This window comes from Kineococcus gypseus (assembly GCF_050871305.1).
GTDB lineage: Bacteria > Actinomycetota > Actinomycetes > Actinomycetales > Kineococcaceae > Kineococcus > Kineococcus gypseus.
Genome location: NZ_JBJLRD010000006.1, coordinates 1 through 115343 on the forward strand (window position 1 = coordinate 1; position 115343 = coordinate 115343).

Sequence of the window (115343 nt, forward strand, 5' to 3'; positions counted from 1 at the left end):
CCGCCCCCCCCCCCCCCCCCCCCCCCCCCCCCCCCCCCCCCCCCCCCCCCCCCCCCCCCCCCCCCCCCCCCCCCCCCCCCCCCCCCCCCCCCCCCCCGGCCGGTGGCGCCGGTGGGTGGGAACGCTCTCAGGGCTGGCTAAGCTTCGCCTCCCGAAGGAGGTCACCCGAGTGGAGAAGCCGCCCGTGCCCGACGCGCCCGGTCCCGCCCAGCGGGCCGGCGCGCAGAGCGGTGCGCCCGCGGCGCCCCTGAGCGTGGCCGCGGTGGACGACCACCCGGCCCTGCTGACCGGGCTGCGCGTGGAGCTGGCCGGGCACGGCGTGCGGCTGACGGCGACGGCCCCGACGGTGCCCGGGCTGCTGCGCGAGCTGGCCGGCGCACCGTCGCCGGAGGTGGTCCTGCTGGACCTGCGCCTGGGCGACGGCTCGCGCCCGGCGGGCAACGTCGGCGCCCTGCTCGGCGCGGGCACCCGCGTGCTCGTCTACACCGAGGGCCGCCAGCACGCCGAGGCCTCCGAGGCCCTGCACGCCGGCGCCCAGGGCGTGCTGCTGAAGGACCGGCCCGTGGCGGTGCTCGCCGAGGCCCTGCGCGCGGTCGCCGACGGCGAGACGCTGCCCTCGGCGGAGACGGCCGCCGCCCTGCAGGTCGACGCCGACCTCGCCGGGCACCTGTCACCGCAGGAGCGGCGCGTGCTGGAGCTGTACGCCGGCGGGATGCCGGCGCGCTCGGTGGCGCTGCGCCTGGGCGTGACGCTGGAGACCGCCAAGAGCTACCTCAAGCGCATCCGCGCGAAGTACGCCGCGCTGGACCGGCCCGCGTACACGCGCATGGAGCTGTACCGGCGGGCGGTGGAGGACGGGGTGCTCAGCCCGCTGGGCGGCCCGCAGGCCGCTGCGCCCGGCCCCCCCGCGGCGGACGGTCCCGCGCCGGGCGACCCGGCCGCCGAGCGGTGACCGCGCGGGGCGCCGACCGCCTGGTGGCCCTGGTGCTGGCGCTGACGGTGCTGTCGCTGGTGCCCAGCGTGCTCTCCGCCCTGGCCGCCGGCGGCGACGGCGCCCCGGCGCCCTGGACGGGCGCGGTCCTGGCCACCTACGCGGCGCTGCTGGTGCTGCTGCTCTCGCAGGTCGCGCACGGCCGCCCGCGCCCGTGGCTGCCGTGGGCGCTCGTGGCCGCCGGCGACCTCGCGCTGCTGACGTGGGTGCTCGTGCAGTCCGGACGGCTCGCGCAGGCGCCGTGGGTGCTGGCGCTCTCGCCGCTGACCGTGGGCGCCGGGGCGGTGGCGGCCGGGCTGCGCGCGGCGATGGTGCTGGGCCTGGTGCACGTGGGGCTGCGCGCGCTCGTGCAGGCCGACGGGGCGTGGGCGGTGCCGCCGTCGGCGTTCGTGCTGGACGCGCTGCTGGTGCTCGTGGTGGTGCCCGTGTGCTGGGTGGCGGTGGCGGCGGTGCGCTCCTCCGGCGCGAGCGTGGAGCGGGCCCGCCGCCGCGCCGAGCAGGAGGCGGTGCGCGAGTCCGCGGCGGGCGCGGCGGAGCTGGAGAACGCGCGCTGGGACGCCATCGTGCACGACGACGTGCTGGCGGCGCTGTCGACGACCGCGCAGGCGCAGGACGCCGCGAGCCGCGCCGAGGCGCGCCGCGCGGCGCGCACGGCGCTGGTGCGGGTGGAGGGCGAGCGCCCACGGGCGGCGCTGCCCGCCGAGCGGGTCTGGGCCTCGCTGGTGCGCGAGGTGCGCCGGCTGCACCCGGGGGCGGCGCTGGCCGGACCGCGCGGGGCGCACGGCGCCGCGCTGGACCCCGACGCCGCCGAGGCGCTGCTGTCGGCGACGGCGGAGCTGGTGCGCAACGCGGTGCGCCACGGCGCCGCGCCCGGCGACCCGCCGCCGCCGGTGCGGGTGCGCGGCTGGCTGACGGGGGTGCCCGGGGCGAGCGGCGCGACCGTCGCGTCCGGCGGCTCGGCCGGGGCCGGCGGTGGCGCGCGGCTGCTGGTGGAGGTGCGCGACGGCGGGGTCGGCTTCGTCGCGCACGCCCCGGGCACCTGGCGGCTGGGGCTGGCGGTCTCGGTGCGCGCGCGGGTGCGGGCCGTGGGCGGCGAGGCGCACGTGCGCTCCTGGCCCGGCACCGGCACGTGCGCGCTGCTGTCGGTGCCGCTGCTCGGCGAGCCCGAGCCCACCGGGCCCACCGGGCCCGCCGGCTCCGCGATCGCGCCCACCGGCTCCGCGCCCGCTGCCGCGACCGCGCCGGGCTCCGCGCCCGAGCCCGCCGGGCGGGGGGCGGCCGGGCGGTGAGCGACCTGCAGCGCGCCTGCGCGACCGGCGCGGCGCTGTGGCTGCTCTCGCACGCGCTGCTGCCGGCGGTGCTGGGACGCGGGCAGGGCCGCGCCCCGGTGCTCGCGGCGCTGGCGCTGGTGGCGGTCCTGGTGGCGTCCGCGCTGGTGCTGCGCCCGCTGCGCGGCGGCCCCACGGCCCTGCGGGCCCCGGCGGCGTGGGCGGCGGCGGCCGTGGTGCCCCTCTCGGGTCTGGCGATCATGCCGTTCCTGCCGGTGGAGGCCTGGCGCACGTACGCGAACTGGTGGCCCGGAGGCACGCAGGTGCTCGTGGCCGCGCTGGTGGTGCGCCGGCGCCGCGGCCCCGCGCTGGCCGCGGAGCTGGCCTCGGCCGCGCTCGTCACCGCCGTCGTGCTGCGCGCCGGCGCGAGCGACCCGTGGGTGCGCATCGCGGCGCTGAACCAGCCGGCGCTGCTGTGGTTCAGCGCCTCGGTGGGGGTGCGGGTGCTGCTGGACCGCACCGCGCGGGAGGTGCAGCGCTACGAGGCGCAGGCGGCGCGCGCGGCCGCGGCCACCGCCGCCACCGCCGCGCGCGCCGACAGCGCCCGCCAGCGCCGCGCCGACCTCGACGAGGGGGCGCTGCCGCTGCTGCGGAAGGTCGCCGTCGCCGGCGCGCACGACGAGGCGGGCTGGGCGCAGCTGCCGCGCGCCGCGGTCGGGGTGGAGCGCCGGCTGCGCGACGACCTGCGCGCCCGGGCGCTGCTGGACGAGGAGGTGCGCGCCCGGCTGCGCGCGGCCCGCGCGCGCGGGTGCACCGTGGACGTCGTGGACGACCGCGCGGCGCGCGGGGGGGACGAGCGGTTCCTGGCCGGGGTGCGCCGGGTGCTGGCGGCGGTGCTGCCGCTGTGCGCCGACGGCACCGCCACGCTGCGGCTGCCGCCGCACGGGCGGGTGGCGACGCTGGCGGTCGAGGCGAGCCCGGCCACCACCGCGGCCGTGGCGTGGGCGCTGGGCGCGCGCCTGCCCGCGCAGCTGGCGGTCGACGTGGACGTCGACGAGGTGGGCGGCTCGCTGTGGGCGGAGCTGCGCCCGCACCCGTGAGGGGCGCGCCGTTCGGCGCGAAGCCGCCCGCGGTGCGGGGGCGCGCTGCTACGTTCGCCTCGACTCGCTGAACCGCTCGGGGGATCGGTGCGAGGTTCCTCGACGGCACCGGCACGCCTCGACGCACCGCGCGCGCCCCCGCGAGATGTCCGGAGGTGGGCGCGTGGGCGTCTTCCGCACGATCGTGTTCCCCGCGCTGCGGCTGGTGGTCTGGGCCGCCATCGCGGTGGCGCTGCTGTGGCTGGCCTTCGGGCGCGCGGCGGGGGTGCGGGAGGGAGCCGCGGCCAGCCCCTCGGCGGTGCTGGAGCCGGCGAGCGCACCGGTGGTGCGCGGCGACGTGGTCAACACCGTCTCGCTGACCGGCACGGTCGGCGCCGACCCCTCGAGCACGGTGAAGTCCACCGCGGCCGGCGAGGTCGGGCGGCTGCGCGCCGAGGTCGGCGACGCGGTGGAGGAGGGCACCCCGCTGTTCACCGTGCTGGTGCCCGTGGAGGAGCAGGCCGCCGCGCCGGCGCCCGCCGCGGACCCCTCGGCACCCGCCGCCCCCGCCGTCCCCACCGCCCCCCGCACGCGCACCGTGACCGTGACCGTGACCGCCACCGGGCCGGGCACCCTGACGGCCCTGGACGTGCTGCCGCAGCAGGAGGTCACCGTCGGGCAGGCAGTGGCCACCGTCTCCCCCGGCACCCTGAGCGTCTCGGCGCCCCTGACGCAGGAGCAGCAGTTCCGCCTGCTGGCCCCGCCGACCACCGCGCAGGTCACCGTGCCCGGCGGGCCCGGCACCTTCGAGTGCACGGACCTGCGCACCGGCACCCCCGAGGCGAGCGCCCCGGCCGCCCCGCAGCCGGCCGACCCCTACGCCGGCGGCTACGTCGACCCCTACGCCGACCCCGCCCAGGCCGCCACCGGGGCCACCGTCTCGTGCCGGGTGCCCGACGACGTGCTGGTCTTCCCGGGCCTGTCGGCCACCGTCGACGTCACCGCGGGCACGGCCACCGGCGTGCTCACGGTGCCCGTCACCGCCGTGCGCGGGCGCGTGGACGACGGCACCGTCTGGGTCGTCGACGGCACCGGCGCGCAGGTGGAGACACCGGTGACCCTCGGGCTGACCGACGGCACCGTCGTGGAGGTCACCGGCGGCCTGACCGAGGGCGCGCAGGTCCTGCAGTTCGCCCCCGGCAGCGACCAGGTCACCGACCCGTTCGCGGCGCCGGGCACGGGGTTCTGAGGTGACCGCCGCGCTGTCGCTGCGGCAGGTCAGCCGCTCGGTGCCGCTCCCGGACGGCACCACCCTGCGCATCCTCACCGGCGTGGACCTGGAGGTGGCCGCCGGCGAGCACGTCGCCGTCGTGGGGCGCTCGGGGTCGGGCAAGTCGACGCTGCTGAACATCGTGGGCCTGCTCGACGCGCCCACCAGCGGCGAGTACCTGCTCGACGGGCGCCCCGTGGCCGGGATGTCCGCTCGGCGCACCGCGCGCCTGCGCGGGGAGACCTTCGGGTTCGTCTTCCAGCAGTTCAACCTGCTGCCCGGGCGCACCGCCACCGAGAACGTCGCCTCCCCCCTGCTCTACGGCTCCGGGCGCGAGTTCCTCACCCGCAAGCGCCTCGCCCGGGAGATGCTCGAGCGCGTCGGGCTGGGCGGGCGGCTGGACACGATGCCGGAGAAGCTCTCCGGCGGCGAGCAGCAGCGCGTGGCGCTGGCGCGCAGCCTCGTGCGCCGCCCCCGGGTGCTGCTGGCCGACGAGCCCACCGGCGCGCTCGACGTGGACACCGGCTCGGCCGTCATGGACGTGCTCGAGGAGCTGGTGCGCCGCGAGGGCACCACCCTGGTCACCATCACCCACGACCTGTCCGTGGCCGCCCGCGCCGACCGGCGCTTCCGCCTCGACCACGGCGTCCTCAGCGAGATTACCGGCGACGCCGTCGCCGCGGCCACCGCGCACCGGGGGACGCTGTGAGGGGCGCGGCGGGGCGGTGGCTGCTCGGGCCGGTCGCCGCGGTCACCGAGGCGTGGTCCGAGGTGCGCGTGCACCGCACCCGCGTGGTGCTCTCGCTCGTCGGCGTCTTCCTGGCCGTCTTCGCGATGACGAGCATCACCGCGGTCGGCGGCATGGGCCGGCAGGTGGCGCTGGAGAGCAGCGAGCGCGCGTCGGGCCGCTCCGCGACGCTGCAGCTGTCCGCGTACCCCAACGGCGCGAGCACCCCGCAGAGCACCGAGCTGACCTCGCGGGTGCTGCGCGAGGCCGCCGACCGGCACGAGGTCGCCTGGCGCGGCTTCGTCACCCAGGGCGGCTCGCAGGTGACGGTGCGCTTCCCCACCGGCGCGCAGCTGGTGTCCTTCTCCTACGTCGACCCCGGCTACGGCACCATGCACCGCGCGGTGGCCGAGCAGGGCCGCTTCCTCGACGCCGGCGACGAGCAGGCCTTCTCCCCGCGCCTGGTGGTCAACCGGGCCTTCGCCGACCTGCTCGGCGGCTTCGACGAGCGCACCCCCAGGACCGTCGTCCTCGGCGGCGACCGGCCCGTGACGGCCACCGTCGTCGGCGTCATGGAGGTGCCGTACTCGGACGGCACGACGCCGGGCGCCTACGCGCTGAACTCCGCCGCGCAGGCGTGGGGCCTGGTGGACCCGTCGACCAGCGGTCCGCCCACCCTGGAGCTGTGGGTGCCCGACGCGGACGCCGAAGCCCTCAGCTCCGCGCTGCAGGCGGAGGTGCAGGCGGCCCTGCCGGGGTACTCGATCAGCGCCTGGCGCTCCGACGACGGCGAGGCGCTGGAGGTCGTCGACCTCGTGCTGGCCTACGGCGTGCGGGGGGTGGGGATCTTCGCCCTGGTGCTCGGCGGCATCGGCGTGCTCAACGTCGGGCTGGTCACGGTGCGCCAGCGCATCCGCGAGATCGGCGTGCGCCGCAGCTTCGGCGCCACCGGCGGGCGGGTCTTCTTCGCGGTGCTGCTGGAGAGCGTGGCGGCCACCTTCGTCGCCGGCGCGCTGGCGGTGGCCCTGTCGGTGGCGCTGCTCTCCTACGTCCCGGACCTGCTGGTCGCGCTGCTGCCGGCGGGCGTGCCCCTGCAGGACGTGCCGCCGTTCCCGGTCTCGGCGGCGGTCGAGGGCCTGGTGGCCGCCACCGCGGTGGGGGCGCTGGCCGGGGTCGTGCCGGCGACCATGGCGGTGCGCGCCAAGGTCATCGACGCGATCCGGTATTGACGCCGCCCGCTGCCGGGCGCGCCCGGCCCCCGCGAGGGCCGGGCGCGTCAGCGGCGCGTCAGCGGCGCGTCAGCGGCGCGTCAGTGGCGCGTCAGTGGCGCGTGGCCAGGTACGCCAGCAGGTCCTGGCGGGTGATGACGCCGGAGGGCTTGCCGTCCTCGACGACCACGGCGGCGTCGGCGCGGGCGAGCACCTCGCGCGCCTCCTCCACGGACTGCCCCGCGCCCACCAGCGGCAGCGCCGGGCCCAGGTGCGAGGAGACGGCGTCGGACATCTTCGCCACCCCGGTGAAGAGCCGGTCCAGCAGGTCGCGCTCGGTGACCGCGCCGGCGATCTCCCCGGCCATGACGGGCGGCTCGGCGCCCACGACGGGCAGCTGCGAGACCCCGAACTCGCGCATGATCTCGATGACGTCGTGGACGGTCTCGGTGGGGTGGGTGTGCACCAGCGCCGGCAGGCCGGTGGACTTCGCGCGCAGCACGTCGCCGGCGGTGCCGCCCTCGGAGGAGTCCAGGAAGCCGTACGAGGCCATCCAGTCGTCGTTGAAGATCTTGCCGAGGTAGCCGCGGCCGCCGTCGGGCAGCAGCACGACCACGACGTCGTCCGGGCCCAGGCGCTCGGCCACGCGCAGGGCGCCGACCACCGCCATGCCGCACGAGCCGCCCACCAGCAGGCCCTCCTCGCGCGCCAGGCGGCGCGTCATGAGGAAGGACTCCGCGTCGGAGACGGCCACGATCTCGTCGGGCACCGAGGGGTCGTAGGCGCTGGGCCAGAAGTCCTCGCCCACGCCCTCCACCAGGTACGGGCGCCCGGTGCCGCCGGAGTACACCGAGCCCTCCGGGTCCACGCCGACCACGCGCACCGGCCCCTGCTCCTTGAGGTAGCGGCCGGTGCCGGTGATGGTGCCGCCGGTGCCCACGCCGGTGACGAAGTGCGTCACGCGCCCGTCGGTGTCGGCCCAGATCTCCGGGCCGGTGGTCTCGTAGTGGCTGCGCGGGCCGTTGGGGTTGGCGTACTGGTTCGGCTTCCAGGCGCCCTCGATCTCGCGCACCAGGCGGTCGGAGACGGAGTAGTACGACTGCGGGTCCTCCGGCGGCACCGCCGTAGGGCACACCACGACCTCCGCGCCGTACGCCTTGAGCACGTTGCGCTTGTCGGCGCCCACCTTGTCGGGGCAGACGAAGACGCACTTGTAGCCGCGCTGCTGCGCCACCAGGGCCAGGCCCACGCCGGTGTTGCCGCTGGTGGGCTCCACGATCGTGCCGCCCGGCTTCAGGGCGCCCTCGGCCTCGGCCGCGTCGACCATGCGGGTGGCCACGCGGTCCTTCACGGAGCCGCCGGGGTTGAGGTACTCCACCTTCGCCAGGACCGTGCAGGCCAGGCCCTCGGTGACGCGGTTGAGCTTGACGAGCGGTGTCCCGCCCACGAGGTCGACGACGGACTCGGCGTAGCGCATGGGCCCATCCTCCCCCACCGCACCGGGCCCGGCGGCCCGCGGCTCACAGCCCGCGGCGCAGCTCCAGGACCACCTCGAGGGCCGCGGCCAGCGCCGGGGGGTCGCCGTGGGCGAGGACGTCGGCGCCGGTGACGGCGAGCTGGTCGCCCAGCCCGTGCAGCGCCAGGTGCGGCAGCGGCCGGCGCGCGCGCCCCTCGGCGTCGGCGGCGACGTCGGCCAGGCGCTGGGCGGCGCGGCGCACCAGCTCAGCGCGCGGGGCCGGCGCGCCCTCGCGGGCGCGCTCCAGCTGGGACAGCGCGGTGGTGCGCACGCGCTCGACCTGCACCCCCAGCACGCGCGAGAGCTCGGCGCGCACGGCCCCGGGGGCCGGCGCGCCGAGCTCGTCGTGCTCGCCGAGCGGGTCGCCGCTCAGCGGGTGGTCGTTCAGTCGTCGCCGCGCAGGATGGCGACCAGGCGCAGGATCTCCAGGTACAGCCACACCAGGGTGACGACCAGCCCGAAGGCCGCGCGCCAGGACTCGCGCACCGGCAGGCCGTTGCGCACGCCCTGCTCGACGTAGTCGAAGTCCAGGACCAGGAACAGCGAGGCCAGCACGACGCCGAAGCCGCTGACCAGCACCGGCAGCAGGCCGCCGCCGGAGTAGACGCTGGTGCCGCCGAACGCCGAGAAGGCCAGGTTGACCAGGCCGAAGACCAGGTAGCCCAGGCCCGCGATGGTCAGGACCTTCGTGAAGCGCGGGCTGTTGCGGACGATGCCCGTCTTGTAGGCGACCAGCATGGCGGCGAAGGCGCCCAGGGTGCCCAGGACCGCCTGCCCGACGATGCCGTCGTAGAGGGTGGAGTACGCGTGGGAGATGGCCCCCACGAAGACGCCCTCCACGGCCGCGTAGGCGAACATCACGCCGGGGCGCACCTTGCGGGACAGCTGCGCCCACATCGCCAGCACGAAGCCGACGAGCGCGGCGCCCAGCGCCAGGGGCAGCCCCACGTTCGCGAACCAGGCACCGGCCGCGCCGAGCACCAGGACGACGAAGAGCATCGCGGTGCGCACCACGACGTCGTCCAGGGTCATCCGCCGGGACTGCTCGGCCGTGGCGGACGGCTTGCGGTACCAGTCCTCCAGCGTGCGCGCGTCGGCGTCCACGGGCGGACGGCTCGACGACGGGGCGTCGAACGTCGCGTAGCCGCCGCGGCGGAACTCGTCGTTCCGGGCGAAGACCGGGTTCTTGCTCTGCATGGCTCCCTCCGGGGGGCGTGTCGTTGCCGGTCCAACGCGCGGGCGGGCGCGCGCGTTCCCGCACCGGGGCCCCCGCCGGCGCGGGGGCCCCGCGGTACCCGGGACGGGACTCGAACCCGCACGCCGCGAACGGCCCGGGGGTTTAAGCCCCGTGCGCCTGCCAGTTACGCCACCCGGGCTGGGGTGCGGCGCCAGGGTAGCCAGCACCGCGCCCGCCGGCCGCTCAGGCGCCCCCGGCCCCGCCCTGCGCCGCGGCCCCCGCCCCGCTGAGCTCGGCCAGGCGGCCGACGGCCGCGTCGAGCATGGGGGCGGTCAGCCGGCCGGTGGCCGTGTTCTGCCGGCTGACGTGGTAGCTGCCCACCAGGTGCACCGGGCCGCCCGGCGCGCCCAGCACGGCCTCGGCGCCGTGCCCGAAGCGCGGCTGCGGGCGCGGCACCGCCCAGCCGGCGCGCCGGGCCGCGCTCAGGGCCGCCGCCCACGCGAAGGCGCCCAGCGCCAGCACGGCGCGCAGGTGCGGGGCCAGCAGCGCCAGCTCGGCGTCCAGCCAGCCCGCGCAGGTGTCGCGCTCGGCGGTGCTGGGGCGGTTGTCCGGCGGGGCGCAGCGCACCGGCGAGACGATGCGGGTGCCGATCAGCTCCAGGCCGTCGGCGGCGTGCTCGGAGACGGGCCGCGAGGCCAGGCCCGCGCGGTGCAGCGCGGCGACGATCCAGTCCCCGGAGCTGTCGCCGGTGAACATCCGCCCGGTGCGGTTGCCGCCGTGCGCTGCCGGGGCCAGGCCCACCACCAGCGCGCGCGGGGCGTCCACGCCCAGGCTGGGCACCGGGCGGCCCCAGTACGGCTCGCCGCGGTGCGCGCGTCGGCGGGTGCGGGCGACCTCCTCGCGCCAGGCCACCAGCCGCGGGCAGGCGCGGCACACGCAGGCGCGGGCGACGAGCTCCGCGGCGCTGCCGGCGCCGGCGGCCAGCGCGCGCACCGCGGCGGCGTCGTGCGCCACCGGCGCGCCCGCCGGGGAGGGGTCGCCGGGCCAGCCGGTGCCCGGCGGCACCGGGGAGGCGAACGGCTCCCCCGTGGCCGGGTGCGGCAGCGGCCCGCTCACGCGGCCGCGTTCAGCGGGCGACGTCCACGGCGAGGTTGTCCAGCAGCTCGCCGTAGACGCGGTCGAGCCCGCGCGGGGCGAAGGTGCGCTCGAAGAAGCCGCCCACGCCGCCGGCGCCCTGCCACTCGCTGGTCACGACGACCTCGGAGGCGTCGGGGCCGTCGGACTCGACCCGCCAGGTCGTCACCAGCGAGGAGTTGCGGTCGGTCTCCACCAGCGCGTGCTTGTCGGTGGCGGTGACGTCGGCCAGGACGTCGCGCACCCGCTTCTTCGTCGCGTGCAGCCGCCAGCGCACCCGCGTGCCCGGTCCCTGGCCACCGGAGAGCACCTCGTAGTCGGTGAACCGGTCCGGCAGCAGCCGGGGCCGGGTGCCGCTGTAGTCGGCGAGGGCGGCCAGGACCCGCTCGGCGGGGGCGTCGATGCGCCGGGTGGTCGTCGCGCTGACGGTGCTCATGCCCTCACCCTGCCAGCGGCGCCGCAGCGCGCGCACGGCGCACGCACAGGAAGGCGGGACCGTGCGCGTGCGCTGCGTCACACCGCCGCTGCGGGGGCGCCCCTCACGCGCTCGGCGGCGGAGAAGGCCGCCCCGTCGAGGATGTCGTGCTCGCTGGTGACGACCTCGGCGACCCCGGCCACGGCGGCCAGGTGCTCCAGCACGGCGTCCCACACCAGGGCGCCGGCGCCGATGACGTCCACGCGCCCGGGGTGCACGAAGGGCATCGCCGCGCGCTGCGCCCGGTCGGCGCGCAGCAGCCGCTCGCACGCGGCGCGCACCGCGGGCAGCGGCAGGCGGGCCCCGTGCAGGACGCCCGGCTCGTACGCGCGCAGGTCCAGGGCGGCGGCGCTGACCGTCGTGACCGTGCCGGCCACGCCCACCAGGGTGCGGGTGCGCTCCAGCGGCACCGCGCGAGCGGCCACGGCCAGGGCGGCGTCGACGTCGGCGCGCGCGGCGGCCACCTCGGCCGCCGAGGGCGGGTCCGAGCGCAGGTGCCGCTCCGTCAGGCGCACCGAGCCCACGTCCACCGACAGCGCGGCCCCCGGCTCGCGCTCGCCCAGGACGAACTCGGTGGAGCCGCCGCCGAGGTCGACGACGAGGAAGGGGCCGGGCAGCGCGCCCAGCAGCTCGCGGGTGGCGCCGGTGAAGCTCAGGCGGGCCTCCTCCGCGCCGCTGACGACCTCCGGCTCCACGCCCAGGCGCTCGCGCACCCCGGCGGTGAACTCCCCGCGGTTGGAGGCGTCGCGGGAGGCGGAGGTGGCCACGAAGCGCACCGCGCCCGGCGCCACGCCGTGCCGGCGGCAGGCGGCGGCGGCCTCGTCGACGGCGGCGAAGGTGCGCGCCAGCGCCTCGGGCGCGAAGGCCCCGGTGGCGTCCACGCCCTGGCCCAGCCGCACCACGCGCACGGTGCGCTCGACGTCGACGAGGGTGCCGGCGACCGGGTCGACGTCGGCCACGAGCAGGCGCAGGGAGTTGGTGCCGCAGTCGACCGCGGCCACGCGCACGGAGCTCACCGCCCCGTGCCCTCCCCGCGTGCGACGGGCTCCTCGGCGACGGGCTCCTCGGCGGCGGGCTCCTCGGCGGCGGGCGCGTCCAGGTGCGCGTGGGGGCAGGTGGCGGGCCAGCCGCCCAGGGCGCGCAGCCGCTCGAGCGTCTCGTCGCCGAGGGGGTTCACGCCGGGGCCGGCGGCCAGGGCGTGCGCGGCCAGCGCGTGCAGGCACTTGACCCGCCCGGGCATCCCCCCGGCGGACACGCCGGCGATCTCGGGCACGTCGGCGTCGCCGAGGGCGGCGCGCCGGCGCAGGTAGTCCTCGTGGGCGGCGGCGTGGGCGGCGGCCAGGGCCGGGTCCCCGGCCAGGCGCGCGGTCATCTCCCGCATCAGGCCGGAGGCCTCCAGCGTGCTGATCGCGGCGGCGGCGAAGGGGTCCACGAGGTAGAAGGTGGTGGGGAACGGCGTGCCGTCGGGCAGCCGCGGCGCGGTCTCGACGACCTCCGGGCGCCCGCACGAGCAGCGGTGCGCGACGGCGAGGACGCCGCGCGGGACGCGGCCGAGCAGCTCGGCGATGCCGCGCAGGTCGGCCTCGCTGGGCGGCTCGTGCGCGGGAGCGCTCACCGCCCCGCCCCGGTGGCCGGGACGGGCACGTCGGTGATGCCGGGGGTGGTGGCCTCGGCGGCGCCCGGCGTGCCGGCCACGCGCAGCGACTCCCACACGTTCTCGTACCAGGCCGCCGACGACCTGGGCACCGCGGCGGCCGCCTGCGCGGGGGCCACCGCGTCCGCGTCGAGGCCGCCGTCGACGGAGTAGGGCGTCTCGCCGGGCACGACGTAGCGCAGGCGGGCGCGCGCCTGGGTGGTGACGTAGGCGTCGTCGTCCCAGCGGGCGACCTGCTCGCGCGAGGCCGCCAGGTCCTCGCGCTGCTGGCTGATGCGCGCCTCCAGCCGGCCGATCTCGGAGCGCTGCTCCAGCCACTTCTGCCAGCTGGGCAGCAGGAAGACGGCCAGCACGAGCACGAGGGCGCTGAGGACCAGCGCCCGCGGCCCGCGGGTGCGCCGGCGTTCGGCGGCCGAGGCGGTGGCGCTGCTGCGCCCGCGCGCCGCGGCGGCCGGTCGAGCGGCCGGGCGCGGGGTCCGGGGCGCGCGGGGGGAACCCGGGCCGCGCCCCGCACCCCCCGCCGTGCGGCGGGCGGTGCGGGGCGCGGTGGGACGTCGCGACGCCATGGGGAGAGCTTCTCCTGCGGTCGGGCCGGAACGCGTCAGGCGCGCCCGGTGATCCGCGCCGCGCGCGGGAAGGCGGAGGTGCCGGCGTAGCGGCCCGCGTCGTCCAGCTCCTCCTCGATGCGCAGCAGCTGGTTGTACTTCGCCACGCGCTCCGAGCGCGCCGGGGCGCCGGTCTTGATCTGCCCGGAGCCCACCGCGACCGCGAGGTCGGCGATGGTGGTGTCCTCCGTCTCGCCGGAGCGGTGGCTCATCATCGTGGTGAAACCGTTGCGGTGCGCCAGGTCCACGGCGTCCAGCGTCTCGGTCAGCGAGCCGATCTGGTTCACCTTCACCAGCATCGAGTTGCCCGCGGACTCGTCGATGCCGCGGCGCAGGCGCTCGGGGTTCGTGACGAACAGGTCGTCGCCGACGAGCTGGACCTTGTCGCCCAGGGCGCTGGTGATGTGCTGCCAGCCGGCCCAGTCGTCCTCGCCCAGCGGGTCCTCGATGGAGACCAGCGGGTACTCCGAGACCAGGCCCTCGTAGTAGCCGGTCATCCACTCCGCGGAGCGGTTCGAGCCCTCGAAGGCGTAGCCGCCGTCGGCGACGAACTCGGTGGCCGCCACGTCCAGGGCCAGGGCGATGTCGCTGCCCAGGGTGAAGCCGGCCTTGCCGATCGCCTCGGCGATCAGGTCCAGGGCGTCCTTGTTGCTGGGCAGGTCGGGGGCGAAGCCGCCCTCGTCGCCCAGGCCGGTGGCCAGGCCGCGCTGCTTGAGCACGGACTTCAGCGCGTGGTACGTCTCCGCGCCCCAGCGCAGCGCCTCGCGGAAGGACGCCGCGCCCACGGGGGCGATCATGAACTCCTGGATCGCGACGCCGGTGTCGGCGTGCGCGCCGCCGTTGACGATGTTCATCATCGGCACCGGCAGCAGGTGCGCGTTGGGCCCGCCCAGGTAGCGGAACAGGGGCAGGTCGGCGGAGGAGGCGGCGGCCTTGGCCACGGCCAGCGAGACGCCCAGGACGGCGTTGGCGCCCAGGCGGCCCTTGTTCGGGGTGCCGTCCAGGTCGAGCATCGCCTGGTCGACGATGCGCTGCTCGTGGGCGTCGTGGCCCACCAGGGCCGGGCCGACCTCCTCGATGACGGCCTCGACGGCCTGCTCGACGCCCTTGCCGCCGTAGCGGCCGGAGTCGCCGTCGCGGCGCTCGACGGCCTCGTGGGCGCCCGTGGACGCGCCCGAGGGCACGGCCGCGCGGGCGAAGGTCCCGTCGTCGAGGAGGACCTCGACCTCGACGGTGGGGTTGCCGCGGGAATCCAGGATCTCGCGAGCTCCGACGGCCTCGATGGTGGCCACGCGCACTCCTACTGCTCGGCTGTCCGCTGTTCGGTCGCAGCGAGCCTAGTGGGTGCCCCGCGGGCGGTCCGGGGGGTTCACCCGGCGAGGACCTGCCAGCCCAGCCGGCCCGCGCCGACCAGGCCCGAGCCGCGCGGCAGGCGCGAGGCGCTCAGCCGCACGCCGGCCAGGTGCGGGTGCACCGCCAGCTCCGCGTAGGCGGCGCGCAGCGGCGCCATGAGCACCTCCCCGGAGGCGGCCACCCCGCCGCCGACGACGACGTCGCTCAGGTCGAGCAGGGCGGCGGCGGAGACGAACGCCGAGGCCAGCGCCCGGGTGCCCGCGGCGAGCACCGCCACGGGCACCGGCTCGCCGGCGGCGGCGTCGGCGGTCAGCGCCCGCGCGTCGGCGCGCTCGCCGGCGCGCCAGCCGCGCGCCTGCGCCGCGCGCACCATCGCCGGGCCCGAGGCGTAGGCCTCCACCACGCCCAGCGCCCCCGAGCCGGGCAGGCGCTCGCCGTCGAGCACGACGCCGACGTGGCTGAGGAAGCCGGCGTTGCCGCTCCTGCCGACGAGCACGCGCCCGTCGAGCACGACCCCGCCGCCGATGCCGGTGGAGACCACCACGCCGAGCACCGCCGGGGCGCCCGCGGCGGCGCCGACCCACTGCTCGGCGGCCGCGAAGCACTGCCCGTCCTGCGCCAGCACCGCGTGCGCGCGCCGGCCCAGCGCGCGCCCGGCGCGCTCCGCCACGGCCTCCACGAGCGGGAAGCCGCGCAGGGAGGGGATGTTCACCGGGTGCACCGCACCGGCGGCGGTGTCCACGGGCCCGGCCGAGCCGATCCCCACGACGTCGGCGACGTCGGCGAGCTCCACCCCCGCCGCGGCGGCGTCGGCGAGCACCGCGTCGACCAGCCCGTCCAGCGCCGCGGCGACGGCGGCGGTGCCGGTGGCGTCCGTGGGCACCTCGCGCTCGGCGCGCACCTCCCCGGTGCTCGAGACCAGGCCGGCGGCGATCTTGGTGCCGCCGACGTCGAGGGCGAGGACGTGCGTCGTCGTCACGGGCGCGACGCTACCGGCCGCGCCCCGGCGGGCTGGGACCGCGGCCGGCTGGGACCCCGGCGGGCTGGGACCCCGGCGGGCTGGGACCCCGGCGGGCTGGGACGCCGGCGGGCTGGGACCCCGGCGGGCTCAGGCCCGCGCCGCGCGCTCGTCCTCGCGGGCGGCGCGCTCGAGGCGCCGCGTCGCCGTGCGCAGCGCCGCCTCCGGGTCCACCCCGGCCGCGTGCGCGGTGCGCACCAGCTCCAGCAGCCGCTCCCCCACCGCCTCCTCGTCCAGGCCCTCCGGGGCGGCGGCCGGCTCGGCCAGGCCGGCGCGCTGCAGGCGGCCGAGGACCTTGTCGGCGCGCGCGAGCGCCGGCAGCTGCAGCGGGACGCCGTCCAGGACGGACCCGCGCGGCTTCTCGCTGGCCTTGATGGCGTCCCAGCGCGCCTGCAGGTCCTCCGCGGCCACCTCCCCGTCGAAGACGTGCGGGTGCCGGCGCACCAGCTTGGCGACGATCGCGTCGGCGACGTCGTCGACGTCGAAGCCCTCGGCGGGGTCCTCGGCGGCGACGCGGGCGTGGAAGACGACCTGCAGCAGCAGGTCGCCGAGCTCGTCGCGCAGCTCCTCGCGGGTGCCGTTCTCCACCGCGTCGACGACCTCGTAGCTCTCCTCCACCAGGTACCGCAGCAGCGAGGCGTGCGTCTGGCGCGCGTCCCAGGGGCACCCGCCGGGCGAGCGCAGCCGGTCCATGACGGCCACGAGCTCGAGCAGGCGGTGGCCGGGCACGGACTCCGTCATGGGCCGCACGATACGAGTGCACCGCAGCGGACTCGCAACCTAGACTGCGTCAGGACCCGGAGGAGGCGAGCGCGATGTCGGTGACCACACCGCTCCCCGCTGGTGAACCCATGACCTGGGACGAGTACGAGGCGCTTCCGGAGGACCCACGCCGTGAGTACATCGACGGTGTGGCCGTCGTGACCCCGAGCCCGGACCTGCACCACCAGGACATCTCGTTCGACCTCGTGAGCCGACTGCGCGACGTGCTCCCCCCTACCCACCGCGTCACCTTCGCTTGGGCGTGGAAGCCGAGGAAGGACGAGTTCGTCCCGGACGTCATGGTGTGGGCCCGAGGCGACGAGACGGGGACGAAGCGGTTCACCGGCACCCCCACGCTGGTCGTCGAGATCCTGTCCACCAACCGCAGCGACGACCTGCTGCTGAAGATGGCCAAGTACGCCGCGGCCGACCTGCCCCGCTACTGGATCGTCGACCCCCGCGAGCGGACCCTGTCTGTCCACGTGCTTGACGACAGCGGCGTGTTCCGCGCCGACCGAGTGCTGCGGGACGGCGAACCCGCCGTCCCGCTCGACGTCGGCCCGACGAGCATCGTCATGGACCTGGGCACCCTGCTGCCGGCGACGGCGGAGACGACGACGTAGCGCTTAGAGACTGGTTTCAAAGGGTGGTGCGGCATGCTGCCGCGGTGACCGCACCACCCCGCCATAGCTACCCTTCGGACTTGACCGATGCCGAGTGGCAGATCGTGCAGCCCCTGCTGCCGCCACCGGCCGGCAAGCCTGGACGCCCTCGCGCGGATCTGCGTGAAGTCCTCAACGCGATCTTCTACGTCACCGACAACAGCACGAACTGGCGGGCTCTGCCCCACGACTTCCCCGCCTGGCAGACCTTCCTGGGCTGGAAGCGCGAGCTGGCCCATGACGGCTCCTTCGAGCGCCTGGCCGATGAGGTCCGCACCGGTGATCGCCTGGGAGAACGCGCAGCGCTGCTCCGAGCGCGCTGATCATCGACCCCCAGTCGGTCAAGAGCGCCGAGGGCGGGCCCCAGCGGGGCTTCGATGCGGGCAAGAAGGTCAGCGGCCGTAAGCGTTTCGCCGCCGTCGATGTCGAAGGCAACCTCGTCGACGTCACGGTCACCGGCGCCGACGTCAGCGACAACGCCGGCAGTATCGCTCTGCTGGACTCGATCGCCGCGCAGTTCCCCAGCGTCCGGGCGATCTGGTGCGACCAAGGCTTCGAGAAGGCCTTCACCGACCATGCCCACCGCCTGGGGCTGCAGGTCGTGGTCATCTCCCGCCGCCCAGGCAGCACCGGGTTCACGGTGCTGCCTCGGCGCTGGGTCGTGGAGCGCTTCTTCGCACGGATCGCCCGCGCACGCCGCTTGGCCCGCGACTACGAGCGGACCATCACGTCGGCGGTGGCGATGATGCAGATCGCCTACTCACGCATGATGCTGCGACGACTCACCCGCACCCTTTGAAATCAGTCTCTCAGAGCATCCTGCAATTGGACGCCCGCGCGTTCCGTCTGCCACCAAGCGCCTCCATCGGCATCCTCCGCCGCTTCGGCCCACAGAAGGTCGTCGACGCCTCGACTGAGCTGGGTCTGAGCCTCCCTGGCGAGTCTACTATGGCAAGAAACCTAGGTCGATCGGACCTGGGCCGGTTCCTGGCAGGAAACCAGGCGGCAATCCACGAGACCCGCGGGACACCTGCCACGACTTCACAAGCAGCCTTCCAGCTACTCGCAGAAATGGGGTTCACAGGCGGCGCCGACAAGGCGCTGAACGCGGCGACCGCCGAGGCAGTGCAGCTCTTCCTGCCGGAGACTGACCTGGAGGCCGAGAAGGTCGCTCCGGAGGTCGAGCTTGAATTCTGTCCCCTGATCCCGGACAACTCCACCGATACGCCCGAGGACGTCCTCTGCCTGGAGTACACCTGGCGCTCTGGACCCTTCCTAGCCCCGAAGTACCGCGGAGCGATTGCCGCGTACTGCCTGACCAAGCTCCAGAACTATGCGCGAGAACTCGGCCGGGTTGCGGACAAGCGCGCCCCCGCGGCCGCGACAGAGGCGGGCTGCTCCAGCAGCACCGCGTTCAAGAACTCCGCCGCCCACGCCAGGATCTCGGCGTCGCGCAGCGGCTTGCCGCCCACGCGCGCCGTCATCGGCGCGGGCACGAGCGCCACCGACAGCGCCGGCTTGAGGACCGTGCCGGGGTACAGGCGCTTCAGGCGCAGCTCGCGCGACTCGGGCAGGTCGACCGGAGCGAAGCGCACCTGCTTGCCCTGCAGGGAGACCTCGCGCAGGCCCACGCGGCGCGCGGCGATGCGGAACCTCGCGACCTCCAGCAGGTTCAGCACCGGCTGCGGCGGGGTGCCGTAGCGGTCGGTGAGCTCGGCGTGCAGGTCCACCAGGTCCTGCTCGGAGTCGGCGGCGGCCAGGCGCCGGTACGCCTCCAGGCGCAGCCGCTCGCTGGGCACGTAGTCGTGCGGCAGGTGCGCGTCCACCGGCAGCTCGATCTTGACCTCGGTGGGTTCCGGCTCGGCGTCGTCGTCCTGCGCGCCGGGCACCTGCCGGCGCACGTCGGCCACCGCGTCGGCGACCATGCGCATGTAGAGGTCGAAGCCCACGCCGGCGATGTGGCCGGACTGCTCCCCGCCGAGCATGTTGCCCGCGCCGCGGATCTCCAGGTCCTTGATCGCCACCGCCATGCCGGAGCCGAGGTCGGTGTGCTGGGCGATGGTGGCCAGGCGATCGTGGGCGGTCTCGGTGAGCGGCTTCTCCGGCGGGAAGGTGAAGTACGCGTAGGCGCGCTCGCGGCCGCGGCCCACGCGCCCGCGCAGCTGGTGCAGCTGGGACAGGCCCATGGCGTCGGCGCGCTCGACGACGAGGGTGTTGGCGTTGGAGATGTCCAGGCCGGTCTCGACGATGGTCGTGCAGACGAGGACGTCGAACTTCTTCTCCCAGAAGTCGACGACGACCTGCTCCAGGCGGTGCTCGCCCATCTGCCCGTGGGCGGTGGCGATGCGCGCCTCGGGCACCAGCTCCTTCAGCCGCGCGGCGGTGCGCTCGATGGACTGCACGCGGTTGTGGACGTAGAAGACCTGCCCCTCGCGCAGCAGCTCGCGGCGGATCGCGGCGGCGATCTGCTTCTCCTCCTGCCCGCCCACGTACGTCAGCACGGGGTGGCGCTCCTCCGGCGGGGTGGCCAGCGTGGACATCTCCCGGATGCCGGTCACGGCCATCTCCAGGGTGCGCGGGATGGGCGTGGCGCTCATGGCCAGGACGTCCACGTTGGTGCGCAGCGTCTTCAGCGCCTCCTTGTGCTCCACGCCGAAGCGCTGCTCCTCGTCGACCACGACGAGGCCGAGGTCCTTGAACCTGACCTCCCCGGACAGCAGGCGGTGGGTGCCGATGACGACGTCGACGGAGCCGTCGGCCAGGCCGGCGATCGTCTCCTTCGCCTCCGCGCCCGGCGTGAAGCGCGAGAGCGGCTTGACCGAGACGGGGAACTGCGCGTACCGCTCGGCGAAGGTCTTGAAGTGCTGCTGCACCAGCAGCGTCGTGGGCACGAGCACCGCGACCTGCTTGCCGTCCTGGACGGCCTTGAACGCCGCGCGCAGCGCGATCTCGGTCTTGCCGTAGCCGACGTCGCCGCAGATGAGGCGGTCCATGGGGACCGGCTTCATCATGTCGGCCTTGACCTCCTCGATGCTGGCGAGCTGGTCGGGCGTCTCCACGTAGGGGAAGGCGTCCTCCAGCTCGCGCTGCCACGGGGTGTCCGGGCCGAAGGCGTGGCCCTTGGTGGCCATGCGCGCGGAGTACAGCTTGATGAGGTCGCCGGCGATCTGCTTGACCGCCTTGCGCGCCTTCGACTTCGTCTTCGCCCAGTCCGAGCCGCCCATCTTCGACAGCGTCGGGGTCTCCCCGCCGGTGTAGCGGGTGACCTGGTCGAGGGTGTCGGTGGGCACGAACAGCCGGTCGCCGGGCTGGCCGCGCTTGCTGGAGGCGTACTCCAGCACGAGGTACTCGCGGGTGGCGCCCTGCACGGTGCGCTGGACCATCTCGACGAACTTCCCGATGCCGTGCTGCTCGTGCACGACGAAGTCGCCCGGGCGCAGGGTCAGCGGGTCCACGGCGTTGCGCCGCCGGCGCGGGGCCATGCGGCGCATGTCCTTGGTGGACTGCCCGCCCACGCCGGTGATGTCGGTCTCGGTGACCAGGGCGGTGCGCAGCCCCTCGGCGACGAAGCCGTGCTCCACGACGGCGGTGGTGACCAGGACCACCGACTCCACCGGCGCCTCGACGAGGTCGTCGACGAGGCGGGCGGGCACGTCCTCGCCGGAGAGGACCTCGACGAGCCGCTTGGCGGGCCCGTGCCCCTCGGTGGTCACGACGATGCGCCAGCCGGCCCCGGCCAGCTCGCGCAGGTCCGCGAGCGCCTTCTCCGTCTCGCCGCGGTAGCCGACGACGTCGCGCGCGCCCACGCGCAGGACGCGCACGTCCTCCAGGTCGCGCAGGTCCTCGTCGGCGGTCAGCGAGGTGATCGACCACCACGGCCGCCCCGTCGCCTCCGCGTGCGCGCGCACCTGCGCGAAGGTCCAGAACGAGGAGGCGCCGAGGTCGACGGGCGCGGCGCCGCCGACGGAGGCGTTCATCCAGGCCGCCTCGAGGAACTCCGCGCCGGTGGCCACGAGGTCGTGGGCGCGGGCGCGCACCTTCTCGGGGTCGGCCAGCACGACGTGCGTGCCGGCCGGCAGGACGTCCAGCAGCGGCTCCATGCCGTCCACCAGGGCCGGGGCCAGGGACTCCATGCCCTCCACCGCGATGCCCTCGGCGATCTTGGAGAGGACCTCGGCGGCCTCGGGGTGCTCGCCCAGCAGCGCCGCGGCGCGCTCGCGCACGGCCGGCGTGAGCAGCAGCTCGCGGCACGGCGGGGCCCAGACCCCGTCCGGCTCGGCCTCCAGGCTGCGCTGGTCGGCCACCGAGAAGGAGCGGACCTCGTCGACCTCGTCGCCGAAGAACTCCACGCGCAGCGGGTGCGGGCGGGTGGGCGGGAAGACGTCGAGGATGCCGCCGCGCACGGCGAACTCCCCGCGCCGCTCGACCATGTCCACGCGCGCGTAGGCGGCGCCCACCAGGGCCTGCACGACGTCGTCCAGGCCCACCTCGTCGCCCGGGCGCAGCCGCACCGGCTCCAGGTCGGCCAGGCCCTTCACCAGCGGCTGCAGCACCGCGCGCACCGGCGCGACGACCACGCGCACCGGCCCGGCGGCCGCGTCGCCCTCGGCCGGGTGGGCCAGGCGGCGCAGCACGGACAGGCGCTGGGCGACGGTGTCGCTGCGCGGGGACAGCCGCTCGTGCGGCAGCGTCTCCCAGGCGGGGAACTCCGCCACGGCGTGCTGCGGCAGGTAGCAGCGCAACCAGGTGGCCAGGTCCTCGCACTCGCGGCCGGTGGCGGTGACCACCAGCAGCGGCCGCTCGGCGGCCAGCGCCGCCAGCAGGGCCGGGCGCACCCCGGCGGGGGCGACGACGTCGAGGGCCTGGCCGGCGCCCTCGCGCGCGGTCTCCACGGCCGCGCGGACGGCGGGCTCGGTGCGCAGGACGTCGAGCAGGCCGGTGAGGCTCACGAACACTCCGGGGGTCGAGGGGGGAGGTGCCCAGCCTACGTCCGGGTCCCGACGCCGCCCCGCCGAGCGCGGGCCCCGACGGCCCTGCGCCGGGCGCGCGACCCGCCGGGCGCGCGGCGCCCCCGGCGCGGGGGGCCGCCCTACACTCTCGCCGGTGCTCCCCGAGACGAGCCCGGTCCCGGGCGCACCCACCCCCGAGGACCCGCGGCGCCGGCGGCACCGCGCGGGCGGGGGGAGCTGGCGCCGCCGGCTGGCGCTGCTGCTGGGCGCGCTGGCCGTGCTGCTGCTGGCGGAGGCGGTGGCCGTGGCCGTCAGCGGCTACCGGGCGGCCCGCTCCCTGGAGCGCGTGGCGCAGAGCGCGCCGGTGCTGGTGCGCGAGGTGCGCGAGCAGCGCTTCGCGGAGGCGGCACCCGTGGCCGCCCGGTTGCGCCGGGACGCGCGGGTGGCGGCGCGCGCCAGCGGGCAGTGGCCCTGCCGCCTGGCCGAGCGGGTGCCGTGGGTGGGCGACCAGCTGCGCGCCGTGCGCGCCGCCGGCACGGCCGCGGCCCTGCTCAGCGAGCCGCTGCCGCAGCTGCTGCCGGTGGCCGAGGACCTGCTCGGCGGTGGCGTCGTGGACGCCGGGCGCAGCGTGGACGTGGCCGCGCTGCGGCGCGCCGCGCCCCTCGTGCAGGACCTGGCCGTGCGCGCGCGGGTCGCCGACCGGCTGGTGGGCGAGGCGCGCGCCGGGGACCTGGCCGCCCCGCTGCGCGAGCGCCTGGACCCGGTGGGCGAGCAGCTGGAGCGGGTCGCGCGGGGCGCGGGCACCGCGGCGGCGGTGGTGCCGGCCCTGCCGGGCATGCTCGGCGGCGACGGCCCGCGCACGTACCTGGTGGGCTTCACCAACCCGGCCGAGATCCGCACCACCCAGGGCATCGTGGGCGCCTACGCGCTGCTGCGCCTGGAGGACGGGCGCCTGGTGCTGGAGCGCACCGGCACCGACTCCGACCTCTACGCCGCGCGCGCGGACGTCTCGGCGCTGGGCGCGGAGTACCTCGGGCTGTACGGCGACGAGGCCGGGCGCGTGCAGAACGTCACCCTGGGGGCGGAGGCGGCCGACGCCGCCCGGCTGCTGAGCGCCCTGTGGGTCGACGCGGGCGGCACGGCCCCCGACGCGGTGGCGCTGGTGGACCCGGTGGGGCTGGCGCACATGCTCCACGAGCACGAGCCGCTGGACCTGGCCGGCTTCGGGCGGGTGGCCCCGGCCGACCTGCCCGACGTCCTCATGCACGAGGCGTACGTGCGCTTCGAGGGCGACCAGGACGCGCGCAAGGCGTTCCTGTCCACCGCCTCGGCGGCCGCGTTCGAGGCGGTGCTCGCCGACGGGGTGGGCGAGGGCACGCTGCGCGGGGCCGCCGAGGCGGTGCGCACCGGGCACCTGGCGCTGTGGAGCAGCCGGGCGCCGGAGCAGGAGGCGCTCGTGGCGGCCGGGGTGGCCGGGGACCTGGGCCCGCAACGGCCGTGGGCGCGCGTGGGGCTGACCAACGCCGACCCCTCGAAGCTGAACTACTGGACGCGCGCGGAGGTGGGCGTCGGCGCCGCGTGCCCGGCCGGCGGCGGCCGGGCGACCTCGCGGCTGTCGCTGCGGCTGGTCAACCCGGTGCCGCAGGAGGTGCCCGACTACATGGCCCACGCCGGCGTGCGCGGGGAGCCGGGGCGGCGCACGGCGGTGACGCTGGTCTCGCTGCACCTGCCGGCCGGGGTGGCGGTGGCCGGCGCGGAGGTGGACGGCCGGCCCGTGGCGGTGGCCGCCGGGGTCGAGCGCGGCTGGCTGCTGGTGCGCCTGGAGGTCGTCCTGCCGCCGGGGGTGCCCGTGGAGGTGGCCTGGCGCCTGGAGGGGCCGGCGGAGCTGCTGCCGCGCGAGGTGCAGCCGCCGGCGACGGTGGCGGAGCCGGTCGTGCGCCCGGTGCCCTGCGGAGCGACCGGCTGACCCGCCGGCGCTACGGGAGCCATACCTCTAGTGACCCACCGTCACCAAGACCCCCGATCGAGGGGAGCGGCTGGACGATCGGGTGACCATGCGTCATTGTGGGGGACTCCTGGACCGTCAGGATCATGACCTTGGGGGGGACCCATCGTGCGCACCACCGTCGCCCGGCTGCTCGCAGCCGGCGTCCTGTCCACCGCGGCCGTCGCAGGCACCGCCGCCTCCGCCTCGGCGACGAACGGCTACGAGCCGACCGCGCCGCAGCCGTCCGTCTCCAGCGTGCCCCCGGCCCCCTCGCGCGGCGTGAGCGCCGGGGCGAGCGCCGCGAGCTCGACCGGCGCGGAGCTGGCCTACACCGGTACGGACGTGCTGCCCTGGGCGGCCGCCGGGACCGCCCTGGTGCTCGGTGGTGCTGGCCTGGTCGTCGCGGCGCGCCGCAAGCCCGCGCGCTCGCACTGATCCCCGGGCGCACCGCCGGGACGACACGTCCCCGGCGGTGCGCCCGTCCTCGTGCCCGGCGGCTTCCGGGGGGTGGCCGCCGCCACGCGTCGACGCGCACCACCGGGCCATCGGTCCCGGCGCGCGCTCCGCACCGCTCGCGCGCCCTCGCCCGCGCCCGCCCGCGCACCCGTCCCGCCGCCGCCCCGCGCCGGCCGGGACCGCCCGGACGGACGTCGCGTGCACGCCGCGTGAGCGTCCGCGCGCACGCCGTGCGCACCGCACCGCCCCCTCCTCCGCGGCCCCGCCGCACCCTGCCGCCGATCGGATGACCGGCGGCCCGGGCGGCGCGCCGAGCGCCGTACCGTGGTCGACCGGGTGCCCCGCCACGGGCGGGCTCCCCGGCGCAGGCCGCCCCGCCCCCTCACCGCCCCGGGTCCGGCGGGACGCGCCGGACGGCAGCCCGTCGACCAGAGAAGGAGCAAGCCCGGCCATGGCCACCGCGCCCCGCTTCACCGTCCTGTGCGCCACCTACAACCAGGCGGACTACCTGGAGGAGATGCTCTCCAGCGCGCTGGCGCAGACCCTGGACGACTACGAGGTGGTCGTCGTGGACGACGGCTCCACCGACGACACGCCCCGGGTGCTGGAGCGCGCGCTGGCCGCGGCGCCGGCGCACCTGCGCGAGAAGGTGCGCGTGCTGCGCACGGAGAACGGCGGGCAGACCGCCGCGTACGAGCGCGGCTTCGCCGTCTCCCGCGGCGAGTACGTGTGCCTGCTCGACTCCGACGACCGCTTCGACCCGGGCAAGCTCGAGGAGGTCGACCGCGCCGCGCGCCGGCACCCCGAGGCCGGGATGATCATGCACCCGCTGCGCGTGGTGGACCCCGCCGGGCGCAGCACCGGCGTGGTGCGCCCGCAGGCGGCGACCCTCTCCGACGGCGACATCCGCGAGCAGATGCGCCGCACCGCCCGCCACGTCGCCCCGGGGGCCTCCGGGCTGGTCTTCCGCCGCGACGTGATGGCGCAGCTGTTCCCGGCGCCGACGAAGTCGTTCACCTTCGCCGCCGACGCCTACCTCTCCTTCGGCGCGGCCTGCCTGAGCCCCGTCGCGGCCCTGACCGAGCCGCTGGCCGACTACCGCATGCAGCCGCAGGGGCAGTACTTCAAGCGGATGCTCTCCCCCACCGGCCTGCGCCGGCAGCTGAGCTTCCAGGAGGTCGTCGCCGGCCACTTCGGCCACGGCACGGCCGCCCGCCGCAACTCGCACTGGGCGCGCAACCGCTACGCCAGCGCCATGTACGACGGGCCGTGGGGCCGCCGGCTGGGCGAGTTCGGCAACCTCGTGGTCGCCGTCGCGGGCGACCCGTACTTCAGCACCCGCCAGAAGGCGGTCATGACCGGCTTCTGGGCGCTCACCCTGGCCGCCGGCCCGCGCGCCTTCCCGTCGCTGTGGAGCTGGTTCCAGCGCCGCCAGACGGGCTGGCACCGCGTGGGCGAGCAGGTCACCGGGGCGGCACGTCCGGCCCCGGCAGCGGTGGCGGCGGGCTGAGGGCGGCCTTGAGCGCCCGGGCCCGCGCGCGGCGGGCGGCACCGGCAACAGCACCGGCAGCACCGGCAGCAGCAGCACCGGCGGCAGCACCGGCAGCAGCAGCACCGGCGGCAGCACCGGCAGCAGCAGCACCGGCGGCAGCACCGGCAGCACGAGGACACCGGCGGGGCCGTCCAGGCCCCGTTCAGCAGCGGCAGACAGGATGTGACCAGTGATCGGCAGCTACCTCTCCGTCCTGCGGCGGCGCGCGCTCCTGGTCGCGCTCGTGACCGCCCTGGTGGCGCCCCTGGCCTTCCTGGCGCTGACCGCCGGCGGGCGCTCGTACCAGTCGGTGGCCGTGGTGCAGGTCGGCAGCCGGCTGGCGGCCGGCGTGGTGGGCCTGGACACCCCCTACGAGGACGCCGAGACCCTGCTGGCCACCGAGGTGCAGTTCTTCGAGGGCGACCGGGTCGCCGAGGCCGCGCGCACCGCGCTGGCCGCCGAGGGCTGGAGCGGCAGCGCCGAGGAGCTCAGCGCGCAGGTCACGGCCACCGGCCGCGGGCTGTCCAACCTCATGGACGTCACCGGCACCGCCTCCACCCCCGAGCGCGCCCGCCAGCTGACCGACGCGTTCGTCACCGCCTACGTGCAGACCCGCCAGGACAGCCAGCGCGACGCGGTGCAGGCCGTCGTCGACGACCTGGAGGCCCAGCGCGACCAGGCCGAGGCCCAGCTGGCGGCCCTGGACTCCGCCCCGGCCGGCGCGGCCGCCGAGCGCGACCGCGCCTCGGCGCAGTCCTGGTACGACTCGCTGACCGACCAGATCGAGCGGGCCCGCCTGCGCCTTTCCGTGGACACCAGCGGTGTCGCGCTCGTCTCGCCCGCCTCGGCCGCGGCGCGCACCGAGTCCACCGGCGCGCCGCTGGCGGCGCTGCTGTCCCTGGCCGGCGCCCTGCTCGTGGGCTGCGGCGCGGCGCTGGTCCTGGACATGCTGCGCGACCCGGTGCGCACCCGCGCCGAGGCGCAGGAGCTGCTCGCCGCCCCGGTGCTGGGCGTGCTCGGCGCGCCGGGGGCCGGCGCGGGCGTCGCGGGCGGTGCGGCGGCCGCCGCGGCCCGCGGGGTGCGCCTGCGCCTGGAGCACCTCAACGGCGGCACCGCCCCGCGCACCGTCGCCGTGACGGCGCTGCCCTCCGACGCCGCCGACGCGGTGCGCGTGGCCACCTCCCTGGCCGCGGCGTGGGGCCGCACCGGGCTGCGCGTGGCCCTGATCGCCGACCCGTCGGCGGAGGCGGTGCGCACCGCGGCGGGCCCGCTGCCGCCGGACGGCGACGGCGGTGAGGTCGGCGCGGGCCTGGGCGCGGCGCAGACGTCGCTGCCGGGGGTCTGGCTGGTGCCCTCGACGACCTCCGAGGCGCGCACCGGCTTCAGCGACCACCCCTCGCCCGACGCGGTGCTCAGCGCCCTGCGCCGCTCGTGCGACGTGGTCGTGCTGGTGGACACCCGCCCCGAGGCGCCCGACACCGCCGCGGTCGCCTCCCTCGTGGACGCCGTGCTGGTCGTGTGCGCCCTGGACGTGACGCCCTCCAAGCAGGTCACCGCCCTGACGCGCTCCCTGGAGCAGTACGGCGTGCGGGTGGACGGCGTGGTGCTGACCCGTCGCGGCCCGCACGGGCAGCACCGCCGCCCGGGCCGGGCCGCGGCCGCGGGCGCCCCCGGCGCGGGTGCGGTGCCCGCCGCGGCGCGCGAGGACCAGCGCGACGGCTCCGTCGTGCGCGAGGCGCTGCCGCAGGCGGCGGGCTCGCACACCGCCGGCCGCGCGCGCGCCGGCCGTTCCACCAGGCAGTGACCCGCAGGGTCCAGGACGACGAGGACGACAGCCCATGCACCGCTCGCCCGACGACCCCGCCGGGGCCTCCGGCTCCGCGCGCGCACGCGTGCCCGCCTCCGCCGCGCCGGCTGCCCGGCCGGCGGGGGTGACGCTGCCAGCGCCGGTGCCGGTCGGGGGCACCACCGTGCACCCGCTCACCCGCGAGCAGGCGGTGGCCGCCGTGGTGGGCTGGGCCGCTGCGGGCGAGAGCGCCCTGGTGGTCACCCCCAACGTCGACCACGTCGTCATGCTCGAGCACGACGCGGCCTTCCGCCGCGCCTACGGCTCCTCGCGCCTGCGCCTGTGCGACGGCATGCCGCTGCTGGCGCTGAGCCGGCTGGCGGGCACGCCGCTGCCCGAGCGGGTCACCGGCGCGGACCTCTTCCTCGACGTGTGCGCCGCCGCGGCGCAGCGGGGCCTGCGCGTCTTCGTCGCCGGCGGCATGCCCGAGGTCCTCGAGCGCGGCACCGCCGCGCTGCGCGCGCGCTTCCCCGGCCTGCGCGTGGACGGCTGGAGCCCGCCGCTGGCCTTCGAGGGCACCGAGCACGACGAGGAGCTGCAGCGGCGCATCGCCGCCTCCGGCGCCGACGTGGTCATGGTCTGCTTCGGCGCGCCGCGCTCGGAGGTGTGGGCGGCGGCCCAGCGCGAGCGCCACCAGGCCGTGTACCTGTGCGTGGGCGCGGCCATCGACTTCGCCGCCGGGGCGAAGAAACGCTCGCCGCTGTGGGTGCAGCGCGCGGGCATGGAGTGGGCCTACCGGCTGCTGCAGGAGCCGGGCCGGTTGTGGCGGCGCTACCTGCTGCGCGACAGCGCGTTCTTCGGGATCGCCGCCCGCCAGCTGAGCACCTCGCGCTCCGGGCGCGCGTGAGCACGTCCACCCCGCGCACCACCGCCGCCGACGTCCCGGCACCGCGGCGCCCGCGCCGCCGGCGCACGTGGCCGCTGGTGGCCGCGGGCGTGGCCGGCGCGCTCGGGGTGACCTCCTGGCTCGTGGCCGAGGACCGCCCGGCCCCCGGCGACGACGGCCCGCGGGTGCTGTGGTCGGGCTCGTTCGACCCCGCGCCCGGCTCCACCTGGGAGGAGGAGTCCGGGGTCGTCGTGGCCAGCCGCACCAGCGCCGAGGTCGTCGAGGAGGGCCCGGAGGGGCGCCGGGACGTGTTGCGGGTCACCTTCGGCGAGGACGGCTCGCGCTGGGGCGCGGACTACCGCCACTCCTTCGACGCCCTGGGCGTCGGGCCGCGCGAGGAGGTGCGCTTCGGCTACGACGTGTACTTCCCCGAGGACTTCGAGTTCCGCGGCGACGGCAAGTTCGGCGGCCTGGCCGGCATCGACGAGGGCGTCGAACCGCTGGAGACCTCCTCGGGCGGCTCGTACGACGAGGGCTCGTTCTCGGTGCGCGCCATGTGGCGCGAGGACCGCAGCGTGGTGATGTACCTGTACGCGCGCCACGGCGACGGCAAGGACTTCGAGGACCCGGCCAACTACGGATACGGCATCGTCGAGAGCTTCGAGAACCCCGACGGCAGCACCGCGGGCGCGATCGAGCCGGGCAGGTGGCACCGCGTGGAGCACCGGGTGAGGATGAACACCCCGGGGCGCGACGACGGCGTCTACGAGATGTGGATCGACGGCCACAGGGGCGTCTCCGTCACGGACGTGCAGTACCGCACCGCCGCGCACCCCGACCTGCGCGTCAACCAGATCTTCTCCGCGTGGTTCTTCGGCGGGGACTCCTCGCAGTACCCCACGCGCGTCAGCGAGCTCTACACCGACGACTGGGCGCTCACCGACGGGTCCGCGGCCGCGGACGGCTGAGACCCCGCACCGCCGCGGGGCGCTGCCGGCCGGCGCGCTCAGCGCGGGAGCGCGGTGCTGCCGGTGGTGGCGCGCCCGTCGGGAGCCGGGGCGGGTGCGGTCGAGCGGCGCAGCGACGTGAAGGCGCCCAGCAGCACGACCGCGCCGGTCATCTCCAGCACCTCCTCGGCGTGCATGAGGACCACGTACCCGTGGCGCTTGGTGTCGCCGTCCCACTGCGCGGCCTCGAGCACCTGCGACGTCGTCCAGCACGCCCCGGCGAGCACCAGCAGGGCCAGCACGCGCGGGTGGCGGGTGCGCAGCGCGCGCACCAGCACCAGGGCGAGCAGGGCGGCGAGCAGGGCGACCGGGGCGTAGAGGACCTGCCAGTCGACGCCGGTGGAGTCCTCGAACGTCTCGTGCAGCGCGAGGAACTCGTCGGCGGCGAGCAGCACCAGCAACCCGGCGGTGAGCGTGCAGGCCGTCCCGGTGCGCCGCGCCCGCCAGGCGGCGACGGCGGCGGCGAGCACCAGCAGGGCCGACCAGCCGGCGGCCAGGCCGTGCTCGCGGTCCAGGTGCAGGAGGAGCGCGGCGGCGGAGCGGTGCGGCAGCAGCGCGCTGGCCACCCCGCCGAGCACGACCACCACGGCGCTGACGAGCGCGGCGACGCGCACGAGCCGCTGCGCGAGCAGGTCGGCCACGGGCTCGGCGAGGGGCTCGAGGAGCAGCCGACGGGACGGCGATGACGGCTGCGAGGTGAACACGAGGTGGACCGTGTCACTCCGTGAGGTGAACCGTCAATCGGGGTCACCCACGAGGCACAGCCTCGTCACGCTGCGCGCAGAAGCGTCCGCCGATCGGCGCAGCGCCCCTCCACGGCGCCCGCCGGTCACCGGTGCGCCCGGCGCTCACCCGGACGGGTGAAGAAACCGCGAGCGCGCTGTAACGCTCAAGGCCGCTCCGGCGATGCCCGACCTTCTTGGGGACAGCAACGGCGGGGGAACCGCCGGCACGCGAAAAGGCAAACCCACCGCGAGGTGGGGGCGCAAAGCCACGGAGCTCTCGGAGCGAGCCGGGTTACCGAAAGTGAGGACGAGCTGTCGCGTCCTGCCACTCGGAACGGCGTGGAGGACAGCACCATGGAGAAGAACCGCACCAAGCGAAGCCGCCTGCCCCGCGCGACCGCGGCGCTGGCGCTGAGCCTCGGCGTCCTCGGCGGCGTCGCGGCCGGCACGGTCCCGGCCACCGGTACCGCCCAGGCGGCCACCACCGGCGCCCGCACCCTGCAGGACTTCGTCGCCGGCGGCGGCGTGCAGGACTCCCCCGAGAACCTCACCTCGCCCGCCCCGGGCGTCTCCCGCGTCCACCTGGACAAGGGGAAGATGAACGGCTACAAGGTGCGCGCGGCCGTGCCCAGCACCGACGAGGCCACCTTGACCTACAAGGTCCGCGTGCCCAAGGACGTCCACGACAAGGGCCTGGCCCTCATCGACCTGAAGATGCCGGGCATGGCCGGTGCGCCGGCGGGCAAGTCCCCCTGGTACGCCTCCAGCGGCGGCACCCTGCAGCCCGACTCGTTCTCGGTGCGCCTGCACGCGCGCAAGTCCAGCCTCTACAACGTCGGGTACCCGTGGTGGGACGCGTACGTGTACGCCCCCTACGCGGCCGGCAAGACGTTCAAGGACTGGGGCATCCAGGTGCCGATCACCACCGGCACCAACGGCGCCGGCTCGCGCCTGCCGATCCCCACCGACCGCTGGTTCGACGTGAAGGTCCACGTCAAGCTGAACACCCCGGGTCAGGACAACGGCGTGCTGGACATCTGGATCGACGGCACGCATGGCATCGCGCTGAAGGACGTGCGCTGGCGCGCGGCGGGCGTGAACACCCCCATCAACCTGTTCATGGCCGAGACGTTCTACAACAACCCCGGTGCGCCGCAGGACGGTTTCATCGACTTCTCGGAGTTCCGCCTGGAGAACGGCGCCGGGACCACCGCGCCGGCGCCCGCGCCGGCCCCGGTGACCACCCCCGCGCCGGTGACCACCCCCGCGCCGGCCCCGGTGACCACCCCGATCACCCCCGCGCCGGCGCACCTGTCGCAGCGCGCCTACCGCGTGGTGCGCAACGGCTGGGGCCCGGTGGAGGTCGACCGCAGCAACGGCGAGAGCGGTTCCGGCGACGGCCGGCAGCTGCGGATCGGCAGCGCCTCGTACACCCGCGGCCTGGGCGTGCACGCGGCCTCCGAGGTCGTCGTGCCGGTGCAGGGTTCGCGCAGCTTCACCTCCAAGGTGGGCGTGGACGCCGAGGTCGGCAGGGCCGGCTCCGTGGTGTTCCAGGTGTGGGACGGCGGCACGAAGCTGGCCGACAGCGGCGTGGTGCGCGGCGGCGCCGCGGCGAAGACCCTCACCGCGGACGTGACCGGGCGCAAGGAGGTCCGCCTCGTCGTCACCGACGCCGGTGACGGCAACGCCAAGGACCACGCGGACTGGGCCGACGCGAAGTTCAGCTGAACCCCGCCCGCGCACGACGGCGCTGCACCCGGAACCGGGCGCAGCGCCGTCGTGCGTGTGGGAGCATCCGTGCGGTGAGCACCGAGACCACGCCCACGTCCTCCCCCGCCCCGGGAGCGCCCGCCCCCGCAGCGCCCGCACCGGCTGCGCCCGCGGCGGTGGACCGCGCGGACGGGGGCGGCGCGGCCCGCCCGCGCGCCGGGCGCCGGCCGGCGGTCCTCGTCTACAACACCGACGGCGTAAACCCGTACGGCGCGGAGATCGCCTCGCTGCTGAGCCGGCGCGGGCTGGTGACGACGCTGCTGGACCCGGGCAACAGCGGCAACCGCCCCGCCGACGGGGTGCGCTGGCGCCGCGCGCTGCCGGAGAACTTCGGCAGCGGCTCGGGCGCGCGCCAGCTGGCGTCCCTGGCGCGCGGCCTGGGCGAGACGGCCTGGGCCAGCCTGGTGCGCCGGCGCGTCGTGCTGGTCTCCTTCACGCGCTTTCCCGTGGAGGACCTCGTCCTGGCGGGGCTGGGCGCGCTGGGCCGCCCCGTGGCGCTCGTGGTGCACAACCCGGTGCCGCGCCAGGCGGAGTCCACCCCGGCGCGCTGGGCCCGCCTGGCCCTGCTGCGCAGCGCGAGCACCGTGGTCGTGCACGCCGAGCGGCTGCGCGCGAAGGTGCACCCGGCGGTGCGCGGGCCGGTGCGGGTGTGCCCGCACCCGCCGTACGCGCAGACCGTCGCGGCGGGCGAGCCGCAGCTGTCCCTGGACCCGCAGCGGCGCTGGGTGGCCTTCCTCGGCGCGCTGCGCTGGGACAAGGGGATCGACCTGGTGCCCGAGGTGCTCGAGCGCGTGCCCGAGGAGCAGCGCCGCCGCCTGGGCCTGGTGGTCTGCGGCCGCGGCGAGCTGCCCGCCGCCACGTGGGAGCACCTGCGCGAGCTGGGCGTGGCCGTGCACGACCTGACCTCCCCCGATCCGGTGCCGCAGGAGGTCCTCCTCGACGTGCTGCGCAACCGCCCGCTGCTGCTGGCCCCCTACGTGGCCGCCACCCAGTCCGGCTCGGTGGTCCTGGCGCTGTCGGCCGGCTGCCGGGTGCTGGCCTTCGACGAGGGCGGCATCCCGGACGTGCTCACCGCCGACGGGCTCGTGCCCAACGGCGACGTCGAGGCCATGGCGCGCGCGCTGGCCGAGGGCCGCGGCGGCACCGCCCGCGAGCCCCTGGAGCGCTGGACGGAGCAGGCCGCCCGCGCCTGGGCGGGAGTCGTGGAGGACCTGGGCTGAGCCCGTCCGCCCGCCCCCGCGCCGGTGGGGGCGGGTTACAGTGTCGCCGGCGACCGGCTGGACCGCGGCGCCGCCCCGTTCACCCGTCCGGGTGGCGTCGGGGCCCGTCGTGCCGGACGCCCGTCGCCGAGGGGGGAACCTGGCTGCGGGCGGGTGCCGCACCCGGTCCGGCGCGCGCACCCCGCCCGCCGAGGACCGGACCACCGACGGACAGTCGAGAAGGGGGAGGACCCAGACCGTGTCGCTCTCCGCCCAGGTGGCCGCCGCGCCCGCGCGGCCGGCGCCGCGCGCGGCCGCGCCCGTCCCGGGACCCGCCACCGCCCCGCCCCCCCGCCCGGCCCGCCCGGCGCCGGCGGCGCAGGAGCGGCCCGGCCGCCTCGTCACCGCCTACGCGGTCTTCGTGATGCTCCTGGGCACGGGCGCCTTCACGTCCATGGTGGGCTTCGACGTGCAGGGCCCGGTCTTCGCCCTGTGGGGCTGCGCCTACGTCGTCGCCCTGGCCGGGCTCTTCGACGACCGCTTCCGCCGCCGCCGCACGGCCGGCGCGCCGGTCCTGCTCGTGGGCGTGGTGCTGCTCACGGCCGCCTCGCCGCTGTGGTCGGTGGCGCCGGACCTGACGCAGCGGCGCAGCATCGGCCTGGTCGGCACGGTGCTCGTGGGGCTGTTCCTGGCCCGCCGGTTCCGCCCGGTGCAGCTGTTCGACGTGCTGCGCCTGACGGTGCTCGTCCTGGCCGTGCTCTCGCTGCTGCTGCTGGCCAGCGGCTCGCCGCTGGCCCTGGACCCCGTCCACGGCACCCTGCGCGGGGTCCTGGTCACCAAGAACACCCTCGGGCGCGTGCTGGCGCTGGGCATCCTCGCCGCCGCCGCCGTGGCCCTGCTGGACCGCGCGCGCACGCGCCGGGCCGTGCTCAGCGCGGTGCCGATGCTGCTGGCGCTGTCGCTGACCGCCTCCACCGGCGGGATGGTCGTGGCGGCCGCGGCGCTGCTGGTCGCCGCCGTGGTGGCGCTGCTGCGCGACCGGCGCGGCCCGGGCGCGCTGGCGGGCCTGGGCGCGCTGGCGGTGGGCGTGGCGTGCGTGGTGGTGCCGCGGCTGAGCGCCGAGACCGTCGCCGGCGCCATCGGCGAGGACGTCACCCTCACCGGGCGCACGGAGATCTGGGCGGAGGCGCTGCGGGCCCTGGCCCAGCGACCGGTCCTCGGCCACGGCTACGGCGCCTTCTGGGCCGCCTCGGACCAGGCGGTGCGCATCCGCACCCGCCTGCAGTGGGACGTGCCCAACGGGCACAACGGCCTGCTCGACGTCGGGCTGGACCTGGGCCTGGTGGGCGTCGCCCTGGTGGGCCTGCTGCTGGTGGGCCTGGTCGTGCGCGGTCTGCGCGACCTGCGCGCCGGGCGCGCCGCCGCGGGCGCGCTGCGCCTGGCGGTCGCCGGCATCACCGTCAGCGCCAACCTCGTGGAGACCGGCCTGCTGCAGCAGAACACCCTCTACACGCTGCTGCTGGTCGCCGCCCTGGCCGCCGGCGATCCGCGCCGCGTCGGGGCCCGCCGGCGCGTCGGGCGCGCCGAGCAGCGTCGCGCGGCGCGGCCGATGCCCTCGTGAACCGGCTGCGCGGCCTGCTCCAGCGGGGGTTGCGGGCCTCGCGCGGGCGCAGCGCGCGGGCGATGTCCTGGGCGATGGTCGGGCAGGTGACGGCGGTGGTCTCCTCCACCGCGAACTTCCTGCTGCTGGCCCGCCTGGTGGGACCGGCCGAGTACGGCCTGATCGCCGGCAGCTGGGCGCTGGTCCTGGCCGTCTCCCCCGTCGCCGCGCTCGGCTCCGACCGCCTGCTCGTGCGCGACGTCAACGCGCGCGGCGAGCAGCCGCGGCAGGCCCTGGGCACGGCGCTGCTCAGCTGCCTGGTCGGCTGGTTCGTCGTGGTCGGCGCCCTGGTGCTGCTGCGCCCGCTGGTGCTGCCGCAGACGCCGCTGGCGCTGCTGCTGCTCCTGGCGCTGGCGGACATCGTCGCGATGGGCACGGCGGTGACGGTGACGGCCCTGTGCTTCTCCACGGGCGCCGCGCGCGCCGCGGGGATCTCCGTGGTGGCCATCAACCTCACCAAGCTGCTCGCCGTGGTGACCTTCGCGCTGGTGGGCAGCGGCGACCCGGTGCAGTGGGCGGCGACGTACGCCGCGTTCGCGCTGGTCTCGGCCGGCGGGCAGCTGGTGTTCGCGCTGCGGCGCTTCGGCCGGCCCACGGCGCGCGGCTGGAACCTGCTCACCCGCGCGCGCGAGGGGCTGCCCTACACCGGCAGCGTCGTGGCCGGGGTGGTGCAGAACGACGCCGACAAGACCCTGCTGCTGCGCAACGGCCTGGCCGTCGAGGCCGGCCACTACAGCGTGGCGTACCGCCTGGCGTCCATGGCGTACCTGCCGGTGCAGGCGGTGCTGCAGGCGATGTTCCCGCGCTTCTTCACCCTCGGCGGCGAGGGCGGGATGCCGGCCACCGCGGCGCTGGGGCGGCGGATGATCAAGCCGCTGCTGGTCTACGGCGCGCTGGCGACGGTGGTCCTGCTGGCGATCAGCCCGCTGGTGCCGCTGCTCATCGGCGAGGAGTACCGCGACTCGGCACCGCTGCTGGCCCTGCTGGCCCCGCTGACGCTGCTGAAGGTGGTGCAGACGGTGACCGGCGACGTGCTCACCGGCGCCGGCCGCCAGCACGTGCGCACCACGTGCGTGGGCTCCACCGCGGCGGTCAACGTGCTGCTCAACCTCACCCTCATCCCGGTGCTGGGCGTCAGCGGCGCCCTGGTGGCCACCTACACCGCCGAGCTGCTGCTGTCCGTGCTGCTGCTGCTGGCGGTGCGCCGGGGCCTGCGCGCCGCGGTGGTGCCGCAGGGCTCGCCGGCCCGGGCCGCCGCCGACCCCCCGCCGTAGCGGGACCGGGCGCCGCCGTCGCGGCGCCCACCGCCGGGCGCCCGCCCACCGCCCCCGCGGCGGCGCGCCGGGCGCTGCCCTCCCCCACGTCCGTCGCCCCGCTGGAGGTCCGCGTGAGCAACCCCGTCACCTTCGAGATCACCGTCTCGCCCACCGACTGGCGCCACGCGGTGCACGTGCTGCCGCACCAGCTGCGCCAGTGGGCCGGGCAGGTCGACGACGTGCAGTTCACGCTGAACCTGCAGCAGCGCGCCGGCCGCTACGGCACCGCCGCCGACGAGGGGCTGCGGACCCTGCGCGCGCTGCTCGACGAGCTGTGCGAGCGCCACCCCAACGCGCACGTGGTGGAGGTGGACACCTCCGACGCCGCGCGCGCCGCGGTCAGCGAGCGCTTCCTGGGCGGGCGGCCGGTGCCGCTGAAGAACCACGACGGCGGCCCGTACTACTCGTACCTGTTCGGCTGGCACGCCGCGCGCAACGACCTCGTCCTGCACACCGACTCCGACATGCTCTTCGGCGGCGGCAGCCAGGCGTGGGTGGGCGAGGCGCTGGAGGTGCTGCGCACGCGCGACGACGTGCTGTGCACCGCGCCGCTGCCCGGCCCGCCCACCGCCGACGGCGTGCTGCCCGAGCGCGTGCGCGCGCAGCACGCGCGCATGGGCGGCGAGCCGCGCCGCGAGCCGCTGGACTCCCTGGCCTACCGCCTGCACGGCTGCAGCACCCGCCTGTGGCTCTTCGACCGCGCCACGCTGAGCCGGCGCCTGGGCGGGATGCCGGTGGAGGCCCCGCGCCTGCGCAGCGCGCTGCGCGCGCGCGTGGAGGGCAACCCGCCGGTGGAGCTGCCGGAGAAGAGCATGAGCCGGCGCATGAACGAGCTGGGCCTGTACCGGGTGGACCTGCTGGGCAGCGGGGCGGGCATGTGGAGCGTGCACCCGACGATGCGCTCGGAGGAGTTCTACGCCGCGCTGCCGGAGCTGGTGGCGCGCGTGGAGTCCGGCGACGTGCCGGACGCGCAGCGCGGCGACTACGACCTCAACGACTCCATGGTCGACTGGACCAGCGCGCGCGAGGCGCTGCGGCGCCAGACGTGGCCGCGGCGGCTGGCGCGGCGCGCGACGCGCCCGGTCCTGCAGCGCGCCCAGCAGGTGCAGCGGGCCCGGGCGGCCCGGTGAGCGGGGCGGCGGGCGGCCCGGCCGCCGCGGAGGTCCCGGTGCGCCCGGTGGAGGTCGTCGGGGAGGTGCGCGAGCTGCACCGCTCCCCCGAGCACCTGGCCGCCGAGCGCTTCGAGGTGAGCGTCACCGTCTGCTTCGCCAGCAACCGCGACACCCTCGGCGAGACGATCGCCTCGCTGCAGCGCCAGCGCGACGCCCCGCCCTTCGAGCTGCTGCTGGTCTCCAACGCCACGCACGACGACTCCGTGCAGGTCGCCCTGGAGGCCGCGCGCGGCCTGCCCGTGCGCGTGGTCGAGTGCGTCAGCGCCGGCTACGACTCCAACGCGCGCAACGTGTGCATGGTGGAGTCGGCGGCCGGCAAGACGCTGTTCCTGGACTCCGACGACACCGTGAACGAGGACTACGTGGCGGCGATGTCCGCGGCGCTGGACACCTCCTCGATGGTCACGGCGGTGTGGGACGTGCGCAGCATCAACGCCGGCCGCTTCCCGGAGCTGGCCGGCGCGCCGGCCGCCGACCCCTCGCGCTGGCCCTTCCGCCACCAGGGCTGGACGTTCGCGCCCGGCGGCACCCTGGGCTTCCGGCGCGAGGTGCCCGAGCGCATCGGCGGGTTCGACCGCACCCTGCTGTTCGGCGCCAACAACGAGTGGTGCTTCCGCGCCTTCGCCGCCGGTCACCCCATCACCGCCGTGCCCGCCGCGGTGGTGCACTACCGGCTGCGCCCGCAGGCGCGCCAGGCGCTGCGCCAGCGCTACCGCTGGGGCGCGTCCGAGGTGGCTGCGGCCAAGGCCGCCGAGGGCTACGGCATGCCGCGGCGCACGGGCCTGCGGGCGGCGGGCGCGGGCACGTGCGCGCGGCTGCTGCGACGCCTGGCCACGGTGCGCGGCTCCTACGACTGGTACGACTTCCTCAGCATGCTCGGGCAGGCCGCCGGGCACGTGACCGGCTCGGTGCGCCACCGCCGCCTCGACCTCTGAGGTCGCGAGCAGGACCCCGGCGGCGCAGCGCCCCGGGCCGGTGACCCGGCCCGGGGCGCTCGCCGTGCCCGGTGGGGGCGCTGCGGCTCAGGAGGTCGCGGCGCTCTGGGGCACGGGCGCGGGGTCCTCGGCCGCCGGCTGCGAGCCGCACGGGCCGGGCGGGGTGCGCCGCCCGCGCCGCGCCCGGCGCACCTCGGCCAGCGCCACGGACACGTGCGCAGCGACCGCGTCGACGAAGGGGTCGCGCAGGATGGAGTTGTGCATCCCCGGCACCTCCACCAGGGACCACTGCCCCGTCAGGTGCCGCTCCCAGCGGCGGCGGTAGGCGGCGTCGTGGTCGTCGGCGGCGACCACGACGAGGACGCGGCCGTCGTAGGCGGGTGCGGAGTAGCGCCGGCCGATGACGATGCCCTGGTGGTGGAAGCGCCGGTAGTGGCCGCGGCCGGGGTCGGGCAGGATCCCGGTCAGGGCGACGGAGACGTCGTCCTTCACGCGCGCGAAGAGGGTCGGGAACGTGCGCGGCGGCATGAGGGCCGGGTCGGGGGCGAAGGAGTCCAGCTCGACGAGCAGGTCCACCTCCTCGCCGGCCGCGCGCAGCTCGCGGACCATCTCGTAGGCGACCAGGCCGCCCATGGAGTGCCCGACGAAGCGGTAGGGGCCGTGCGGCTGCAGCTCGCGCACCACGGCCAGGTGGCGCCGGGCGATGCGCTCGATCGACCAGTCGGGCAGGGCGCGGTTCTCCAGGCCGTTGGCCTGCAGGCCGAACACGGGGCCGGGGTGGTCCACGCGGTGCGCCAGCGTGCGCAGGGCCACCGCGGCGCTGCCGGCACCGGCGACGAAGAACAGCGGCGAGGCGTCCTCGCCGTCCCCGGCGCCCTCGCGGGCCGGGCGCAGCGGGACCAGGGTGGGCCGCTCGTTGCGCACGGTCCGGCGCGAGGCGGCGGCGAACTGCGCCACGGTGGGCGCGCTGACCAGCAGCGCGGTGGTCACCGGCACGCGGGGGTTGTCCAGCAGGTCCGTCATGCGGGCCACGAGCGCCTCGGCGGCCAGGGAGTCCCCGCCGAGCTCGAAGAAGTCGTCGTGGACGCTGAACTCCTGCAGCTCCAGCACCGCGGCGAACTGCTCGTGCACGACCTGCTCCCAGCTGGAGCGCGGGTTCTGGAACACGGCGGTGGAGGTGGGCGGCTCGGGCAGGCGGGAGCGGTCCAGCTTGCCGCGCTCGGTGCGCGGCAGCGCCTCCAGGAACACCACGTGCGCGGGGACCATGTGCGCGGGCAGGTTCTCGCGCACGACGGCGCGCACCGCCGACGCCTGCGGGCGCGCGCCGGTGGGCACCACGTAGGCGACCAGGACGGTGCGCCCGGTGCGCGGGTCGGGACGGCCCACGACCACGGCCTCGCGCACGTCGGGCTGGGCGAACAGCAGGGCGTCGACCTCGCCGGGCTCCACGAGCAGCCCGCGCACCTTCACGCTGTGGTCGGTGCGCCCCAGCAGGCGCAGGCACCCGTCCTCGTCCAGCGAGCCGACGTCGCTGGTGAGGAAGGAGCGGGTGCCGTCGGGGTTGTCGCGGTAGACCTCCGCGGTGCGCTCGGGCGCGCCCCAGTAGCTGCCGGTCAGCCACGGGGAGGTGACCACCACGCGGCCGGTGCCGTGCGGGTGGCGCGCGCCGTCCTCGTCCTGCACCTCGAAGCGCGCCCCGGGCACGGCGAAGCCCACCGGGGTGGCGCCCTGCGGGGAGGGGTCGGCCGGGTCGAGGCGGAACTCGGCCATGAGCCAGGTCTCGGTGGAGCCGTAGCGGTTGCGCAGCACGCAGCGCGGGCCGACGGCGGCGCGGATGGTGCTCAGCTCCCCGCCGTGCACGGTCTCGCCGGCCACCGTGACGCTGACCAGGCCGTCCATGCGCTCGCCGGGGGCCAGGGCGGCCATCGCCCCGCGCAGGATCGCCGGGGAGGCGTGCAGGACGTCGACGCCGGTGCGGCGCATCCAGGCGGGCAGCTCGGCCACCGAGCGGCGCCGCGGGTCGAACAGCTCCTGGCGGGCGCCGACGAGCAGGCACGCCAGGGTCACGCCGATGCCGGCGCTGAAGGCCATCGGCAGCAGGTGGGCCACCACGCTGCCGGCGTCGTAGCAGCCGGTGCCCAGGGAGTTCACCCAGGCGTCGTGCAGGATCGAGCGGTGGTCGCACGCCACGCCCTTGGGCCGGCCGGTGGAGCCGGAGGTGTAGACGATCACCGCCGGGTCCTGCGGGCGCGCCGGGACGGCCAGCAGCTCGGCGGCGGCGGCGAGGTGGTCGGCGCCGGCCGGGGCGGCGGGGTCGGAGTCGGGGTCGATCACCGTGGGCACGACCTGGGCGGCGACGTCGGCGCGCCGGGCGTCGCTGACGCACACCGTGGCGCCGGCGGGCTCGACGTAGTGGCGCAGCCGCTCGGCGGGCGTGGTGGGGTCGAGCACGACGACGGGGCTGCCGCTGGCGATGACGCCGAGCACGGCGGCCACGGCGCCCACGTCGTGACCGCGCAGCACGGCCACCGGCCGCCCGGCCGCCCCCGCGGCCAGCACGGCGGCGCGCACGCGCGCGGCGCGCACGAGCAGGTCGGCGCCCGTCAGGCGCTGCTCGTCGTCGGCGGCCAGGACCCTCTCGGCGGCGTCGAGCGCCACCTCCACGATGCGCGGCACGAGCGTGCCCGCGGCGTGCTCCTCTGTCAGCGGCGCGACCATGTGCGGCTACCCCCGGTCAAGATGCTCGGACCGCTCCCCCCCGGAGCGCCCCGCGCACCATAACGCGCCCGGCCCCACCCGCGCCCGGGACTCCCGCCGGGTCACCCGGGTGCACCCCTGCCGTGCTCTCGCGCGGACGCGCTGCGTGACCGGCGCGGGGGCCGCGCAGGGGCCCGCCGGGCGGCCCTCAGCCCGGGGCGTGGAAGCGCTGCTGGGCGGCCTCCAGGCCGTGCACGAGCAGGTCCTCGACCGCGTCGGCGGCGTCGACGAGCAGCATCGGCACCTCCTTGCGCTCGGCCGCGGAGAACTCGCGCAGCACGAAGTCCGCCGGGTCCTGCCGGCCCGGCGGGCGCCCGATCCCGACCCGCACGCGCGCGTAGTCCTTGCCGCGCAGCGACTGCGAGATCGAGCGCAGGCCGTTGTGGCCGCCCTCGCCGCCGCCGCGCTTGAGCCGGACGGCGCCGAAGGGCAGGTCCAGCTCGTCGTGCACGACGACCACGCGCTCGAGCGGCACGTCGAAGTACGTCGCCAGGCCGGCCACCGGCCCGCCGGAGAGGTTCATGTAGGAGGTGGGCGCGGCCAGGACCGCGCGCGGTCCCGGCGCCCCGCCCGGCGCGGTGCCCAGGCGCACCTCGGCGACCCGGGCACCGGCGCGGTGGCGCTTGAGGGAGGCCGACGCGCGGCTCGCCAGCTCGGCGAGCACCATCTGCCCGACGTTGTGCCGGGTGCGCTCGTGCTCGGGGCCGGGGTTGCCCAGCCCCACGACGAGCCACGCGTCGCTCACGCTCGTCCTCCCGGTGCGGTGCGGTGCCGGCTCAGGACTCGGCGGGGGCCTCGGCGTCCGCGTCGGCGCCGCCCTGGTCGTCGGAGCGGGCCTCCTCGCGCACGATGCCGGCCTCGGCCTCCAGGGACTCCAGCTCCGCCTCGACCTGCGCGGCGCTGGCGGCGGCCTGCACCACGACGACGAGCTGCTGCGGGTCGCCGGCCAGGGTGGCGCCCTCGGGCAGCGCGACGTCGCCGGCGGCGACCTGGCTGCCGGCCTCCAGGCCCTGCACCGGCACCTCGATCGCCTCGGGCAGGTGCGTGGCCTCGGCCTCCACCGACAGGGTGGTCAGCTCCTGGTTGACGATGGTGTCGGCCGCGGCCTCGCCGGTCAGCGTCAGCGGCACGTCGACGGTGACCTTCTCGCCGCGGCGCACCACGAGCAGGTCCACGTGCTCGATGAAGCCCTTGACCGGGTCGCGCTGGACGTCCTTGGGCAGGGTCAGGTGGCGCTCGCCGTCCACGACGACGTCCAGCAGGACGTTCGCCTGGCGCAGGGCGATCATGGTGGCGTGGCCCGGCAGGGTCACGTGCAGCGGCGCCTCGCCGTGGCCGTACACCACGGCGGGGATCTGGTCGGCGCGGCGGATGCGGCGGGCGGCGCCCTTGCCGAACTCGGTGCGCTTCTGGGCGGACAGCTGGGCCTCGGCCACGGGGTGCTCCTCGGGGTGGGTCTGCTCGGACAGGCCCCGGGAGGGCGCGGGGCACCCGTCCACCGCGTCGATCACGGATGGGCGCGCAGCGCCGTCCCTCGCCGAGGCAACCGGACCCGAGTCTACCCGCGCGCGGGCGGGCGGCCGACCGCGAGCGCGCCGCCCGCGGCCGGCACCGCCCGGCGGCTCAGCTGTGCCCGTCGAACAGGCTGGTCACCGAGCCGTCGTCGAAGACCTCGCGGATCGCGCGCGCCAGCAGCGGCGCGATGGACAGGGTCGTCAGCTGCGGGAAGCGCTGCGCCTCGGTGATCGGCAGGGTGTTGGTGACCACCAGCTCGGAGATCGGCGAGTTCTTCAGGCGGTCCACGGCCGGGCCGGAGAGCACCGCGTGGGTGGCGGCGGCGATGACGTCGGCGGCGCCGTTGGCCTTCAGCGCCTCGGCGGCCTGCACGATCGTGCCGGCGGTGTCGATGAGGTCGTCGACGAGCACGCAGGTGCGGCCCTCGACCTCGCCGACGACCTCGTGCACCTTCACCTGGTTGGGCACGTTCGGGTCGCGGCGCTTGTGGATGATCGCCAGCGGGGCGCCGAGGCGGTCGGACCACAGGTCGGCCACGCGCACGCGGCCGGCGTCGGGCGAGACGATCGTCAGGTTCGAGCGGTCCACCCGCTTGCCGACGTGGTCGGCCAGGATCGGCAGCGCCCACAGGTGGTCCACGGGGCCGTCGAAGAAGCCCTGGATCTGGGCGGTGTGCAGGTCCACGGACATCAGGCGGTCCGCGCCGGCGGTCTTGAACATGTCGGCGATCAGGCGCGCGGAGATGGGCTCGCGCCCGCGGCCCTTCTTGTCCTGGCGGGCGTAGCCGTAGAACGGGGCCACCACGGTGATGCGCTTGGCGGAGGCCCGCTTCAGCGCGTCGACCATGATGAGGTGCTCCATGATCCACTGGTTGACGTTCGCGGTGTGGCTCTGGATGACGAACGCGTCGGAGCCGCGCACGCTCTCCTCGAAGCGCACGTAGATCTCCGAGTTGGCGAAGTCGTAGGCGCTGGTGGGCACCAGCTCGGCGCCCAGCGCGGCGGAGACCTCCTGCGCCAGCTCCGGGTGCGCGCGCCCGGAGATGAGCACCATCCGCTTCTCGCCCGTGGTGGTGATGCCGGTCATCGCTGGTTCTCCCTGCCCTCGGTGGTGGCCCCGGTGGTGGCCCCGGTGCCCCTGGTGGTGCCCGTGCCGGTGGTGCTGCTCGTGCCGTCGCGGCCGTCCTGGCCGTCGCGGTCGGCGTGGTCGTCGGCCGCGCCCCCCTGCGCCCGCAGCGCGGCCTCGGCGGCGGGCGTGCCCGGTCGGTTGCGCACCGTCCAGCCCTCGAGGTTGCGCTGCGGGGCCACGCTGATGGCCAGCGCCCCGGCAGGCACGTCCTTGCGCACGACGGTGCCGGCGCCGGAGTAGGCGCCGTCGCCGACCGTGACGGGTGCGACGTACTTGGTGTCCGACCCCATGCGCACGTGCGAGCCGATGGTGGTGCGGGCCTTGCGCACGCCGTCGTAGTTGACGAAGACGGAGGACGCGCCGATGTTCGAGTGCTCCCCGATCGTGGCGTCGCCCACGTAGGTCAGGTGCGGCACCTTCGAGCCGCGCCCGATCTCGGCGTTCTTCGTCTCCACGAACGTGCCGATCCTGCCGTCCTCGCCCAGGACGGTGCCCGGGCGCAGGTACGCGAAGGGACCCACGTGCGCGCCGGCGCCCAGCACCGCGGAGGTGCCGTGGGTGCGCTCGACGACCGCGTCGGGGCCGACCTCGACGTCGGTGAGGGTGCAGTCCGGGCCGACCACGGCGCCGGCGGCCACGCGGGTGCGCCCGTGCAGCTGCACGCCCGGCAGCAGGGTGACGTCGGCCTCCAGCACCACCCCGGCGTCCACCCAGGTGGTGCGCGGGTCGGTGACGGTCACGCCGGCGCGCATCCAGCGGCGCAGGGTGCGCGCGTTGGCCTCGGCGGCCAGCTCGGCCAGCTGCACGCGGTCGTTGACGCCGCGGGTCTCCCACTCGTCCTCGACGGGCAGGGCCAGCACGACCCGGCCGTCGGCGCGCAGCAGGCCCAGCACGTCGGTCAGGTACACCTCGCCGGCGGCGTTGTCGCGGCCCACCCGGCCCAGCGCGCCGCGCAGCGCGGCGGCGTCGAAGGCGTACACGCCCGAGTTGACCTCGCGCACCGCGCGCTGCTCGCCGGTGGCGTCCTTCTCCTCGACGATGGCGGCCACGCCGCGCTCGTCGCGCAGCACGCGCCCGTAGCCGGTGGGGTCCTCCAGCTCGGCGGTCAGCACGGTCATCGCGGCGCCGCCGGCGGTGTGGGCGGCGACCAGCCGGCGCAGCGTGCCCGCCGACAGCAGCGGCACGTCGCCGTACGTGACGAGCACCGTGCCCGACAGGTCGTCCGGCAGGGCGGCCAGGCCGCAGCGCACGGCGCTGCCGGTGCCGGGCACCTCGTCCTGCAGGGCCACGACGGCGCCGGGGTCGGCCTCGCGCACGTGGGCGCCCACGCGCTCGGCCTGGTGGCGCAGCACCACGACGAGGTGCTCGGGGCCGGTGGCGCGGGCCGCGGCCAGCGCGTGCCCGAGCAGGGGGCGACCGCCCAGCGGGTGCAGCACCTTGGGCAGGCGCGACCTCATGCGGCTGCCCTCGCCGGCCGCCAGGACCACCACGGCGGTGGGAGCGGCGGCGGGGGCGGTGGTCTCGGCGGTGTCCTGGGGGGTGCTCACGCGGGGCGCGCTCCTCGCGGGCTCGGGGCGTCTGCGGCCGGGCCGCGCGGCGGCCCGGGGACCGAGGATAACGGCCCGGCCGCCCCGGGCCGACCAGCGCGCTGCGCTCCCGGGAGAGGATTCGAACCCCTACTGGACGGGACCAAAACCCGCCGTGCTGCCGTTACACCACCCGGGACCGCGCCCGGCCCCGCGGGCCGCTCGCGGGGGCCATCCTGCCAGCACCGGCGGCGCGCCCCGCCCGCCCCGCGCGCCGGCCCCGGCGCTGCGCCCGGTGCCGCCCCCGCGCCCCGCCCGGCCGGTGCAGCGGGCAGGATGGGCCCGTGCCCCCCCGCCCCCGCTCCCGCATGACCGGCGGGGAGCGCCGCGAGCAGCTCATCGGCATCGGCCGGGCCCTGTTCGCCGCGCGCGGCGTCGAGGGCACCACCGTGGAGGAGATCGCCGCGCGCGCGGGCGTGTCCAAGCCCGTCGTGTACGAGCACTTCGGCGGCAAGGAGGGCCTGTACGCGGTCGTGGTGGACCGCGAGATCGCCTCCCTGCTGTCGGCGATCACGCACGCGCTCTCGGGCCGCGGCAGCCCGCGCACCCTGCTGGAGCGCTCGATCACCGCGCTGCTGGACTACATCGAGGGCTCCACCGACGGCTTCCGCATCCTGGTGCGCGACTCCCCCGCGGCCGCCTCCACCGGCACCTTCGCCAGCCTCATCTCCGACATCGCCCGGCAGGTGGAGCACCTGCTGGTCGACGCCTTCGCCGCGCGCGGCTTCCCGCCGCAGACCGCCTCGCTGTACGCGCAGGGCCTGGTGGGCACGGTCGCGGTGACCGGCCAGTGGTGGCTGGACACCCGCGAGCCGGCCAAGGAGGAGGTCGTCGCCCACCTGGTCAACCTCGCGTGGAACGGCCTGCGCGGGCTGGAGCGCTCCCCGCGCCTGACGGACCCGGCCCGCCGGCCCGGCCCGGCGCCCGCGCCGGACGCCGGGCCCGCGCCGGACCCGCCGGGGGCGCCGGCGTGAGCGAGCGCACGGGCCCGCCGGGCGCGCCCGCCGGAGCCGCGCCCGCCGGAGCCGCCGGTCCCGCGCCCGCCGACGAGGTGGACCTCATCGTCGCCGCGTGGCGGCGCGAGGCGCCGCAGCTGGACGTCGAGCCGCTGGAGGTCCTCTCGCGCGTGGCGCGCCTGGCGCGGCACCTGGACCGGCTGCGCCGCGACGCGTTCGCCGCGCACGCGCTGGAGACGTGGGAGTTCGACGTGCTGGCGGCGCTGCGGCGCGCGGGCGCCCCGCACGAGCTGTCCCCGGGGCAGCTGGTCGTCCAGACCCTGGTCACCAGCGGCACGATGACCAACCGGGTGGACCGCCTGGCCGGACGCGGCCTGGTGCAGCGCCGCCCATCCCCCGACGACGGGCGCAGCGTGCGGGTGCGGCTGACGGCCGAGGGCGCCGCCGTCGTCGACGCCGCGCTGGCGGACCTGGTGCGCGCCGAGCACCGGATGCTCGCCGTCCTCGACGCCGCCGAGCGGCGCTCGCTGGCCACGCTGCTGCGGCGCGTGGCGGCGCCCTTCGAGGGACCGGGCGCGAGCGCCTGAGCGCACCGCGCCGAGAGCGACGGCGCCCCCGCACCGGACGGGTGCGGGGGCGCCGTGGCGTCCGGGGGCGCCGCGTCAGTGGCGGCGCGTCGGCAGGGCGCGCGTCAGTAGGCGCCGCGCCCGCGCAGGACCGCGCCGGCGGTCTTCCACAGGATCATGAAGTCGAACGTGAAGGACCAGTTCTCCACGTAGCGCACGTCCAGGCGCACCGACTCGTCCCAGTCGAGGTCGGAGCGGCCGTTGATCTGCCACAGGCCCGTCAGGCCGGGCTTGACCAGCAGGCGCCGGCGCATGTCGGCGCCGTAGGCGTCGACCTCGCGCTGCAGCGGCGGGCGGGGCCCGACCAGCGACATCTCCCCGCGCAGCACGTTGAGCAGCTGCGGCAGCTCGTCGACCGAGTAGCGGCGCAGGACGCGCCCGACGCGGGTGATGCGCGGGTCGACCCTCATCTTGAACAGCACGCCGTTGCCGTCGGTGGAGTCGCGCAGGTCCACGAGCAGCTTCTCCGCGTCGGTGACCATCGAGCGGAACTTGAACATGGGGAACTGCTTGCCGTCCTTGCCCACGCGCTGCTGCGTGAAGAGGACCGGCCCGCGGCTGTCCAGCTTGATCAGCGCCGCGACCACCAGCAGCAGCGGGCTGAGCAGCACCAGGGCGACGGCGGCGCTGACGCGGTCCACGGTGGTCTTGGCCAGGCGGCGCACGCCGCCGAGCTCGGGGCGCTCCACGTGCAGCAGCGGCAGCCCGCACACGGGGCGGATCGCCACGCGCGGGCCGATGACCTCGGTCAGGGCCGGGGCGACGACCATGTCGGCGCGGGTGGCCTCCAGCTCCCAGCCCAGGCGGCGCAGCGCGGGCCCGTCCAGCTCGGGGCAGGCGGTGACGGCCACGACGTCGGCGTCCACGCCGGTGACCGCGTGGCGCACCTGCTCCAGGCTGCCGATGACGGGGATGCCCAGCTCGGCCAGCTCCGCGTCCTCCGCGGCCGTGCCCTTCCCGCCGGGCACGCAGGCGCCGACGATGCGCATGCCGTGGTAGGAGGCGCGGTGCAGCTGGCGGGCCATGCCGGCCACGGCGGCGCGGTGACCGACGGCCACGACGGTCTGCCCGGCCTCGCCGCGCGCGCGGCGCGCGTGCAGGCGCTGGCGCACGGCGTAGCGGCACACCAGGGTCAGCACGGCGGCCAGCGGCAGGGCCACCACCACGAAGCCGCGCGCGACGTCCAGGCCGAAGGCCCAGGAGCTGGTGCCCACCAGGGCGACGACGGCCAGCGCGGCGGACAGGACCCGGTGGAACTCCTCCGAGCCGACGCCGAGGAAGCGCGGCTCGTAGGTGCGGAACGCGCCCATGGCCACCACCCAGATGACCGGCATGAGCACCGCGCAGGCCACGACGGCGCGCCCGGAGGTCAGGTCGAGGTCGACCGGCTGGCCGTTGAAGCGGGCGAAGAAGCCGGCGAAGGCGGCCAGCGCGGCGATGGAGGCGTCGAGGGCGACGATGCGCTGCACGTAGGTGCGCTGCCAGGCCGGGGCCCGGCCGGGCACCCCCATCGCGGTGCGCTGCTGCGGCACGAGCAGCCGCTCGCGGCGCGCGGCGTCGGCCTGCCGGTCCGCCGGGGAGGTCCCCAGCAGCTGGTCCTCCAGCTCACCCGGTGCGGTCCTGGATCCGGGCACGTCGCTGATGCTCAAGGTCCCCCCTGGACTCGGTCTCTCGCCGGTGCACCGGGGCGCGCCGGCGTGGCCTGGTGCGCGGAGCCCACCCCCATGGGACCGCGCGGCCCGGCACAGCGTAGGGGAACGTGACCCGGACGGTGCAACATATGACGGGCCGTGAAGGGCCGCCGGAGCGCGGTTGCGCCGGGCGGGTCACCCGTTCGGCGCAGGGCCCGCGCCGGGGCGTGGCGGGCGCTCGCGGGCCTCACTCCACCAGCTCGGAGGCCTCCATCCACACCTGCTCCAGCTGCTCGCGCTCGGCGCTCAGGCCGCGCAGGCGGCCGTCGAGCTCGGCCACGGCGGCCGGGTCGGTGGCGCGCTCGGCGAGCTCGGCGTGCAGGCGCTCCTCCTGCTGCGCCAGCTTGTCCAGCTGGCGCTCCACCCGCGCCATCTCCTTGCGCGCCGCGCGCACCGCGGCGCCGTCGGGGCCCGGCGCGCGCCCGGTGCCGGCCCCCCCGGCGGCGCCGGCACCCCCGCCCGGGGCGGCCAGCTGCGCGGACTTGGCCGCCGCGCGGCGCAGCAGGTACTCCTCCACCCCGCCGGGCAGGTCGCGCACGGCGCCGTCGCCGAGCAGCGCGACCTGCCGGTCGGTGATGCGCTCGAGCAGGTAGCGGTCGTGGCTGACGACGACGAGGGTGCCCGGCCAGCCGTCGAGCAGGTCCTCCACCGCGGCCAGGGTGTCGGTGTCCAGGTCGTTGGTGGGCTCGTCCAGCAGCAGCAGGTTCGGCTCGGCCACGAGCAGGCGCAGCAGCTGCAGGCGGCGCCGCTCGCCGCCGGACAGGTCGCGCACGCGGGTCCAGGCGCGCTGGGCGGTGAAGCCCAGCCGCTCGAGCAGCTGCCCGGCGGAGACGTCGCGGTCGCCCAGGCGCACGTGGCTGGCCACCTTGTCCAGGGCCTCTAGGGCGCGCAGCTCCCCGACCTCCTCCAGCTCGCGCACCTCCTGCGAGAGGGTGGCGACCACGACGGTGCTGCCGCGCCTGACCCGCCCCGAGGTCGGCTCGGCGCTGCCGTCGACCAGCCGCAGCAGGGTGGACTTGCCGGCGCCGTTGACGCCGACCACGCCGACGCGGTCGCCGGGTCCCAGCCGCCAGGTGACGTGGTCCAGCAGCTGCCGCGCGCCGTGGGAGAAGGAGACGTCCTCGAGGTCGACGACGTCCTTGCCCAGCCGGGTGGTCGCCATCCGGGTCAGCTCCACGGAGTCGCGCAGCGGCGGCACGTCCTCGATGAGGGCGTTGGCGGCCTCGATGCGGAAGCGCGGCTTGCTGGTGCGCGCCGGGGCGCCGCGGCGCAGCCACGCCAGCTCCTTGCGCAGCAGGTTCTGGCGGCGCTCCTCAGTGACGGCCGCGACCCGGGCGCGCTCGGCGCGGGTGAGCACGTAGGCCGCGTAGCCGCCGTCGTAGGGGTCGACGACCCCGTCGTGCACCTCCCACACCCGCTCGCACACGGCGTCGAGGAACCAGCGGTCGTGGGTGACGACCAGCAGCGCGCCGGTGCCCGGCGCCCAGCGGGTGCGCAGGTGCTCGGCCAGCCAGGCCACGCCCTCCACGTCGAGGTGGTTGGTGGGCTCGTCGAGCACGAGCAGCTCGCCGGCGGGGTCGGCGGCCAGCAGCGCCGCCAGCGCCACGCGGCGGCGCTGGCCGCCGGAGAGGGTGTCCACGGGGGTCTCCAGGCCGCCGACGTCGGAGGCGGCGAGGTCGCCCAGCAGGCCGGTGACCACGTCGCGCACGCGCGGCTGCGAGGCCCAGGCGTGCTCGGGCAGGTCGCCGAGCACCGCGTCGCGCACGGTGGTGCCCGGCGCCAGCGCGTCGGACTGCGCCAGCAGGCTCAGGCGCAGCCCGCCGGTGTGCGTCACGCGCCCGGCGTCGGGCTCCTGCTGGCGCGCCAGCAGCCGCAGCAGGGTGGACTTGCCGTCGCCGTTGCGGCCGACGACGCCGATGCGGTCCCCCTCGGACACGCCCAGCGAGACGCGCTCGAGCAGGGTGCGCGAGCCGTGCACGACGGTCAGGGCCTCGGCGCTGACCAGGTTGGCTGCGGGCACGGTGCGTCCTCCAGGGGGTGCGGCGGGTGGTGCGACGGGTGGTGCGGCGGGTGGGGGTGGTGCGGGGCGCGGCGCTCAGCCGGCGCGCACGGCCTCGAGCACGCGCGCGCCCGGCACCGGGCCGGTGGCGGTGCGCACCCGCTCGCCCAGGGCGGGGCGCAGGGCGGCGGCCAGGCGGCGGGCGTGGGGCGCGGAGCCGGCCAGCAGGGCGACGGTGGGGCCGGAGCCGGAGACCAGCCCGGCCAGGGCCCCGGCGGCGGCGCCCGCGGCCAGGGTGCCGGCCAGCTCCGGGACCAGCGAGCAGGCGGCCTCCTGCAGGTCGTTGGCCAGCGCGGCGCCGAGCAGGTGCGGGTCGCCGGCGCGCAGCGCGGCCTCCACGGCGCGCAGCCGCTCGCCGGCGTCGGCGGCGGGCGCGGGGCGCCCGGACGCCGCGCGCAGCCGGTCGCACTCGGCGAAGACCGCCGGGGTGCTCAGCCCGCCGCCGGCCGGCACGAGCACCCAGTGGAAGGCGGCGGTGGTCAGCACCGGCACCAGGCGGTCGCCGCGGCCGGTGCCGACGGCGGTGCGCCCGTGCAGGCAGAAGGGCACGTCGGCGCCGAGCTCGGCGGCCAGCTCGCCCAGCGCGGGCAGGCCCAGGTGCGTGCCCCACAGCGCGTCGCAGGCGACGAGGGCGGCGGCGGCGTCGGCCGAGCCGCCGGCCATGCCGCCGGCGACGGGCACGCCCTTGCGCACGCGCAGGTGGGCGCCGGTGCGCACGCCGGTGCGCTCGGCCAGCAGCAGCGCGGCGCGCAGCGCCAGGTTGCGCCCGTCCAGCGGCACCCCGGCCACGTCGACGCCCTGCGCGCCCTCGACCTCCACGGAGAAGCCCTCGGCGGGGTGGGCGGTGACGTCCTCGGCGAGGTCCAGGGCCTGGAAGACGGTGAGCAGGTCGTGGTAGCCGTCCTCGCGGAGCGGGCCCACCTCCAGCAGGAGGTTGACCTTGGCCGGGGCGCGGGCGGTGACGGCCGCCTGCGCGGGAGCGCTGAGCACGGGGTCAGACCCTACGTCGTGGCGCTGGCGCCCCGGTGCGCCGCGATGCGGGCGAAGGCGGCGACGTCGAGCTGCTCGCCGCGCGCGGCGGGGTCCACGCCGGCGGCGCGCAGCGCGGCCTCGGCGGCGGCGGGCGAGCCGGCCCAGCCGGCCAGCGCCGCGCGCAGCGTCTTGCGGCGCTGGGCGAAGGCGGCGTCGACGACGGCGAAGACCTCCTCGCGGGTGGCGGTGGTCTCCGGGGGCGGCTGCCGGGTGAAGGCGACCAGCCCGGAGTCCACCCGCGGCACCGGCCAGAACACCGGCGGGGGCACCGCCCCGGCGCGGCGCGCGCTCGCGTACCAGGCGGTCTTGACGCTGGGCACGCCGTAGGTGCGGCTGCCCGGCGGTGCCACGAGCCGGTCGGCGACCTCGGACTGCACCATGACCAGCCCGCTGCGCAGGGAGGGGAAGCGCGCCAGCATCGTCAGCAGCACCGGCACGGCCACGTTGTAGGGCAGGTTCGCCACCAGGGCGGTCGGCGGCGGTCCGGGCAGCTCGGTGACGGCCACCGCGTCGGCCAGCACCACCTCCAGCTCGGTGCCCGGGCGGGCGCGGGCGGCGACGGTGGCCGGCAGCTCGGCCGCCAGGACGGGGTCGATCTCCACGGCCACGACCCGGTCGACGACCTCCAGCAGGGCCAGCGTCAGCGAGCCGAGCCCGGGGCCGACCTCCACCACGACGTCGCCGGGCTCCAGGCCGGCCACCCGCACGATGCGGCGCACGGTGTTGGCGTCGACGACGAAGTTCTGCCCGAGCGTCTTGGTGGGCCGCACGCCGAGGCGCCCGGCGAGCTCGCGCACGTCGCCCGCGCTCAGCAGGGACACGTGGTGCCCGCCGCGGGGGTCGTGGTGGAGCTCGCCGGGCGCCGGGCCGGGCGGGTGGTGCTCGGGGTCGTCAGAGTCGCTTGCCGCACACGGGCCATTGTCCGGCACCGGCGCGCTGGTAGAGCAGCTTGGCGCGGTAGGTCTGCTCGGAGGCCGAGGCCTGGCTGGGCAGGCCGCTGCCGCCGACGGCGCGCCAGGTGGACACGCTGAACTGGTACAGGCCGTGGTACTTGCCGCTGGCCGAGACGATGCCCGGGTTCCCACCCGACTCGCACGCGGCCAGCGCGGACCAGTTCAGGGAGTCCACGCCGCCGCCGACGGAACCACCGCCACCGCCGGAGGACGCGGTCTGCGCGGGGGCCGCCGCGCGGGCGGGGGCCGGCGCGGGGGCGGGCTTCGGGCGCTCCTTGGTGCCCACGCGCACGACCTCCTCGACGGGCTGGACGTCGACGGTCTCGCCGACGGGGTCGTGCGCGACGCGCACGCCGTCGCGGAAGACGTCGTCGAAGGTGATGGTCTTGGAGCCGTCGACGCCGGCGGTGGCGACCTCGCGCTCGCCGCGGAAGAGGTCGCCGGTCTGCTCGGTGCGGCTGCCGTGGGCGAGGGCGACCTGCTCGGTGCTGCGCGAGCGGTCCACGCGCACGACCTGCACGCGCAGGCCCGGGCTCACGCGCAGCGCGGTGTCCACGGAGACCTCGTCGCCGGGGCGCACGACCACGCCGGTCTCGGCGAGCAGGGCGGTGACGTCGACGGCGGTGGTGGTGACGGCGCGCTCCTGGCCGTCGGCGACGACCACGGCCTGCTTGGGGGTGACCACGTCCAGGGCCAGGCCCGCGCGGCCCAGCGGCTGCGAGCGCGAGGCGGACAGCTTGGCGCCGTCGGCGCGCACGTCGAGGTCGGCCAGGGCCTCGTCGACGGTGCGGGCGGTGGTCCAGTAGGTGCGGCGCTCGCCGTCGAGGGTCAGGGCGAGCTGGCGGCCGTAGCGCACGACGATCCCGGTGCCGTCGTCGACCTCGGTGTCGGCGGAGGGGGCCACGATGTCGTGCGGGCCGACCTCGATGCCCTGGCGCTCGAGGACGTCGGCGACGGTGCCGCCGAAGACGTTCAGCTCGGTGCGGGTGCCGTCGGCGTCGACGGTGACGTCCTTCTCCAAGGCGGTGAAGGCGACGGTGCCGCCGACGACGGCGGCGAGGGCGGTGCCCCCGGCGACCAGCCGCGCGGTGCGGGTGGTGGCGGGGAGGAGGTTGCGCAACTGCACGAGGGATCCTTCGACGTGCTACCCGGGCACGAGCGCGGGCGCGGGCCGGTGCGGGGACCCCCGTCCCCCACGTCGGACGTGGCGCCCGGCCTTCTCGATCCGGCCGACTGCGCGGGAACGTAACCGCGCCGAGACCTCTTCGACAAGTTCCCGTGATCCCTCAAGCGTGATCACGCAGGGTGGTCGCGTCGGCCCGGGACGGCGGCCGGTGGTGGTGCACCGCGAGGAGCGCTGCGCCGCAGCGGTTCCCGGCGGCCCGTGCGGGCGCCGGGCCCCCCGCCGCGGGCGCCGGCGGTGTGAGGCAGCTCACCAGGGGCCGTAGACGGCCTCCGCCGTGGCGGCCAGCTGCCCGCACAGCTCCTCCAGGTCGGCGCCGAGCGTGACGGCCATCGAGCGCACGGTCAGCGGCACGAGGTAGCCGGCGTTGGGCCGGCCGCGGTGCGGCACCGGCGTCAGGTACGGCGCGTCGGTCTCCACCATGATCCTCTCGCGCGGGGCCGCGCGCAGCGCCTCGCGCAGCGGCTTGGCGTTCTTGAAGGTCACCGTGCCCGCGAAGGACAGGTAGTAGCCGGCGTCCGCGCACACCCGCGCCATCGCCGCGTCGCCGGAGAAGCAGTGGAAGACCGTGCGCTCGGGGGCGCCCTCCTCGGCCAGCACGCGCAGGACCGCGTCGTGGGCGTCGCGGTCGTGCACCTGCAGCGCCAGGCCCAGCTCCTTGGCCAGCGCGACGTGCGCGCGGAAGGACTCCTCCTGCAGGTGCCACTGCTCGCGCGGGGTGCGGAAGAAGTCCAGCCCCGTCTCGCCCACCACCCGCACGCGCGGGTGCCGCGCCAGCTCGCGCACCTCGGCCAGCGCGGCGTCCAGCTCGCCGCGCTCGACGAGGCCGGGCACCTCGTTGGGGTGGATCGCCACCCCGCCCAGCAGCTGCGGGTGGCGCTCGACCGCCTCGACGGTCCAGCGCGCGGCGGGCAGGTCGCAGCCGATCTGCACCGAGCGCGGCACCCCGGCCGCCGAGGCCGCCGCGAGCAGCGCGGCGACCTCGGCGTCGGAGGCCTCGGAGTCCAGGTGGGTGTGGTCGTCGACCACCGGCACCGGCAGCGGCTCGGGCGCGGGCGGGCGCTCCCCGCGCGCGCTCACAGCCCCGACCGCAGCCGCTCGGTCTCCTCCTCGACCACGGCCGCCACGTCCAGCTTGGTGAACACCGGCGTCGGCGGCGCCACCGGCGTGCCGGGCACCACCGGGCGCGGTCCCCACTCCGGCAGCGTGGCGCCCTCCCCCGAGCCTCGGCGGTAGTCGCCGGTGAGCACCGGGTACGAGCGCGAGGGGTCGTCGAGGTCGGTGACCTCGCGCAGCTGCGGCATCGGCGAGACGGTGCCGGTGCCGCCGAGCACCTCGTGCACGGCCTGCGCCGAGTGCGGCAGGAACGGCGAGAGCAGCGTGCGGCAGTCGGAGACGGCCTGGGCCGTCACGTGCAGCACCGAGCGCATCCGCTCCGGGTCCGACTCCTTGATCTTCCAGGGCTCCTGCTCGGTGAGGTACTTGTTCACCTCGCCGACCACGCGCATCGCCTCGGCGATCCCGGCGCGCTGGCGGTGCGTCTCGATGAGCGCGCCGACGGTGCCGAAACCGCCGGCGGTGGTGGCCAGCACCGCGCGGTCGGCGTCGGTGAGCTCGCCGCGCTCGGGGATCGAGCCGACGTTCCTCGCGATGAGGCTGGCGGTGCGATTGACGAGGTTGCCCCAGCCGGCGACCAGCTCGGAGTTGGTGCGGGTGGCGAAGTCCTGCCACGTGAAGTCCGTGTCGCTGCTCTCCGGCCCGGCCGCGGAGATGAAGTAGCGCAGCGCGTCGGGCTGGTAGCGGGCCAGCACGTCGCGCACGTAGATGACCACGCCGCGGCTGGAGGAGAACTGCCGGCCCTCCATGGTGAGGAACTGGCTGGCCACCACCTCGGTGGGCAGGTTCAGGCTGCCGAAGCGGCCCGGCTGCCCACCCTTCGCGCCGCGCCCGTCGTAGGCGAGCAGCTCGGCCGGCCAGATCTGGGAGTGGAAGGTGATGTTGTCCTTGCCCATGAAGTAGTACGACTCCGCGGACGGGTCGGTCCACCACGGGCGCCAGGCGTCGTCGTCGCCGGAACGCCGGGCCCACTCCACCGAGGCGGACAGGTAGCCGATGACGGCGTCGAACCACACGTACAGGCGCTTGGCGGGGTTGTCCTCCCACCCGGCCAGCGGCACCGGGATGCCCCAGTCGATGTCGCGCGTCATGGCGCGCGGCTTGAGGTCCTCCAGCAGGTTCTGCGAGAAGTTCAGCACGGTGGGCCGCCAGCGGCCGGTCTCGGCGCGCGTCTGCAGCCACGAGCCCAGCGCGTCGGCGAGGGCGGGCAGGTCGAGGTAGAAGTGCTCGGTCTCCACGAACACCGGCGTCTCGCCGTTGATGCGGCTGCGCGGGTCCTTCAGCTCGATCGCGTCGAGCTGGTTGCCGCAGTTGTCGCACTGGTCGCCGCGGGCGCCGTCGAAGCCGCAGATGGGGCAGGTGCCCTCCACGTAGCGGTCCGGCAGGGTGCGCCCGGTGGACGGCGAGATCGCGCCCATGCCCTTCTTCGCGACCATGTACCCGTTGCGGTGCACGGTGCGGAACATCTCCTGCACGACCGCGTAGTGGTTGCGCGTGGTCGTGCGGGTGAAGAGGTCGTAGGACAGGCCCAGGCCGTGCAGGTCCTCGGCGATGACGCGGTTGTAGCGGTCCGCGAGCTCCTGCGGGCCGACGCCCTCCTGCTCGGCCTGCACGAGGATGGGCGTGCCGTGCTCGTCGGTGCCCGAGACCATGAGGACGTCGTGCCCCGCCATGCGCATGTACCGGCTGAACACGTCGGAGGGGACGCCGAAGCCGGCGACGTGGCCGATGTGGCGCGGACCGTTGGCGTAGGGCCAGGTCGGCGCGGACAGGACGCGGGTCATGCGCCGATCCTAGGGGCGGGCCCGGCGCCCGCCCCCGGCGCGGCGCCGGCCGGCACGGCGAGCGCCGCCGCGTGCCCGGCCAGCTCCACCGCGGCGGTGCGCACCCCGCCCCCGCCGGGCCCGGCGCCCTCGAGCCCGGCGAGCCCGGCGAGCCCGGCGAGCCCGACGACCGCGCCGTCGGCGGCGGCGTCCACGGTGAAGCCGCGCAGGTCGCGCTCCAGGCCCTCCCCGGTGAGCTTGACGACGGCCTCCTTGCGCACCCACACGCGCAGGAACCGCCCCGGCGCGCCGGCGGAGTCGGCCGCGACCCAGGCGTGCTCGGCCGGTGCCAGCACCTCGCGGGCCACCAGCAGGGCGTCGGGCGGGCCGGGCAGGGGCTCCAGGTCCACGCCCACGGGGTGCTCGGCCACCGCCAGCAGCGCGGTGGTCCCGCCGGCCGAGGCCGAGACCCACCGCGGCGCCGCGCCGGGCGCGAGCGCGCGCCGCGGCCCGGGCCCGCCGGGCAGCTGCACCGCGCGCGGGTCGCAGCCGGCCACCGCGGCGACGGCGCGGCGCAGCAGCGCCCGGCGGGCCAGCAGCCGCCCGGCGAGCGCGGCGGGCAGCGCGGCGCGGCGGGCCTCGTCGGCGCCGGCCAGGCGCGCGAGGTCGGCGTCGCCCGCCCGCGGCACCAGCCGCGCCGCCCACAGGCGCACCCCCGGCTCCGGCGACGGCAGCGCCCGCAGGCGCTCGTCGCGCGGGTCCCGCCCGTCGCGCGGGCTCACGGGCGCGCGCCGCCCGCTGCGGTGAGCAGCGCGGCCAGCGTCGCGGCCGTGCGCCGCACCTGCGGGCGGCGCAGCATGGTGTGGTGGTCGCCCGCCACGGGCACCAGCCGCAGCCGCGGCACGAGGCCGGCCCAGCCGAGGTCCTCGCACCCCAGCGCCTCGCGCAGCTCGTGGGAGGTCAGCAGCGCCACGGGGAAGCCCACCGGCTCGGCCCGGGTGCGCAGCGCGGCCAGGCGGTCCTGACCGATGCGCACCCGGCGCACGCGCTCCGGCGAGGGCGGGCCCGGGCGGCCCAGCGGGCCGGTGGGCGCCAGCACCAGCCCGGCGCGCGAGCGCGCCAGCAGCACCCGCGCCCAGCCGCGCCGGGCGGCGGCGCGCAGCCGGGCGGGCGCGCCGGCGGCCGCGCGCGGCGCGCTGGTGTCCAGCAGCACCACGGCCCCGCGCCGCTCGCCGAGCGCGCGGGCGGTCTCCAGGGCCACCAGGCCGGAGGCGGAGTGGCCCACGACGTCCACCGGGCCGCGCGGGAAGCGCTCGCGCAACAGCCGCGCCGCCTCGCGGGCGTCCGCGACGAGGTCGGGCACCCCGCCCCCGGCCGGGGGCATGGGCCGCAGCAGCGTCCACACCGGCCGCTGCTCGTCCACCTGCCGCAGCACGTGCAGCAGCACCAGGCTGCTCGCGCCCTCGCGGGTCAGCAGCACCACCGGCGGCAGCGCGCCGCCGGCGTGCACCTGCACGAGGCGGGCGCCGGAGGCGCCGGTGGCGGCGGCGCGGCCGGTGGAGCGCTCGGCCAGCGCCGCGATGCCGCGCACGGTGGCGTCGGCGACGAGCTCGTGCAGCGGCACGGTGACGCCCAGCAGGGCGCTGAGCCGGCCCACCAGGCGCGCGGCGAGCAGCGAGTCGCCGCCCACGGCGAAGAAGTCGTCGTCCACGCCGACGCCCGGGTCGTCCAGCAGCGCCTGCACGACGACGAGCACGTCCTCCTCCAGCAGCGTGCCCGGGCGCGCCGCGGCGCTCGCCGGACGCACCGAGCCCACCGAGCCCGCCGAGCCTGCCGGGCCCGCCGAGCCCGCCGAGCCGGCCGAGCCCGGGCCGCGGGGGGCGGGCACCTCCGCCGCGCCCCGGGCGCCGCGCCCGGCCGCCTCGCGCACGGCCGCCCGGTCCAGCTTGCCGCTGGCCGAGCGCGGCAGCTCCGGCAGCGCCACGACCGCCTCGGGCACCCACGCGGCGGGCAGCACGCGGGCGGCGGCCTCGCGCACGCCCGGCACCGGCGGGGCCACGACGGCGACCAGGCGCGGCCCGGCGGGCCCGTCGAGCACCTCCGCGCACGCCTCGCGCACGCCCGGCACCTCGCGCAGGGCCGCCTCGACCTCGCCGAGCTCCACGCGCTGGCCGCGCAGCTTGACCTGCCGGTCGCGCCGGCCCAGGTAGTCCAGGCGGCCGTCCTCGCGCCAGCGCACGAGGTCGCCGGTGGCGTACCAGCGCACCGCGCGCCCGTCCTCGCCGGTGCGCACGCCGAAGCGGCGCGCGTCCTCGGGCGCCAGGGGCGCGCCGTCGGCGGGCTCGTCGTAGCCGTCGGCCACGCACGGGCCGCCCAGGTGCAGCTCGCCGGGCACGCCGACGCCGACGCGCCGACCGTGGCGGTCCAGCACGCGCGCCGCGGTGCCCGGGTGCGGGCGCCCGATGGGCACCGGGGAGCGGTCGCCGGGCGCGCGCGGGCCGACGACCTCGGCGGTGCTGGAGACGACGACCTCGGTGGGCCCGTAGACGTCGAGCAGGACCGTGCCCGGCAGCACGGCGTGGTGCAGCGCCGCCAGGGCCGGCGGCACGACGTCGCCGCCGACGCACACCCGGCGCAGCGAGCGCAGCGCCTCCGGGCGCGCCTCGAGCACCGCCTGGTGCAGCCCGGGCACGAAGAAGGCGTCGGTGAGGGCGTGCTCGTGCACGAGGGCGGCCAGCGCGGCCGGGTCGCCCGCCTCCTCCTCGCCCGCCAGCACCAGCAGCCCGCCGGTGGCCAGCACCCAGAACAGGTAGACCGAGGCGTCGAAGGACAGGGTGGACTGCAGCAGGTAGCGCACCCCGCCGTCGGCGAGGACGTCGAGGTAGGACTCCACCCGCGAGACCACCGCGCCGTCGGGCACGCGCACGGCCTTGGGCCGCCCCGTCGAGCCGGAGGTGAAGAGCACGTAGGCCAGGTCCGCGGGGGTGCGCCGCGGCCACGCGCCCTCCGCGGGCGCCTCCCCCGGTGCTGCGGCGGGCGCCGCGGGGCGCCCGGCGTCGTCGGTGGCGACGGCGGCGGCGCCCAGGTCCGCGGCCAGCGGCCCGGCCCAGGCCGCGGCGCCGACGACGGCGCGCACGCGCGCGGCGGAGGCCAGGGCGCGCTGGCGGGCGGGCGGGTGCGACACGTCCACGGGCAGGAACGCCGCGCCGGCGCGCAGCACGGCCAGCAGCGCCACGACGGTGCCGGCCGTGCGGCGGGTGGGCACGGCGACGCGGTCGCCCGGGGCCACGCCGGCGGCGAGCAGCGCCGCGGCCAGGGCGTCGGCGCGCTCGAGCAGCTGCGGGCCGCTCAGCTCCACGGCCCCGGCGCGCAGGACCGGGCCGTCGGCGGCGGCCAGCGCGCGGCGCACCCGCGTGGACAGGTCCTCGCGGGCGGGCTCGCCGGGGGTGCCCTCGAAGGAGCGCACTCGCTCCAGCTCCGCGGCCGGCAGCAGCTCCACGCGCCCCAGCGGGGTGGCGGGCTCGGCGCTGGCCACCTCCAGCAGGCGCACGACCCGCTCGGCCAGGCGCGCGGCGGCCGCGCCGTCCACGCGGGCGCCGTCGTGCTCCAGGCGCAGCACGAGCTCGCGGCCGCGGTCGAGCACCGTCCACGCCAGGTCGGCCTTGGCCGCGCCCAGCGGCAGGTCCACGTGCGCCGCGGCCGGGCCCAGCTCGCCCAGGCGCTCGTCGCCCTGCCGCGCGTCCAGCCACGTCAGGTAGGTGTGCAGCGGCTCGCCGGTGGCCGGCAGGTGCCCCTCGCGGCGCAGCAGGGCCACGACCTCGCCCAGCGGCGGGGGCACGCGCAGCGCCTCGGCGACGCGGTCGCGCACCTGCTGCGCGGCCGCCGGCAGCGTCCGGCCGAGCAGGCCGGGCATCGGCACGGCGACGGTCTCGACGAGGAAGGAGACCGTCCCGGCGGCGCCGGGCACCTGCCAGCGCAGGTCCACGGGCACGCCCACGACGGGCGCCTCGGCGCCGGTGGCCTCCGCCAGCACCGCGCCGACGGCCGCGGCGACCAGCGCGAAGGGCGTCACGCCGTGCTCACCGGCGACGTCGGCCAGCCGGCGCACCACGGCCGCCGGCACGGTGCGCGCGCAGCGCTGCGCGGGCCCGGGCGCACCGGCGGCACCGGTGGTGGACCCCGGGGCCCCGACGGGCGCGCCGCCCGGGCGCGCGCCCGGGTCGGCGCCGGCCAGCGCGGCGGCGTGCGCGCGCACCGCCTCGCGCGCCGCCGGGGAGGACTGCAGCGCGCGCACGGCGCGGGCGGCGTCGCGCGGGGAGGTGGGCCGCTGCGACGGCGCGGGCACCCCGCGCACGGCGGCGTCGTGCAGCTCGCCGAGGTCGTCGAGGAGCACGTCCAGCGAGGTCGCGTCGCACGCCAGGTGGTGCACGACGAGCACGAGCAGGTGCTCCTGCGGGCCCAGGGCGGCCAGCCCGGCGCGCCAGGGCGGGCCCTGCAGCAGGTCCAGGGGCGCCTCGGCCAGCTCGCGCACCCACGCCAGGGCGCGCGGGCCCAGCTCCTCGCGCCCGGCGCCGGCGGGCAGGTCGCCGCTGAGGTCGACCGGCGCGGCCACCGGCGCCGCGGCCACCTCGTCGACGACCTGCACCGGCCCGTCGGCGGTGACGGCCACGCGGCTGCGCAGCCACTCGTGCCGCTCGGGCAGCGCGGCCAGCGCGGCCAGCAGCGCCGCGCGGTCCAGGGGGCCGCGCAGGCGCAGCACCACCGGCTCCAGGTAGGCGCTGGAGGCCGGGTCGAGCTGCTGCAGCACGAACAGCCGCTCCTGGTTGGGCGCCAGCGGGCCGGGCGCGGCGCGGCGCGCGCGCAGCAGCGCGGCCAGGTGGGCGCGGCGGTCGTCGCCGGGCGCGCCGGTGCTCTCGGTGGCCAGGGCGGTCACGGCTGCTCCTCCAGCTGGGCCAGCAGGGCCTCGACCTCGGCGTCGCTGAGGTCGTCCACGCGCGCCAGCACGTCCTCCACGGAGGAGGCGTCCAGCGGCGCGGGCGCACCGGGCGCACCGGGCGGGGCGGTCGGGGGCGCGGCGTCGACGAGCAGGGCCAGGTCGCGCACGCGCGGGGCGGCGAGGAAGTCCTGCAGCTCCAGGCCGGGCAGCAGCTCCGCGCGGATGCGCGCCACGGCCCGGGCGGCGAGCAGGGAGTGCCCGCCCAGGGCGAAGAAGGAGCGGTCGGCGGGCACCGGCCGCCCCAGCAGGTCCTCCCAGATCGCCGCGAGGTGCTCCTCGGCGGCGGTGGCCGGGGCGCTGCCGCCGTGGGCGGCGGCCTCCAGCGCTGCGCGCACCGCCTCCCGGGGCAGGGCGGCGCGGTCGACCTTGCCCGCCGTGGTCTGCGGCAGCGCCTCGACGAGGACGACGGCGCCGGGCACCGCCCACTCGGGCACCCGCGCCAGCAGCGCCTCGCGCAGCCGCTCGGGGGCGTGCCGGCCGGCGGGGTCGGCGTGCGGGGCCAGCTGCACCCAGGCGGCGAGCAGCGACCCGCCCCCGCCGGGGGCGCCGCCGCCGCCAGGGGTGTCGTCGTCGCCGGTGCCCACGGTGGCCACGGCGGCGCGCGCGACGCCGTCGAGGGCCTCCAGCGCCGTCTCCACCTCGCCCGGCTCGACGCGGTGGCCGCGCACCTTCAGCTGGCCGTCGGCGCGCCCCAGCAGGTCCAGCAGGCCGTCGGCGCGCCAGCGGGCGCGGTCGCCGGTGCGGTACCAGCGCCGGCCGTCGACCTGCACGAAGCGCGCGGCGGTCAGCCGCGGGTCGGCGAGGTAGCCGTCGGCGAGCAGGTGCCCGCCCAGCAGCAGCTCCCCCTCGGCCCCCGGCGGCAGGCGGTGTCCGGCGGCGTCGGCGACGCGGGCCGTCACGCCGGCGACCGGCGAGCCCACGGGCACCGCGCCGCCGTGCGCGTCGTCGGCGGTGACCGTGTGCGCCAGGGCCCACACGGTGCTCTCGGTGGGGCCGTACTCGTTGACGACGCGCACCCCGGGCAGCGCCTCGCGGCAGGCGCGCACCAGGGAGGGCCGGCACGCCTCGCCGCCGAGGGTGACCAGCTCCAGGGAGGACAGCTGCCCGGGGGCGGCCAGGTCCAGCAGCAGCCGCAGGTGCGAGGGCACCACGTCGAGCTGGCCGACGCCGTGCCGCTCGACGAGGCCGGCCAGGCGCTGGGCGTCCAGGCGCTCCTCGCGCCGGCACAGCACGACCGTCCCGCCCGTCCACAGGTACCAGGCCAGCACGCCCAGGCCCGCGTCGAAGGCGAGGTCGTGCGCGAGCAGCGCGACGGCGGGGCGCTGCGGGTAGGCGCGCAGCCGCGCGGCGGTGGAGGCGGCCAGCGCCGGGTGGCCGACGACGACGCCCTTGGGCTCGCCGGTGCTGCCGGAGGTGAAGAGCACGTACGCCGGGGCGGCGCCGGGGTCCGCAGGGGCGTCGGGGACCTCGGGGACCTCGGGGACCTCGCGGCCGCCGGCCGCGGTGGTGCCGCTCGCGTCGGCGTCCGCCAGCGCGGCGGCGTCGAGGACGAGGGCGGCGCCGGCGGCGGCCACGGCCGCCACCCGGGCCGGCGGCTGGGAGGCGCCCACGGGCACCGGCACCGCGCCCAGGCGCCAGCAGGCCAGCAGCGCGGCGACGGCGTCGGCCGCGCCGTCCAGCTCCAGCACGACGCGCTCGCCGGGGCCGGCGCCGCGCGCGGCGAGCAGCGCGGCCACGGCCCCGGCGCGCTCCCACAGCTGCGCGCGCGTCCACGGGCCGCTGCCGTCGACGACGGCGACGGCGGCCGGGTCCTCGGCGGTGCGCGCGCGCACCTGCTCCAGCACGGTGGTGCCGGCCGGCTCGCCGGGCGAGCCCTCCAGGGCGTCCAGCCGCGCGGCGTCGTCGGGGGTGAGCAGCGGCAGGTGCGCCACGGGCGCGTCCGGCGCGTCGAGCGCGGCGTCGAGCAGGTGCAGCCAGCGCCGCAGCAGGCCCTCGACGGTGGCGCGCTCCAGGCGGGCCATGGAGTGCACGGCGTCGACGGCCAGGGCGCCGTCGCGGTGCTCGAGGTACACGTCGAGGTCGGTGTAGGCCATGGTCGCCGGGCGGCTGCGGCGGCGGACCTCGCCGCCGGGCACGCGCAGGTCGGTGGGGGCCGGCTCGAGCAGGTTCAGCAGCACGGGGCCCACCTCGGTGCGCACCTCCTCCGGCAGCGGGCGCAGCGCCTCCTCCAGCGGCAGCCACGCGTGCGCCTCGCCGGCCGCGGCGGCGGAGGCGACGCGCTGGACGAGGGCGGCGAAGGTGGGCGCGCCGGCGAGGTCGACGGGCAGCAGGCGGGTGCCGATCGCGCAGCCGACGACGCGGTCGAGCGCGGGCTCGCCGCGCCCGGAGGATGAGCCGGTGAGCACGACCTCGTCCAGGCCGGCCGAGCGGGCCAGCAGCGCGCCCAGCGAGGCGGTCAGCACGGCGTAGGCGGTGGTGCCCAGCTCGCGCGCCAGGGCGCCGACGCGCTCGAGCACCGGCGCGGGCAGCTCGGTGGCGACCACCCCGGCGCGCACGTCGGCGACGGCCGGGCGCGGGCGGTCGTACGGCAGGGTGCGCGCGCCGGTGGCGGCGCCGCGCTCGAGCAGCGGCGCCAGGTGCTCCACGGCCGCGGCGCGCCGGGCCGCGGGGCGCTGCGCGGTCCACTCCACGAGGTCGACGAGCTCGACGCCGGGCGCGGGCGGGTGCGCGGCGCCGTCCCCGCGCACGGCCCCGGCCAGCTCCTCCACGAGCAGCCCCAGGCTCCAGCCGTCGGCGCAGGTGTGGTGCACCACGAGGACGAGGGCCGGGCCGTCGGGGCCCTCGAGCACGCCGGCGCGCAGCAGCGGCGCGGCGGCGAAGTCGAACGGCAGCAGGCCGAACGCGTCCGCGGCGGCGTCCAGCGCGGCGGCGTCCGCGGCCGGCGGCAGGTCCACCACCTCGGCGCGGGCGCGCTCGGCGACGACCTGCACGAGGCCGTCGGCGCTCAGCTCGAAGCCGGTGCGCAGCGCGGCGTGGCGGTCCACCAGGCCCTGCACGGCCGTGCGCAGCGCGGCGGGGTCGGTGCCGCGGGGGAAGGAGAGGACCTCCACGAGGTTGGAGCGCCCGCGCCCGCCGGGCACGTGCTCCAGGTGCCAGAACGACTGCTGGCGCGGGGAGGCCGGCACCCGCCAGGTGCCCGCGGGGCGCGGGCGGCGGCGCAGCGGCGGCTCGCCGGCGCCGCGGGGGCGCTCGCGCAGCGCGGCGGCCAGGGCCGCGGGGGTGCGCAGCGCGGCCAGGTCGGCGACGGCGACCTCCACGCCCAGGGCGGCGCGCAGCCGGGCCACGACGCGCGCGGCGCCCAGGCTCTGCCCGCCGGCGGCGAAGAAGTCGCTGTCGCGCCCGGCGGGCTCGCCCAGCACGGCGCCGAAGGCGTCGACGACCGCGGCCTCGACCTCGTCGCGCGCCCCCTCCCCGCAGCCCTGCGCGCGCGGCGCCGGCGGCAGGGCGCGGCGGTCCACCTTGCCGCCGGCGGTCAGCGGCAGGGCGGGCAGCACGACGACCGCGCCGGGACGCAGGTGCGGGGCCAGGCGGGCGGCCAGCTGCGCGGCGACGCCGGCGGGGGTCAGCCGCGCGCCGGGCAGGGCGGCGGCGTACGCGACCAGGCGCGCCTCGGCGCCGGAGCGGTCGACCTCGACCGCGGCGGTGGCCACGCCGGGCAGGCCGGCGAGGACGGCCTCGACCTCCTCGGGCTCGACCCGCTGCCCGCGCACCTTCACCTGCCGGTCGCGCCGGCCGCTGAAGCGCAGCAGCCCCTCGGCGTCGCGGCGCACCAGGTCGCCGGTGGCGTACCAGCGCTCGCCGGTGGCCGGGTCGGTGCGGAAGGCGGGGTGGTCCGCCTCGCCGGCGTAGCCCTGCGCCACGCACGGCCCGCCGACCCACAGCTCGCCGACCTGCCCGTCGGGCACGGGGCGGCGCTGCTCGTCCAGGACGGCGACGAGCGTGTTCGGGTGCGGGCGGCCGATGGGCACGTCGGTGGCGTCCCCGGGCACGTCCAGCACCTCGTGGACGGTGGCGGCGACGGTGACCTCGGTGGGCCCGTAGTCGTTGAACAGGCGGGCGCCGGGCAGCAGGCGCAGCGAGGCGCGCGCCAGGGCCGGCGGCAGGACCTCCCCGCCCAGGACGACGGCGCGCACGCCGTCCAGGTCGCCGGGGGCGGCCAGCTCCAGCAGCGCCGCGTACCAGGAGGGCACCGGCTCCAGGTGGGTCACGCGCTCGGCGCGCACCACGGCCGCGGCCAGGCCGGGGTCGACGGCGACGGCGTCGGGCACCAGCACGAGGCAGCCGCCGCGCACCAGCGTGGAGAACATCCCGCCGACGGCGCCGTCGAAGGTGAGCGAGCCGTGCAGCAGGTAGCGCACGGGCCCGTCGGTCAGCTGCAGGTAGGAGGCCAGGCGGTGCACGACGTTGCCGTGGCTGACGACGACGCCCTTGGGGGTGCCGGTGCTGCCGGAGGTGAAGAGCACGTACGCGGTGTCCTGCGGCCGCACGTCCGGCTGGACGTCCGGCCGCACGCCCGGCGCCGGCGCACCGGCGGCGGGACCGGCGTCGAGGTCGGCGTCGAGGTCGGCGTCGAGGTCGGCGTCGAGGTCGAGCAGCAGGGTGCCGGCGGGCAGGGCGGCGGCGGCGCGCGACAGGGAGGCGGCCGGGCCGAGCAGGGCGCGGGCGCCGACGCGCTCGGCGACGGCGCGCCAGTGCGCGTCCGGGGCGGCGGGGTCCACCGGCACGTGGGCCGCGCCGGCGCGCAGGACGGCCAGCAGCGCCGGCACCAGCGCCGGCACGCGCGCGGCGACGAGGAGGACGTGGTCGCCCGGGCCCACGCCGGCCGCGCGCAGGGCCGCCGCGCGGCGGGCCACGTCGGCCTCGAGCTCGCGGTAGGTCCAGCGCCGCGCGGTGCCGTCCTCGCGCAGCGCGACGAGGGCCTGCGCGCCGGGGGTCGCCGCCAGCGCGGGGGCCAGGACCGCGGCCAGGGTCGGCACGGGCGGGGCCGTCACCCGTCCGGCGCTCCAGCCCCCGATCGGCGCTGTCGAGCGGTGCGTCCCGTGCGTCATCATCCGTGGGCCCCCCAGCCGTCGCGCCGCACCCGCGGCGTCGCCTCGACGGTAGGTCCGCCCGGGGGCCGCACCCCGCGCAGCGGCCCGGGGACCACACGTTGGGAGGAACCCCCTTGGTCCGGACGGTTCAGCAGCTGGGCCTCCTCTTCGGCGAGCGGCGGGGGCGCTGGGCGCTGCTGCTGGTGCTCGTGGCGGGCACCAGCGCGCTGGAGGCGGCCACCGCCGGCCTGGTGCTCGCGCTGGTGCGCCTGCTCTCCTCCGGGTCGGTGGCCGTGCCGGGGCTGGGCCGGGTGGAGGCCGCCGGGACGGGGCTGGGCCTCTTCGCCGCCGCCGTCGTGGCCGCGTTCGCGCTGCGCGCGGGCCTGGTGGTCGCGCAGGACCTCGTGCTGCACCGCCTGTGCTACGGCGCCGGGGCGCGCCTGGAGCAGCGGCTGCTGCGCGGGTACCTGTCGCTGCCGCCGCGCGAGGCGCGCCGCCGCGGGCGCGCGCAGCTGGTGCGCAACGTGCACGACACGGTCATGACGGTGGTCGAGGAGTGCCTGGTGCCGTGCGTGCTGGCCACCGGCACGGTGCTGCGCACGGTCGCCGTCGTGGCCGTCATGGCCGTCGTCGCGCCCTCGGCGACGCTGCTGGCCGCGCTGGTCCTCGGGCCGCTGCTGTGGCTGGTCTCGCGCGCGGTGCGCCGGCCGGTGCGCCGGCTCGGGGAGACCGTGGAGGAGGCGCTGGGCGAGAGCCTGCGCACCGCCGGCGAGACGCTGGACCTGGCCGCGGAGATCCACCTGGCCGGGCGCGCGGAGGACTTCAGCCGCCGCTTCGGCGACGTGCGCCGGCGCATCGCGCGCGCCGGCGGCGACGAGGAGGTCGTGCGCTCGCTGCCGCGGCTGGTGGCCGAGACGCTGCTGGTCCTCTTCGTCGTCGCCTGGGTGGCGGTGGCGGTCGCGCGCGGTGAGCAGGCCGCGGTGCTGCCCACGCTGGGCCTCTTCGCCTACGCCGCGCTGCGGGTGCTGCCCTCCCTGGTCTCGCTGGTCTCCCTCGTGCACTCCGTGGCGCACTCGAGCGCGGCGGTGGAGGCGGTGGCCGCGGACGCGGCGCTGCTGGGCGAGCCGGCGCCGCGCCCGCCCGCCGGCCCGGCGCCGCGCGAGGTGGCGCTGCGCGGGGTGGAGGTGGTGCTGCCGGAGACGGGCCGCGCGGTGCTCTCCGGGGTGGACGTTCTCCTGCGCCGCGGCGACGTCGTGGCGGTGGTCGGCCCCAACGGCGCCGGCAAGTCCACGCTGGTCGACGTCCTGGCCGGGGTGCTGGCGCCGGCGGCGGGCGCGGTGTCCGTGGACGGCCGGCCGCTGGAGTCGCTGGGCGCGGCGTGGGCGGCGCAGGTGGCGCTGGTCCCCCAGCACGTGCACCTGCTCGACGCCGACCTGGCCACCAACGTCTCGCTCGACCCCTCCGGGCGCGGGGCGTCCGACGCGCGGGTGGCCGGGCTGCTGGGGGCCGTCGGGCTGGGCCCGGTGGCCGAGCGCCTGGGCGGCGGCGCGGTCGGCGAGGACGGGCGCGAGCTGTCCGGCGGCGAGCGCCAGCGCGTGGCGGTGGCGCGCGCGCTGCACCGCGGCGCGGGGGTGCTGCTGGTGGACGAGGGCACCTCCGCGCTGGACGCGCCCGCCCGCGACGCCGTCGCGGAGCTGCTGCGGGTGGGCGCCGCCGAGCGCATCACCGTGCTGGTTACCCACGACCCGGAGCTGGCGCGGCGCTGCACGCGGGTGCTGCGGGTGCAGGACGGGCGCGTGCGCGAGGAGCAGCCGGCCGTCGCGGGCTGAGGCGCTCCGCCGGGCGCGTGTCGGGGCCGCGCCGTAGCGTCGGCGCCGTGAGCGAGAACCAGACCCCCGACCCGACGCAGAACGCCGAGAAGGACCCGGAGACCTGGGTCACCGGCGACGAGCCGATGACCGGCCCGCAGAAGAGCTACCTGCAGACCCTCGCGCGCGAGGCCGGCCGCGAGCTGCCCGAGGACCTGACGAAGGCGAAGGCCTCGGAGCTGATCGACGAGCTGCAGCAGCAGACCGGCCGCGGCCAGTAGCCGGCGGTGGGCGCGGGCCCGGGCGCGCGCTCGCGGCTGGAGTCGGTGACGGTCGACGCCGCCGACCCGGCCGGGCTGGCGCGCTGGTGGGCGCGGGCGCTGGACTGGCGCCTGGGCCACGCCGACGACGGCGAGGTGGACGTGGACCCGCCCGAGGGCGAGCCGGGCGTGCCGCTGGTGTTCGTGCCGGTGCGCGACCCCAAGCGCGCGCCCAACCGCGTGCACCTGGACCTGGACACCTCCTCGCCCGCCGAGCAGCGCGAGACGGTGGCGTTCCTGCTGGCGCACGGCGCCCGCCGCGCCGACGTCGGGCAGGGCGAGGTGCCCTGGGTGGTGCTCGCCGACCCCGAGGGCAACGAGTTCTGCGTGCTGGACCCGCGCCCGCAGTACGAGGGCTGCGGGCGGGTGGCCGCCGTGGTGGTGCAGGCCCTGCGCCCGCAGGCGCTGGCCGCGTTCTGGGCGCCGCTGACCGGCTGGCGGCAGGTGCGCTCGGACCCGTCGGCCGCGGCGCTGCGCGACGGCGGTCGCGGCCCGTACCTGGAGTTCGTGCGCACCACCTCCGCGCACGCGGTGAAGAACCGCTGGCACCTGGACGTGCGCCCGGCCGCCGGCCCGCCGGAGCAGGACCGCGTGGTGCGCGCCGCGCTGGCGGCCGGGGCGCGCCCGGTGGACGTGGGCCAGCACCGGCGGGTGAGCTGGGTGGTGCTGGCCGACCCGGAGGGCAACGAGTTCTGCGTGCTGCGCGAGCGCGGCTGAGCGGCCGCCCCGGCCCGGTGCGCGGGGCGCCGCGGGAGCACCGGGCACCCCTCAGGGCAGCAGCAGCAGCTTGCCGGTGGTGCGCCGCCCCTCGAGGTCCTCGTGGGCCCGGCGCACCTCCTCCAGCGGGTACGTGCCGCCCACGCGCACGCGCAGGCTGCCGTCGGCGACCCGCGCGAACAGCTCGCTCGTGCGCGCGAGCAGCTCGGCGCGGTCGGCGGTGTGCGCGGCCAGCGAGGGGCGGGTGACGAACAGGGAGCCGGCGGCGTTGAGCCGCTGCAGGTCGAAGGGCGGCACCGGCCCGCTGGAGGCGCCGTACAGGGCCAGCAGCCCGCGCGGGCGCAGCGCGGCCAGGCTGTCGTCGAAGGTGGCCCGGCCCACGCCGTCGTAGACGACGTCCACCCCGCGCCCGCCGGTGCGCTCGCGCGCGCGGCGGGCGGCGTCGGCGTAGGCCACGACCTCCTCGGCGCCGGCGGCGCGCGCCAGCTCGGCCTTCTCCGGCGTGGAGGTGGTGGCCAGCACCCGCCCGCCGCGCAGGCGCACCAGCTGCGTCAGCAGCAGCCCCACCCCGCCGGCGGCGGCGTGCACGAGGACGTGCTCGCCGGGGGCGACGGGGTGGGTGCTCGTGGCCAGGTAGTGCGCGGTCAGGCCCTGCAGCAGCACCGCCGCGGCGGTGCGCGCGTCCACGCCGTCGGGCACGGGCACCAGCTCGGCGGCGTCGACGAGCACCCGCTCCGCGCAGCTGCCCGGCGCCTGCTTCCACGCCACGAGCAGGCCGGGCTCGAACCCCTCGACGCCCTCGCCGGCGCGCAGCACGCGCCCGGCGCCCTCGCTGCCCACCGGCGCGGGCAGCGGCTGCGGGTAGGTGCCCGAGCGCAGGTAGGTGTCGACGTAGTTCACCCCCGCGGCCTCGACGGCCACGAGGACCTGCCCCGGGCCGGGCTCCGGCTCGGGCACGTCGGTGACGGTGAGGACCTCCGGGCCCCCGGTGACGGTGATCCGCACGGCGCGCACGGGGCGATCCTGCCGCGCGCGGGGCGATCCCGCCGCGCGCGGCGCGCCCGCGTCAGCCGCCGGTGCTCTCGCGCACGACGAGGTGGTGCTCGGCGACCAGGGTGCGCCCGGGCGCCTCGAGGCCGTCGAGGCGCTCGGCCAGCAGCGCGAAGGCCTGCTCGGCCGCGGAGGTGCGGTCGATGGCCACGGTGCTCAGCGTGGGGGCGCAGTAGCGCGACTCCTCCACGTCGTCGACGCCCACGACCAGCACGTCCTGCGGCACGCGCCGGCCCAGGCCGCGCAGGGCGTGCAGGGCGCCGAAGGCGAGCAGGTCGTTGGCGGCGAAGACGCCGTCGACGTCGGGGCGGCGGGCGAGCAGCTCCAGCGCGCCGTCGTGGCCGTGGGGGCGCTCCCACTCGGGCGTGGTCTGCAGCAGCGCGGGGTCGAAGCGCACCCGGGCCCGGCGCAGGGCGCGGCGGTAGCCGGCCAGGCGCTGGGCGAGCACCGGGGAGCGGTCGGCGTCCTTGTCGCCGAGGAAGGCGATGCGCCGGCAGCCGCGCTGGAGCAGGTGGGTGGTGGCCGCGTCGCCGACGGCCACGGAGTCCACGGTGACGCGGTCGACGTCCACACCCTCGCCGTTCTCCCCGATGAGGACGGCGGGGGTGGTGTCGCGACGGGTCAGGAGCACCTCGTCGGGGATGTTCAGCGGCACCAGCACCAGCCCGTCGACCATGCGCGCGCCGACGCCGTCGGCGACCTCGCGCTCGCGCTCGGGGTCGCCGTCGGTCTGCTCCACCAGCAGGGTCAGCCCGCGCCGGCGCGCGGCGCGCACCAGCGCGTTGGTCAGCTCGCCGTAGTAGGAGCTGGTGAGGTTGGGCACCCCCAGCGCGATCAGGCCGCTGCGGCCCCGGCGCAGCTGCCGGCCCATCGCGTTGGGGCGGTAGCCCAGCTCGTCGATGAAGGCGCGCACGCGCTCGCGCATCTCCGGGCGCACGTGGGGGTGGTCGTTGACCACGTTGGAGACGGTCTTGATCGACACGCCGGCGGCGGTCGCGACGTCCTTGAGCGTCGTGGCTCGACCGGTGGGCACGCACCCATCCTGTCACCGACCGGCCCCTCCCCGCAGCAGTCCGGCCGGGCGCGCTTGACGCGCCGGGGATCCAGGGTGTTTCTTTCTTCCAACGTTGCAAGGAAGCAGGGAGGTCGACGATGACCCGAACGTCCCTCACGCGCAGGAACCTCCTGCGCGCTGCGGGCGCCACCGCTCTGACGGCCGGCGCCGCGGGGCTCACCTCGTGCGCGGCGCCGCTCACCGGCACCGGCTCCGGGCGGCAGCTGGCGTACTGGAACTTCTTCACCGGCGGCGACGGCGAGCGGATGGTCGAGCTCGTCGACGCCTACCGCGGCGAGGCCCCCGACGTCGACGTCACCGACACCACGCTCATGTGGGGCTCGCCGTACTACACGAAGCTGGCCATGGCGTGCGCCGGCGGGCGCGCACCGGACCTGGCCACCATGCACCTCTCGCGCCTGCCCCCGTTCGCCGCGCACCTGCTGGACCCCTTCGACCTCGACGAGCTGGCCGCGCGCGGCATCACGCGCGAGCAGTTCCCCGCCCGGGTGTGGGACCAGTCGCTGGTCGACGGCGAGCTGTACGCGCTGCCGCTGGACACGCACCCGATGGTCCTCTACGTCAACACCGACCTGTGCGAGCGCGCGGGCCTGCTGGGCACCGACGGCGCGCTGGCACCGATCGCCTCCGCGGAGCAGTTCCTCGACGCCGGCCGGCGCCTGGCCGAGGTGACCGGCTCGACGGGGATCTCCTGGGCCGCCGCCGCCGACGGCCTGGCCGGCTGGATGCTGTTCTGGTCGGTGTTCCGCCAGCTCGGCGGTGTCATGGAGCTGCCGCAGGGCGGTACCGCGCAGGTCGACCGCGACGCGGTGGTCTCGGCGTTCTCCTTCCTGCGGGACCTGACCGACGGCACGATCTGCTCGCCGACCCTGGACGGCCCGGCCGCGCCGGCGGTCTTCGCCAGCCAGCAGGCGGGGCTGTTCGTCCTGGGCCCCTGGGAGCTCATCACCGCGCAGAGCGCGCAGGTCCCGTTCACCATGACGCAGTTCCCCGCCCTGTTCGGCGACGAGCCGCTGATCCGGGCCGACAGCCACAGCGTCGTCCTGCCGCGGCACGTCTCGCTGGACGGCCAGCGGCGCGCCGCCGCCTACGACATGGCCGCCTCCATGCTGCGCAACAGCCTGTCCTGGGCGGGCGGCGGGCACATCCCGGCGCTGTCCGCGGTCTCGGAGAGCCCGGAGTTCCTCGCGCTGGAGCCGCAGTCGAACTACGCCGGCGCGGCGGAGTTCGTCGAGTACGACCCGGACGCGTACTTCTCCGGCTCCGGCTCCCAGCTGATGTCCTACGGCGGGCAGCTGATCCTCGGGGTCTCCACCCGGGCGCAGACGCCCGAGCAGGCCACCGACGCCCTCGTGAGCTGGCTCGACCAGCGACTCGCCATCCCCAGCCCGGTCTGAGCCGGCCGTCCCGACAGAGGTCCCCCATGGCCACCACCACGAGCGGTCCCACCCTCGCACCGCCCGCCGCGACGACGCGGTCCCGGCGCCGGACGCACTCCCTGACGACGAACCCGGGCGGGTTCTGGTTCGTCCTGCCCTTCCTCGTCGTCTACGCGGCCTTCACGATCTTCCCGGTCCTCTACGGCTTCGGGATGAGCTTCTTCGACATCAGCCTCGCCGGCGCCCCGACGTCGTTCGTGGGGCTGGAGAACTACGGCGAGCTGTTCGGCGACCCGCAGGTGTGGCGCACCCTGGGCCACACCCTGCTGTTCACCGTCCTGTCCACGATCCCGCTGGTCCTGGTCCCCCTGGCCATGGCGCTGCTCGTGCACACGGGCGTCGGGGGCCAGTGGTTCTGGCGCTTCTCCTTCTTCGCCCCCTACCTGCTGCCCGTCTCCACCGTCGTGCTCATCTGGAACTGGCTGATGCAGGGCGACTTCGGCTTCATCAACGGCGTCCTCGGCTCCCTCGGGCTGCCGACGGTCGGCTGGCTCAGCGAGGAGAGCGTCGCGCTGACGTCGGTGGTCGTCATCACCGTCTGGTGGACGGTCGGGTTCAACTTCCTGCTGTACCTCTCGGCGCTGCAGGCGATCCCGGAGACGGTGTACGAGGCCGCCGCGCTGGACGGCGCGGGCGGGCGGCGCCGGCTGCTCTCGATCACCCTGCCCCTGCTCAGCGGCACCACCGGCCTGGTCGTCGTCCTGCAGCTCCTGGCCTCGCTGAAGGTCTTCGACCAGGCGTACATCCTGTTCGCCGGCTCGGGCGGGCCGGGCGGCGCGGCCGCACCGATCCTGCAGCACGTCTACGACACCGGTTTCGTGAACTACCGCCTCGGCTACGCCTCGGCGATCTCGTACGTCTTCTTCGCCCTGATCATCGTCGTCTCACTCGGGCAGTTCGCCCTGAGCCGCCGCCGGGGAAGGACCGCAGCATGAGCACCCTGACCACCCCCCGGGCCGAGCGGGCCGTGAGCACGCGCAGCGGCGAGGCGGTGCGCCACCGCTCCCCCCTGGCGCTGGCCCTGGTGGTCACCGCTCTCGTGGTGGCCGCCGCGCTGTGGCTGGCGCCGCTGGCGTGGGCGCTGATCACCTCGCTGAAGCCCGAGGGCGAGACCACCGACGTCCCGCTGCAGGTGGTGCCCGACGCCGGCTACACCGGCGACGCCTACACCTCGGTGCTCGGCAACGACAACCTCCTCACCTGGTTCGTCAACTCCACCCTCGTCGCGGTCGTCGTCACGGTGCTGACGGTGGCGCTCTCGGCGCTGGCGGCCTACGGCTTCTCCCGCTGCAGCTTCCGCGGCAGGGGCGCGCTCTTCGCCCTGACGGTGGCGGGCATCATGGTGCCGCCGCAGATCCTCGTCGTGCCGCTGTACCGCGAAGTGCTGGCGATGGGCCTGGCCGACACCTACTGGGGGATCATCCTGCCGCAGCTGGCCGTACCGACGATGGTCTTCATCCTGAAGAGCTTCTTCGACGGCATCCCGCGCGAGCTGGAGGAGGCCGCGCGGGTGGACGGCGCCGGCTCGTTCCGCGTCTTCTGGCAGGTCGTCCTGCCGCTGTCGCGCTCGATCCTGGCGGCCGTGGCGATCTTCGTGTTCATCGGCGCGTGGAACAACTTCCTGTGGCCGTTCATCATCACCTCCAACCCCGACCTCATGACGCTGCCGGTCGGCCTGGTCCAGGTGCAGTCCAGCTTCGGCGTGCGCTACGCGCAGGTCATGGCCTCGGCCCTGCTGGCCGGCCTGCCCCTGATCGTCGTGTTCATGCTGTTCCAGCGCCAGATCATCCGCGGCGTCGCCACGACGGGCCTCGGCGGCCGCTGAGCGGCGCCCCCCGGCCCCTCACCACCCCCACTGGAAGGAAGACCGTGCGCAAAGCCCGCCTGACCCTCGACCCCGCCTTCACCGTCGGGCCCGTCCCGCACCGCCTGTTCGGCTCCTTCGTCGAGCACATGGGTCGCTGCGTCTACACCGGCATCTTCGAGCCGGAGCACCCCACCGCCGACGAGGACGGCCTGCGCGGCGACGTGCTGGAGCTGACGAAGCAGCTCGGCCCGACGGTCGTGCGCTACCCCGGCGGCAACTTCGTCTCCGGCTTCGAGTGGGAGGACTCCGTCGGCCCGCGCGAGGAGCGCCCCCGGCGCATCGACCGCGCGTGGCGCTCGGTGGAGACCAACCAGTTCGGTCTGGCCGAGTTCGACTCCTGGGCGCGCAAGGTCGGCACCGAGACCATGATGGCCGTCAACCTCGGCACCCGCGGGCTGCAGGACGCCTGCAACCTGCTGGAGTACACCAACATGGAGGCCGGCACGAAGTACGCCGACCTGCGCGTCGCGCACGGCAGCAAGGACCCCTTCGACATCAAGCTGTGGTGCCTGGGCAACGAGCTGGACGGGCCCTGGCAGACCGGCCACAAGACCGCCCACGAGTACGGGCGCCTGGCCGCCGAGACCGGCATGGCGATGCGCTCGATCGACCCGGGCATCGAGCTGGTGGCCGTCGGTTCCTCGAGCCGCTCGATGCCCACCTTCGGCGAGTGGGAGTCCACCGTCCTGGAGCTGGCCTACCACGCGGTCGACTACGTCTCCTGCCACGCCTACTACGAGGACGTCGACGACGACCCGGCGAGCTTCCTGGCCTCGGCGGTGGACATGGACCTGTTCATCGACCAGGTCGTCGCCACCGCCGACGCGGTGCGCGCGCGCGGCAAGCACCACAAGCGCATCGGCATCTCGTTCGACGAGTGGAACGTGTGGTACCAGTCGCGCCCGCACCACGCCCCCGGCGTGCAGCCGTGGGACGTCGCCCCGCGCGTCATCGAGGACGAGTACTCCATCACCGACGCCGTCGTCGTGGGCACCCTGCTGAACTCGCTGCTGCGCCACGCCGACCGCGTCACCATCGGCGCGCAGGCGCAGCTGGTCAACGTCATCGGCCTGCTGCGCAGCGAGCCCGGCGGCGGGGCGTGGAAGCAGACCATCGCCCACCCGTTCGAGCAGGTGCGCCACCTGGCCACCGGCGAGGTGCTGCGCGTGGCCGCCAGCTCCGACAAGTACGAGAGCGCGAAGTTCGGCGACGTGGACGTGGTGGACGCCAGCGCCACCTGGGACTCCGACACCTCGACGGTCTCGCTGTTCCTGGCCAACCGCGACCTGTCCGAGCCCGCCTCCGTCGAGGTGTCCCTGCGCGGCTTCGACGTCTCGAGGGTCGTGGGCGCGAAGGTGCTGGCCGCCGCCGAGGGCCAGGACCGGCACACCACCAACGCCACCGGCGGGCACGACCAGGTGGGCCTGCGCCCCCTGCAGGACGTCGGACTCGTCGACGGCCTGGCCACGCTCGTGCTGCCGCCGCTGTCCTGGGCGGTCGTGCAGGTCGCGGGGGGCTGAGCCCTCGCGGGTGCGCCGCGGCCACCGGGTCCCCGTCCGGGGGGCCGGTGACCGCGGCGCCGCTCACCGGTGCAGCGGCACCCCGGCGAAGTGGTGGGCCAGGTCGGTGCGGGCGGTGCGGCTGCGCGCCAGCCAGCGCAGCTGGGCCAGCTGCAGCTGCGCCTCGAAGGGGTCCTCGCCGGCGTGCAGCAGGTCGGTCATCCAGGTCGCGAAGCGCGTGCTGCGCCACACCCGCTCCAGCGCCCGCTCGGAGTAGGTGTCGGCCGGACCGCTGTCGTCCTTGCGCACCAGGGCCACCAGCGCCGGGGCCAGCAGCGCCACGTCGGCCACGGCGAGGTTCAGCCCCTTGGCGCCGGTGGGCGGCAGGACGTGCGCGGCGTCCCCGGCCAGGAAGAGGCGCCCGTGGCGCATCGGGGTCTGCACCAGGCTGCGCACCGGCACCACCGACTTCTCGGTGATCGCCCCGGTGGCCAGCTCGAAGCCGTCCCGGCCCGAGCCCAGCCGCAGCGCCAGCGCCTCCCAGACCCGGTCGTCGGGCCAGTCGGCCACGTCGGTGCCGGCGGGCACCTGCAGGTACAGCCGGCTCACGCTGGCCGAGCGCATCGAGTGCAGGGCGAAGCCCTGCGGGTGCCAGGAGTAGCGGACGTGCTCGGTCGAGGGGGCCACCTGCGCCAGCACCGCCAGCCACGAGTGCGGGTAGCGGCGCTCGTAGCGCGTGCGCGCCCGCTCGGGCACCGCGCCGCGGCTGGGCCCGTGCGAGCCGTCGCACCCGGCGACCGCGGCCGCCCGCACGCGGACGGGGGTGCCCTCGGCGTCGGTGAAGCTCACGCACGGCTGCTCGGTGCCGGCGTCGTGCACGCGGGTGGCCGACACCCCGTGCAGGACCCGCTGGCCGCGCTGCCGGGCGGCCTCGACGAGGTCCTTCTGCACCTCGGCCTGGCCGTAGAGGACGGTGGAGCGGCCGGTGAGCCCGGCGATGTCGACGAAGACCCCGCCGTCGGGCCAGGTGAGGTGGATGCCGTCGTGCCTGCGGCCCTCGCGCGCCAGCCGCCGGCCGAGGCCGGCGTCGGTGAGCACGTCGACGGTGGCCTGCTCGAGCACCCCGGCGCGGACCCGGGCGGCCACCTGCGCCTGCGAGCGGCTCTCCAGCACGATCGAGTCCACCCCGTCGGCGGCCAGCAGGTGCGAGAGCAGCAGGCCCGCCGGGCCGGCGCCCACGATGACGACGTCAGTCCTCAACTCCACGCCCGTACCGTGGCAGGTACCGGCGCCCCTCGGATGCCGTTCGGGTGGATGCCCGGGCGAACGGTGGGCCACCCGGGTGACGGCGAGGGGAGCGCGCACCGGATCGGCGGCTCGCGCTCGACCGAGCGCCACCCGTCGATCACTGGGCGTGCAGGCCGTCCGTCACAGCAGCAGGTCCCCGGCGCTCACGACGGGCCGCCACAGCGGTGCGCCGCCGCCGTCGGCCGCCGCCACGGGCGCCAGCGCGGGCAGCCGGTCGGCGGCCACCAGCGGGCCGAGGTCCAGCGCGCTCAGCGCGGCCACGTCGGCCACGGGCACCTGGAAGGTGCCGAAGCCCCCCAGCTCCGGCACCCGCTGCGCCGAGGCCTCCGCGCGCAGCAGCCGGTCCACCAGCGCCGTCTGGTCCAGCACGAAGCCGGCCGAGGCCAGCACCGGCTCGCCGGAGCCGTCGTCGAGCAGGTACCCGGCGACCTTGAAGAAGCGCCGGGGCACCCGCACGCCCCGGTAGGGGGGGTCGTCCTCGGCGAGCACCGGGCCGGTGACCACCACCATGCGCGCGTCGTGCTCGCGCGCGTGGGCCAGGACGTGGTCCTCCAGGCCCAGCCACAACTCCTCGGACTGGTTGAAGCCGGCGACCTGCGGGGCGGCGTTGGCGTAGCTGAAGGTGTCCGCGTTCGCGCGCAGCGCCTCGGCCGGCTCCCCCCACACCGGGTCGCGCCGGCGCACCAGGTGGCCGCGGTCGAAGTCGTTGCGCGCGTACAGCTCGGCCCCGGCCTGCGCGCCCGCCTCAGCGCGCGGGTCGAGGAACCAGCGGTCCCCGCCGCGCTCGACCTCGCGCAGCGAGGCGCCGTCGACGGCGACGGCGGTGGCCGCGGCCAGGCGGCGGTCCGGGCGCAGCACCACCGTGAAGTGCGTGTAGGGCAGCACCACGACCCGGGTGCCGTCCGTGGGCAGGGGCACCGGCACCACCGGGCCGGGGGCCAGGAACGACGGGTCGAAGCCGGCTCGCCCCGACAGGTCCACCGCGGCGGCGGCCGCGCTCGTCTCGTCCACGTCCCCCACCCTGCACCCCGCCGCCGACACGGGCACCCGGCGCGCCCCGGCGGCGGCGCTCAGGTGGAGGTGTCGGCGTACGGCGGGGTGAAGCGCTCCAGCGCGCGGGCGTAGGCGAGCTGGTAGCCCAGCGGCTCGGGGTGGTCGCGCTCGAACATCGCGATGAACAGCGTCAGCGTGAGGAACGGGTGCGCGCCCATCTCGAAGAGGGCGACGTGGTCGTGGGTGGCCAGCGCCTCGCGCTCGGCGGCGGTGAACGCCAGCCAGGTGGTGCGCTCGGCGGCGGTGCAGCCCAGCAGCAGCCCGGCGCGCTCGGCCTCCCACCACCGCACCGTGCCGCGCGGGTCCTCGCGGTAGCGCTCGACCAGCTCCGGGTCGCGGTCGACCGTGTAGAGGAACTTGTCCACCAGGTACCTGCTCACGCCGGCACCCCCTTCGGGTACCAGGTGAAGTACGCCTCCATGGTGTGGAAGAGGTCGACGGTGTCCACGTGGTGCGCGCGCGCCCCCTCGCCGGCCACGCCCATCATCAGCATGAAGTCCATGAACCCGTGGGTGGCGTTGCCGGGGGCGTGCAGGCTCTCCAGCGTCACCTCCGACAGGCACCCCTCGATGTCGCCGGTGGAGATCCACTCCACGGCGCGGCGGTCGAACTCCGGGTCGGGGCCGTGCGGGCCGAACTGGCGCGGGCCGCCCAGCTCCAGCGAGAGGTGCCCGGTGCCGATGACGGCCACCCGCTTGTCGGAGGGCCAGGACTCGACCACCTCGCGGATCGCCGCGCCCAGCTGCACGAAGCGCTTCGGCTGCGGCAGCGGCGGGGCGAAGATGTTCGTGTAGACCGGCACGATCGGCAGGTCGTTCTGCGGGCGCAGCGTGATGATGGGGCAGGTCACGCTGTGGTCGATGCGCAGCTCGTTGCTGAAGGCGAGGTCGAACCCGGCGTCCAGGCCGGTGCGCAGCAGGTGCCCGGACAGGTCGCGGTCCCCGCGCAGCAGCATGCGCGGCATGCCGAACTCGCGCTCCTCGTTGTACCAGTTCGCGTCGTACTGCTCGGCGTGCCCGACGAGGAACTGCGGCATGTTGTCCAGCCACAGCTGGTGGAAGTGGTCCGAGCCGACCATGACGAGCACGTCGGGGCGCGCGCGGGTCAGCGTCTCGCGGAACGCCTCCACCTTGCGGATCCACTCCTCGGCGAAGGCCGGGCGCTGCTCGGGCGGCAGGGTGCTGGTGCGGTGGTAGAAGGGGTGGTGGGTGGACGCGATCACCGCGACCAGCTCGGCCATGGGACCTCCTCGTTCGGCGGGACCGGCGCGCGGCGCCGGCGGGTGCGGGGCGTCAGCCGGCGCCGGGGGCCGGGGCCGCGTACGGGTCGGGCTCCACCGGGCGGGTGGCGGAGTCCACGGACAGGAACACCCGCTGGGCGACGGGGTGGCGCAGCTCCTCGGCGAGCTGGCCGATCAGGCCCGCGGTGCGCGCCAGCAGCGCGAACCCGCGCAGCAGCTCCAGCGGCAGGCCGAGGTCGGCCAGGGCCGCCCCGCACACCCCGGCGCCGTTGAGCGGCAGCGTCCTGCCCAGGACCTGCGGGTGCACGCGCCCGACGGCGGCGAACAGCTCCAGGTGCGGGCCCCGGGCGCCCTCCTCGGCGGCGATGGCCATCAGCCGCGGGGTGCGCGGGTCGCCCTCCTTGTGCACGTGGTGGCCCAGGCCCGGCACGAACCGCCCGGCGGCGCGCTGCCGGCGCACCACCTCCAGCGCCACCGCGTCCCAGCCGGCCTCGTCGCCGGGCCGCTGGTCCAGGCCCTCGAGGACCTCGTGCAGGAAGCGGCCGGTGTCCTCGGTGACGCCCAGGAAGCGCGAACCGCCGCCGAGCAGGCCGGCGGCCAGGGCGCCCTGCACCGAGTCGGGCGCGGACAGGTACGTCAGGCGGGTGACGATGGCGGTGGGGGTGAACCCGTGGTCGGCCAGCGCCGCCAGCACCGCCTCGAACACGCGCACCTGCCCGCGCGAGGGGCGGCGCTGGGTGGCCAGCCAGAACGCCAGCTCGCCGAAACCCACCTCCCCCATGACGTCGCGCGCCAGGTCGTGCCCGAGCAGCGTGATGGTGCGCAGGTCCGAGGCGCCCAGCGCGGTCGGGTAGGTGCCCTCCGGTTCAGCCACGGCCGGTCCCCTCCCCCGCGACCACACCCGAACCCGCACCCGCTGCGACCGGCTCGCTCAGCCAGCGGCGCAGCTCCTCGCCGTGCTCGTCCAGGCGCGGCGGGGGCAGGCGGTAGGTGACCGCGCTGGCGGAGAAGCGGATCGGGTGGCGGGTGGTGGGCACGGCGTCCTCGCCCTCGCCGACGACGACCACCGGGTCCAGGCCGAAGCGCTCGGCGGCGGCGAAACCCCCGTCGATGGTGTTGATGGGGCCGCTGGGCACGCCGGCGGCCACGAGCAGCTCGAACCACTCCTGCGCCGGGCGGGTGCGCAGCCGCTGCACGAGCAGCGGGCGCAGCTCCTCGCGGCGGGCGGTGCGGTCGGCGTTGCGCGCGAAGCGCGGGTCGTCGGCCAGCTCCGGGGCGCCGAGCACCTCGCACAGCCGGCGGAACTGCCCGTCGTTGGCGGCGGTGACGATGAGGTCGGCGTCGGCGGTGGGCAGCGGCTCGTAGGGGAAGACGCTGGGGTGCGCGTTGCCCATGCGCAGCGGCACGACGCCGCCGGCCACGTAGGCGGAGGAGTGGTTGACCAGGCCGGTCAGCGCGGAGGACAGCAGGTTCACCTCCACGTGCTGGCCGCGGCCGGTGGCCTCGCGGTGGCGCAGCGCGGCCAGCACGCCGATGGCGGCGTGGTTGCCGGCCATGACGTCGAAGACGGAGATGCCGGCGCGGTAGGGCGGGCCGTCCGGGTCGCCGGTCAGGCTCATCAGGCCCGAGATCGCCTGGACCATCAGGTCGTAGCCGGGCACGTCGCGACCGGCGCCGGAGCCGAAGCCGCTGATGGAGGCGTACACGACGCCGGGGTTGGCGGCGCTGACGTCGTCGTAGCCGAGGCCGAACCTCGCCATGCCGCCGGGCTTGAGGTTCTCCACGAGCACGTCGGCGCGGCGGGCCAGCTCGCGGGCGACGGCGGCGTCGGCGGCGTCGCGCAGGTCCAGCGCGATGGAGCGCTTGCCGCGGTTGACGCCCAGGTAGTAGGTGGAGGCGTCCCCGCGCCGGGGCGGGGTCCACGAGCGCGTCTCGTCGCCGCCGGGGCCCTCGACCTTGACGACCTCGGCGCCGAGGTCGGCCAGCAGCATCGTGGCGTAGGGGCCGGCCAGCACCCGGGAGAAGTCGGCCACCAGCAGGCCGGCCAGGGGTCCCGCCGGTGCGCCCGTGGCGCCGGGAGCGTCCACCACCGCGCCCCACCTCCTCGTGGTCCGCTGTGCGGACGAGCGTCCGCTGCAGCGAGTGTGGGCCACCGCCCCGGCACCGTCAAGGTGCGCGGGCGCCGGGTGCCGGGCGCCCCGCCGCGGGGCCGTCAGGGGGCGGGGGCGGTGACCTGCGGCAGGGCGTCCAGGCGCGCGAAGTCGGCGCTGACGGCGCTGCCGGCGCTCAGCAGCAGCGGCAGGTGCTCCTCCAGCAGGCGCTGCACGGACGTCTCGGCGGCGTGCGCGTTGACGTTCAGGGCGGCCACGACCCGGCCGGCGCCGTCGCGCAGCGGCACGGCGATCGAGCGGATCCCCAGCGCCAGCTGCTCGTCGGTGACGGCCCACCCGCGCGCGCGCACCGCGCGCAGCTCCTCCTCGCGCTCGGCGCGCGCGGCGGTCCAGCGCGGGCGCACCCCGGAGCGGCTCGGCTCGGCCAGCACCGCCTCCACCTGCTCGTCGCTCAGCGCCGCGAGCAGCACCTTGCCCAGCGACGTGGCCTGCGCGGGGAACCGGGTGCCCACGGTGACGGCGAGCGTGACGATGCGCGGCACGGCCACCCGGGCGACGTAGACCACGTCGGGGCCGTCGAGCTGGCCGATCGAGCACGACTCCCCCGTGCGCGCGGACAGCTGCTCCATGTGCGGGCGCGCCACCTCCCACAACCCCGTGGCGGCCACCTGCGCCACGCCCAGCTCCAGCACCCGCGGGGTCAGCGAGAAACCCCCCGGCCCCTGGCGCACGTACCCCAGCTCGCCCAGGGTCAGCAGGATGCGCCGGGCCGTCGGGCGCGCCAGGCCGGTGGCCGCCGCCGCCTCCGCGAGCGTCATCACCGGGCGCTCGCGGCCGAAGGCGGCGATGACCTCCAGGCCGCGCGCCAGCGCCTCGATGAAGTCCGGTCCGGCGCCCTCGCGCGGCATGGTGCGCTCCTCGTCGTGGCGTCCGGCCGGCGGGCCCCGGTCCCCCGCCGCGACGGCGCCCCCGCAACGCTACACCGCGGCCCGCGCACCGGCGCCGGGCGAGCGCCCCCGCGGGCCGGTGCCCGGCGCCTCAGGCGCCGCTGCTGAGGGGTTCGGCGTCGCGGCGGTGCGTGGCGCCGGTGCGGAACTCCGTGTACGTGTACGGGTTGTCGCGCACCTTCGTCTCGGGCACCTCCGGGTCCATGCCCCGCCGCCAGGCCTCCTCGCCGAGCGCGGAGCGCAGGTGCTCCACGCTCGCCTCCACGGTGCGGCGCACCGCGGGCAGGTCCACCCCGACGAGCCGGTGCTCGTGCTTGACCACCCGCCCGTCCACCAGGACGGTGTGCACGTCGCCGCGCTGGGCCTGCAGGGCGATGTGCCCGTAGGGGTTGAGCACCGGGAACATCACCGGCGAGGCGTCGTTCTTCACGAGCACGACGTCGGCCTTGCGGCCCACCTCCAGGCTGCCGACGACGTCCTGCAGGCCCAGGGCGCGCGCGCCGCCGAGGGTGGCCCACTCCACGACCTGCTCGGCGCGCAGGTGGCAGTTCGTCACCGTCTCGCCCAGGGCGTGCGCCTCGAGGTGCTCGCGGGAGCGGTCCGCGCCGAGGGTGGTGCGCATGGCGCTGAACAGGTCCGCGCTCCACCACACGCTGGTGTCCATCGACAGCGCCACGGGGATGCCGTGCGAGCGCAGCTGCCAGGTGGGCGGGTAGCCCTGCCCGCAGCTCTGCTCGCTCTCGGTGGACACCGAGACGGTGCCGCCGGTGGCGGCGATGCGCTGGTAGGAGTCCGCGCTCAGGGTGGCGGCGTGCACGTACACGGTGCGCTCGTCCATGAACCCGTGCTCGTGCATCAGCCGGATGCCGTCGTCGCCGGTGGCGCCCCACACCCCGGCGTGCGTGGTGACGGCCGCGTCGAGCTCGCGCGCCACCTCGAAGGCGGCGCGCTCGGGGAACTGCGGGTCGCCGGTGACGTCGAAGGCCATCTGGAAGCCGAGCATGTCGCTGCGGCGCAGGCGGCGCTCGACGAAGCGGCGGAAGCCCGGGCCGGCCGACCACTCCCACGGGCCGGCGTGGATGTTGCCGTACGCCAGCACGAACCGCCCGGGCACCGCCTCCAGCGCGTCCACGGCCGCCTCGGCGTGCTCGGGGGTCTGCAGCCCGTGCGACCAGTCGACGGTGGTGGTCACGCCGGCGTCGAGCGCCTCCACGGCCGAGAGCAGGTTGCCCGCGTGCACGTCCTCGGGGCGGAACGCGCGGCCGTGCTCGAGGTAGTACCAGACGAAGTACTGCGTCAGCGTCCAGTCGGCGCCGTAGCCGCGCATGGCCGTCTGCCACATGTGCCGGTGCGTGTCGACCATGCCCGGCATGACGATGCCGCCGGAGGCGTCGACCTCGGCGGTGCCCTCGGGGACCTGCAGGGCCGGGCCGACGGCCGCGATGCGCCGGTCGACGACGAGGACGTCGGTCTCCGGCAGGACCGAGCGGCGCGCGTCCATCGGCAGGACGGTGCCCCGGCGCAGGACCACGGGCTGGCCCGGGCGGGGCGCGGGGCCGGCGGGGGTGGCGGCGGGGGTGGCGGCGGCGGGGGTGCTCATGCGACTCCTTCGTCCACGGGCTGGGTCGTCCGCTCGACGGGCGGACGTCCGGTGGGCGGACACGCCGCCACGCGCTCACTGTGAGCCCCGCCCCGGGGGCTGTCAAGGCACCCGCGCGCGGCGCGCGCGCACCGCGCCCGGGCACCGCGCCCACGCACCGCGCCCGGGCGCGCCCGTAGCCTCCCGCCGTGCAGACCCCCCGCCCCGCGCCCGCCGCCGCGCCCGCGCCCACAGCCCCGCCCACCGCCCCGCCCACCCCGCCCGCGCACGTGCCCGTCGCGGTGCTCACCCGCGGCGGGCTCGTGGAGTCCGTGCACACCGGCTCGGTGGTCGTCCTCGGCGCCGACGGCGCGACGGTGGCCGCCGTCGGCGACGTGGCGGCGCCCGTGTACCCGCGCTCGGCGCTCAAGCCCCTGCAGGCGGTGGCGATGGTGCGCGCCGGCCTGGACGTGCCGGTGGGCCTGCTGGCGCTGGCGTGCGCGAGCCACTCCGGCGGCGAGGAGCACCTGAGCCGGGTGCTGCGCCTGCTGGAGCTGGCGGGGCTGGGCCCGCAGGACCTGCGCAACGTGCCGGACCTGCCGATCGGCGAGGCCGAGCGCGCGGCGTGGACAGCCGCCGGGCGCGGCCCGCAGCCCCTGGCGCAGAACTGCTCGGGCAAGCACGCGGCCATGCTGCTGACCTGCCGCACCGCGGGGTGGAGCACCACCTCGTACCTCGAGCCGGACCACCCGCTGCAGCGGCTGGTGGTCGAGACCGTCGAGGAGCTGTGCGGCGAGCGCGCCGTCCACCCGACGGCCGACGGCTGCGGCACCCCGCTGGTGGCGGTGTCCCTGCGCGGCCTGGCGCGCGCGGTGGCCCGCCTGGCCGCGGCCGCGCCGGGCACGCCGGAGGGGCGGGTGGCCGCGGCGCTGCGCGCGCACCCGGAGCTGGTGGCCGGCGAGGGGCGCGACACCACGGCGCTGGCGCGGGCGGTGCCGGGCCTGCTGACCAAGGACGGCGCCGAAGCCGTGCAGGTGGCCGGCACCGCGGACGGCGCCGCCGTCGCGGTCAAGGTCGGCGACGGCGGCGGGCGCGCGCGGGTGCCGGTGACCGCGGCCGCCCTGGCGCTGCTGGGCGCCGGCGGCGCGGCGCTGGAGGCGCTGGCGAGCAGCCCGGTGCTGGGCGGGGGGCGCCCCGTCGGCGAGCTGCGGGCGCTGCCGCTGGCGCCCTGAGGGCACCGGCGGGCGGCGCGACCCGCGCGCGGTTGACCGCGCCCGCCGCCACGCCGTAGACACGCGGGAGCAGGTGGACACGCGGGCGCGGCCGGGACCCGGGCGCGCGCCGCCGGACGGGAGGGCCGTGCGCATCGAACGCGCCGTCGCGGTGCTGCCCGTGCTGCCCGGCGACGAACCCCACCTGGACGCGTGCCTGGAGCAGCTGGTGGCCGCCGCCGACGAGGCCTCGGCCGCCGGCGTGCCCACCGAGCTGGTGGCCGTGCTGGCACCGGGCGCGGCGGGCGCACCGGGCGCGGCGGGCGCACTGGGCGCGGCGGGTGCGGCGGGTGCGGCGGCCGCGGCGCTGGTGCGCTCCTGGGAGCCCCTCGTCGCGCTGCTGGAGGGGGTGCGGCTGGGCGCCGAGCCCGCGCCGGCCGGCGCCGCCACGGCGCAGGACGTGCTGGCGGCCGGGGCCGCGGCCGTGGCCGGGCGGCTGCCCCGCCCGGCCGGCGCGGTGGTGCTGACCACGGCGCCGTCCGTGGCGGTGGGCAGCCGCTGGATCACCGAGCACGTGCACCACCACGCCGGCGGGGCCCGCGCGAGCACCGGGCCGGTGCGCGGGGCCGCCGGCGCGCACCCGCTGCGGCTGAACCTGGCGCTGCGCGCGGACCTGCTGCTGCGGTGCGGGCCGGCGGCCCTGACGGGGGCCGTCGACCGGCCCCTGGTGCACGCGGTGACGCCCTCGGTGGGACTGCTCGCGGCGGGTCAGCCGGCGTCGTCCTGATCGTCCCGGCCGTCCCCGCGCGGGGCGCGCGGGTCCTCGGCGAGCACGCGCAGCAGCTCCTGCCGGAAGCGCTCGAGGGCGTCGCCGGCGCGGCGCACGTCCCCGGGGCGCCCGCTGAGGACCACCTGCTGCAGCAGGCCGGCGACCTGCCGGGCCTGGCCGAGGACCTCGACGAGCTCCTCGGTGCCGAACCAGCCGGGGCCGCCCGGGCCGCCGGGGCCGCCGGGCGCGCCGGCGTCCTCCCACGGCGCCGGGGCGCCGGCCAGCTCCTCCTCGACGTGGCGCCGGCCCTGCTCGGTCAGGGCGAAGCGCTTGGGGTCCTCGGGGTCCGGGGCCACCAGGCCCTCGTCCTGCAGCTGCTGCAGCGTGGGGTACACCGAACCCGGGCTGGGCTTCCACGCCCCGCCGCTGCGGCGCTCGACCTCGCCGATGATGCGGTACCCGTTGCTGGGCCCCTCGGCGAGCAGCACCAGGACGGCCGCGCGGACGTCGCCGCGCGGGCGGCGGCGCCCCCGGGGGCCGGGCCCGTCGGCGCCCCATCCGCCCCAGCCGCCCCAGCCGCCGCGGCCGGCGGCGCCCGGGCCCCAGCCGCCCCACCCGGCGGCGTCACCGCCCCAGCCGCCGGCCCAGCCCCCGGCCCAGCCGCCGGGGCCGCGGCCGCCGCCGAACGGACCGCCGCCGCCGAAGGGGCCGCGCCGGGCGCCGGGGTGGTGGCCGCGGTGCTCACCGCGGTGCGGGCCGTCGGGGCCCGCGGCGAAGAACCTCATGTCGCACCTCCCTCACGGGGACGGCGGGACGCCATCCCGATACCTCGACGATACATCGCTGAGGTATCGGGAACCAGCCCTCGCGGGCGGGTGCTCGGGCGGCGGGTGCTCGGGCAGGACGCCCCGGCCGATGGCCAGCGCCGGCAGCACCTGCAGCGCCGGCACGCGCTGCAGCAGCCGCAGCACCAGCGGGGCGCGCACCGGGCGCGCGCCGTCCAGCGCCGGGCGCAGCACCCGCGCGTGCACCGCGCGCTGCACCGCCTGCGTCAGCACCACCGGCGGCAGCCGCCTGCGCTGCACGCGCGCCAGGTCGCGCGAGCCCGGCCGCCCGGCGCGCAGCACCGGCGCCAGCAGGCGCGCGGCGGCGACCGCGTCCTGCACGGCGAGGTTGACCCCGACCCCGCCCACCGGCGACATCGCGTGGGCGGCGTCGCCGATCGCCAGCAGCCCGTCGCGGTACCAGCGGCGCAGCCGGTCGATGCGCACGTGCAGCACGCGCACGTCCTCGAACCCGCCCAGCGCCCCGACGACCCCCGCCAAGGCCGGCACCAGGCGGGCCAGGTCCGCGCGGAACGCGGCCGCGCCGCGCTCGCGCAGCGCCGCCAGGCCGCCGGCGGGCACGACGACGGCGCACTGCAGGTGCGTGCCGCGGTCCAGCACCACGACGAAGCGGCCGGCCGACACCCGCGCCGCGGCCGCCGGCACCCCGCCGGCCGGGCGCGGCAGGCGGAACCACAGCACGTCGGTGCCCGCCCCGAACTCGCACAGCGGCAGGCCCGCGGCCGCGCGCAGCACCGAGCCGCGCCCGTCCGCGGCCACCGTCAGCGCCGCCCGCACCTCGTGCTCGGCGCCGTCGGCGGCCGAGCGGTAGCGCACGCCGGCCACCCGCTCGCCCTCCAGCAGCGGGCCCAGCACCCGCGCGCCGGTGCGCAGCTCGAAACCGGGCAGGCGGCGGGCGGTCCCGGCCAGCAGGTCCAGGAAGTCCCACTGCGGCACCAGCGCCAGGAAGGGGAAGCGCCCCGGCAGCCGGGAGAAGTCCGCCAGGGTGCGGGTGCCGTCGTCGGTGGTCACCTCCGCGCGGCCCACCCGCGCGTGCGGCAGCGCCAGGAAGCGCTCCGCCAGGCCCAGCTCGTCCAGCAGGACGAGCGTCGAGGGGTGCACGGTGTCGCCGCGGAAGTCGCGCAGGAAGTCCTCGTGCGCCTCCAGCACGAGCACCCGCACGCCCGCGCGCGCCAGCAGCAGCCCCAGCACCACGCCCGCCGGGCCGCCGCCGGCGACGACGCAGCCGAGCTCGTCCACCGCGCCTCCCGCGCCGGGCGGCGCGCCGCCGCACCCGGCCGCGACCATCCTCGCGCGCACCGCTCCCGGCGCCAACCCCGCCGCGCGGACCTCAGGCGGGCTCGTCCACCGGCTCGCCCAGCTGCGGCGCGGGCAGCTCCCCGCGCGCCCAGCGCAGCGCGTCGGCCGGCGGTAGCGGGCGCGCGAAGAGGTAGCCCTGCAGCTCGTCGCAGCCCATGGCGCTCAGGCGCGCGGCGGTGACGGCGTCCTCCACGCCCTCGGCCACGACGACCAGGCCCAGGCGGTGCGCCAGCGCGATGACCGAGGAGACGATGACCTCGTCCTCGGGGTGGGCCATGAGGTCGCTGACGAACTGCCGGTCCACCTTCAGCTCGTGCACGGCCAGCCCGCGCAGGTGCACCAGGCTCGTCGCCCCGGCGCCGAAGTCGTCCACCGAGACCCGCACGCCGCGCTCGCGCAGCCGCTGCACGGTGCGCCGCGCGCCGGCGGGGTCCACGACGATGGCGGTCTCGGTGATCTCCAGGACGAGCTGCTCGGCTGGCCAGCGCGTCAGCGCCAGCGCCTCCTCCACCATGCCCAGCAGTCCCTCGTCGAGGGTGGCGGCGCTGATGTTGACCGAGACGGTCGTGTCCAGCCCCTGCGCGCGCCACGTCGCCACCTGCCGCACCGCGGTCAGCAGCACCCAGCGCGTCAGGGCGTGGATGAGGCGGGTGCGCTCCACCAGCGGCAGGAACGCCGCGGGCGCCAGCAGGCCGCGGGTGGGGTGCTGCCAGCGCACCAGCGCCTCGAAGCCGAGCAGCTGCCCGTGCCCGCCGCCGGCGACCTTGGGCTGGTAGTGCACGACGAGCTGGTCCTCGTCCATGGCCCGGCGCAGCTGGCCGAGGACCTCCAGGGCGTCGGTGGAGTGCGGGTCCTGGGCGGCGTCGTAGCGCAGCACGCCGGCGCGGGCGCGCTTGGCCGCGTACATCGCCACGTCCGCGTGCTGCAGCAGCTCCTCGGCGGAGGTGCCGTCGGGCCCGGCCAGCGCCGTGCCGATGCTGCCCTGCACGTCCAGCGGCACCTGCCCGGAGGAGAAGCCGCCGATGGACAGCGCCGCCAGCAGCCGCTTGGCGAGCACCTCCAGCTCCTGCGCGCCGGTGGGGGCGGGCACCAGCACCGCGAACTCGTCGCCGCCCAGGCGGGTGACCTGCGCCTGCGGGCCGGCGCCGCTGCGCAGCACCGCGGCGACCTGCCGCAGCAGGGCGTCGCCGGCGGAGTGGCCCAGCGTGTCGTTGACGTCCTTGAAGCCGTCGAGGTCCAGCAGCAGCAGGCCCGGGCGCTCGCCGGCGGCCAGCGAGCGCACCAGGCGCTCGGTCAGGGCGTGGCGGTTGCCCAGGCCCGTCAGCGCGTCGGTGCGCGCCACGCGGGCGCTGCGGCGGTCGCGCTGGCGCACGACGGCGGCCAGCGCCACGGCAGCGGCGACCGTGACGACCACGACGGTCGTCCAGGCGGCCCAGGCAGCGTCCACGCGATCCCATCGGCAGCCGGGGCCCCGCGCCTGAACCGTCCGGTCGGGTGAGGCCGCCGGCGACCCGCCGGCGGCCGCTCAGGTCGCGGGGGCCACGTTCCAGCGCGTGAGCACCCGGCGGCCGTGCTCGTGGCCCAGCTCGCCCCACGTGCCGGCGTCCAGGGCGAACAGCGCCCCCGCAGTGGGCGAGAGCCCCAGCCAGCACGCGGCCAGCACCCGCAGGAAGTGCGCGTGGGCCACGAGCACGACGTCCGCGCTCCCCTGCGCCCCCTCCCCCGCGCCCGTCCCGCGCTCGGCGGCGGCGGCGCGGTCCAGCACGGCGCGGGCGCGGGTGGCGACCTGCTGCACCGTCTCGCCGGGGGTGGCGCCGGGCACGACGCCGTCGTGCCACACCGACCAGGGCCGGCCCAGCTCCTCGGAGATCTCCGGGGTGGTGCGCCCCTCGTAGCCGCCGTAGTCCCACTCCACGAGGTCCTCGTCGACCTCGACGGGGGCGGGGCCGCCCAGGCCCGCCAGCTCCGCGGTGCGCCGGGCGCGCTCGCGCGGGCTGGTGAGCACCAGCACCGGGCGCCGGGCGCTCAGGACCGGCGCCAGCGCGCGCGCCTGCTCCTCCCCCGCGGGCGTCAGGGGGACGTCGGTGGTCCCGGTGTGCTGGCCGGACAGGCTCCAGGGGGTCTGACCGTGGCGGACGACGAGGATGGGCACGGTCGCGACGCTACGCCGCCCTTCCCGGGCGCCGCGCGCGGTGGCGATGATGTGCCCGTGAGCGACACCGACGACCCCCGCCCCACCGACCCCTTCGGCGACGTCCTGAGCGCCAACGCCGCCTACGCGCAGACCTTCGTGGACCCCGGCCGCCCGGGCGTGGCCGGCAGCGGCCTGGCCGTGCTGACCTGCATGGACTCGCGCATCTCCCCGCTGGACGTGCTCGGCCTGCAGCCGGGCGACGCGAAGGTCCTGCGCAACGCCGGCGCGCGGGTCACCGACGACGTCCTGCGCACCCTCGTGCTGGCCACGTACCTGCTGGGCGTGCGGCGCGTGCTGGTGCTGGCGCACACCGACTGCGGCATGACGAAGAACACCGACGCGGACGTGCACGCGAAGGTGCTGGCGCAGGGCGTGGACTCGCGCAGCATCGAGTTCCGCACGATCGCCGACCAGGAGGCCACCCTGGTCGCCGACGTGCAGCGCATCCGCTCCTGGCCGTTCCTGCCGCCGCGCACGCCGGTGGCCGGCGGCGTGTACGACGTGCGCACCGGGCGGGTGCGCCTGGTCGTGGACGCCGACGAGCCCGCCGACGGCTCCGCCGGGGCGGGCCCGGTGCCGGCCGCGCGCACCAGCTGAGGCGGGCGGCCGGGGCGGGGCGCGGGAGGGGCCGGCGTGCCCGGGCCCGTGCAGTCCGTGGAGCGGGCCGCGGCGGTGCTGCGGCTGCTCTCCGGCGCCGGGCGCGGCCTGGGCGTGGTGGAGGTCGGCAACGCGCTGGGGCTGGCCAAGACCACCGCGCACGGCCTGCTGCGCACCCTGGTCGGCGTCGGCTTCGTCGTGCAGGACGAGGACGGCGACTACCGCGCCTCCCCCGCCCTGGCCGACCTGGCCCGCCCGCGCACCGGCGCGGACGACCTGCGCGCGCACGCGGTGAACTGGGCGGACTCGCTGGCCGCGCGCACCGGCGAGTCGGTGCGCCTGGCGGTGCTCGAGGGCGAGCGGGCCGTGGTGGTGCACCACGTCTTCCGCCCCGACGACAGCGCGCAGGAGCTGACCACGGGCGCCAGCCTGCCCGCGCACGCCTGCGCGCTGGGCAAGGTGCTGCTGGCCTCGGCGCCGGTGCGCCTGCGCGGGCGCCTGCCGGCGCTGACGGCCCGCACCGTCACCGACGCGGCCGCGCTGCGCCAGGCGCTGGCGGCGGTGCGCGCGCAGGGCTGGGCGCTGGAGGTGGGCGAGCTGACCGAGGGCGTCGCGGGCGTGGCCGCCCCGGTGCGCGACCGCGGCGGGCTGGTGGTCGGCGCCCTCGGCGTGGACGGGGCCGCCGAGCACCTCGTCGACGGCCGCGGGCGCCCGCGCGCCGGCGTGGTGCCCGCCGTGCGCCAGGCCGCGCGGGCGGTCTCGCGCAGCCTGGGCGCGCGCGGCGACTAGCGCGCGCCCGGGCTCAGTCGTCCCTGCGCTTGTACCCGAAGAAGCCCCGCTTGACGATCATCGAGGCGACCTCCTCGGGGACCATGGACTCCCAGGTGTCGTCCCCGGCCGCGATGCGGCGCAGCACGTCGCGGCTCAGGATCGGCAGGTACTCGGGGCGGTAGTTGTCCAGGTGCACGAAGCTGCCGCGGCGGGCGAGGTAGTCGAACAGCGGCTGCAGCTCGGGCGCGACCTGCAGGTCCTCCACGGTGACCGTGGCGCCGCTGCGCTGGTCCTGCATGGGGTAGACGAACAGCTTCAGGTCGTTCTTGAACAGCCGGCCGAAGCTCTCCAGGATCCCGCCCTGCATGTGCGCGTGGTTGTCCTCGTCGAAGAGGTTCACCAGGCTCGGGACGCCCATGACGATGCCGATGCGCTCCTTGGTGCGCCGCTGCAGGTAGTCGGCGAGGCGGTTGTACTCGTAGTAGTCCGTGATGATCGTCGTCATGCCGCACGCCCCGAGCAGGTCCGCGCGGGCCAGGAAGTCGCGGCGGTCGACCTTGTCGCCGGCCGCGCGCAGGTTGCGCATCGTCAGCTCGGTCAGGGCCAGGACGGGCGCGTCCCGGGCACCGTCCTGCCTGAACTTCTCCGTGGCGGACTCGAGCATGTCGATGTTGACGACCGTCGGCGGGCGGAAGCTGCCGCGCTCGACGAGGACGGCGTGCTTGCGCAGCGCCTCGGAGGGCTGCAGCACCTCCCCGTCGGGACCGAACATCGCCACGCCCGACAGGCCCAGCTGCACCAGCTGCAGGGCCATCACCCGGTTGTCGACGTGGCGGAACTCGATGCCCCGGAACTGCACGAGGTCGATCTCGATGCGCCCGGTGGACAGCCGGTCCAGCAGGCTCGCCACGACCTGGTCCGGTTCGTGGCGCTCGAAGAACGCCGCGTGCAGCAGGTTGACCCCGACGATGCCCAGGGCTTCCTGCTGCAGGCTCGCGTCGTCGTCGAGCATGCGCACGTGCAGCACGATCTGGCTGGGCTCGTCGTTGGGGTGGGCCTGGAAGCGCACGCCCATCCAGCCGTGGCACTCGTTGCCGCCGCGGTAGCTGCGGGCGACGACGGTGTCGGCGAAGGCGAAGAAGCAGGTGTCGTCGCCGCGCGCCTCGCTGAGGCGCTCGACGTTCAGGGACAGCTCGTGCTGCAGCATCGCCTGCAGCCGCCCGAGCGAGACGTACCGGTCGGACTTGCCGTACACGGCGTCGCTGACGGCCATGTCGTAGGCCGACATCGACTTGGCCACGGTGCCGGCGGCCCCGCCGGCGCGGAAGAACCACCGCGCCACCTCCTGACCGGCGCCGATCTCGGCGATGGTGCCGTACCAGCGGGGGTCGAGGTTGATCCTCAGGGCCTTCTGGAGCGTGTCGGCGGCGATCTCCACGTGGGTGCCCTCCGGGTCGAGGCGTCGTCCGTGCCGCCATCCTGCTGGATGCGGTCGCGGCGTGTCACCTCGTGGGGCGCCGGGTGACGGGCGGGCGGGGGTGGGCCCACGGCGCGGCCGCGTCGGGCACGATGGCGCCGTGACGACGCAGGAGGGTGCAGCGCAGCGCCCCGAGCACCGCGGGTACGTCGTGGCGGTCGACCAGGGCACCACCTCGACGCGGTGCATCCTCTTCGACCACTCCGGGCGGCTGGTGGCCGTCGCCCAGCGCGAGCACCGCCAGCGCTACCCGCGCCCGGGCTGGGTCGAGCACGACGCGGCGCAGATCTGGCGGGACGTGGCCCGCCTGGTGCCGCAGGCGATGGCCCAGGTGGAGGCCACCCCCGCCGACGTCGTGGCGGTGGGCGTGGCCAACCAGCGCGAGACCGTGGTGGCGTGGGACCGGCGCACGGGCGAGCCGGTGGGCCCGGCGATCGTCTGGCAGGACACCCGCACCGCGGCCCTGGTGGAGGAGATGGCCGCCGAGGGCGGGGTGGACCGCTTCGCGGCGGTGTGCGGGCTGCCGCTGGCGCCGTACTTCGCCGGCCCGCGCATGGCGTGGCTGCTGCGCCACGACGAGCGGCTGCGCCGGCGCGCCCAGCGCGGGGACGTGCTCTTCGGCACGGTCGACTCCTGGCTGGTGTGGAAGCTCACCGGCGGCCCCGACGGCGGCCAGCACGTCACGGACGTCACCAACGCCAGCCGAACGATGCTCATGGACCTGCGCACCCTGGACTGGTCGCCGCAGCTGCTGGACGCGTTCGGCGTGCCGGCGGCGGCGCTGCCGCGCGTCGTGCCCAGCTCGCACGTGTACGGCACCGCCCGCGAGGTGGTGCCCGGCGCGCGCATCGCGGCCGCGCTGGGCGACCAGCAGGCGGCGCTGTTCGGGCAGACGTGCTTCTCCCCCGGCGAGGCGAAGTGCACCTACGGCACCGGCGGCTTCCTGCTGATGAACACCGGCACGGAGGTGCCGCGCTCCTCGCACGGGCTGCTGACGACGGTGGCGCACCGCATCGGCGACGAGCCGCCCTCGTACGCGCTGGAGGGCTCCATCGCCGTGACCGGCGCGCTGGTGCAGTGGCTGCGCGACGAGCTCGGGCTCATCTCCACCGCCCCGGAGGTCGAGGCGCTGGCGCGCACGGTGCCCGACAACGGCGGCTGCTACTTCGTGCCGGCGTTCTCCGGGTTGTTCGCGCCGCACTGGCGCGCGGACGCGCGCGGGCTGATCATCGGCCTGACCTCGTTCGTCACCAAGGGCCACCTCGCGCGCGCCGTGCTGGAGGCGACCGCCTGGCAGACCCGCGAGGTCGTCGAGGCCGTCGAGGCGGACTCGGGGCTGCGGCTGTCCTCGCTGCGCGTGGACGGCGGGATGACGTCGAACAACCTGCTCATGCAGACCGTCGCGGACGTGCTGGACGTGCCGGTGGTGCGGCCGATGGTCTCCGAGACCGTCTCGCTGGGCGCGGCCTACGCCGCCGGGCTGGCGGTGGGGTTCTGGCCCGACACCACCGCGCTGCGCCGGCGCTGGCACCGCGCGGCGCAGTGGTCGCCGGACACCACGCCGCAGCGGCGCGAGCGCGGCTGGGAGGACTGGCAGGAGGCGGTGCGCCGCACGTTCGGCTGGGTGCGGCACGAGGAACCCTAAAGCCCCCGGGTACCCCGGGACGCCGGTGACCCCGGTGACCCCGGTGACCCCGGCGCCCCTCAGCGCGCGCCCGCCCCGGCCAGCACCTCCCGCAGCGCCGCGTCGAGGACGGCGAAGCCGTCCACGGCGTCGAACTGCGCGCGCAGCCGGCGCGCGGCGGCGGCGTGGTCGGGGCCGTCCAGCGCGGTGCGCACCGCCGCGCGCAGCGCCGGCACGCTCGGGCGCGCGGTGCGCAGGTCCACCCCGGCGCCGGACCACGCCACCCGCGCGGCGACCTCCGGCTCGTCCTCGCTGTCGCCGGCGACCACGAGCGGCACCCCGTGGGCGAGGGCGCTGGTGACCCCGCCCCAGCCGCCGTTGGTGACGACGAGGTCGGTGCGCGGCAGCAGGCGGGCGTAGTCCAGCCAGGTCTCCACGCGCAGGTTCGCCGGCACGGCGCCCAGGCGCGCGCGCACGGCGCCGGTCACGGCCGCGGCGGGCCGGCCGCCGGCGGTGGCGACGACGAGGACGTCCTCGCGCTCGGCCAGCGCGGCGGCGGTGGGCACCAGCAGGGCGGTGGGGTCGGCGTTGGCCTCGGTGCCCTGGGTGACGTGCACGACGCGGCGCCCGTCCAGCTCCGGCCACCGGTCGGGGTCCGGGCCCGGCTGCGGCGGGGCCGGCGGGCGCCCGACGAAGCGCACCCGCCGCTCCAGCCCCGGGCGCGGGTGCTCCAGGCCCGGCACGCCGATCTGCAGGAAGACGTCGCAGCGTCCGGGGCCGTCCCAGAACCCCTCCCCGGGCAGCGGGCGGCCGGTGGACCGGCGGCTCTCGGCGTCCAGGTGCCGCTCGACCCCGCGCAGCAGCACCCGCTGCGCGAGCAGGCCCAGGGCGGCGTTGCGCAGCCGGGTCAGCGCTCCGGTGGCCGGGGGCAGGCCCGCGCCGAAGGGCGCCAGGCCCGGCCCGCCGCAGGTCAGGGGCAGCACGCCCAGCACGAGGACCGCCGGGCGCCCGGCCCGCGGCAGGTTGGCGAGCAGGTCGGCGCCCAGGAAGGCGGCCTCGGCCAGGACGGCGTCGGCGGGCTCGTCGTCCAGGGCGGCGAGCACCGCGCGCAGCTGCGGGCCGGCGGGACGGGCGAAGAGGGCCAGCGCGGCCGGGCCGATGCCGCGCACCCCCAGGCGGGTGCCGGCGGGCACGGGCACGTGCTCGGCCACCTCGGCCTCCCGGGCGTCCGGCGGCGCACCCGCGCACCGCCCCGTGCTGCGACGCTCCTCCGCCGCGCACCGGCGGTCGAGGCCCGCACCGCGCGGCGGTGTGCGAGCCTGCGCAGCGTGAGCGCACTGTTCGACGTCACCGGTCGGCTGGCGCTGGTCACGGGGTCCTCGCGCGGCCTGGGCCTGGCCATGGCGAGCGGTCTGGCCGGGGCCGGCGCGCGCGTCGTGCTGCACGGGCGCGACCGCGCGCAGCTGCGGCGCGCGGCCTCCTCCGTCGCCGAGCGCACCGGCAGCGCCCCGGCGGTGGCCGTGTTCGACGTGGCCGACGCGGCGTCGGTGGCGGCGGGCGTGGCGGCGCTGGTGGGCGAGCACGGCGCACCGGACGTGCTGGTGAACAACGCCGGCATCCAGCGGCGCGCGCCGTTCGAGGAGTTCGACCCGGCCGACTGGGAGGCGCTGGTGGCGGTGAACCTCTCCGGCGTGTTCCACGTCTCGCGCGCGGTCGTGCCGCACATGGTGGCGCGGGGGTCGGGCAAGGTCGTCAACGTCGCCTCGGTGCTGGCGCGGCGCACCATCGCCCCGTACACCGCCACCAAGGGCGGGGTGGCCATGCTCACCCGGGGGATGGCCGCGGACCTGACCGGGCGCGGCGTGCAGGTCAACGCCCTGTCCCCCGGCTACTTCGCCACCGAGATGAACGCCGCGCTCGTGGCGGACGCGGAGTTCACCTCGTGGGTGGAGCAGCGCACCCCGGCCGGGCGCTGGGGCCGGGTGGAGGAGCTGCTCGGCGCGCTGCTGTTCCTGTGCTCGGACGCCTCCAGCTACGTCAGCGGGCAGAACCTCGTCGTCGACGGCGGCATGAGCTCGGTGCTGTGAGACGCCCCCGCGCCGCGCCCGGCTCAGCTGCCGGTGTAGCGGCCCGGGCGGTGGTTCATCGAGAGCACGAGGTTGAGCACCACCGCGCCGGCGGCGGACAGCGCCACCACCGCCGGGGTCGCCACGCTCAGCGAGGCCGCCACGACCAGCACGTCCAGCGCCATCTGCACGTACCCGGCCCGCCAGCCCAGCCGCTCCTGCAGCACCAGGGCCAGCACGCCGAAACCGCCCACGCTGGTGCGGTGCCGGAACAGCACGAGGATGCCCAGGCCCGCGGCGAGGTTGCCGAAGAGCACCGCGTAGACGGGGTGGGCCAGCAGGCCGGGCAGCGCGGCCGCGTGCAGCGGCGTCAGCAGCGAGACCGCCAGGACCGCTGCGACCGAGCGGACGGTGAAGGCCCAGCCCTTGGCCCGCACCGCCAGCACGAGGAACGGCAGGTTCACCAGCGGGAAGAGCACCCCGAACGGCAGCGGCAGCGCGTAGCTGAGCAGCAGGCCGAGCCCGGCGGTGCCGCCGGTGACGGCGGCGCTGGACTGCAGCAGGAAGATGCCGAAGGAGGTGAGGAACGTGCCGACGACCACGCCGGCGACGTCCTCGGCGCGGGTGTGCGGCGGCGCGGGGACGGGTGGGCGGCGCGGGAGCGTCGGCGCGGTCATGGCCGCAGCGTCGGGGAGCGCGAGCGCCGAGCGCAACAGCGGCCCCGCCGATTGGGCAATCTGCGCCCGAACAGGCCTCCCGAGCGACGGATCGACCAGTCGCGAGGCGGTGCTGCGCCGCCCGGGGGTCGCGCCCGCCCGCCCCGGGCCGGCGGCGGTGGGCGGCGACGGCCCCCCCTAGGCTCCTGGCGGCAGCGGTGGCGGCGGGGAGGGGTGGGCACGTGGTGCGCGCGGGGCTGAGCGCCGAGCGCCTGGTGCGGGCGGGGGCGGAGCTGGCCGACGAGGCCGGTCTCGAGCGGGTGACCCTCTCCGCGCTCGCGCGCCGCTTCGACGTCAAGGTGGCCAGCCTGTACGCGCACGTGTCCGGCGCGCACGACCTGCGCACCCGCATCGCCCTGCTGGCCCTGCGGGAGATGGCCGACCGCGGCGCCGCCGCCCTGGCCGGGCGCGCCGGCAAGGACGCGCTGACCGCGCTGGGCGACGTCTACCGCGACTACGCGCGCGAGCACCCCGGCCGCTACGCGGCCTCGCGGCTGCGGCTGGACGCGGCGACGGCGGCCGCGGGCGCGGGCCCGCGGCACGCGGAGATGGCGCGCGCGGTGCTGCGCGGCTACGACCTGAGCGGCCCGGACCAGACCCACGCGGTGCGCCTGCTCGGCAGCGTCTTCCACGGCTACGTGGACCTCGAGGCGGGCGGGGGGTTCAGCCACAGCGCCCCGGACACGCAGGAGACGTGGGAGCGGGTGCTCGACGCCCTCGACGCGCTGCTGCGCGGCTGGCCGGCGGCCTGAGGCCCGCCGCGCGCGCACCCGGCCGACGGGCGGCTCACACCTCGAAGCGGTACCCCATCCCGGGTTCGGTGATGAGGTGGCGCGGGGCCGAGGGCGTCTCCTCCAGCTTGCGGCGCAGCTGCGCGACGTACACGCGCAGGTAGTTCGTCTCGCGCCCGTACGCCGGGCCCCACACCTCCTTGAGCAGCTCGGTCTGGGTGACCAGCCGGCCGGCGCTGGTGACGAGGACCTGCAGCAGGTGCCACTCGGTGGGGGTGAGCTTGACCGGCTCCCCGTGCCGGGTGACGGTGCGCCGGGCCAGGTCCACGCGCAGCGCCCCCGCCTCGACGACCTGCGGGGCGCCGCCCTCCCCCGCACCGCGGCGGCGCACCGCGGCGCGCAGCCGGGCCAGCAGCACGTCCATCGCGAACGGCTTGGTGACGTAGTCGTCGGCGCCGGCGTCGAGGGCGTCGACGGCGTCCGCGGAGGCGGTGCGCGCGGTGAGCACGATGATCGGCACGTCGCTCCACCCGCGCAGGCCCGCGACGACGTCCAGGCCGTCGAGGTCCGGCAGCCCGAGGTCCAGCAGCACCACGTCGGGGCGGGTGCTCGCGGCGGCCTCCAGGGCGGCGGTGCCGTCGCCGACGGCGGTGACGTCCCAGCCGCGCGCGGACAGGTTGATCGTCAGCGCGCGGCGCAGGCCCGGCTCGTCGTCGACGACGAGGACGCGGCTCACGCGCCCACCCCCAGCTGCCGCCCGGCCCCCTCGACGGTCCCCTCGACCGGCGCCTCGACCGGCTCGGCGAGCCGGTGGGCGGTGCCGGCCAGCGGCAGCGTGAGCACCATCGTCAGCCCGCCGCCGGGGGTGTCCTGGGCCTCCAGGCGCCCCCCGACGGCCTCGGCCAGCCCGCGGGCCACCGCCAGGCCCAGGCCCAGGCCGGCGCCGGAGCGGTCGCCCAGGCGCTGGAACGGCGTGAACGCGCGCTCCTTGGCCGCGCCGGGCAGGCCGGGGCCGTGGTCGACGACGAGCAGCTGCGCGCTGCGCCGGGCGTCCTCCACGGCCACCGAGGCGTGGACCTCCACGGGGGCGCCGCCGCCGTGGCGCACCGCGTTCTGCACGAGGTTGGCCACCACGCGGCGCAGCAGGCCGGGGTCGGTGGACACCGGCGGCAGGTCCTCGGGCACCTCCAGGCGCACCCGCCCGGGCGGGGCCTCGGCGACCACCGCGGGCACCACCTCGTCCAGGCCGGCGACGACGAGGTGCGGGCGCACGGCGCCGCTGCGCACCCTCGTCAGGTCCAGCAGGTCGTCGATGAGCTGCTGCAGGCGGTCGGCGGACTCGGCCACCGTGGCCAGCAGCTCCGCCTCGTCCTCCGGGGGCAGCTGCAGCTCCGGGTCGCGCAGCCCCTCGAGCGACGCCTTCAGCGTCGCCAGGGGGGTGCGCAGGTCGTGCGAGACGGCCGTCAGCAGCGCCCCGCGCACGGCGTCGCCCTCCTCCAGCCGGCGCACCTGCGCCGCCTCCGCGCTCAGCCGCTGGCGCTGGCGCAGCGCGGCGATCTGCGCCGCGAACGCCTCCAGCACGCGACGGTCGTCGCCGGCCAGCAGCCGCCCGCGCAGCACCAGGCAGTGCGTGTCGTCGACGACGACCTCCGCGTCGCCCTCGGCGGGCGAGGCGCACGGCCGGTCCCCGGCGGCGGCCACGCACGCCCAGGGCGCCGACGGGTCCGCGCGCTCCAGCCACGACGCCGACGTGACGGCGAACGTGGTGCGGGTGTGCTCCAGCGCCTGCGCCAGGGGGTCCTCGGCGATGAGCACGGTGCGGGTGAGCACCGAGAGCGCCTCCGTCTCGGCGCGGCTGCGGGCGGCCTGCTCGGTGCGCCGGGCGGCGCGGTCGACGGTGCTGGAGACGGCCAGGGCCACCAGGACGAACACGACCAGCGCCACGGCGTTGGCCGGCTCGGCGATGGTGAGGCGGTGCACCGGGTCGGTGAAGAACCAGTTCACCGCCAGGCTCGCCACCAGCGCCGCGGCCACCGCCGGCAGCAGCCCGCCGACGAGGGCGGCGGCGACGACCACGACGAGGAACGCCATGAGGTCGGTGGACAGGTCCTGGCGCGGGAAGCGGCTCAGCCCCAGCGTCACCAGCGCCGGCCCGGCCAGCGCCAGCAGCCAGCCCAGCGAGCGGCGCCCGCGCGAGAGCGCCGCGCGCGCCCGCGGCGGCAGGCGCAGCCCGCCCGGCTGCTCCTCGTGGGTGACGACGAGCACGTCGACGGCCCCGGAGCCGCGCACGACGGCGTCGCCGACGCCGGTGCGGAACAGCGACGCCAGCCGCCCGTGCCGGCTGGCGCCGACGACGACCTGGCTGGCGTTGACGCCGCGCGCGAACTCCAGCAGCGCGCCGGCGACGTCCTCGCCGACGACGCGGTGGTAGCTGCCGCCGAGGGACTCCACCAGGGCGCGCTGCTCGGCCAGGCGGGCCGGGGAGGTGCGCACCAGCCCGTCGCCGCTGGCGACGTGCACGGCGTGCAGCTCCCCGCCGGCGCCGCGCCCGGCCAGGCGGGCAGCGCGCCGCACCAGGGTGGCGCCCTCGGGGCCGCCGGTGAGGGCGACGACGACGCGCTCGCGCGCCGGCCAGGTCTGCTCGATGCCCTGCTGGGCGCGGTAGCGCTCCAGGCCCTCGTCGACGCGGTCGGCCAGCCACAGCAGCGCCAGCTCCCGCAGGGCGGTGAGGTTGCCGGTGCGGAAGTAGTTCGACAGGGCCGCGTCGACGCGCCCGGCCGGGTAGACGTTGCCGTGCGAGAGCCTGCGCTGCAGCGCCTCCGGCGTCATGTCCACCAGCTGCACCTGCTCGGCGCGGCGCAGCACCGCGTCGGGCAGCGTCTCGCGCTGCTCGACGCCGGTGATGTGCGCGACGACGTCGTTGAGGGACTCCAGGTGCTGGATGTTGACGGTGGAGACGACGTCGATGCCGGCGTCGAGCAGCTCCTCGACGTCCTGCCAGCGCTTGGCGTGGCGCGAGCCGGGGGCGTTGGTGTGGGCGAGCTCGTCGACGACGGCGACCTGCGGGTGGCGGCGCAGCACCGCGTCGAGGTCCATCTCGGCCAGCTCGTGACCGCGGTGCTCGACGACGCGGCGCGGCAGCACCTCCAGGCCGTCGAGGCGCTCGGCGGTGCAGCGGCGCCCGTGGGTCTCGACCACGGCCACCGCCACGTCCGTGCCGCGCTCGGCGCGCCGGCGCGCCTCGTCGAGCATCGCGTACGTCTTGCCCACACCGGGGGCGGCGCCGAGGAAGACGCGCAGCCGCCCGCGGCGCCGCTCGTCCGGGCGCACCCCGCTCCGCTGCTCCACCCCGCGATCCTCGCTCACCGCGGCCTCAGCGGGCGAGCCGCTCGAGCGCGAGGTTCAGCTCGAGGACGTTCACGCGCGGTTCGCCGAGGAAGCCGAGCGAGCGGTCGCGCACGTGCTCGTCCACCAGCGCGGCGACCGCGGCCTCGTCCAGGCCGCGCTCGCGGGCCACGCGCTGCACCTGCTGCTGCGCGTACCGCGGGCTGATGTCCGGGTCGAGCCCGGAACCGGAGGCCGTCAGCGCGTCCGGCGCCACGTCCCCGGGGGCGACGCCGTCGCGGGCGGCGACCTGCGCCCGGCGCTCCTCGACGGTGGCGAGCAGGTCGGCGCTGGAGGGCCCGAGGTTGGAGGCGCCCGAGGCCAGCGGGTCGTGGCCGTCGCCGGCCACCGAGGGGCGCGGCTGGAACCACTGCCCGCCGTCGGAGGCCTGCCCGATCAGGGCCGAGCCGACGACGCGGCCGCCGTCGGTGACGAGCCGGCCGTCGGCGCGGTCCGGCACCAGGCGGCCGACGCCGAACACGGCCAGCGGGTAGAGCAGGCCGAGCACGGCCGTGGCGGCCAGCAGCAGGACCAGGCCGGTGCGGGCCTGCCGCAGCAGGCCGGCCGTGGAGGCGGAGGGGCGGCCGGCGGGTGCGCCGGGCGCGGTGGGTGCGGAGGTGGACACGTGATCAGCCGATCCCGGGAACGGTGGAGACGAGCAGGTCGATGAGCTTGATGCCGAGGAAGGGCACGACGACGCCCCCGAGCCCGTAGACGAGCAGGTTGCGGCGCAGCAGCGAGGCGGCGCTGGCGGGGCGGTAGCGGACCCCGCGCAGGGCGAGCGGGATGAGGGCGACGATGACGAGGGCGTTGAACACCACCGCCGAGACGATCGCCGACTCCGGGGTGGCCAGGCGCATGACGTCGAGCCGGTCGAGCTGCGGGAACGTCGTGACGAACATGGCGGGGATGATCGCGAAGTACTTCGCCACGTCGTTGGCGATGGAGAACGTCGTCAGGGCGCCGCGGGTGATGAGCAGCTGCTTGCCGATCTCGACGATCTCGATGAGCTTGGTGGGGTCGGAGTCCAGGTCCACCACGTTCCCGGCCTCCTTGGCGGCCGAGGTGCCCGTGTTCATCGCCACGCCGACGTCGGCCTGCGCGAGCGCGGGCGCGTCGTTGGTGCCGTCGCCCATCATCGCCACCAGCCGGCCACCGGACTGCTCGCGCCGGATCAGCTCCAGCTTGTCCTCGGGGGTGGCCTCGGCCAGGACGTCGTCGACGCCGGCCTCGGCGGCGATGGCGCGGGCGGTGCTGGCGTTGTCCCCGGTGACCATCACGGTGCGGATGCCCATGGCCCGCAGCTGCTCGAAGCGCTCGCGCATCCCCTCCTTGACGACGTCCTTGAGGTGGATGACGCCCAGCACCCGGGCGGTGCCGCGGGAGCCCTCCGCCACGACGAGCGGGGTGCCGCCCGCGGTGGCGATGTCCTCGACGACCTGCCCGACCTCGGCCGGCACGTTCCCGCCGAGGGTGCGCACCCAGTGCGTGACCGACGCCGAGGCGCCCTTGCGCACCTGCCGGACGTCGCCGTGCTCGCCGGCCAGGTCGACGCCGCTCATGCGGGTCTGGGCGGTGAACGGCACGAACGTCGCCCCGGGCAGCTCGCCCTCGGAGCGGGCGCGCAGGCCGTGGCGCTCCTCGACCAGCACGACCACCGAGCGCCCCTCGGGCGTGGCGTCGGCGAGGCTGGACAGCTGGGCCGCGTCCGCCAGCTCCGCCGCCCCCACGCCCGGCGCGGCGAGGAGCTCGTGGGCCTGCCGGTTGCCCAGGGTGATGGTGCCGGTCTTGTCCAGCAGCAGGGTGCCGACGTCGCCGGCGGCCTCGACGGCCCGTCCCGACATCGCCAGCACGTTGCGCTGCACGAGGCGGTCCATGCCGGCGATGCCGATGGCGCTGAGCAGCGCGCCGATGGTGGTGGGGATCAGGCACACCAGCAGGGCCACCAGCACGACGAGGCTCTGCGGGCGCCCGGAGTAGACGGCCATGGGCTGCAGGGTGACCACGGCCAGCAGGAAGACCAGGGTGAGGGCCGCGAGGAGGATGTTCAGCGCGATCTCGTTGGGGGTGCGCTGGCGGGCCGAGCCCTCCACGAGGGCGATCATCCGGTCCACGAAGCTCTTGCCGGGCTCGGCGGTGATGCGCACGACGATCCGGTCGGAGAGCACCGTGGTGCCGCCGGTGACGGCGTTGCGGTCGCCGCCGGACTCGCGGACGACGGGGGCCGACTCACCGGTGATGGCCGACTCGTCGACGCTGGCCACGCCCTCGACGACGTCGCCGTCACCCGGGACCGTCTCGCCGGCCTCGACGACGACGAGGTCGCCGGGGCGCAGGCTCGAGGAGGGCACCCGCACCTCGTCGCCCCCGCGCTCCAGGCGCCGCGCGGTCGTCTCGGTGCTGACCCTGCGCAGCGAGGCCGCCTGCGCGCGGCCGCGCCCCTCCGCGACGGCCTCGGCGAGGTTCGCGAACACGACGGTGATCCACAACCAGCCCACCACGACCCAGGCGAAGACGGAGGGGTCGAGCGCGGCCAGGACGGTGGAGAACACCGCGCCGACGGCGACGACGAACACCACCGGGGTGCGGAGGAGGTGGCGCGGGTCGAGCTTGCGGAACGCGTCGGGCAGCGAGCGCACGAGCTGACGGGAGCTGAACGCCCCGCTGGCCACCCGGTGCGGGGGCGCGGTGGTCGCGGGAGCACCGCCCGCGCGCTCGGTCTCGGGCAGGGTGGGGGTGCTCATGCGGGGGCTCCAGTCAGCGCCTCGGCCAGCGGACCGAGAGCCAGTGCGGGGAAGAACGTCAGGCCGGTGACCACCACGACGACCGCGGCGTGCATCCCGGCGAACATGGGGGTGCGGGTCGGCAGGGTGCCGGCCGTCTCGGTGGCGGCCGTCTGCTGCGCGAGGGAACCGGCCAGGGCCACGACCAGCAGCAGGGGCAGGAACCGGCCGAGGTACATGGCCAGGCCGAGGGAGGTGTTGTAGAAGGGGGTGTTCACGCTGATGCCGGCGAAGGCGCTGCCGTTGTTGTTCGACGCCGACGCGAACGCGTAGAGCAGCTCGCTCAGCCCGTGGGGGCCGTCGTTGAGCAGCGCCGAGCGCGTCGCCCCCGTGGACAGCGCGAGCGCGACCCCCACGAGCAGCGCGAACGGCGTGGCCAGGACGTACAGCGCGGCGAGGGTGATCTCGCGCTGACGGACCTTCTTGCCCAGGTACTCCGGGGTGCGCCCCACCATCAGGCCGGCCACGAACACGGTGATGACCGCCAGGACGAGGATCCCGTACAGGCCCGAGCCGACCCCGCCGGGCGTCACCTCGCCGAGCACGATGTTCAGCAGCAGGGCGCCACCGCCGAGCGCGGTGTAGCTGTCGTGGGAGGAGTTCACCGCCCCCGTCGAGGTGGAGGTCGTCGCCGTGGCGAACAGCGCCGAGGCCCACTCCCCGAAGCGCACCTCCTTGCCCTCCAGGGCGGCACCCACCGCCTGCGGCACCGGGCCGAGCGCGCGGGTCTCCGCCCACAGCGTCACCGCGTGCGAGGCGGCGAAGACGCCGGCCATGACGGCGAGCACGGCCGCTCCCTGGCGCCGGTCGCCGACCAGGGTGCCGAAGGTGCGCGGGAGGCTGAAGGGGATCACCAGCATGAGGAATACCTCGAGGACGTTCGAGATCGGGGTCGGGTTCTCGAAGGGGTGGGCGGAGTTGGCGTTGAAGAACCCGCCGCCGTTGGTGCCCAGCTCCTTGATCGCCTCCTGCGAGGCGATCGGGCCGCCGACGATCGACTGCGTGCCGCCGGCCAGCGTCGCGTGCTGCACCGCGCCGGAGAAGTTCTGCACGACCCCGGTGAGCAGCAGCACGACGGCCGCGGCGAAGGCCATCGGCAGCAGGACCCGCACGGTGGACCGCACCAGGTCGACCCAGAAGTTGCCGATGGTCCCGGTGCCGGCGCTGGTCAGGCCGCGCACCAGCGCGACGGCGACCGACAGGCCGACGGCGGCGGAGAGGAAGTTCTGCACCGTCAGGCCGGCCATCTGCACCAGGTGCCCCAGGGCGGACTCGCCGGAGTAGGACTGCCAGTTCGTGTTCGTCACGAAGGACACCGCGGTGTTCCACGCCTGGGTCGGCTCCATCCCCGGCATCCCGAGCGACAGCGGCAGGGACTGCTGCAGCCGCAGGGAGGCGTAGAGGAAGAGGATCGAGACGGTCGAGAAGCCGACGACCCCCAGCGCGTAGACGGGCCAGCGGGTGTCGGCGTCCCCGTCCACCCGCAGCAGCCGGTACACCCCCCGCTCGAGGCGCAGGTGGCGCGGGGAGGTCATCGTGCGGGCGATGGAGTCGCCCAGCGGGACGTGCGCGGCCGCCAGCAGGGCCACCAGGAGGGCGATCTGCAGCAGGCCCGCGGTGGTGTCGGAGAGGGCGGGCATCAGAACCTCTCGGGGTGCAGGAGCGCGACGAGCAGGTGGGCGGCGAGGGCGACGGCCAGGACGAGGCCGGCGACCGCCTCGGCGCTCACCGGCGCTCCAGGCCGCGCACCAGCGCGGTGGCGGCGGCGGCGAGCAGCAGGGTCAGGGCGACGAACCCGGCGTCGAGCACGGGGACCTCCCTCGGGGTGCGGGGCGTGCGTGGCCGCGGGTGCGGGCACGGCGGCCACGCAAGCACCGCCGGGTCCCCGCACGGGCGGTCCTGACGCCTCCTTGACGCCGCGCGAGGCCGTCCTGACGCCTCCTTGACGCCGGGGTGGCGGCTGCAGGGGACCGGCGCGGTCGGCCCCGGACCGCACCGGTCCGCACCGGTCCGCACCGGTCCGCACCGCTCTGCGCGGCGGCCGACGGGCGGGTAGCGACGGACACGCGGGAGCGCGTTGACAGGTGCGGGATCGTGGGTGAGGGTGTGCACGCGCTGTGAGAGCGCTCTCTCAATGAGGAGGAACCACGTGCCGACGCACCCCCGGCGCAGGCGCCGCACCCGCGCGCTGACCGCGGTCACCGCCCTGCTCGCCCCCGCGACCCTGCTGCTCACCCCGACGGCCGCCCACGCCGCCGACCAGATCGTCAACGGCGACTTCGCCCAAGGCCTCACCACCGGCTGGACGATCTACCCGACCGCGTCCCTCCAGGACGGCGCCGGCTGCATGACCGTCCCCGCCGGCAGCGGCGCCTACAGCGCGGCGATCCAGCAGGAGATCCCGCTCATCGCCGGCGAGGAGTACCACCTCTCGTTCCGCGCCCGCGCCACGCCGGCCACCGAGGGCCCCGTGCGCGTGATCGTGCAGGGCGGCGCGGACGTCAACTACCTCGAGTTCCTGCCCGCGAAGAAGCCCGCCTTCGGCAGCGAGTTCACCCAGTACGACTACTACTTCACCGCCAGCCAGGACTACCCCAACGCGCAGCTCGCCTTCCAGCAGGACATCGTCAACCCCGCCGGGTACACGCTGTGCGTGGACGACGTCGTGCTCGAGGGCGGTGTCGAGGCCCCGCCGTACGTGCCCGAGACCGGCCCGCGCGTGCGCGTGAACCAGGAGACGTACCTGCCCAAGGGCCCCAAGGGCGCCACGCTGGTCACCGAGTCCACCACCGCGCTGCCGTGGGAGCTGAAGGACGCCTCCGGCGCCACCGTCGCCAAGGGGCGCACCACCCCGCGCGGCGTGGACCCGAGCGCGGCCCTGAACGTGCACACCATCGACTTCAGCCGCTACACCAAGGGCGGCACCGGGTTCACGCTGGTCGCCGACGGCGAGACGAGCTACCCGTTCGACATCGACGCGGCCGCCTACGAGCGCCTGCGCGACGACTCGATGACGTTCTTCTACACCAACCGCAGCGGCACCCCGATCTCCGACGAGCTCGCCCCCGGCTACGGCCGCGAGGCCGGTCACGTCGGCGTCGCCCCCAACCAGGGCGACACCGCGGTGCCGTGCCAGAGCCTGACCGACGACTCGCAGAAGATCCTGGTGGCCCAGGGCGACGAGCCGTGGACGTGCGACTACACCACCGACGTCACCGGCGGCTGGTACGACGCGGGCGACCACGGCAAGTACGTCGTCAACGGCGGCATCGCCGTGGGCCAGCTGCTGCAGCAGTACGAGCGCAGCCTGCACGCGCGCACCGCCGACCGCGGCGCCCTGGCCGACGGCACCCTGAGCATCCCCGAGTCGGGCAACGGCGTCCCGGACGTCCTCGACGAGGCGCGCTGGGAGCTGGAGTGGTTCCTGAAGATGCAGGTCCAGCCGGGCCGCCCGCTCGCGGGCACGGTCTTCCACAAGGTCGCCGACGTGGACTGGACCGGCCTGCCGCTGGACCCGGCCGCGGACCCGCAGCCGCGCGTGCTGTACCGGCCCTCCACCGCCGCGACCCTCAACGTGGCGGCCACCGCCGCGCAGGGCGCCCGCCTGTTCGCCAAGCACGACAAGGCGTTCTCGCAGCGCCTGCTGGCCGCCGCCCGCACCGCCTACGCGGCGGCGAAGGCGAACCCGGCCCTGTTCGCCCCGGCGCCCGACGCGACGCTGGACCCGAACCCCGGCAGCGGCCCGTACAACGACGACGACGTGTCCGACGAGTTCTACTGGGCCGCCGCCGAGCTGTTCCTGACCACGGGTGAGAAGCAGTTCCGCGCGGACGTGCTCAGCTCGCCGGTGCACACCGCCGACGTCTTCCCCGCCGAGGGCTTCGACTGGGGCCACGTGGGCGCCCTGGCCCGCCTGGACCTGGCCACCGTGCCCAGCCGCCTGGGCAAGCGCGAGGTGCGCGCCGTGCAGCGCTCCGTCGTGCAGGCGGCCGACCGGTACCTGGCCGACCAGGCCTCGCAGCCCTTCGGCCAGGTCTACGCCCCCGAGGACGGCCAGTACGTCTGGGGCTCGAACGCGCAGATCCTGTCCAACACGCAGGTCGTGGGCACCGCGTACGACCTCACCGGCAAGGACGTCTACCGCGACGGCGTCGTGCGCAGCATGGACTACCTGTTCGGGCGCAACGCGCTGAACAACTCGTACGTCACCGGCTACGGCGACGTGTACTCGAAGAACCAGCACTCGCGGATGTACGCCAACCAGCTCGACCCGTCGCTGCCCAACCCGCCGGCGGGCACCGTGGCGGGCGGGCCGTACTCGCCCACCGCCACCAGCGGCGACCCGGTCACCGCGGCGCTCTTCGGCGAGGACGGCTGCGTGGCGCAGTTCTGCTACGTGGACGACATCGGCTCCTGGTCGACCAACGAGATCACGATCAACTGGAACGCGCCGCTGGCGTGGGTGGCCTCGTTCATCGCCGACCAGGACTCCGGCCGGGACGGCCGCGGCGGCTGGCACCACGGCCGCTGACGCCCCACCCGCACGAACCGCACGAACCGCGCCCCGCTCCGGCACCCGCCGGGGCGGGGCGCGCTCGTGCCGGGCGCGCGGCGCGGCGCCGGCCGCCTCGCCCGCGGTCGCGGCGTGCACCAGCATCCAGCAGGTGCCCCGCACCGACCGCGACGTCCCCGGGGCGCTGCGCCTGCCGCGCCCGGTGGGCTTCGTCCTGGGGGGCGGGGCGAGCCTGGGCGCCGTCCAGGTGGGCACGGCGACGACGGGCCCGCGCTGCTGGCGTCGATGTGGGAGGACCTGACCCGCGAGAGCGTGTTCCCGGGCAGCCTCGTCGGCGCCCTGCTGCGGCTGCGCCGCTCGCGCACGCACGCCCTGAGCCCGAAGGCCCTCGAGGCGCTGGTGCTGAGCACCCTGGACACGGACGCCTTCGAGGGCCTGGACACCCCGCTCGCGGTCGTCGCGCTGGACCTGCTCTCCGGGGACGAGCGCGTCCTGGACTCCGGCCCCCTCGTCCCCGCGCTGCTGGCGTCCGCGGCGATCCCCGGCGTCTTCCCCTCCGTGCACGTCGACGGCAGGGACCTCGTGGACGGCGGGCTGGTCGCGCACGTGCCGGTCGGGCAGGCCGCCGCGCGCGGGGCGGGCTCGCTGGTGCTGCTCGACACCACCGTGCCGGCGCCCGCGGCTGCGGGCCCGGCGAGCATCGGCGACGTCCTGGCCCGGGTGGCGCTGATCCAGTTCCGCGCCCAGCTGCGCGCCGCCCTGCCCGCCGTGGCGGCCCGCATCCCGGTGGTGTGCCTGCCCGCACCGGGTGCCCGGCGCGTCGACCCGCTCTCCTTCGACGAGAGCGCCGAGCTGACCCGGGACGCCCACGAGCGGACCGGCGCCTTCCTGGCGGACCTGCGCGTCGACGGCCCGGGGACCTACGGCGAGCCGTACGGCCGCTACGTCGCGGGCTCGGCCAACGCCACGGCCACCGCCGTCCCCGTCCTCGGCGCCTGAGGGCCGCACCGCGGCCGCACCGCAGCCGCGCGCGGCCGGGGGGGTGGCGCGGCTGTCCGCACCGGCGCCTAGCGTGCCCGCGTGCCCGCCGGAACCCGTCCCCCCTCCCCCGCCGTGCTCGTGCACGGGCTGTGGTCGCGCGCCGGCACGCTGGCGCTGTGGGTGCGGGCACCGCGCCGCCCGGTCGGCGCGGCGCGCCCGGCCGACCTCGCCGCGCTGGCCTCCGCGGCGCCGGGCGCCGTGCACCTGGCCGCCGCGCTGGCCCGCCCCGCGATCCGCGAGCTGAGCGTGCGGCTGCCCTGCACGCCCGCCGGGCGGCCAGTGCCCGACGGCGCGCGCCCCCGCGCCGACCTGGTGCTGCACCCGGTGGAGGTGCCCGTGGTGGACCTGCGCGGCGACGCCGCCCTGGAGGTGCTCGAGGAGGTGCTGGACGGGTCGGGGGCGGACGGCCCGGCCGCCGCCGTCGCCGCCGACGGGCTGCGCTGGCTGGCGCACGTCGCCCGCGCGGCGCGCGCGGCGGTGGACGCCGGCTCGGTCGTGCCGGACCTGGTCGAGGTGGACGGCGAGCACCGCGCCCGCTGGGTGCCGCTGCCCGACCGGCGCCACGCGCGCTGGCGAGCCGCCGCCGCCGACGTCGCCCCCCTGGTGCTGCGCGCCGAGGCGCGCCCGGCGCGCACCCCGGCGCCCGGCGCCGCCGCCCTGGTGGACGAGGTGTGCGCGGCCGTGACCGACCTGCTCGTCAGCCGCCGCACCGCCGGCGCGCGCCCGTCCACCGCGGGCCTGGGTCCCGGGCCGGCGGCGTGGCTGCGGGCGCTGGCCGACGGCGCGCCGGTGCCCGAGGAGGTGCGGCCGCGCGCGCTGGCGCACCGCGTGCGCGACTGGCACCGCGGCGCCGACGGCAGCGGCTGGGACCTCGTGCTGCGGGTGCTGGAGCCGGAGCCGGGCACCCCGGACGCGCAGGGCGGGGAGGACGGTGGGGACGTGCAGGAGCGCTGGCGCCTGCACGCGCGGCTGCGGCCGGTGGACGACCCGAGCCTGGCGCTGACGGTGGAGCAGACGCGGGCGGAGTCCGGCGGCGGGGCCGGCGGGCCCGGCGGGGCGGGCGGGTCCGAGGATCCCCTGCTGGTGCTCATGGCGCGCACGGCGCGGGCCGCGGCCGTGCACCCGCCGCTCAAGCGCCTGCTCGCCGGCGCCGGCGACGCCGACGTGCCGCTGAGCGCGGAGGAGCTGCTGGACCTGGTGGAGGTGGGCGGCCCGAGGCTGACCGCGGCCGGGGTGGCGCTGCTGCTGCCGCGGCGCTGGACGCGCCGGTCGGTGGGGCTGTCCCTGCACGCCGGGGCGGTGCAGCCGGGCGTGGTGACGAACCCGCGGCTGCGCCGGGCGGACCTCGTCGCCTTCGAGTGGCGCGCCGCGCTGGGCGACGCCCCGGTCACCGAGGCGGAGCTGCTGGCGCTGGCCGCCTCGCGCGAGCCGCTGGTGCGCTTCCGCGGCGAGTGGGTGCAGGTGGACCGCGAGGAGCTGCGCCGCAGCGCGCAGTTCCTGCGCCGGCGCGGCAGCGGGCGGGCCACCGTGCTGGACCTGCTCACGGGCCTGGGCTCGGCGCGCGACCTGCCCGCCCCCGTCACCGGCGTGCACGCGCGCGGCGCGCTGGGCGAGGTGCTCGCCGGGCACGCCGGGGCGCACCTGCCCGAGCAGGGCGACCCGCCGGGGCTGACCGCCCCGCTGCGGCCCTACCAGCGGCGCGGGGTGGCGTGGCTGGCGGCGATGGCGCAGCTGGGCCTGGGCGCGGTGCTGGCCGACGACATGGGGCTGGGCAAGACGCTGCAGCTGCTCGCGCTGGAGCTGCACGAGCGCGGCGCCGGGCAGGCGCGCCCGCACGGGTGGGCGCCGAGCCTGCTGGTGTGCCCGACGAGCCTGGTGGGCAACTGGCAGGCCGAGGCCGCCCGGTTCACGCCCTCGCTGCGCGTGCACGTGCACCACGGCCCCGGCCGGCCGGCGGGCCCGGAGCTGGCGCGCACCGCCGCCGCGCACGACCTCGTGGTGACCACCTACGGGCTGCTGGTGCGCGACGCGGCCGCGCTGGCCGCGGTGCGCTGGCGCCGGCTCGTGCTCGACGAGGCCCAGCACGTGAAGAACGTCGCCACCCGCGCGGCCCGGGCGGTGCGCGCGGTGCCCGCCGAGCACCGGGTGGCGCTGACGGGCACGCCGGTGGAGAACCGCCTGGAGGACCTGCGCGCCGTCCTGGACGCCACCAACCCCGGCCTGCTGGGCGGGCCGGCGAGCTTCCGCGACACCTTCGCGGTGCCGGTGGAGAAGCTCGGGCACGCCGCGCCCGCGCAGCGCCTGGCGCTGGTCACCCGCCCCTTCGTGCTGCGCCGACTGAAGAGCGACCCCGCGATCGCCCCGGACCTGCCCGAGCGCATGGAGGTGACGGTGCGCGCCAACCTCACCCCCGAGCAGGCCGCCCTGTACCGCGCGGTGCTCGACCGGGTGCTCGCGCGCCTGGCCGACGCCGACGACCGCGGCCGGCGCGGGCTGGTGCTGGGCGCGCTGACCCGCCTGGCGCAGGTGTGCAACCACCCCGCGCACTACCTCGCCGACGGCTCCGGCGTGCTGCACCGCGGCCGGCACCGCTCGGGCAAGCTCGCCGTCCTCGACGACGTGGTCGGCACCGCGCTGGCCGAGGGCGAGAAGGTGCTGTGCTTCACCCGCTTCGCGGAGTTCGGGCACCTGCTGGCCCCGCACCTGTCCGAGCGCGCCGGCCGGCGCGTGCCGTTCCTGCACGGCGGGCTGACGCGCGCGCGCCGCGACGCGCTGGTCGCCGAGTTCGCCCGCGACGACGGCCCGCCCGTGCTGCTGCTCTCGCTGCGCGCGGCGGGCACGGGGCTGAACCTCACCGCCGCCAACCACGTCGTGCACCTGGACCGCTGGTGGAACCCCGCCGTGGAGGACCAGGCCACCGACCGCGCGCACCGCATCGGGCAGCGCCGCGCGGTGCAGGTGCGCACGCTCGTCAGCGCCGGGACCGTGGAGGAGAAGGTGGACGAGGTGCTCGCCCGCAAGCGGGAGCTGGCCGGCTCGGTCGTCGGCGCCGGCGAGGGCTGGATCGCCGACCTCGACGACGAGGCGCTGCACGACCTGCTGCGCCTGGGCGCCGACGCGGTGGGGGACTGAGCCGTGACCCCTCCCCCGGCACCGCGCACCCCGCGCACCCCGCGCACCCCGCGCTCCGCCGGCCGGGCGGCCGCCCGGCCCGCCCGCGCGCGCTGGTCGCGGCGCCTGGCCGCGTCGCTGGCCGCGCCGCCGACCGCGTCGCCGGCCGCGCCGGTGGCCGGTGCGATCGGCGAGGCGGCGTGGCGGCGCGGGCGCACCGCCGCCGAGGACGGCGCCGTGCGCGAGCTGCGCGTGCGCCCCGGCGCGGTGGGCGGGCGCGTGCAGGGCGAGCGCCCGCGCCCCTGGCTGGTGGAGGTGGGCGTGCGCCGCTTCGGGCCGGCCGAGCTGGACGCGCTCGTGGCGGTGCTGGTGGACAACCCGCTGCTCATCGCCCCGCTGGCCGGCGGGGACGTGCCGCCGGTGCTGGTGGACCTGCTCGCCGAGGTGGGGGTGGAGCTGCTGCCCTCGGCCGGGGAGGTGGCGTGGGACTGCAGCTGCCCCGACGACGGCGCGGGGGCCTGCGAGCACGCCGCCGCGCTCGTGCACGCCCTGGGCGAGCACCTGGACGCCGAGCCGGGCGAGCTGCTGGTGCTGCGCGGCGCCGCGCCGGCGGGGCTGCTGCGCCGGGTGGAGGCCGCCGCCTCGGGGCCCTCCCCCGCCGCCGACGACCTGGCCGCCGAGCTGGCCGCGGACCCGGCGCGCTTCCACGCGGTGCCCGCCGAGCCGCCGGAGCCCGCGGTGCTCGCCCGCCCCGCGGGACGCACCGCCGCCGACGACCTCGACGCGGCCGTGCTGGGCCCGGGCGGCGAGGGGGTGCCGGACGCGCTGCGCCCGCTGTACGCGGCGCTGCGCGCTCACCCCGGCGGCCGGTGAGCGCGAGCGGGCGGCGCGCCCGCCGGGCGCCAGGCGCGCGGGGGGGCGCGGGAGGGTGCGGGAGGGCCCGTGCGAGAGTGCTGCGGTGCTCCTGCCCCGCACCCCCGGCTGGGCGGCCGTGGCGGCCGCGGCGCGCACGCTGCTGGGCTCGGTCGCCCTGGCCGCGCTCGCGGCGGCCGGGCGCGCGGTCCTCGCCGGCGCGGACGGCGGCTGGCCGGGCGCGCTGGCGCCCGGGGCGCTGTTCGGGCTGCTCGCCGGCAGCACCAGCGCCCTGGTGGCGTTCGTCGTGCACGCCCTGACCGACCGGCTGAACGCCGCGCGGGTCGTCTTCGCGCTGCTGGCGGTGGCGTGGACGGCGGTGGTGCTGGGCTTCTCCGGCCGGCTGAGCGCCGCGGTGCTGCTCGCGGCCGCGGCCGCGGCGGCGGCGGTGTCGCTGTGGGGGCTGGCCCCGCTGCGCCACGTGCCGCCGATGCCCCGGTGGTGAGGCGTCGGGAATGGACGGCCCCGACTTGCTGCTGCACCCCGACGCGCCCAAGGTGGGCGCGCAGCACCCGCGCGGGTGCGCACCACAGGAGGACACGCCCCATGCGTCGCAG

96 protein-coding genes, 2 tRNA genes and 1 riboswitch (1 of these 99 running past the window's edge) are annotated in these 115343 nt (G+C 77.2%); of the genes, 44 read left to right on the top strand and 54 right to left on the bottom strand.

Annotated features, from left to right (window positions below):
- Nucleotides 1-184: 184 nt before the first annotated feature.
- From ACRYMN_RS03150 to ACRYMN_RS03175, 6 genes are all read left to right on the top strand, one after another.
- The gene (locus ACRYMN_RS03150; RefSeq protein WP_432491889.1) at nucleotides 185-952 is read left to right on the top strand and encodes a response regulator transcription factor; all 768 of its coding nucleotides are present in this window, start codon (nucleotides 185-187) and stop codon (nucleotides 950-952) included.
- Nucleotides 949-2280: a hypothetical protein gene (locus tag ACRYMN_RS03155; protein ID WP_432491891.1), complete on the top strand. Its 1332-nt coding sequence runs from the start codon at nucleotides 949-951 to the stop codon at nucleotides 2278-2280. Before ACRYMN_RS03150 ends, ACRYMN_RS03155 begins: the two co-directional genes overlap by 4 nt.
- Nucleotides 2277-3359: a hypothetical protein gene (locus ACRYMN_RS03160; RefSeq protein ID WP_432491893.1), complete on the top strand. Its 1083-nt coding sequence runs from the start codon at nucleotides 2277-2279 to the stop codon at nucleotides 3357-3359. Before ACRYMN_RS03155 ends, ACRYMN_RS03160 begins: the two co-directional genes overlap by 4 nt.
- Before the next feature lie 163 nt (nucleotides 3360-3522).
- Nucleotides 3523-4587 (top strand): efflux RND transporter periplasmic adaptor subunit, encoded by a 1065-nt coding sequence (locus ACRYMN_RS03165; protein ID WP_432491895.1) that lies wholly within the window; start codon nucleotides 3523-3525, stop codon nucleotides 4585-4587.
- A gap of 1 nt (nucleotide 4588) precedes the next feature.
- Entirely contained in the window at nucleotides 4589-5317 is a 729-nt protein-coding gene (locus ACRYMN_RS03170) for an ABC transporter ATP-binding protein (protein ID WP_432491897.1), read from the top strand.
- On the top strand, nucleotides 5314-6564 hold the full coding sequence (locus ACRYMN_RS03175; RefSeq protein ID WP_432491899.1) for an ABC transporter permease: 1251 nt from the start codon (nucleotides 5314-5316) through the stop codon (nucleotides 6562-6564). The genes ACRYMN_RS03170 and ACRYMN_RS03175 overlap by 4 nt, the downstream gene beginning before the upstream one ends.
- A gap of 91 nt (nucleotides 6565-6655) precedes the next feature.
- On the opposite strand, the gene ACRYMN_RS03180 is transcribed toward ACRYMN_RS03175, so the two are convergent.
- The 12 genes from ACRYMN_RS03180 to ACRYMN_RS03235 form a co-directional block, all read right to left on the bottom strand.
- A complete protein-coding gene (locus ACRYMN_RS03180) occupies nucleotides 6656-8020 on the bottom strand; it encodes a cystathionine beta-synthase (RefSeq protein ID WP_432491901.1) in 1365 nt (454 codons plus the stop codon).
- Between the two features lie 43 nt (nucleotides 8021-8063).
- Nucleotides 8064-8375 carry a hypothetical protein gene (locus ACRYMN_RS03185; protein WP_432491903.1) on the bottom strand — a complete coding sequence of 104 codons (312 nt, stop codon included), beginning with the start codon at nucleotides 8373-8375 and terminating at the stop codon, nucleotides 8064-8066.
- Nucleotides 8376-8443: 68 nt separating this feature from the next.
- Nucleotides 8444-9256, bottom strand: coding sequence for a Bax inhibitor-1/YccA family protein (locus ACRYMN_RS03190; protein ID WP_432491905.1), 813 nt, complete (start codon nucleotides 9254-9256; stop codon nucleotides 8444-8446).
- 95 nt (nucleotides 9257-9351) lie between these two features.
- A tRNA-Leu gene (locus ACRYMN_RS03195) sits at nucleotides 9352-9435 on the bottom strand.
- Nucleotides 9436-9479: 44 nt separating this feature from the next.
- A complete protein-coding gene (locus ACRYMN_RS03200) occupies nucleotides 9480-10352 on the bottom strand; it encodes a uracil-DNA glycosylase (RefSeq protein WP_432491907.1) in 873 nt (290 codons plus the stop codon).
- 10 nt (nucleotides 10353-10362) lie between these two features.
- Nucleotides 10363-10806 (bottom strand): SRPBCC family protein, encoded by a 444-nt coding sequence (locus ACRYMN_RS03205; protein ID WP_432491909.1) that lies wholly within the window; start codon nucleotides 10804-10806, stop codon nucleotides 10363-10365.
- A gap of 77 nt (nucleotides 10807-10883) precedes the next feature.
- A complete protein-coding gene (locus ACRYMN_RS03210) occupies nucleotides 10884-11852 on the bottom strand; it encodes a Ppx/GppA phosphatase family protein (protein WP_432492078.1) in 969 nt (322 codons plus the stop codon).
- Between the two features lie 5 nt (nucleotides 11853-11857).
- The gene (locus tag ACRYMN_RS03215) at nucleotides 11858-12460 is read right to left on the bottom strand and encodes a DUF501 domain-containing protein (RefSeq protein WP_432491911.1); all 603 of its coding nucleotides are present in this window, start codon (nucleotides 12458-12460) and stop codon (nucleotides 11858-11860) included.
- Nucleotides 12457-13065 (bottom strand): FtsB family cell division protein, encoded by a 609-nt coding sequence (locus tag ACRYMN_RS03220; protein WP_432491913.1) that lies wholly within the window; start codon nucleotides 13063-13065, stop codon nucleotides 12457-12459. The genes ACRYMN_RS03215 and ACRYMN_RS03220 overlap by 4 nt, the downstream gene beginning before the upstream one ends.
- 35 nt (nucleotides 13066-13100) lie before the next feature.
- Nucleotides 13101-14396, bottom strand: coding sequence for a phosphopyruvate hydratase (gene eno, locus ACRYMN_RS03225; protein WP_432491915.1), 1296 nt, complete (start codon nucleotides 14394-14396; stop codon nucleotides 13101-13103).
- Between the two features lie 77 nt (nucleotides 14397-14473).
- Complete coding sequence (locus ACRYMN_RS03230) at nucleotides 14474-15436, bottom strand: ROK family protein (protein ID WP_432491917.1); 963 nt, start codon at nucleotides 15434-15436, stop codon at nucleotides 14474-14476.
- A gap of 129 nt (nucleotides 15437-15565) precedes the next feature.
- On the bottom strand, nucleotides 15566-16216 hold the full coding sequence (locus tag ACRYMN_RS03235) for a nucleoside triphosphate pyrophosphohydrolase (protein ID WP_432491919.1): 651 nt from the start codon (nucleotides 16214-16216) through the stop codon (nucleotides 15566-15568).
- A gap of 110 nt (nucleotides 16217-16326) precedes the next feature.
- Here ACRYMN_RS03235 and ACRYMN_RS03240 point away from each other — a divergent pair, with 110 nt between their 5' ends.
- The 3 genes from ACRYMN_RS03240 to ACRYMN_RS03250 all read left to right on the top strand — a co-directional run bounded on the left by ACRYMN_RS03240 (nucleotide 16327) and on the right by ACRYMN_RS03250 (nucleotide 17698).
- The gene (locus ACRYMN_RS03240) at nucleotides 16327-16860 is read left to right on the top strand and encodes a Uma2 family endonuclease (RefSeq protein ID WP_432491921.1); all 534 of its coding nucleotides are present in this window, start codon (nucleotides 16327-16329) and stop codon (nucleotides 16858-16860) included.
- Between the two features lie 80 nt (nucleotides 16861-16940).
- Entirely contained in the window at nucleotides 16941-17222 is a 282-nt protein-coding gene (locus ACRYMN_RS03245; protein ID WP_432491923.1) for a transposase, read from the top strand.
- 2 nt (nucleotides 17223-17224) lie between these two features.
- Nucleotides 17225-17698 (top strand): transposase, encoded by a 474-nt coding sequence (locus ACRYMN_RS03250; protein WP_432492080.1) that lies wholly within the window; start codon nucleotides 17225-17227, stop codon nucleotides 17696-17698.
- 532 nt (nucleotides 17699-18230) lie between these two features.
- On the opposite strand, the gene mfd is transcribed toward ACRYMN_RS03250, so the two are convergent.
- Nucleotides 18231-21848, bottom strand: a complete 3618-nt coding sequence (gene mfd, locus ACRYMN_RS03255) for a transcription-repair coupling factor (protein ID WP_432491925.1) — start codon at nucleotides 21846-21848, stop codon at nucleotides 18231-18233.
- A gap of 154 nt (nucleotides 21849-22002) precedes the next feature.
- Between mfd and ACRYMN_RS03260 the strand changes: the two genes are divergently transcribed.
- The 6 genes from ACRYMN_RS03260 to ACRYMN_RS03285 all read left to right on the top strand — a co-directional run bounded on the left by ACRYMN_RS03260 (nucleotide 22003) and on the right by ACRYMN_RS03285 (nucleotide 29462).
- Nucleotides 22003-23814: a DUF4012 domain-containing protein gene (locus ACRYMN_RS03260; protein ID WP_432491927.1), complete on the top strand. Its 1812-nt coding sequence runs from the start codon at nucleotides 22003-22005 to the stop codon at nucleotides 23812-23814.
- A 147-nt stretch (nucleotides 23815-23961) separates the two neighbouring features.
- Nucleotides 23962-24270: an LAVTG motif-containing sortase-dependent surface protein gene (locus tag ACRYMN_RS03265; RefSeq protein ID WP_432491929.1), complete on the top strand. Its 309-nt coding sequence runs from the start codon at nucleotides 23962-23964 to the stop codon at nucleotides 24268-24270.
- A gap of 472 nt (nucleotides 24271-24742) precedes the next feature.
- Nucleotides 24743-25801 (top strand): glycosyltransferase family 2 protein, encoded by a 1059-nt coding sequence (locus ACRYMN_RS03270; RefSeq protein ID WP_432491931.1) that lies wholly within the window; start codon nucleotides 24743-24745, stop codon nucleotides 25799-25801.
- A 211-nt stretch (nucleotides 25802-26012) separates the two neighbouring features.
- Nucleotides 26013-27626, top strand: a complete 1614-nt coding sequence (locus ACRYMN_RS03275; protein WP_432491933.1) for a hypothetical protein — start codon at nucleotides 26013-26015, stop codon at nucleotides 27624-27626.
- Between the two features lie 34 nt (nucleotides 27627-27660).
- Nucleotides 27661-28515: a WecB/TagA/CpsF family glycosyltransferase gene (locus ACRYMN_RS03280; protein ID WP_432491935.1), complete on the top strand. Its 855-nt coding sequence runs from the start codon at nucleotides 27661-27663 to the stop codon at nucleotides 28513-28515.
- Nucleotides 28512-29462: a polysaccharide lyase gene (locus tag ACRYMN_RS03285; RefSeq protein ID WP_432491937.1), complete on the top strand. Its 951-nt coding sequence runs from the start codon at nucleotides 28512-28514 to the stop codon at nucleotides 29460-29462. Before ACRYMN_RS03280 ends, ACRYMN_RS03285 begins: the two co-directional genes overlap by 4 nt.
- Before the next feature lie 38 nt (nucleotides 29463-29500).
- On the opposite strand, the gene ACRYMN_RS03290 is transcribed toward ACRYMN_RS03285, so the two are convergent.
- The gene (locus ACRYMN_RS03290; protein WP_432491939.1) at nucleotides 29501-30205 is read right to left on the bottom strand and encodes a DUF8692 domain-containing protein; all 705 of its coding nucleotides are present in this window, start codon (nucleotides 30203-30205) and stop codon (nucleotides 29501-29503) included.
- A 246-nt stretch (nucleotides 30206-30451) separates the two neighbouring features.
- A riboswitch (cyclic di-GMP riboswitch) is annotated at nucleotides 30452-30526 on the top strand.
- Between the two features lie 54 nt (nucleotides 30527-30580).
- Between ACRYMN_RS03290 and ACRYMN_RS03295 the strand changes: the two genes are divergently transcribed.
- The 6 genes from ACRYMN_RS03295 to ACRYMN_RS03320 all read left to right on the top strand — a co-directional run bounded on the left by ACRYMN_RS03295 (nucleotide 30581) and on the right by ACRYMN_RS03320 (nucleotide 38278).
- Nucleotides 30581-31954: an NPCBM/NEW2 domain-containing protein gene (locus ACRYMN_RS03295; RefSeq protein ID WP_432491941.1), complete on the top strand. Its 1374-nt coding sequence runs from the start codon at nucleotides 30581-30583 to the stop codon at nucleotides 31952-31954.
- 74 nt (nucleotides 31955-32028) lie between these two features.
- Nucleotides 32029-33216: a glycosyltransferase gene (locus ACRYMN_RS03300; protein WP_432491943.1), complete on the top strand. Its 1188-nt coding sequence runs from the start codon at nucleotides 32029-32031 to the stop codon at nucleotides 33214-33216.
- A gap of 238 nt (nucleotides 33217-33454) precedes the next feature.
- Entirely contained in the window at nucleotides 33455-34816 is a 1362-nt protein-coding gene (locus ACRYMN_RS03305) for an O-antigen ligase family protein (RefSeq protein WP_432491945.1), read from the top strand.
- Complete coding sequence (locus tag ACRYMN_RS03310) at nucleotides 34813-36129, top strand: lipopolysaccharide biosynthesis protein (protein WP_432491947.1); 1317 nt, start codon at nucleotides 34813-34815, stop codon at nucleotides 36127-36129. The genes ACRYMN_RS03305 and ACRYMN_RS03310 overlap by 4 nt, the downstream gene beginning before the upstream one ends.
- Before the next feature lie 113 nt (nucleotides 36130-36242).
- Entirely contained in the window at nucleotides 36243-37301 is a 1059-nt protein-coding gene (locus ACRYMN_RS03315; RefSeq protein ID WP_432491949.1) for a hypothetical protein, read from the top strand.
- Complete coding sequence (locus tag ACRYMN_RS03320) at nucleotides 37298-38278, top strand: glycosyltransferase family 2 protein (protein ID WP_432491951.1); 981 nt, start codon at nucleotides 37298-37300, stop codon at nucleotides 38276-38278. Before ACRYMN_RS03315 ends, ACRYMN_RS03320 begins: the two co-directional genes overlap by 4 nt.
- Before the next feature lie 87 nt (nucleotides 38279-38365).
- Here ACRYMN_RS03320 and ACRYMN_RS03325 read toward each other — a convergent pair whose 3' ends face one another.
- The 6 genes from ACRYMN_RS03325 to ACRYMN_RS03350 form a co-directional block, all read right to left on the bottom strand.
- Nucleotides 38366-40996, bottom strand: coding sequence for an AMP-binding protein (locus ACRYMN_RS03325; protein ID WP_432491953.1), 2631 nt, complete (start codon nucleotides 40994-40996; stop codon nucleotides 38366-38368).
- 187 nt (nucleotides 40997-41183) lie between these two features.
- On the bottom strand, nucleotides 41184-41780 hold the full coding sequence (gene pth, locus ACRYMN_RS03330) for an aminoacyl-tRNA hydrolase (RefSeq protein WP_432491955.1): 597 nt from the start codon (nucleotides 41778-41780) through the stop codon (nucleotides 41184-41186).
- Nucleotides 41781-41811: 31 nt separating this feature from the next.
- Entirely contained in the window at nucleotides 41812-42471 is a 660-nt protein-coding gene (locus ACRYMN_RS03335) for a 50S ribosomal protein L25/general stress protein Ctc (protein WP_432491957.1), read from the bottom strand.
- 187 nt (nucleotides 42472-42658) lie between these two features.
- Nucleotides 42659-43636, bottom strand: coding sequence for a ribose-phosphate diphosphokinase (locus tag ACRYMN_RS03340; RefSeq protein ID WP_432491959.1), 978 nt, complete (start codon nucleotides 43634-43636; stop codon nucleotides 42659-42661).
- Nucleotides 43633-45135, bottom strand: coding sequence for a bifunctional UDP-N-acetylglucosamine diphosphorylase/glucosamine-1-phosphate N-acetyltransferase GlmU (glmU, locus tag ACRYMN_RS03345; RefSeq protein ID WP_432492082.1), 1503 nt, complete (start codon nucleotides 45133-45135; stop codon nucleotides 43633-43635). Before glmU ends, ACRYMN_RS03340 begins: the two co-directional genes overlap by 4 nt.
- Nucleotides 45136-45331: 196 nt before the next feature.
- A tRNA-Gln gene (locus ACRYMN_RS03350) sits at nucleotides 45332-45403 on the bottom strand.
- 169 nt (nucleotides 45404-45572) lie between these two features.
- Between ACRYMN_RS03350 and ACRYMN_RS03355 the strand changes: the two genes are divergently transcribed.
- Both ACRYMN_RS03355 and ACRYMN_RS03360 read left to right on the top strand, forming a co-directional pair.
- Entirely contained in the window at nucleotides 45573-46238 is a 666-nt protein-coding gene (locus tag ACRYMN_RS03355) for a TetR/AcrR family transcriptional regulator (protein WP_432492084.1), read from the top strand.
- Between the two features lie 77 nt (nucleotides 46239-46315).
- The gene (locus ACRYMN_RS03360) at nucleotides 46316-46807 is read left to right on the top strand and encodes a MarR family winged helix-turn-helix transcriptional regulator (protein WP_432492086.1); all 492 of its coding nucleotides are present in this window, start codon (nucleotides 46316-46318) and stop codon (nucleotides 46805-46807) included.
- 104 nt (nucleotides 46808-46911) lie between these two features.
- On the opposite strand, the gene ACRYMN_RS03365 is transcribed toward ACRYMN_RS03360, so the two are convergent.
- The 10 genes from ACRYMN_RS03365 to ACRYMN_RS03410 form a co-directional block, all read right to left on the bottom strand.
- Nucleotides 46912-48357, bottom strand: coding sequence for a sugar transferase (locus ACRYMN_RS03365; RefSeq protein ID WP_432492088.1), 1446 nt, complete (start codon nucleotides 48355-48357; stop codon nucleotides 46912-46914).
- A gap of 367 nt (nucleotides 48358-48724) precedes the next feature.
- Nucleotides 48725-50557, bottom strand: coding sequence for an ATP-binding cassette domain-containing protein (locus ACRYMN_RS03370; protein WP_432491961.1), 1833 nt, complete (start codon nucleotides 50555-50557; stop codon nucleotides 48725-48727).
- Between the two features lie 75 nt (nucleotides 50558-50632).
- A complete protein-coding gene (locus ACRYMN_RS03375) occupies nucleotides 50633-51586 on the bottom strand; it encodes a 4-(cytidine 5'-diphospho)-2-C-methyl-D-erythritol kinase (RefSeq protein ID WP_432491963.1) in 954 nt (317 codons plus the stop codon).
- A gap of 11 nt (nucleotides 51587-51597) precedes the next feature.
- Nucleotides 51598-52449 (bottom strand): 16S rRNA (adenine(1518)-N(6)/adenine(1519)-N(6))-dimethyltransferase RsmA, encoded by an 852-nt coding sequence (gene rsmA / locus ACRYMN_RS03380; RefSeq protein WP_432491965.1) that lies wholly within the window; start codon nucleotides 52447-52449, stop codon nucleotides 51598-51600.
- Nucleotides 52450-52519: 70 nt separating this feature from the next.
- The gene (locus tag ACRYMN_RS03385) at nucleotides 52520-53707 is read right to left on the bottom strand and encodes a resuscitation-promoting factor (protein WP_432491967.1); all 1188 of its coding nucleotides are present in this window, start codon (nucleotides 53705-53707) and stop codon (nucleotides 52520-52522) included.
- A 306-nt stretch (nucleotides 53708-54013) separates the two neighbouring features.
- Nucleotides 54014-54844 (bottom strand): TatD family hydrolase, encoded by an 831-nt coding sequence (locus tag ACRYMN_RS03390; RefSeq protein WP_432491969.1) that lies wholly within the window; start codon nucleotides 54842-54844, stop codon nucleotides 54014-54016.
- Entirely contained in the window at nucleotides 54841-56664 is a 1824-nt protein-coding gene (gene metG, locus ACRYMN_RS03395; RefSeq protein ID WP_432491971.1) for a methionine--tRNA ligase, read from the bottom strand. The genes ACRYMN_RS03390 and metG overlap by 4 nt, the downstream gene beginning before the upstream one ends.
- Nucleotides 56661-57425, bottom strand: a complete 765-nt coding sequence (locus ACRYMN_RS03400; RefSeq protein ID WP_432491973.1) for a 4'-phosphopantetheinyl transferase family protein — start codon at nucleotides 57423-57425, stop codon at nucleotides 56661-56663. The genes metG and ACRYMN_RS03400 overlap by 4 nt, the downstream gene beginning before the upstream one ends.
- Nucleotides 57422-61576, bottom strand: a complete 4155-nt coding sequence (locus tag ACRYMN_RS03405; RefSeq protein WP_432491975.1) for an amino acid adenylation domain-containing protein — start codon at nucleotides 61574-61576, stop codon at nucleotides 57422-57424. The genes ACRYMN_RS03400 and ACRYMN_RS03405 overlap by 4 nt, the downstream gene beginning before the upstream one ends.
- On the bottom strand, nucleotides 61573-66675 hold the full coding sequence (locus ACRYMN_RS03410; protein WP_432491977.1) for an amino acid adenylation domain-containing protein: 5103 nt from the start codon (nucleotides 66673-66675) through the stop codon (nucleotides 61573-61575). The genes ACRYMN_RS03405 and ACRYMN_RS03410 overlap by 4 nt, the downstream gene beginning before the upstream one ends.
- Nucleotides 66676-66863: 188 nt before the next feature.
- Here ACRYMN_RS03410 and ACRYMN_RS03415 point away from each other — a divergent pair, with 188 nt between their 5' ends.
- The 3 genes from ACRYMN_RS03415 to ACRYMN_RS03425 are packed head-to-tail and all read left to right on the top strand — an operon-like array spanning nucleotide 66864 to nucleotide 69574.
- Nucleotides 66864-68558 carry an ATP-binding cassette domain-containing protein gene (locus tag ACRYMN_RS03415; RefSeq protein WP_432491979.1) on the top strand — a complete coding sequence of 565 codons (1695 nt, stop codon included), beginning with the start codon at nucleotides 66864-66866 and terminating at the stop codon, nucleotides 68556-68558.
- Between the two features lie 47 nt (nucleotides 68559-68605).
- Complete coding sequence (locus ACRYMN_RS03420) at nucleotides 68606-68818, top strand: DUF3072 domain-containing protein (RefSeq protein WP_432491981.1); 213 nt, start codon at nucleotides 68606-68608, stop codon at nucleotides 68816-68818.
- A gap of 6 nt (nucleotides 68819-68824) precedes the next feature.
- Entirely contained in the window at nucleotides 68825-69574 is a 750-nt protein-coding gene (locus tag ACRYMN_RS03425; RefSeq protein WP_432491983.1) for a VOC family protein, read from the top strand.
- A gap of 51 nt (nucleotides 69575-69625) precedes the next feature.
- Here ACRYMN_RS03425 and ACRYMN_RS03430 read toward each other — a convergent pair whose 3' ends face one another.
- Nucleotides 69626-70588 carry a quinone oxidoreductase family protein gene (locus ACRYMN_RS03430; RefSeq protein ID WP_432491985.1) on the bottom strand — a complete coding sequence of 321 codons (963 nt, stop codon included), beginning with the start codon at nucleotides 70586-70588 and terminating at the stop codon, nucleotides 69626-69628.
- A 52-nt stretch (nucleotides 70589-70640) separates the two neighbouring features.
- Nucleotides 70641-71657, bottom strand: a complete 1017-nt coding sequence (locus tag ACRYMN_RS03435) for a LacI family DNA-binding transcriptional regulator (protein WP_432491987.1) — start codon at nucleotides 71655-71657, stop codon at nucleotides 70641-70643.
- Between the two features lie 119 nt (nucleotides 71658-71776).
- Between ACRYMN_RS03435 and ACRYMN_RS03440 the strand changes: the two genes are divergently transcribed.
- The 4 genes from ACRYMN_RS03440 to arfA are packed head-to-tail and all read left to right on the top strand — an operon-like array spanning nucleotide 71777 to nucleotide 76525.
- Nucleotides 71777-73096: an extracellular solute-binding protein gene (locus ACRYMN_RS03440; RefSeq protein ID WP_432491989.1), complete on the top strand. Its 1320-nt coding sequence runs from the start codon at nucleotides 71777-71779 to the stop codon at nucleotides 73094-73096.
- A 26-nt stretch (nucleotides 73097-73122) separates the two neighbouring features.
- Nucleotides 73123-74073: a carbohydrate ABC transporter permease gene (locus ACRYMN_RS03445; RefSeq protein ID WP_432491991.1), complete on the top strand. Its 951-nt coding sequence runs from the start codon at nucleotides 73123-73125 to the stop codon at nucleotides 74071-74073.
- The gene (locus tag ACRYMN_RS03450) at nucleotides 74070-74963 is read left to right on the top strand and encodes a carbohydrate ABC transporter permease (protein ID WP_432491993.1); all 894 of its coding nucleotides are present in this window, start codon (nucleotides 74070-74072) and stop codon (nucleotides 74961-74963) included. The genes ACRYMN_RS03445 and ACRYMN_RS03450 overlap by 4 nt, the downstream gene beginning before the upstream one ends.
- Nucleotides 74964-75007: 44 nt before the next feature.
- On the top strand, nucleotides 75008-76525 hold the full coding sequence (gene arfA, locus ACRYMN_RS03455) for an arabinosylfuranosidase ArfA (protein ID WP_432491995.1): 1518 nt from the start codon (nucleotides 75008-75010) through the stop codon (nucleotides 76523-76525).
- Between the two features lie 63 nt (nucleotides 76526-76588).
- On the opposite strand, the gene ACRYMN_RS03460 is transcribed toward arfA, so the two are convergent.
- The 8 genes from ACRYMN_RS03460 to ACRYMN_RS03495 form a co-directional block, all read right to left on the bottom strand.
- Entirely contained in the window at nucleotides 76589-77764 is a 1176-nt protein-coding gene (locus tag ACRYMN_RS03460; protein ID WP_432492090.1) for a 4-hydroxybenzoate 3-monooxygenase, read from the bottom strand.
- Between the two features lie 168 nt (nucleotides 77765-77932).
- A complete protein-coding gene (locus ACRYMN_RS03465; RefSeq protein WP_432491997.1) occupies nucleotides 77933-78823 on the bottom strand; it encodes a DNA/RNA non-specific endonuclease in 891 nt (296 codons plus the stop codon).
- Nucleotides 78824-78882: 59 nt separating this feature from the next.
- Nucleotides 78883-79245: a hypothetical protein gene (locus tag ACRYMN_RS03470; RefSeq protein ID WP_432491998.1), complete on the bottom strand. Its 363-nt coding sequence runs from the start codon at nucleotides 79243-79245 to the stop codon at nucleotides 78883-78885.
- On the bottom strand, nucleotides 79242-80105 hold the full coding sequence (locus tag ACRYMN_RS03475) for a DODA-type extradiol aromatic ring-opening family dioxygenase (RefSeq protein WP_432492000.1): 864 nt from the start codon (nucleotides 80103-80105) through the stop codon (nucleotides 79242-79244). Before ACRYMN_RS03475 ends, ACRYMN_RS03470 begins: the two co-directional genes overlap by 4 nt.
- Before the next feature lie 52 nt (nucleotides 80106-80157).
- Entirely contained in the window at nucleotides 80158-80979 is an 822-nt protein-coding gene (locus ACRYMN_RS03480; RefSeq protein ID WP_432492002.1) for a citryl-CoA lyase, read from the bottom strand.
- A complete protein-coding gene (locus ACRYMN_RS03485) occupies nucleotides 80972-82195 on the bottom strand; it encodes a CaiB/BaiF CoA transferase family protein (RefSeq protein ID WP_432492004.1) in 1224 nt (407 codons plus the stop codon). The genes ACRYMN_RS03480 and ACRYMN_RS03485 overlap by 8 nt, the downstream gene beginning before the upstream one ends.
- A gap of 122 nt (nucleotides 82196-82317) precedes the next feature.
- Nucleotides 82318-83124 (bottom strand): IclR family transcriptional regulator domain-containing protein, encoded by an 807-nt coding sequence (locus ACRYMN_RS03490; protein ID WP_432492006.1) that lies wholly within the window; start codon nucleotides 83122-83124, stop codon nucleotides 82318-82320.
- Nucleotides 83125-83254: 130 nt separating this feature from the next.
- Nucleotides 83255-84763, bottom strand: coding sequence for an amidohydrolase family protein (locus tag ACRYMN_RS03495; RefSeq protein WP_432492008.1), 1509 nt, complete (start codon nucleotides 84761-84763; stop codon nucleotides 83255-83257).
- Between the two features lie 188 nt (nucleotides 84764-84951).
- On the opposite strand from ACRYMN_RS03495, the gene ACRYMN_RS03500 reads away from it, so the two are divergent.
- A complete protein-coding gene (locus tag ACRYMN_RS03500) occupies nucleotides 84952-85974 on the top strand; it encodes an asparaginase (protein WP_432492010.1) in 1023 nt (340 codons plus the stop codon).
- 127 nt (nucleotides 85975-86101) lie between these two features.
- Nucleotides 86102-86740 carry a hypothetical protein gene (locus ACRYMN_RS03505; protein ID WP_432492012.1) on the top strand — a complete coding sequence of 213 codons (639 nt, stop codon included), beginning with the start codon at nucleotides 86102-86104 and terminating at the stop codon, nucleotides 86738-86740.
- Here the strand turns inward: ACRYMN_RS03505 and ACRYMN_RS03510 are convergent.
- From ACRYMN_RS03510 to ACRYMN_RS03525, 4 genes are all read right to left on the bottom strand, one after another.
- The gene (locus ACRYMN_RS03510) at nucleotides 86722-87507 is read right to left on the bottom strand and encodes a PadR family transcriptional regulator (protein ID WP_432492014.1); all 786 of its coding nucleotides are present in this window, start codon (nucleotides 87505-87507) and stop codon (nucleotides 86722-86724) included. The genes ACRYMN_RS03505 and ACRYMN_RS03510 overlap by 19 nt on opposite strands.
- Nucleotides 87508-87519: 12 nt before the next feature.
- Nucleotides 87520-88806: an FAD-dependent oxidoreductase gene (locus tag ACRYMN_RS03515; protein WP_432492016.1), complete on the bottom strand. Its 1287-nt coding sequence runs from the start codon at nucleotides 88804-88806 to the stop codon at nucleotides 87520-87522.
- Nucleotides 88807-88897: 91 nt separating this feature from the next.
- Nucleotides 88898-90313, bottom strand: coding sequence for a putative bifunctional diguanylate cyclase/phosphodiesterase (locus ACRYMN_RS03520; protein WP_432492018.1), 1416 nt, complete (start codon nucleotides 90311-90313; stop codon nucleotides 88898-88900).
- A gap of 78 nt (nucleotides 90314-90391) precedes the next feature.
- The gene (locus ACRYMN_RS03525; RefSeq protein WP_432492020.1) at nucleotides 90392-91018 is read right to left on the bottom strand and encodes a histidine phosphatase family protein; all 627 of its coding nucleotides are present in this window, start codon (nucleotides 91016-91018) and stop codon (nucleotides 90392-90394) included.
- A 57-nt stretch (nucleotides 91019-91075) separates the two neighbouring features.
- On the opposite strand from ACRYMN_RS03525, the gene ACRYMN_RS03530 reads away from it, so the two are divergent.
- Both ACRYMN_RS03530 and ACRYMN_RS03535 read left to right on the top strand, forming a co-directional pair.
- Nucleotides 91076-91657: a beta-class carbonic anhydrase gene (locus ACRYMN_RS03530; RefSeq protein WP_432492022.1), complete on the top strand. Its 582-nt coding sequence runs from the start codon at nucleotides 91076-91078 to the stop codon at nucleotides 91655-91657.
- A gap of 36 nt (nucleotides 91658-91693) precedes the next feature.
- A complete protein-coding gene (locus ACRYMN_RS03535) occupies nucleotides 91694-92446 on the top strand; it encodes an IclR family transcriptional regulator (RefSeq protein WP_432492024.1) in 753 nt (250 codons plus the stop codon).
- A 13-nt stretch (nucleotides 92447-92459) separates the two neighbouring features.
- Here the strand turns inward: ACRYMN_RS03535 and ACRYMN_RS03540 are convergent, their stop codons facing one another.
- A complete protein-coding gene (locus ACRYMN_RS03540) occupies nucleotides 92460-93866 on the bottom strand; it encodes a TonB-dependent receptor (protein WP_432492026.1) in 1407 nt (468 codons plus the stop codon).
- Nucleotides 93867-94005: 139 nt separating this feature from the next.
- Between ACRYMN_RS03540 and glpK the strand changes: the two genes are divergently transcribed.
- A complete protein-coding gene (gene glpK, locus ACRYMN_RS03545) occupies nucleotides 94006-95550 on the top strand; it encodes a glycerol kinase GlpK (RefSeq protein WP_432492028.1) in 1545 nt (514 codons plus the stop codon).
- A 59-nt stretch (nucleotides 95551-95609) separates the two neighbouring features.
- Here the strand turns inward: glpK and ACRYMN_RS03550 are convergent, their stop codons facing one another.
- On the bottom strand, nucleotides 95610-96740 hold the full coding sequence (locus tag ACRYMN_RS03550) for a glycosyltransferase (protein ID WP_432492030.1): 1131 nt from the start codon (nucleotides 96738-96740) through the stop codon (nucleotides 95610-95612).
- Between the two features lie 117 nt (nucleotides 96741-96857).
- Here ACRYMN_RS03550 and ACRYMN_RS03555 point away from each other — a divergent pair, with 117 nt between their 5' ends.
- Nucleotides 96858-97616 (top strand): SDR family oxidoreductase, encoded by a 759-nt coding sequence (locus tag ACRYMN_RS03555; protein ID WP_432492032.1) that lies wholly within the window; start codon nucleotides 96858-96860, stop codon nucleotides 97614-97616.
- A gap of 23 nt (nucleotides 97617-97639) precedes the next feature.
- Here the strand turns inward: ACRYMN_RS03555 and ACRYMN_RS03560 are convergent, their stop codons facing one another.
- Entirely contained in the window at nucleotides 97640-98272 is a 633-nt protein-coding gene (locus ACRYMN_RS03560) for a DUF6198 family protein (protein ID WP_432492034.1), read from the bottom strand.
- A 221-nt stretch (nucleotides 98273-98493) separates the two neighbouring features.
- Between ACRYMN_RS03560 and ACRYMN_RS03565 the strand changes: the two genes are divergently transcribed.
- The gene (locus tag ACRYMN_RS03565; protein WP_432492036.1) at nucleotides 98494-99063 is read left to right on the top strand and encodes a TetR/AcrR family transcriptional regulator; all 570 of its coding nucleotides are present in this window, start codon (nucleotides 98494-98496) and stop codon (nucleotides 99061-99063) included.
- A gap of 34 nt (nucleotides 99064-99097) precedes the next feature.
- Here ACRYMN_RS03565 and ACRYMN_RS03570 read toward each other — a convergent pair whose 3' ends face one another.
- From ACRYMN_RS03570 to ACRYMN_RS03600, 7 genes are all read right to left on the bottom strand, one after another.
- The gene (locus tag ACRYMN_RS03570) at nucleotides 99098-99778 is read right to left on the bottom strand and encodes a response regulator (RefSeq protein WP_432492038.1); all 681 of its coding nucleotides are present in this window, start codon (nucleotides 99776-99778) and stop codon (nucleotides 99098-99100) included.
- The gene (locus tag ACRYMN_RS03575) at nucleotides 99775-102390 is read right to left on the bottom strand and encodes a DUF4118 domain-containing protein (RefSeq protein WP_432492040.1); all 2616 of its coding nucleotides are present in this window, start codon (nucleotides 102388-102390) and stop codon (nucleotides 99775-99777) included. The genes ACRYMN_RS03570 and ACRYMN_RS03575 overlap by 4 nt, the downstream gene beginning before the upstream one ends.
- Before the next feature lie 25 nt (nucleotides 102391-102415).
- Entirely contained in the window at nucleotides 102416-102985 is a 570-nt protein-coding gene (kdpC, locus tag ACRYMN_RS03580; protein WP_490054837.1) for a potassium-transporting ATPase subunit KdpC, read from the bottom strand.
- Nucleotides 102986-103055: 70 nt separating this feature from the next.
- Complete coding sequence (gene kdpB / locus ACRYMN_RS03585; protein ID WP_432492044.1) at nucleotides 103056-105170, bottom strand: potassium-transporting ATPase subunit KdpB; 2115 nt, start codon at nucleotides 105168-105170, stop codon at nucleotides 103056-103058.
- Nucleotides 105167-106849, bottom strand: coding sequence for a potassium-transporting ATPase subunit KdpA (gene kdpA / locus ACRYMN_RS03590; RefSeq protein WP_432492046.1), 1683 nt, complete (start codon nucleotides 106847-106849; stop codon nucleotides 105167-105169). Before kdpA ends, kdpB begins: the two co-directional genes overlap by 4 nt.
- Complete coding sequence (gene kdpF / locus ACRYMN_RS03595) at nucleotides 106849-106938, bottom strand: K(+)-transporting ATPase subunit F (protein WP_432492048.1); 90 nt, start codon at nucleotides 106936-106938, stop codon at nucleotides 106849-106851. Before kdpF ends, kdpA begins: the two co-directional genes overlap by 1 nt.
- Entirely contained in the window at nucleotides 106935-107084 is a 150-nt protein-coding gene (locus tag ACRYMN_RS03600) for a hypothetical protein (protein WP_432492050.1), read from the bottom strand. Before ACRYMN_RS03600 ends, kdpF begins: the two co-directional genes overlap by 4 nt.
- A 259-nt stretch (nucleotides 107085-107343) precedes the next feature.
- Here ACRYMN_RS03600 and ACRYMN_RS03605 point away from each other — a divergent pair, with 259 nt between their 5' ends.
- The 7 genes from ACRYMN_RS03605 to ACRYMN_RS03635 all read left to right on the top strand — a co-directional run.
- Nucleotides 107344-109740 carry a glycoside hydrolase family 9 protein gene (locus tag ACRYMN_RS03605; RefSeq protein ID WP_432492052.1) on the top strand — a complete coding sequence of 799 codons (2397 nt, stop codon included), beginning with the start codon at nucleotides 107344-107346 and terminating at the stop codon, nucleotides 109738-109740.
- Between the two features lie 133 nt (nucleotides 109741-109873).
- Entirely contained in the window at nucleotides 109874-110023 is a 150-nt protein-coding gene (locus tag ACRYMN_RS03610) for a hypothetical protein (RefSeq protein WP_432492054.1), read from the top strand.
- Entirely contained in the window at nucleotides 110008-110721 is a 714-nt protein-coding gene (locus ACRYMN_RS03615; RefSeq protein WP_432492056.1) for a patatin-like phospholipase family protein, read from the top strand. The genes ACRYMN_RS03610 and ACRYMN_RS03615 overlap by 16 nt, the downstream gene beginning before the upstream one ends.
- Nucleotides 110722-110802: 81 nt before the next feature.
- Nucleotides 110803-113895, top strand: a complete 3093-nt coding sequence (locus tag ACRYMN_RS03620) for a DEAD/DEAH box helicase (RefSeq protein ID WP_432492058.1) — start codon at nucleotides 110803-110805, stop codon at nucleotides 113893-113895.
- 3 nt (nucleotides 113896-113898) lie between these two features.
- Nucleotides 113899-114747: an SWIM zinc finger family protein gene (locus ACRYMN_RS03625; RefSeq protein WP_432492060.1), complete on the top strand. Its 849-nt coding sequence runs from the start codon at nucleotides 113899-113901 to the stop codon at nucleotides 114745-114747.
- An 85-nt stretch (nucleotides 114748-114832) separates the two neighbouring features.
- Complete coding sequence (locus tag ACRYMN_RS03630) at nucleotides 114833-115231, top strand: hypothetical protein (protein WP_432492062.1); 399 nt, start codon at nucleotides 114833-114835, stop codon at nucleotides 115229-115231.
- A gap of 101 nt (nucleotides 115232-115332) precedes the next feature.
- Nucleotides 115333-115343: the 5' portion of a transporter substrate-binding domain-containing protein gene (locus ACRYMN_RS03635; protein ID WP_432492064.1), read on the top strand. Its footprint extends 796 nt past the window's final position; 11 of the gene's 807 nt are visible here — the first part of the coding sequence; its start codon is at nucleotides 115333-115335; the stop codon falls past the right edge of the window.

Excerpts from the sequence above, each read along its gene's own strand:
- ACRYMN_RS03180 (WP_432491901.1), bottom strand. The coding sequence starts at position 8,020 with ATGCGCTACGCCGAGTCCGTCGTCGACCTCGTGGGCGGGACACCGCTC.
- ACRYMN_RS03190 (WP_432491905.1), bottom strand. The coding sequence starts at position 9,256 with ATGCAGAGCAAGAACCCGGTCTTCGCCCGGAACGACGAGTTCCGCCGC.
- ACRYMN_RS03205 (WP_432491909.1), bottom strand. The coding sequence starts at position 10,806 with ATGAGCACCGTCAGCGCGACGACCACCCGGCGCATCGACGCCCCCGCC.
- ACRYMN_RS03220 (WP_432491913.1), bottom strand. The coding sequence starts at position 13,065 with ATGGCGTCGCGACGTCCCACCGCGCCCCGCACCGCCCGCCGCACGGCG.
- ACRYMN_RS03235 (WP_432491919.1), bottom strand. The coding sequence starts at position 16,216 with ATGACGGAGTCCGTGCCCGGCCACCGCCTGCTCGAGCTCGTGGCCGTC.
- ACRYMN_RS03240 (WP_432491921.1), top strand. The coding sequence starts at position 16,327 with ATGACCTGGGACGAGTACGAGGCGCTTCCGGAGGACCCACGCCGTGAG.
- ACRYMN_RS03270 (WP_432491931.1), top strand. The coding sequence starts at position 24,743 with ATGGCCACCGCGCCCCGCTTCACCGTCCTGTGCGCCACCTACAACCAG.
- ACRYMN_RS03280 (WP_432491935.1), top strand. The coding sequence starts at position 27,661 with ATGCACCGCTCGCCCGACGACCCCGCCGGGGCCTCCGGCTCCGCGCGC.
- ACRYMN_RS03295 (WP_432491941.1), top strand. The coding sequence starts at position 30,581 with ATGGAGAAGAACCGCACCAAGCGAAGCCGCCTGCCCCGCGCGACCGCG.
- ACRYMN_RS03325 (WP_432491953.1), bottom strand. The coding sequence starts at position 40,996 with ATGGTCGCGCCGCTGACAGAGGAGCACGCCGCGGGCACGCTCGTGCCG.
- ACRYMN_RS03340 (WP_432491959.1), bottom strand. The coding sequence starts at position 43,636 with ATGACCGGCATCACCACCACGGGCGAGAAGCGGATGGTGCTCATCTCC.
- glmU (WP_432492082.1), bottom strand. The coding sequence starts at position 45,135 with ATGAGGTCGCGCCTGCCCAAGGTGCTGCACCCGCTGGGCGGTCGCCCC.
- ACRYMN_RS03355 (WP_432492084.1), top strand. The coding sequence starts at position 45,573 with ATGACCGGCGGGGAGCGCCGCGAGCAGCTCATCGGCATCGGCCGGGCC.
- ACRYMN_RS03365 (WP_432492088.1), bottom strand. The coding sequence starts at position 48,357 with ATGGGGGTGCCCGGCCGGGCCCCGGCCTGGCAGCGCACCTACGTGCAG.
- metG (WP_432491971.1), bottom strand. The coding sequence starts at position 56,664 with ATGACCCGCGTCCTGTCCGCGCCGACCTGGCCCTACGCCAACGGTCCG.
- ACRYMN_RS03440 (WP_432491989.1), top strand. The coding sequence starts at position 71,777 with ATGACCCGAACGTCCCTCACGCGCAGGAACCTCCTGCGCGCTGCGGGC.
- ACRYMN_RS03445 (WP_432491991.1), top strand. The coding sequence starts at position 73,123 with ATGGCCACCACCACGAGCGGTCCCACCCTCGCACCGCCCGCCGCGACG.
- ACRYMN_RS03450 (WP_432491993.1), top strand. The coding sequence starts at position 74,070 with ATGAGCACCCTGACCACCCCCCGGGCCGAGCGGGCCGTGAGCACGCGC.
- ACRYMN_RS03475 (WP_432492000.1), bottom strand. The coding sequence starts at position 80,105 with ATGGCCGAGCTGGTCGCGGTGATCGCGTCCACCCACCACCCCTTCTAC.
- ACRYMN_RS03490 (WP_432492006.1), bottom strand. The coding sequence starts at position 83,124 with ATGCCGCGCGAGGGCGCCGGACCGGACTTCATCGAGGCGCTGGCGCGC.
- ACRYMN_RS03495 (WP_432492008.1), bottom strand. The coding sequence starts at position 84,763 with ATGAGCACCCCCGCCGCCGCCACCCCCGCCGCCACCCCCGCCGGCCCC.
- ACRYMN_RS03510 (WP_432492014.1), bottom strand. The coding sequence starts at position 87,507 with ATGAGGTTCTTCGCCGCGGGCCCCGACGGCCCGCACCGCGGTGAGCAC.
- ACRYMN_RS03560 (WP_432492034.1), bottom strand. The coding sequence starts at position 98,272 with ATGACCGCGCCGACGCTCCCGCGCCGCCCACCCGTCCCCGCGCCGCCG.
- kdpB (WP_432492044.1), bottom strand. The coding sequence starts at position 105,170 with ATGAGCACCCCCACCCTGCCCGAGACCGAGCGCGCGGGCGGTGCTCCC.
- kdpA (WP_432492046.1), bottom strand. The coding sequence starts at position 106,849 with ATGCCCGCCCTCTCCGACACCACCGCGGGCCTGCTGCAGATCGCCCTC.
- ACRYMN_RS03605 (WP_432492052.1), top strand. The coding sequence starts at position 107,344 with ATGAGGAGGAACCACGTGCCGACGCACCCCCGGCGCAGGCGCCGCACC.
- ACRYMN_RS03615 (WP_432492056.1), top strand. The coding sequence starts at position 110,008 with ATGTGGGAGGACCTGACCCGCGAGAGCGTGTTCCCGGGCAGCCTCGTC.